The organism is Gramella sp. MT6, from assembly GCF_019357415.1.
Lineage (GTDB): Bacteria > Bacteroidota > Bacteroidia > Flavobacteriales > Flavobacteriaceae > Christiangramia.
This window is the reverse complement of sequence record NZ_CP048410.1, coordinates 922743-1038085: the sequence shown is the minus strand read 5'-3', so window position 1 is coordinate 1038085 and position 115343 is coordinate 922743. Positions and strand designations below refer to the sequence as shown.

The following is a 115343-nucleotide window of genomic DNA, read 5'->3' as shown; positions in this document are numbered from 1 at the left end:
CGCGCAATTGTTCATGATCCCGGCTTTTTCTAATAAGGGACCAGACCATAAAAAAGAGGTTTTAAAGCATATTAAAGAGTTTAAGATTGGCGGACTCATATTTATGCAGGGTGATCCTAAGACTCAACTGGAACTAATGAATGACTATCAACAGGCAGCTGAAGTTCCGCTAATTGGAGCTATAGATGCTGAATGGGGGCTTGGAATGAGACTTGAAAATACGATCAGTTTTCCATATCAGATGGCTTTAGGAGCGATCCAGGGCGAAGAGCTTATTTATGAAATGGGAGTGGAGATAGCGAGACAGTTAAAACGAACCGGCCTACATATCAATTTTGGGCCGGTGGTAGATGTTAATAATAATCCTTTGAACCCGGTCATTAATTATCGGTCATTTGGGGAAGACAAACAAAATGTCACCAAAAAGGGTATTGCCTATATGAAGGGAATGCAAAGCCAGAACCTGTTAGCAACCGCAAAGCATTTTCCCGGTCATGGTGATACAGATACCGATTCCCATTATGCTTTACCGCAGATAAACCATCCTTTCGAAAGACTTGATGATCTTGAAATGTACCCGTTCAAAGAATTGATCAATGCAGGAATTGGGGGTGTTATGGTCGCACACCTGGATATCCCTGCACTGGATTCTACCGGGGCTCCTTCCACACTTTCTAAACCTATAATTTCGGGTATTCTCAAAGAACGACTCGGCTTCAAAGGTCTTATCGTAACCGATGCGATGAACATGAAAGGGGTGGCAGAAGGCAACGAACCTGGTGAAGTTGATATGAAAGCTATTCTCGCCGGGAATGATCTTCTGGAGTTTTCAGAAGATGTTCCAAAAGCGATCGCTGAGGTGAGAAATGCTATAAACGAAGGTTTGATAACTCAAGCCGAGATCGATGATCGCTGCCGGAAGATCCTGGCGGTAAAACAATGGGTTGGGCTGGATAATTATGAGCCAATACCGGTTAAGGATGTGGTGAAGGATGTAAATAGTCCCGATGCGATCTGGCTAAACCGAAAGCTAGCCGAAGCCTCTCTTACCCTTTTAAATAATGATAATTCCCTACTACCATTACAAAAACTGGATACCTTGAGAATAGCTTCGGTTTCCATAGGTGCATCAAAATCAACAAAATTTCAGAAGTCACTCAAACTTTATGCTGACGTAGAGAATTTTCAGTTGGAACGTGAAGCTAAAGCTTCAGATCTCGTGGATCTAAAAAGAAAATTAAAGGACTATAATCTGGTGATCATCGGTTTGCATGATTTCAGCATTAGACCAAGGAATGAGATCAAACTTTCACAGGAGGTTGAAGATTTCATTTCTGAATATTCTCAGATGAATAATACGATAATCAGCCTGTTCAAGAATCCTTATGTAATAAATAAGCTTGAAAATATAGAGAAATCAGATGCTCTTATTGTAGCGTATCAGGATTCGGAAATTACCCAGGAAGTAACTGCCCAGTTAATATTTGGCGGAATTGGAGCTTCCGGAAAGTTACCCGTAACTGTGGGCGATAAATTCAAAGCTGGCGATGGGTTAGACCTGAAAACCAATCTTAGATTTAAATATACGGTGCCGGAAGATGCGGGGATGAATTCGAAGAAACTGGGCACCGCGATAGATTCGCTTATGCATCAGGCGATAGAAGCTAAAGCGACTCCCGGCGGTGTTGTGCTGGTAGCCAAAGATCAAAAGGTGGTCTTTCATAAAGCTTACGGACTTCATAAATACAGTGATACCATCATAGTTGAAAAGACAGATCTTTACGACCTGGCTTCAGTAAGCAAGATCACCACCGCTTTACCAGCTTTAATGAAATTATACGATGAGGGTAAATTCGATCTTGAAGCAGGGATAGAGGATTACCTTCCATATTTCAGGAATTCGAATAAATTAGATATTCCCTTCAGGCAGATCCTGGCTCACCAGGCCCGGTTCAAACCCTGGATCCCTTATTGGAAAACCACTCTTAGAGATAATGGAAGTTTTAAGTGGAGAACTTTCAAAAAGGACTCATCTGCCAGGTTTCCAGTGAAGGTTAGCGACGAATTATGGCTGCATAGAAAATATAAGCAAAAGATCTATAAAGCCATCAAAAAGTCGCCACTGGAAGAGGAGGCGAAGTACAAGTATTCCGGCTTACTGTTCTATTTGTTACCCGAAATTGTAGAGCGTATTACCGGTGAGGATTTTGTAGAGTATATCAATGAGAACTTTTATGATAAGCTTGGAGCAACCACGGTTACTTATAATCCCTCTGAAAAATTCGAATTAGACAGGATCGTACCAACCGAAAGCGATTTTAATTTCAGAAATGAAGAGATTCATGGGAATGTTCATGATGAAGGAGCGATCATGATGGGAGGCGTTTCCGCCAATGCCGGCTTATTTGCCAACGCTAACGATTTGGCTAAATTGATGCAGATGTATCTTAATATGGGCGAATATGGCGGAGTCCGCTATATAGATGAGTCGACTTTAAAGGAATTCACTAAAACACAATTTCCTGAAAATGATAATCACCGTGGGCTGGCTTTCGATAAGCCTTACCTCGAATACAAAGGAGAGGACAGTAATACCGCAAAGGATGCCAGTGCAGATAGTTTCGGGCATACCGGTTTTACCGGTACGATGGTATGGATGGATCCCCAGGAAGACCTTCTATATATTTTTCTATCCAACAGGGTACAGCCCACACGAGAAAATACACGACTTTATAAATTAAATACCAGGACCCAGATTCAGCAGGCGCTGTATGATGCCATTCAATAGTTGGTGCTATTTTCTTTCATTAATATTTAAAACGCATGATGAATTGATGAGAGAATTATTAAAAAGCTGCTTAAGTATTCAATAAATTTTATATTTGTCCATATTTTATTGAATATTACGCTAACCTACTTTATGCTGAAAAATAAGTTCACCCCCCTGATCTTGCTGATATTTTCATGTTCGGTCTATTCTCAAAGCGACCTGAAAGGGAAAATCCAGACTCAAGATAACGGTCCCGTTGCATTTGCCAATGTGATCCTACTGAACGCATCAGACTCCACCAGCGTCTACAAAGGAACTATTTCTGAAGATGATGGAACATTTTTGATCGAAAATGTCAAAGACAGTTCTTATTTGTTAAAAGTTTCTTTCGTAGGTTACGTAGAGTCACTTCAGAAAGTAAAGGTAAAAGGGAACACCAGGGTGGATGCAATCACCTTGAAAGAAGCATCAGATGCTTTGGATGAGGTAGTTGTAAATGCCAGGAAGCCGAAAATTAGCCGGCAGGTAGACCGCCTCGTCTTTGAAGTGGAGAATACTACCTTATCTACAGGAAATTCTTACGAGATCTTAAAAAGGACCCCGGGAGTTATCGTAAGTCAGGGTCAGTTACTGGTTAAGAACAGGCCTGCAACGGTCTATATCAATGACCGGAAGGTTTACCTAAACTCAAGGGAATTACAGCAATTACTGGAAGGTTTTTCCGCAGAGAATATTAAATCTGTAGAGGTGATCACGAATCCACCAGCGAGGTATGATGCTGAAGGTGGTGCAATTCTGAATATCAAGACTTCTAAGAATATATCTATAGGTTATAAGGGAAGTTTGAACGCGTCTAATACTATTGCCATAGAGCCAAAATATAATATAGGGACCAGCCATTATTATAAGACAGACTGGCTGAATTTATATGTCAACTATAATTATAGCGATCGAGACCTTGTAAAAACCGACGAAGGTTTTATAGAATATTACAGCCCTAACGGTGATGTTGATTCCAGGTGGTTAACAGATTTTGAAAGGAATACTCTGGTGAATACTCACTCCCTGAATACGATCCTCGATTTTACACTTAGTGAAGCAAGCACTCTTAGTCTTAGTGCCAACGTACAGATCACCCCAGATTCTGACAGTCATATTAATGGCCTTACCAATATCTATGACAGTTCGAATTCCCTGGATTCATTATTTACTACAGATAGTCAACTGCACAGCACCACAGATAATATTCTTTTAGCTGCTACTTACAATACCAGTCTTGGAGAAAGTGGAACATTATCTGCCGTAGCTAATTATATCGATTATGATAATAGCCAGTTTCAGCACATCCTGACGAATTATTACGAAGAGGACGATACTTTTATCAGAAATAATTCTTTTACTACCGAAGCTAAACAAAAAAGTGAGATCTATACCGGGCAGGTGGATATTGCCACTCCGCTGGGTTCTACAAGCTTTGAAACCGGTTTAAAATATTCAGGATTAAAAACTGAAAGTGGTCAGGATTATTATGATACTAATACAGGAACCAGGCAGTTTTCAGCAGAATTATCTGATAATCTTGATTATGAGGAGGATATTTATGCTGCTTATGCCAGTATGTCTAAAGACTGGGAAAAATGGTCCATGAAATTAGGACTTCGTGGAGAGTATACAGATGTACAGGGAATTTCTGAAAGCCAGGGATTGGTTAATTCACAGGATTATTTTGAATTGTTCCCTACTTTCTACCTGAATTATAATGCCTCAGAGAATCATTCATTTGGCGTGGAATATAGCCGAAGAATTACCAGGCCACGATTCGAGAATTTAAATACCTACAGGTATTTCCTGAACGAAAATAATTTTCAGGACGGGAATCCAGATCTTATGCCTGCAATCTCAAATATGATCAAATTCAGCTATAGCTATAAGAACAAGTTATTTTTCGACCTGTACTGGGATAAAGCCAATAATGCAATTGCCACGATGCCTTTTCAGGATAATGTGAACAGGAACCTTCGTTCTTCCAGTTTGAATATGGATTTCTCTCAGCAATATAGTTTTGATATTGGTTATTACGACTACCTGAACGACTGGTGGTCTATTAATGTCTATACTTCTTTCTTCTATATGCAGAATGATTTCCCAGCCCTGGAAAGCGGAGGACAAATAGTTACAAACGATACGTTTGGAGCCTACATTTATGCCGGTAATTTCTTTACCCTATCTAAAGACGGAACCTTTTCCGGTGAAGTTACTACCACCTACATTCCAGATTATATTGTAGGATCTTATGAATTTGAAAAGCCTCAGTATGGTTTGAACTTTGGTCTTAGAAAAACTTTCTTCGATTCCAGATTGGTAACTACGGTGAATGTTGATGATATCTTTAATACCATGAACATGCCAATGAAATCGCAATATTTAAACCAGAATAATTCCTTTTTCGCCATGCCGGAATCGCGTATGGTAAGGTTTGGAGTAACTTATAAATTTGGGAATTTCAAACTGGGCGATAACAAACGTGCGATCACTGCTGAAGAAAGCGCTCGTTTGGAATCTAAAAACCAATAAAAAAGCAGCCTAATTAACTTATTTTCAGTCAAAGGAATTATTTAGTAATTTTGCGACCTGAAAAAGAGAAGCTTTGGCAAAAATTGGAAATATAGATGTAGGAGACTTCCCGTTGCTTTTAGCACCGATGGAAGATGTGAGTGACCCACCGTTCCGTGCTTTATGCAAGGAACAGGGAGCAGATGTGGTATTTACTGAATTTATCTCTTCTGAAGGGCTTATTCGCGACGCAGCGAAAAGCACCATGAAACTTGATATTTACGAAAAGGAACGCCCGGTTGGTATCCAGATCTTTGGAGCTAACCTGGAATCCATGCTGCAGTCTGTAGAGATCGTAGAGAAATCTGGCCCGGATATTATTGATATCAACTTTGGCTGCCCGGTAAAAAAGGTAGTTTCTAAAGGTGCCGGTGCCGGTATCCTTAAGGATATAGACCTTATGGTTTCTCTTACTGAAGCTATGGTGAAGCATACCAAACTACCTGTCACTGTAAAAACAAGGTTAGGCTGGGACCACGATTCTATCAAGATCGTTGAGGTTGCCGAAAGATTACAGGATGTGGGTTGCCAGGCTATTTCCATACATGGTCGTACCCGTGCGCAAATGTATAAAGGTGAAGCAGACTGGGAGCCAATAGCCCAGGTGAAAAATAATCCAAGGATGCATATTCCTGTTTTCGGGAATGGTGATGTGGATTCGCCTGAAAAAGCCGTTAAAATGCGCGATGAGTTTGGTCTTGATGGAGCGATGATTGGGCGAGCCAGTATTGGTTATCCATGGTTCTTCAGGGAAGTGAAGCACTTTTTTGAAACCGGCGAGCATATGGCACCTCCAACATTAGAAGAACGTGTAGATGCGGCCAGAAGGCACTTGCAAATGGCGATCGACTGGAAAGGTGAGAAATTAGGAGTTTTTGAAACCCGCCGTCATTATACCAATTACTTTAAGGGAATTCCACACTTCAAGGAATACCGCATGAAAATGGTAACCAGTGATGATTCTGTAGATGTATTCAAGGCTTTTGATGAGGTAGAGAAAGAGTTCGCAGGTTACGAATTTGCCTGAGAAAGCGCTTTTTTACTTCTTCCTGCCGCAATATAAGAAGCTATAAGTCCCAGGGTAAATATCGTGATGAGCACGATCAAAATGTTCTGCACTTTCATCTGCACGGGATAAGGCAAATTAGGAGTGATCATTACCAGGTCATAATTCATTTGAAGTATAATCAGAACTATTGCTACCAGCAAACCTATAATTCCACCTAAACCGGTCATAAGCATTCCTTGTAAAAAGAAAATATTCTTGATCTGGTTTGGAGTTGCTCCAAGATTGTAAAGCGTTTTGATGTTCTCCCTTTTATCCAGGATCATAACAATGATAGATCCTACTACGTTGAATAATGCTATTGTAAGCACTAGGGTGAAAATAAGGTAAACGAACAGGTTCTCTGAATTCAGCATTTTATTGAGCGCGTCATTCAGTTCTGCCCGGGTTTTAACGATCGCTTTTCCGGCAAAGATCTTATTTATCTTTTCGGTCACATCTTCAACGGAAGCTTCCGGATCTATCTTGAATTCCACCGCCGAATATTCGTTTTCTCCCATGTTCAGAAGTTCTTTCGCGAAATTGATGTGCGTGAACACATATTTATCGTCCAGTTCTTCATTTACACTGTAAATTCCGCTAACGATAGATTGTTTGGAGCTGAACGCATCCTGTAGGTTGGTCATGGTGATCGCGCCTTTTCCAGGCTTGGGAACCATGATCTTCAGAAGATTCTGGTAATTGAAAGTCCCTATATCCAGTAGTCTCGAGAGTCCGTTACCAATAACTACTTGCGGTTCACTTTCGGTAAGCCAGGTACCAAAAACCACGGCGCTGTCTATCTGGTTGACTCTTCGGTAATTTTCATCTACACCTTTGATAAAGGCGGGATTGGTCTTGGATTTATAACTAAGGATGACCCTTTCTTCAATGATCTTACTGAATTCAGTGATCTCTGGAATCTGCTGAAGTTTTTCCAATTGCTCTTCAGAGATGTTTAAAACCTTTCCCTGTTCAGGAACGGCTTTAAGATCGGGGTCAAATTCATTCGAAAAAGAGAGGCTGAAATCCCTGAGACCGGAGAATCCGCTAAGAACTATAAATAGCGAAAAAGCTCCGGCAAATACTCCAATCGCGGCAATGATCGTAATGATATTAATCGCATTACTCTTGCTTTTGGTAAATAAATACCTCTTGGCGATGTAGAGCGGGAACTTCAAATTAAGATTTTTTCCTCTTGTCTAAAAGATCTGGGTTAGCCACAGGGTCTTCCTTGCCTTTAATAGATTTTTCGATGCCATCTATATATTCAAGAGAGTCATCAATGAAAAAGCTCAGGTCGGGCATTTTTCTAAGCTGATGCCTGGTTCTCTGTGCGATCTCATGTTTGATCTGCGATTTATTCTCGTTGATCTCTTTGATAACCTCTTCCTGGTGTTTAGAAGGGAATATACTTACGTAAGCCTTCGCTATAGAAAGGTCTGTAGTTACTCTTACTTTAGAAACAGAAACAAGAATTCCTGTCCTGTCGCTGTCTCTTAATGAATTCTGTAAGACATCAGCCAGATCCTTCTGCAATAATCCACCTATCTTTTTTTGTCTGTTTGTTTCTTCCATGCTACAAAAGTAAAATTTTTAACTGTGATTTATCTTCATATAAATGAATTTGAATGATATAACATTATTTAATGATATTTGTTTTACTAAATTGAAGATACATGAGGAGAATAGAACATATAGGAATTGCGGTAAAAGACCTGGAAGCAGCCAACAAAACATATAAAGCTGTGCTGGGGGCTGAGAATTATAAAACCGAAGAGGTAGAAAGCGAAGGAGTGGCTACTTCTTTCTTTAAAGTTGGAGAAAGCAAGATAGAATTGCTCGCGGCAACGAATCCGGATAGCCCCATTTCAAAATTTATTGAAAAAAGAGGCGAAGGTATTCATCATATGGCCTTTTATGTAGATGATATCAAAGCCGAAATAGAAAGACTTAAAGGAGAGGGATTTAGATTGCTTAATGAACAACCAAAACCCGGTGCAGACAACAAGATCGTGGCTTTTATGCATCCCAAAGATGCCAATGGCGTACTGGTGGAGCTGTGTCAGGAAAAATAGAAATATTTTTGTTTGGTGTATAAGCTGCAATTATCTAAATTTGCGCTCGCGATACAAATACGTATCAGGTCCCATAGCTCAGTTGGTTAGAGCACCTGACTCATAATCAGGTGGTCCTTGGTTCGAGCCCAAGTGGGACCACTTTTACAACTTAAGATACCCTATAGACACTACCGTTTATAGGGTTTTTTTATTTCAGGGGACGAATGAGGGGACGAATAATTATTACTTGAAAAGAGTTCAAAGACTATATCCTTTTTAAAATGTATATGTGAACCTCTTTATGTATTATATTTTTAGGTTTTAATTTTCATAGGAGATGGATGATGGGGCGAATTGTTTAAAATTAAAAATATAATTTACATTTGATTAGTAAAATGATACTATGAAGCTCAAAAAAATTGAAGACCTAAAAAAAGAACTTGATTCACTTCGTCCGATCAGTAAGGAAGATGAGTTGAGAATAATGCAAAAGTTTCGTCTAGACTGGAACTTCCATTCTAATAATTTAGAAGGAAATAGTTTGACATACGGTGAAACAAAAGCTTTAATTATGTTCGGGGTGACTGCTCAAGGGAAACCTCTAAAGGATCATTTTGAAGTTAGAGGTCATAATGAGGCTATCAAATGGGTTGAAGAAATAGTTAAGCAGGACAGACCAATTACGGAAAATTTTATTAGAGAGCTCCATGAATTGCTATTAAAAGAATCTTATGAGGTAGATGCAATTACTCCAGAGGGGCAACCCACCAAGAAAAGGATTGCGGTTGGTTCTTATAAAACTACTCCTAATCATGTAAAAACAAAAACAGGTGAAATTTTTCGTTTTGCATCACCAGAAGAAACGCCTAGTAAAATGCACGATTTAATCGATTGGTATAGGGGTAAAATTGAGGATCAAACCTATAATAAAGTTTTACTAGCTGCTGAGTTTCATTACAAATATATTCGTATTCATCCTTTTGATGATGGTAATGGTAGAACAGCTAGAATACTAATGAATTTAATCCTAATGCAAGCCGGGTATCCTCCTGTTATTATTAAAACTGATGATAAGCACAATTACTTTGCTGCGTTGAGACAGGCTGATGCAGGAATGCTTAAGCCATTCATAGATTATATTAGTGAGAATTTGATTAATTCTTTGAATATAATGATTGCAGGAGCGAAAGGTCAAAGTATTGAAGATGAAGATGACTTAGATAAGGAGATTCAATTATTATATAGTGAGTTTGAATCACTAGGAAAGGATATTAAGATTCAAAAAAGTAGGGAGGCTTTAGTGGATCTTTTTAATAGATCTATTGCTCCATTGGCAGAGAAGTTTTATGAAAAAGGTGACTTATTTAAAAGTTTTTATATATCAAATCAAGTTTATTTTTGGATTAATGGTGGATCTAGTCAGGTTTCTAGAGAGAAATTAATACCCAATCAACAGGATAAAATAAATGAAAAGACTAATGAAATTAAATTAGAATATCAGTACAGGACTTTAAATCAAATAGGCTCCGAGCATGTAAATTTTAGTTCAAGAATACATATAGTTTTTGAATTTACTGGATATAAAGTTAGAAACTCTAAAGTTCAATTGTTTCATAAAACGTATGGCGAATATTTGAATGAGGATGAGATAAATGAAATTATAAAATCAGAATTTGCTTTTCATAAGCAACACATTCGGAAATTTATTAGCCAACAAAAAAAGGAAAAATGATGTTACTTAAGTAAGGTTTTTATTTTTTTCATCTAATCTTTTGTAAAGTGGTAATGTTTGTCTTTTTAGATCAATCATTTTAATATTCAGAAAAGGTCTTTCAATATGATCTTTAACCTCAAATTCTTTCATTACTGCATTTAATCGATTAAAGTTATTTACGATTTAGTTGTAGTATAAAAGTCCGTGTATTGCTCTGAAATTCGTTTTGAGCAATTCCAAACCTGACATTTTACTTTGCGTTATTCAAAGTATCATATTTCCTTTCATCCAGGCTTGACTCCCTTTTGTGATCTGGCCACTACAGGTAGTATAGAAATGAACTAATAATTTGTTCCAATCATAAATTGAAATTATTAATTTAGAGAAGCGATCCCTGGTCGCTTCCTATACATTCATAAGAAGTAAATATTAGCGTGCGCGAACTATCCCTTATTAAAATTGGAGGAATCATGTTGTGCTTCTCGATCCTTTGTGCCTTTAATTCAAAACTGCCAGGGAGTCCTGATCCAACAAGAAAGATTTCTTTTAACGAAGACTGGCAATTCTTTTTAGGAGATTCAGTAACGGCTGATAAGACAGGGAGTTGGCGAACCTTAAATATTCCTCACGACTGGAGTATAGAGGGTGAATTCAAAAAAGACAATCCAGCCGGTTTGAGTGGAGGTTATTTACCCGGAGGGACAGGATGGTACAAGAAGAAATTTAAGGTTGAAGATTCTACCAAACTTACCTCTATAAAGTTTGATGGAGTCTATATGGACAGTGAGGTCTGGATTAACGGTCATTATCTCGGGAAAAGACCAAATGGATATATCTCTTTTGAATATGACCTGACTCCTTATCTAAATTACAATGACACCGAAAATGAGATTTTAGTTAAGGTCGATAATTCTAAACAGCCGAATTCAAGGTGGTATTCCGGGTCGGGAATTTACAGGCATGTCTGGTTGAATATTACAGATAAGCTACATGTTTCTAATTGGGGAACCTTTGTGACCACCCCGGTTGTAAATAAGGATAGTGCGAAAGTTCATTTAGAAATAGAACTGGAAAATAAGTATACTAGTGCTAAGGATGCAACCGTAAAAACAACTATCCTCAAAGATGAAAATAGTATTATTTCAGAAATATCAGATTTATTGATTAATCCTTCTGGAAATAGAACTATTTCCCAGAGCCTGTGGATCCAAAGTCCCGAATTGTGGTCTGCTCAGAAACCTGAAATGTATATCGCCCAAACTGATATTCTTATTAATGATGAGGTAGTGGATTCTTATAGAACTCCTTTTGGTATAAGAACTTTCGAATTTGATCTTGATCAAGGTTTTCTATTGAATGGAGAACAGGTGAAGATAAAAGGAGTTTGCCTGCACCATGATCTGGGGCCGTTAGGAGCAGCGGTTAATACCAGGGCCATAGAACGGCAATTGGAGATTTTGAAAGAAATGGGCGTTAATGGTATCAGGACCGCTCATAATCCGCCCACTCCTGAACTTCTGGATCTCTGTGATCAAATGGGTTTCATCGTAATGGATGAATCTTATGATATGTGGAACCACACCAAGACTGACTATGATTATGCAAATTCATGGGATGAATGGCATAAAAAGGACCTGGAAGATTTCATTATAAGAGACCGGAATCATCCAAGTATTTTTATCTGGAGTATTGGGAATGAAATTCAGGAACAATGGAATGAACAGGGGGTTAAAACCACGAAAGAATTAAAGGCGATAGTCAGGAAGCTGGATACTACAAGGCCTATAACCGTAGCTATGAATCCGCCTGTAAATATGCCTGATGCCGATGTTACTACGCAATTCGATGCTTCACAGGTAAGTAAAAATCCTATTGCGGCATCTGGTGAGTTAGATTTGATCGGGTACAATTATGCCCATCAAACCTATGAATACCATCAAAAGAATTTTCCAGAAACCCCATTTATAGCTACCGAAACCACCTCTGGTTTGCAAACAAGGGGCTTTTATGAATTTCCTTCAGATACCTTGAAGATCTGGCCTGTGAGATGGGACATCCCATTTGATGGGGGCAATCCAGATCATGGCATTTCCGCATTCGACCAGGTAAGGGTGCCCTGGGGATCTCTACATGAAACTACCTGGAAGATCATTAAAAAACACGATTTCCTGTCTGGAATGTTCATCTGGACGGGTTTTGATTATATAGGGGAACCAACTCCATACAGCTGGCCTTCCAGGAGTTCCTATTTCGGAGTTGTAGATTTGGCTGGTTTTCCTAAGGATGTCTATTATATGTACCAAAGCGAATGGACAAATAAGGATGTGTTACATTTATTACCACACTGGAACTGGAAAGAAGGACAAATGGTAGATGTCTGGGCCTATTACAACAATGCAGATGAGGTTGAATTGTTTGTAAATGGCGAATCACAAGGTGTAAGAACAAAGCAAGGTGACGACCTGCATGTAATGTGGAGAATCCCATTTAGTGCCGGTACCCTTAGTGCGGTATCTAGAAAAGATGGGGCGCAGGTACTTGAAAAAGAAATCAAAACCGCTGGAAAACCATTTACTTTAAAATTAACTGCAGACAGGGAAAACATTCAGGCTGATGGTAAGGATCTTTCCTTTATCTCGGTGGAGGTGATAGATGAAAACGGCAATTTGGTTCCCAACGCAAATATCCAGTTGAACTTTTCAGTAAAAGGGCAGGGGAAAATAGTAGGGGTCGCTAGTGGAGATCCAACAAACCATGAATCATTCAAAGGCTCATCACATAAAACCTTGAATGGGAAAGCTCTTGCGATCATTCAATCTAATAATGAACCAGGAACTGTTGAATTAATAGTTTCAGGTGAAGGATTAAAAAGTAAGAAAATCAATATAAATACTGAATAGAAGCTGGTATTACAGGTGATGGAGATATAGTCACATAAGCCGAATAATTAGGTTTTAAATTATCTCTTGTAATTCCAGGTTTTGATAAATAAACCTCGATAAAATGAAAATGAAAAAGGAAATATCTTACCTGATCATGCTAATGGTTGGTTTAGGAAGTGTGTTTACAACTTTTGCCCAACTTCAGAACACGAATGTTCTAAATGAACCACCAGATATTAGTAAGGATTTTACAGATTATCGTAATACCTATTATCTGGCAGATGAGCTGGTTAGCTTTGACCCCAAAACAGGAAAGGGAACCGTAAAGTATATCAGGCATAACTTTTCAACCAGCCAGGCCTTCAATAATATGCTAAGTAGGCTGAATTCTGTGGGAGCAAATGAATTTCCCTCAACCGAGTATGCTGCCCAACCTGAATTACCGTTTTCTCTTCAGTTTGTGTCAGATAGAACCATCAGGCTTCAAATGACTTCAGGACCACAGTTCAGGAAAGAGGAAAATTCACTTATGCTGGTGGAAGGGCAGGCACCGGTAGATCGATCTTCATGGACATATAGTAAAATTGATGGAGGTCATAAGTATGCTAATTCTAACGGCGCGGTAACCATTCAGGAAAAACCATGGAAAATCTCATTTTTTGATGCTGAAGGAAAATTGCTCACAAATACCATGCACATGAGTGATTTTTCAAATACATATACCCCGGTTACACCATTCTCATTTGTGCGAAGGGCCGATGATTATTCCAGAAGCATGGACGCGGTATTTGCTTTATCTCCAGATGAAAAGATATTCGGTTTGGGAGAGTCGTTTACTCAGTTCAATAAGCGCGGTCAAAAGGTGGTGTTATGGGTAGATGATGCCAACGGAGTTCAGAACGAGACCATGTATAAACCTATTCCATTTTATATGAGTAGTAGAGGTTATGGTGTGTTCATGCATACGTCTTCACCTATTTCTGTAGATTTCGGTAAATATTTTAACGCGGCCAACTCGATGTATATAGGAGATGATGAGGCCGATCTTTTTATTTTCCTGGGAGAGCCCAAAGACATCCTGGATGAATATACCGATCTAACGGGGAAGGCCGAAATGCCACCACTTTGGTCCTTTGGTTTCTGGATGAGTAGGATCACCTATTTTTCTGAAGAAGAAGGACGCGAAATAGCCAGAAATTTAAGAAAATATGAAATTCCAAGTGATGTCATTCATTTTGATACCGGCTGGTTCGATGTTGATTGGCGGAATAATTATGAGTTTGCGCCAGACAGGTTCAACGATCCTGTAGATATGATGGCCGATCTTAAGAAAGACGGTTTCCATGTTTCACTTTGGCAATTACCTTATTTCACTCCGAAGAATACATTATTTGATGAAATTGTAGAGAACGATTACGCGGTAAAGGATAAAAAAGGAAATATCCCTTACGAAGATGCCATTTTAGATTTCTCAAATCCCGAAACCGTTCAGTGGTATCAATCAAAACTTAAAAAGTTATTCGATCAGGGAGTAAGTGTCTTCAAGGTAGATTTTGGAGAAGCGGCGCCAGCTTCCGGAATTTACCATTCGGGCAGAACAGGCTTCTATGAGCATAATCTCTATCCTTTAAGATATAATAAGGCAGTTGCTGAAATAACTAAACAGGTTAAAGGTTACAGTCTTATCTGGGCCAGGAGTACCTGGGCCGGTAGCCAGCGGTATCCCTTGCATTGGGGTGGAGATGCCGCCACCACGAATACAGCGATGTCTGCAACTTTGCGTGGCGGACTTTCTTTAGGGCTTAGTGGATTTAGCTTCTGGAGTCACGATGTTGGAGGATTTGTCACAAAATCTCCGGAAGATTTGTATAGAAGGTGGACACCATTTGGAATGCTGACCTCTCATGTTCGCAGCCACGGAGAACCACCTACAGAGCCCTGGGAATACAGCGAGGAGTTTCTGAAAGATTTCCGTAAGGCAGATAATATGCGGTACAAATTGATGCCTTACATCTATGCACAGGCCAAATTGTCTTCTGAAAAAGGCTTACCCATGTTACGGGCCATGTTCGTAGAATATCCAGATGATCCGGGGTCCTGGCTGATTGATGATCAATACCTCTTTGGGTCAGATATGTTGGTAGCTCCTTTATTTGAAGAAGTAACCGGGCGTAATGTGTATTTACCACCAGGTTCTTGGATAGACTATCAAACCAATAAAGTATACGACGGTGGATGGCATAAGATAGAGGCAGGAGAGATACCAATTGTGGTTTTGGTAAAGGATGGTTCGGTTATCCCTCATATAGAATTAGCACAGTCTACTAAAGATATGGACTGGAGCAACCTGGATCTGGTAGTATTTGCTTCAGAAGATACAAATTCAGTAAAGGGAGACATTTTCCTGCCTGAAGCAAATTCAGTACAGGAAGTAAACCTAACCAGAAAAGAGGGTGATTTTCAGCTTAAGCAGAATCCTTTTGGCTCAAACGTCAATTTTAATATTCAAAATAATTAAGAAGCTTAGTGGAAACAGGTTTGTGAAGAAAAGTAAACCATCAGGAATCATTATCATGGATAGTCCAGGTACGAAGTTAAATTCTAATGCTTTTGTTTCTACGTTTTGCTTTTTCCCGAAAATCACCACAAAAAAGGCCCCGCATTTCTGCAGGGCCTGGTTAATTTATTTAGTGATACCATCGCTATGGACAGCGAGGTGTTTTAATTCTTCAGTATATTATTGTAGGTACATTACGAAATACACAAAAACCAATATCGCCAGAACACTAAGGCCTATGGAAAGAACTAATAATCTCTTTTCGCTTTTATTCTTAATCATTCCGGTTATTTTTGGTAAAATTATCGTCTCTTGAGAGATATGGTTAACGGTATAAGTAATTGTTTTAACGATTTATGTGATATAATGAAAGCTTTTTACTGAAATTCAGTCATTTAACACTCAGAAAATGGGTTTAATTAGCTTGTCTGCAAGCAATGAAACAATTAGGATAACCGGTTTCTGAATAATTAGGCTTTTACCAGAAGCCTATAACAGATGTTAAAACGAAAAGTTCTGTCGGCTGGAAATCCAATAGATGATACATTTACCGCCAAAGAAGTGAAATTTGCCGAATTAATTTTGAATTGAACTCACTAATTATATAAATTTGAGAACAGTGAAGTAGTTGGTTCATAGACAGATAGTTCTTTTTTGTTTGATTTTGCTGTCTCAGGAACCAAAACCCTATATAATACGTATATTTTCCTGAAGTAAGATTTCTATCCTATACCTTTATCCGAGATAAAGGTGATTTGATTGCGGAAAATTCTTACTTTAGTAGGTGATTTTAGAATTATAACATTAATTATCAGGGCTTTCGCCGAAAATACTAACCGAACATCAATGGGGCAACTTAGGTGTATATTACTATGCATTACTCTTTTCTTGGGGGTCTCGGTTACTTCTTATGCTCAGAAAGATGGTCCGCCGGCTCCTACCGAAAAACGTCACAAGGGACCACCATGTGATCCCGGTAACGGTAATGGGAACGGGGTGCCTCCTCCTCCCGGACTTTGTTTGCCCATAGACGATTATGTCTATATACTTATGGCGGTTGGATTAATGTACGGTTGCTATAAGTTTCGGGATTTCGGGACTGCTAAGACAGCTCAGTGATCCTTTTTACATACTTTCCTATAACATCGAATTCCAGGTTTACCGTATCTCCAACTTTAAGGTATTTAAAAGTGGTATGTTCGTAGGTATACGGGATAATGGCCACACTAAATTCATTTGTTTTTGAATTTACAACGGTTAGGCTTACCCCGTTAACGGTAATAGATCCTTTTTCAATAGTGATATTTCCAATATTGGGATCATATTCAAAGGTGAATTCCCAACTGCCGTCGACCTCTTTTATGCTTTTACATTTTGCAGTTTGATCTACGTGTCCCTGTACAATATGCCCGTCTAAGCGATCTCCCAGTTTCATGCCTCTTTCAAGGTTAACCGCATTGCCTGTTTTAAGGAGACCAATATTGGTCTTGTCCAGGGTTTCTTTAACTGCTGTAACCATATACTGGCAGTTCGAGGTAGAAACAACGGTAAGGCAAACCCCGTTGTGAGAAACGCTCTGGTCTATTTTTAATTCGGGCGTCATTTCTGCTTCAACTGTAATGTCTAGGTTATTACCAGATTTTTCCAGTTTAACGATCTTTCCTAATTCTTCTACTATTCCTGTGAACATTCCTTTCTATAATAATGGTTACATTTGTGTGTAAAATTAAAATATTATATCGGGAAACTTTATGAAACAAGCCGAAATGATCAAATTGGGAATTAGTATTGGTGATCTTAATGGAATTGGTAGTGAAATTGTACTTAAGACCTTTGATGATTCCAGGATGCTCGATTTTTGTACCCCAATTATCTTTGCGAATATTAAGATTCTCAATTTTTTAAAGAAACAATATAAACTGTCCATTCATTTACATGCGATAGATCAACCTTCTAATGCGGTTGATGGAAAAGTGAACGTGGTGAATGTCTGGAAGGAGAACGTCAATATTAACTTTGGCGAGGAAGATGTAAAGATCGGAGAATATGCTTTTAGATCTTTAGAAGCTGCAACTACGGCATTGAAAAAGGATGAAATTGATGTTCTGGTAACTGCACCTATAAATAAAGCGACCATACAATCTGATAAATTCAATTTCCCTGGCCATACAGATTACCTGGCGAAAGAACTGGGCGGGCAAAGCCTTATGTTCATGATCACAGATAACCTTAAGGTTGGATTATTAACAGACCATGTGGCGTTGAAGGATATCGCTTCGGTAATTACTCCGGAATTGATCGAGAAAAAGATCAGGATAATTCAGGAAACATTGAAAAGTGATTTCAGAGTAAGAAAACCGAAAATCGCCGTTCTAGGTATTAATCCGCATAGTGGGGATAATGGTTTAATTGGTAAGGAAGATGAAGAAGTTCTAAAACCCACTATCAAAAAGTTACGAGATAAAGGAGACCTGGTTTTTGGTCCATATGCGGCAGACAGTTTCTTCGGAACCAAGAACTATAAGAATTTTGACGCCGTAATAGCTTCTTATCATGACCAGGGGCTCGTTCCTTTTAAGACTTTATCCTTTGGTAGAGGTGTAAATTTCACGGCCGGATTAAATAAAGTGAGAACTTCGCCAGATCATGGAACCGCTTTTGAAATCGCGGGTAAGAACGAGGCGAATATAAACTCCTTTAAAGAAGCGGTGTTTAAGGGAATTGAGATCTACAAAGCTAGAGAAGAATATAAGGGTCTCACTGAAAATCAATTGCAAAAACAGGGCAGGAAGATATAAACAGAAATTTGTTTATAAAAAGAGCATAATTAATTAATTTTTATATCTTTGCACCCGCCTTAACGGAAACGTGGGCACTCAAAACTGTGGAGAAATGAGGAATTTAGCAGAGTTTACAATTCCTTTTAAGGGATTAAAGCTTGGAAAGCACCAGTTTGAGTATGAGTTAGATAACAGGTTCTTTGAACATTTTGAGTACGAGGAATTCAATAAATCCGATGTGAAGATCGATTTGTTGTTCGAAAAGAAGAGCACCATGATGGAGCTTACCTTTAGAGCAACTGGAACAGTAAATGTTAATTGCGATCTAACCAACGAGCCTTACGATCAGCCAATAGACAGTGAACTGTTTCTGGTGATCAAGTTTGGAGATGAATTCAATAATGAAGATGAAGATTTGCTTATCCTGCCACATGGTGAGTATGAAGTAAATGTTCAGCAGTACATATATGAGTTGGTCGTACTTTCGGTACCTCAAAAGAGGATTCACCCGGGAGTTGAAGACGGCACATTGAAATCTGAAGTACTTGACAAGCTAGAAGAACTTAGTTTGAAAAATCAGAAAAAGAAAAATGAGGATGATATAGATCCTCGCTGGGACAAATTAAAAAATTTATTAAACGAATAATTAATAGGAAGCCATGGCACATCCAAAGAGAAAAATCTCGAAAACCAGAAGAGATAAAAGAAGAACACATTATAAAGCTTCAGCTCCAAAAGTGGCTGTAGATTCTGTAACAGGTGAAGCACACCTTTATCACAGAGCTCACTGGCACGAGGGTAAACTTTATTACCGTGGTCAGGTATTAATTGATAATACTGAAGAAGTAGAGGCTTAGTCGACACTTAGAGCTTCAAAAAATAACAGGAACTCTCACATAGTGGGAGTTTTTTGTTTTTAGTTGATTAAGTCCTAAAAAGACCTTAATTTGCACGCCGGTTATAATTAATTTTAGTACTTTTCTTTTTATGGAGAGTTCAAAGAGTAGGCCGGTGAAGGGTGAATTAAATCCAAATTTATGAGTAAAATCACGGCAGCGATTACGGCTGTAGGTGCTTACGTGCCTGAGGATGTTTTAACCAACAAGATGTTGGAAGAAATGGTGGATACGAACGATGAATGGATCACCACCAGAACAGGAATTAAAGAAAGACGAATTCTTAAAGATCCTAATAAAGGAACTTCATACTTAGCAATCCAGGCAGCAAAAGAAATTCTTCGAAAAACCAACCTGGATCCCAAAGAAATAGACCTTGTTATAATGGCCACGGCCACTCCAGACCTACCAGTAGCTTCTACCGGGGTGCATGTAGCAACAGAAATTGGTGCTACTAATGCATTTTCCTATGATCTGCAGGCAGCATGTTCCAGTTTTTTATATGGAATGTCTACCGCAGCAGCTTATATTGAAGCTGGAAGATATAAAAAGGTTATTGTGATTGGTGCAGATAAGATGTCATCTATTATAGATTACACAGATCGTACAACCTGTATCATCTTTGGAGATGGTGCTGGTGCGGTTTTGATGGAGCCAAATTCTGAAGGCCTTGGTCTTCAGGACGAGATTTTAAGAAGTGATTCAATAGGACGTGAATCTTTGAAGATCCAGGCTGGAGGATCCCTGATGCCGCCAACGGAAGAAACTGTTGCCAAAAAGCTTCATTTTGTACAGCAGGATGGAAAGACCGTTTTCAAATTTGCGGTTTCTAATATGGCCGGGGTTAGTGAACAGATCATGAAAAGAAATAACCTGACTAACGAAGATGTTGATTGGCTGGTAGCACACCAGGCGAATAAACGAATCATAGATGCTACGGCAAATAGAATGGGACTTAATGATGAAAGTAAGGTCTTAATGAACATTCAGAGATATGGGAATACTACGTCTGCAACTTTACCATTATTGCTGAGCGATTACGAGAAGAAATTTAAAAAAGGAGATAATTTAATATTTGCCTCTTTCGGAGGTGGCTTCACATGGGGAGCTGCTTACCTTAAATGGGCTTATAACTCATAAAAAACCAACACCAAATATTATGGATTTAAAGGAAATTCAGAACCTGATTAAATTTGTAGCCAAGTCTGGCGCAAGCGAGGTAAAACTGGAAACGGGTGATGTAAAGATCACTATTAGAACAGGTTCAGACGAAAAAGAAACTACCATAGTACAGCAGGTACCACAGCATATGCCACAACAGCAAATACCGGCTCAGCAACCGCAGCAGCAACAAGCACCTGCACCACAGGAAAGTGCTGCTCCGCAAAAAGAATCAAAAGATTCTGGCGATGATGAGTCTAAGTATATCACTGTGAAATCTCCAATTATTGGTACTTTCTATAGAAAGCCTTCTCCAGACAAGCCAACTTTTGCTGAGGTTGGAGATACTATTAAAGAAGGAGATGTACTTTGTATCATCGAGGCGATGAAACTTTTCAACGAGATCGAAAGTGAAGTTTCAGGAAAGATCGTAAAAGTATTGGTAGAGGATTCTTCTCCGGTAGAATTCGATCAGCCTTTATTTTTAGTTGATCCGTCATAATTTACTGCCCGTTTTAACAACTGTAAGCCCGTTTATGGGCTTCAGAACTTTAAAAGCAACTAGGTATGTTTAAAAAAATATTGATTGCCAACAGAGGGGAGATCGCATTGCGTGTTATCCGTACCTGTAAAGAAATGGGTATAAAGACGGTTGCGGTATACTCTACAGCAGACGCTGAAAGTCTTCACGTAAGATTTGCTGATGAAGCCGTTTGTATAGGACCTGCGCCGAGTAACCTTTCTTATCTTAAAATATCAAATATCATTGCCGCAGCAGAAATAACCAATGCTGATGCAATACACCCGGGATATGGATTTTTGTCTGAAAATGCCAAATTCTCGAAGATCTGTGAAGAGCACGATATCAAATTTATTGGTGCTTCTCCAGAAATGATCAGTAAAATGGGAGATAAGGCAACTGCCAAGGCTACTATGAGAGCGGCAGGTGTTCCTTGTGTTCCAGGTTCTGAAGGAATAATTAAAGACTATAAAGAATGCCTTAAACTGGCTAAAGATATCGGATTTCCGGTAATGCTTAAAGCTACTGCCGGTGGTGGTGGTAAAGGTATGCGTGCTGTTTGGAAAGAGGAAGATCTTGAACCAGCCTGGGAATCTGCCAGAAAAGAAGCAGATGCCTCTTTTGGTAATGACGGGATGTATATGGAGAAGCTAATTGAAGAGCCTCGCCATATCGAGATCCAGATCGTGGGAGACAGCAGTGGTAAAGCCTGTCACCTTTCAGAGAGAGATTGTTCTGTACAACGTCGTCACCAGAAACTCACCGAGGAAACTCCATCTCCGTTTATGACCGATACGCTTCGTAAGAAAATGGGGGATGCAGCGGTTAAGGCAGCAGAATATATTAAATATGAAGGAGCCGGTACGGTGGAATTCCTTGTGGATAAACATAGGAATTTCTACTTCATGGAAATGAACACGCGTATACAGGTAGAGCATCCAATTACCGAGCAGGTAATAGATTATGACCTTATACGTGAGCAGATCCTTGTAGCGGCAGGAGTGCCAATTTCCGGAAAGAACTATTTTCCGCAATTACACTCTATAGAATGTAGAATTAATGCGGAAGATCCTTATCATAACTTCCGTCCTTCTCCAGGGAAGATCACAAATCTTCACGCACCGGGAGGACATGGTGTACGTATAGATACTCATGTATATAGTGGATATATTATTCCGCCGAACTATGATTCTATGATCGCGAAATTGATCACAACGGCTCAAACCAGGGAAGAAGCCATCAATAAGATGAAGCGTGCCCTTGATGAGTTTGTAATTGAAGGTATCAAGACCACGATCCCATTCCATAGGCAGTTGATGGATCATCCAGATTATGTGGAAGGAAATTACACTACCAAATTCATGGAGGATTTCAAGATGAAACCTAAGGAAGAGGAAGCATAAATTGAAACCCCGGTTTTATCGGGGTTTTTTTATGTCCAATATTTTGTAATTTCAGCGGTAGAAATACTAACCTATGAATTTTTCTTTCTGGGAAACTGATTCCTGGTTCTCCAATATCGATTATTGTATAGTTGGCAGTGGCATCACTGGCCTTAATTGTGCTTTAAAACTCAAAGAAGCCAGCCCCAATTCTAAGGTACTTCTTCTCGAAAAAGGGATGTTGCCAGAAGGCGCCAGCACCAAGAATGCAGGATTTGCCTGTTTTGGCAGTATTTCAGAGATCCTGGAGGACCTTAAGACGCATTCGAGGCAAGAGGTTGTGCAGTTGTGTGAAAATCGTAAAAAAGGGCTGGAATTGCTTCGGAATAATCTGGGTGATGATATTATCGATTATCAGGAAAAAGGAGGATATGAACTCTTTACTGAATCCGATGCGGAGCTTTACCAGGAATGTCTTAATAGAATCCCTGAGATAAACGATCTTTTAAAAGAGGTATTCCAGGGTGATGTATTTGAAATTGCCGAAAATAAATTCGGGTTTAGAAAAATTCAACCAAAGCTGATCTTCAATAGATTTGAGGGGCAGATAGATACAGGGAAAATGATGAGTGCCCTGGTTAAGAAAGCTATTGAGAAAGGTATTCGAATTCTTAATGGCGTTGAGGTAAGATCTTTTAATCAGTCAAAACAGGGAGTAAATATCGATACCTCCAAATTCAGTCTTGAATCTAAAAAACTGATCATCGCCACAAATGGCTTCGCTTCCAGGCTGGGGATTGAAGAAGTAAAACCGGCCCGGGCCCAGGTGCTTATCACAGAACCTATCAAAAATATTCCTTTTAAAGGTACCTTTCATCTGGATAAGGGTTATTATTATTTCCGTAATATTGGGGAAAGAGTTTTGTTTGGTGGCGGAAGAAACCTGGATTTTAAGACCGAAGAAACAGATGTAACCGGATTGACTAACCTGGTCCAGGATAAATTAAAAGAACTACTCCAAACCTGTATCCTGCCAGAAACCGATTTTGAAATTCAGCAATCCTGGAGCGGAATTATGGGAGTAGGAGCACAGAAGAAACCAATTGTAAAAGAACTTTCTAAAAACATTTATTGCGGTGTGCGCCTTGGCGGAATGGGAATTGCCATTGGCAGCCTCGTAGGAAAGGAAATCGCAGAACTAGCCTTAAGATCATGATAAAAAGATTTTTCAAATTTATATTCAAGATCCTATTGGGTCTCTTCCTTTTCAGTATTCTTATCGTGGTAGTCTATAAATTTGTTCCGGTTCCTTTTACCCCTTTAATGGCGATACGGTATTTCGAAAACCCTGAAGAGCCTGTTGAGCACGACTGGGTGCCTATAGATGAAATTTCCAGGCATTTACAACTCGCTGTCATTGCCAGTGAAGACCAGAATTTTGAAAAACATAGCGGTTTCGATTTTGAAGCGATTCAGGAAGCTATGGAGGATAACCGCTCTGGTAGAAAGATTCGTGGAGCATCAACGATTTCGCAACAAACAGCTAAAAATGTGTTTTTGTGGCCTGGGAGGAATTGGTTTAGGAAAGGAATGGAGGCTTATTTTACCTTTCTTATTGAGATGATCTGGAGTAAGGAAAGGATCCTGGAAGTTTACCTTAATAGTATAGAAATGGGTAAAGGCATATATGGAGCACAGGCCGCTTCTCAACACTGGTTCAAAAAAGATGCATCTAAACTTGGGCCATACGAAGCCGCAGCGATTGCAGCCGTTTTACCTAACCCCCGGGAATACCGGGCAAATCCTGCTTCAAATTTCATTCAACGAAGAAAGAACTGGATCGTAAGACAGATGCGGAATTACGGAGAATTCATGCTTGAATAATGGAGGCAGAGACACGCAAAGATCTACTAAAAGCCTGCCGGGATTATCTTCAAACCAGAGTTTCGGTGGTCAAAAAAGCTATGGACGGACTCAAGGAAGACCTGGAGAACGAATCAAAGAGCAGTGCCGGCGATAAATTTGAGACCGGTAGGGAAATGATCAATATTGAATGGAATAAATTAAGTGTTCAGCTAAATGAATATGACCGTCTTGGGAATATCCTGAACAGGATCGAAGATTATAAACCCAACGGGAATGTAGTTCTGGGAAGTATTGTGGTGACCAATGTAGCTAAATACTTTGTTGCAATTCCGGCTGGAGAGATCACGAGCGGAAAGGATAAATTCTATGCTGTAGGTATCAAATCCCCGATCGCCCAGGTATTACTTGGTAAGAAAGCAGGTGAAAAGGCTGTATTCAACGGCCGTGAATTTGAAGTTTTAGAGATCACTTAAGTCGCTCCTCGATAAGTTTTTCAGGAACTTTTAATGATATGGTTTTTCCGGGTTGAATATCATTTTTATGTTCTACTAATACTTCCTCTCCATTCAGTTTTGCATGGATAAGAAAAGTTTCACCCTTGAAATAAGTTTTCTTTACTTCAGCCTTTATTGAGGAACTTTTTACAATGCTAATATCGTGAGGATATAGAACCACTCGTTTCCGGCTGTTTTCATTTTCCTTTAAATTCTTCACCATAATATGATTTACATCTCCAAAAAGTGATGCAACATATTTATTTGGTGGCGATTTATACAATTCCTCAGGAGTACCGTCGGCATAAATATTTCCATTTTTTAATACGAAAGTTCTATCAGCAAAAGAAAGCGCATCAGTACTGTCATGGGTTGCCACTATACAGGTAATGTTCTTTTCTTTCAGGTAAGAAAACAGGCGTCTTCTCAGGTTATTTTTTCTGAAATGATCTATATGGCTGAAAGGTTCATCAAGAAGGATCAATTCAGGTTCCTTAGCCAAGGCGCGGGCTAAAGCGATACGTTGCTGCTGCCCACCACTAAGTAGTTTCGCTTTCTTATCTGCCAGATCTTCCATTTCCACAACCTCCAGTAGCTCTTTGATACGTCTTTTCTTTTTGACGGGATAAAAATTACTAAGATGTTTCCCCACATTTTCAGCAGCCGTTAAAGGCAGCATAAGGTCAAAATCCTGGGCGAGATATTTTATAAATGGTTCTCCGGGCACCAGGTTGAAATTTGGTCCCAGCATTTCTTCTCCGTTCCAGCTTACTTTCCCATCTGTATGTAAAAGGCCGTAAATAAGTTTTAATAGAGTGCTTTTTCCGCAGCCACTTTCTCCGATCACCGAAACATTCTGACCTTTTCCGATCTCAAAACTAATATTTTTAAGAACCGGTTCTTTTTGGTAAGCGAAAGATACATTCTGAAGTTTCAGCATATTGAAGAGTATATAAGGTCGAAGTTAAAATAAAAAAAGCGCGGAACATAATCCGCGCTTTATCAATTTATATGGTCTTTCTCGTTTTATTGTCCAACACCTTTCTCGATGTCTTTCGGAAGATCTTCATAACCCATATTGTATAGGGTAAATCCAAAAATATCTGCATATTCCTCAATGATCTTGCTGGTTGGTTTACCTGCTCCGTGACCCGCTTTGGTCTCGATCCTTATAAGCACGGGCTCCTCACCGGCATGTTTTTCCTGTAACTCGGCAGCAAACTTGAAAGAATGCGCAGGAACCACACGGTCATCATGGTCTCCCGTAGTTACCAAAGTAGCAGGATATTCAACACCTTCCTTTACATTATGGACTGGGGAATACCCGTAAAGGTATTCGAACATTTCCTTGCTGTCTTCAGCTGTACCATAGTCGTAAGCCCAGCCAGCCCCAGCAGTGAAAGTGTGATATCTAAGCATATCCATTACTCCAACCGCAGGCAATGCTACTTGCATAAGGTCTGGACGCTGGGTCATGGTTGCTCCAACCAATAGTCCACCGTTGGAACCTCCTCTTACCGCCAGTTTATCGCTGGAAGTGTAATCGTTGTCTATAAGATATTCTGCTGCAGCTATAAAATCATCAAATACATTTTGCTTTTTTAGCTTGATTCCCGCATCGTGCCATTCTTTACCATATTCTCCACCACCGCGTAGATTAGGTACAGCATAAATACCTCCCTGTTCCAGCCAAACGCTCATCGCCGTGCTGAATCCAGGAGTAAGACTAACATTGAATCCGCCATATCCATAAAGGATCGTTGGATTCTCCCCATTCAATTCCGTTCCCTTTTTATAAGTTATGATCATAGGCACTTTTGTACCGTCCTTGGAATCATAGAAAACCTGTTTGCTTTCGTAATTCTCTGGGTCAAAATCGATATTAGGTTTATTGTATACTTCAGAAGTACCGTTTTCGATATTGTACTTGTAAATAGTACCCGGAGTCACATAATTCGTAAAAGAGTAATAAAGCACTTTTTCGTCTTCTTTGGCTCCAAATCCTCCGGCAGAACCTATACCTGGAAGTTCTACTTCACGAATTAATTTCCCTTCAGAATCATATTGTTTTACTTGTGAAATGGCATCTACCATATATTCCGCGAAGAAATCTCCACCTGCGGTAGAAGGACTTAACACGTTTTCGGTTTCTGGAATAAAATCCTCCCAGTTCTCTGGTGTAGGATTAGAAGCATCCACGCTTACGATCCTTTTATTTGGAGCGTCAAGGTTGGTTACGATAAACAGCTTACTGCCTTCGTTTTTGATCACATAAGAATCGGTTTTTTCATGGTCCAGGATAGTTACCAGTTCAGGATCTTCTATGGTAAGGTCCATTAGGAACAACTTTCCACCAGAAGTTGAATTCCTGGCAGAGATGGTAAGGTAATGATCATCTTCTGTAACTCCACCACCAATATATCTATGTTTTTGGTCTGCGCTGTCACCAAAGATCACTTTATCTTCAGATTGGGCAGTTCCCAGTTTGTGATAATATAATTTGTGCTGATCTGTTTTTGCCGAAAGCTCACTTCCATCTGGTTTGTCATAGCTGGAATAAAAGAAACCATCATTTCCTTTCCAGGACATACCGCTGAATTTTACATCCCTGATGGTATCTCCCAGGATCTTTTTATTTTCAGCATCCATAACGATGATCTTTCTCCAGTCACTTCCGCCTTCAGAAATGGCATAAGCAAGAATTTTTCCATCTTTAGAAAAGCTCATCCCTCCAAGGGAAGTAGTACCGTCTTCACTAAACTTATTAGGGTCAAGGAAAATCTCTGCTTTACCTTCCTCCCCTTTTTTGCGGTACATCACGCTCTGATTCTGTAAACCGTCATTCTTGAAGAAATAAATGTAATCTCCCTCGGTAAAGGGTGCACTTAGTTTTTCATAATCCCAAAGCTTGGTAAGTCTTTCTTTGAGCTGGTCGCGATAAGGGATCTGTTCAAGATAATTGAAGGTAACCTTATTCTGGGCTTTTACCCAGTTTTCGGTCTCTTCGCTGCGATCGTCTTCCAGCCAGCGGTATGGATCCTCAACCTTGGTCCCGAAATAATCGGTCACCGTATCTACTTTTTTAGTTTCGGGGTATTTCAATTCATTTGGATTTTGACTATTTGCGGTGTTAGAATAGGTGATTAAACCCAGAACACAAATAGCGGTAGATATTTTTTTCATATTTTAAATTTGATAGGACATAAATTAAGACAAAAAAAACCTGAAAGTTAAATTCTTTCAGGTCTTTAAATTTATTGAAATATTTGGAATTTCTATACTAGTTTGTTTTCAATGAGATATTCAGCGATCTGAATGGCGTTGGTAGCAGCACCTTTGCGGAGGTTGTCTGCCACGATCCACATATTTAAAGTATTAGGCTGGGAATGATCCCTTCTAATTCTCCCAACAAAAACATCATCTTTACCTTCGGCATAAATCGGCATAGGATAAGTGTTTACTGCGGGGTTGTCCTGCACGGTAATACCAGGAAAATCACTTAAAAGTTTACGAACATCACCTTCTTCAAACTCTTTACTGAATTCGATATTAACAGATTCTGAATGTCCTCCAACTACCGGAATTCTTATCGCGGTAGCGGTGACGTTAACAGAATCGTCTCCAAGGATCTTTTTGGTTTCATTAGTAAGCTTCATTTCCTCTTTTGTATAGCCATTATCCTGAAAAACATCACAATGCGGTAAGGCATTTCTGTGAATAGGGTAAGGGTAAGCCATATCTCCGCTTTCACCAGCATACTCATTTTCCAGTTGTCTTACTGCCTTCACTCCGGTCCCAGTAATGGACTGGTAAGTTGAAACTACCACACGTTTAATATTATATGCATCATGTAGAGGTTTCAGGGCCATTAGCAACTGTATGGTCGAGCAGTTTGGGTTAGCGATGATCTTATCTTCATTTGAAAGCAGGTTTGCGTTGATCTCAGGGATCACCAGTTTATGTTTTGGATTCATTCTCCAGGCTGAAGAGTTATCGATCACAGTAGTGCCAACCTCGGCAAATTTTGGTGCCCAGGCTAAAGAAGTATCTCCTCCGGCTGAAAATAATGCGATCTCGGGTTTCATGGAAACAGCTGTTTCCAAACCAACTACTTCAAATTCCTTATTTCCGAATTTGATCTTTTTTCCTACAGATTTTTCTGAAGCTACAGGAATAAGCTCAGTTAACGGAAAATTTCTTTCTTCAAGGACTTTAAGCATTACGCTTCCTACCATTCCGGTGGCTCCAACAACAGCTATTTTCATAGGATACTGTATTTTATTAAAATTTTGATTGCAAAGGTATTGGTTGGTGAATAACCTAAAATATTTTAAAGCTAAAAAATAATTGCGCTATAAAAATTTAAACAGATTTGTACAATTTGTTAAAAAAAGACCCCGATTCTCATCGGGGTTTAGTGTTCAAAATGAATAGTGTAGCGGTAAGCGTACTTCTTTATGGTGTTTGTTTTCTTAGTTCGTCTCTAATTTCCAGAAGAATTTCCTCCTGAGTAGGCCCTTTTGGTGCCGGAGCCTCTTCTACATTTTCTTTTTTCTTGGTCTTTTCATAAGATCTCAAAACCAAAAATATAAAAAAGCCAATGATAATAAAATAGATAATGGCTTGAATTAGATTACCATATGTGATGACCGCAGCTTCAGCCTCCTTGGCTGCATCAAGACTGGCATATGCTTTCCCGTCCAGGGAGATAAATTTTTGAGTAAAATCTATTCCGCCGGTAAGCACTCCAATAATCGGCATTATAACATCATTAACCACAGAGGTAACGATCTTGTTAAAGGCCGCGCCAATTACAACGGCAGTTGCCAGCATTACAATATCCTTCTGAAAAAGAAAGGTCCTAAAGTCTTTTAAAAAGCCCATGTTAAAGTATTAGTAGTTAGTTGAGCCCTAATTTATATAAAAAAAATTAATGAGGCTTATTCTGGGATGATCTTTTTGGAAACCCTGCGTTGTATTCCGGTGATGAGTTCATAAGAAATAGTGCCTCCGGCTTCAGCAAAAGCAACCGGATGTTGAGGTCCACCAAAAACGATGACTTCATCGCCTTCTTCACAATCGATGCCGGTAACATTGATCATGATAATGTCCATACAGACGTTGCCAACAATTGGAGCATATTTACCATTTATATAAACGCCGGCTTTTTGCTTTCCGTATATGCGGTTAATACCGTCTGCATGCCCTATGGGCAGCGTCGCGATTCTGGTAGGTTTCTCTGCTTTAAAGACCCGGTTGTATCCTACGGTATCACCCTTTCCAATTTCACGGATCTGGGAAATTATGGTTTTTAAAGTTCCAACCGGTTTTAATTCGGGATCTACATTCTTATCATTTCCGTAGCCATAAAGACCAATACCCGTTCTCACCATGCTAAAAGAGGCTTTTGGGTAATTAATGACTCCTGAAGTGTTACAAATATGAAGAATTGGCTCGTAGTCCAGGTTTTCTATTAATTCCCAGGCCATTTTCCTGAAAAGATCTATCTGCCCAATAGTGAAATCTCTTTCCTGCCAGTCTTCGCTTGCGGCAAGATGAGAGAAAACAGAAGCTATTTTTATTGATTTTGTGCCGGTCACCAGGTCAAATACTTTTTTTATTTCAGGCTGGTCGAAGCCTAAACGGTTAAGACCTGTGTTCAGTTTTATATGAACCGGATAGTCCTTAAGATTTAATTTTTCAGCGGTACTGAAAAAGGCTTTCAAAGTTCTTTCGCTGTAAAGATTCGGTTCCAGGCAATGCTCAATGATCTCTTCAAAATGGAGTACCTGTGGATGCAAGACCAGGATAGGTAAGGTTATGCCGTTTTCACGTAGTCTTATTCCTTCTTCTACATAGGCAACAGCGAAATAATCGGTTCCTAATTCCTGAAGTTTTTGAGCGATGGCCACAGAATCGCTTCCGTAGGCATGAGCTTTCACAACCGATAGAAATTTTACATCTTTATCTATTTTAGATCGTAAAAAGCGATAGTTATGAGCCAGGTTCCCAAGATCAATTTCCAGAACGGTTTCTTTGGCTTCAGGCATTTTCTTCTTTTGCTTTAGATTTTAACTCTTCGGGCTCCTTTACATCAAGTTTTTTAACCCTCTCTTTCAGCATGGCTTTATAATAAGCAGCCCTGCTGAGAGGTTCATATTCTTCATTCTCCCCAAGAAATACAAGATCATCATTGATCGCTTTTCTATAACTAAACTGCGCCAGGTTTCCGGTACGGGTACAAACAGCATGTACCTTGGTAACATATTCTGCTGTAGCCATAAGATTAGGCATGGGTCCAAAAGGATTTCCTTTAAAATCCATGTCCAGACCGGCTACTATCACACGCACTCCCTGGTTGGCCAGGTCATTACAAACGGTCACGATCTCATCATCGAAGAACTGGGCTTCATCTATTCCTACCACATCACATCCGTCTGCAAGAATCCTAATATTGGATGCCGAAGGTACCGGCGTAGAACGTATCTCATTCGAGTCATGAGACACCACCATCTCCTCATCATACCTTGTATCGATAGCAGGTTTAAAGATCTCTACGTTCTGTTTTGCAAATTTTGCACGCTTGAGTCTACGGATCAGTTCTTCGGTTTTACCGGAAAACATTGAGCCGCAAATAACTTCAATCCAGCCAAATTGCTCTTCGTGATTTACTGTATTTTCGAGAAACATTTTGTATTTTTCAAATCGAATTGGGGAAATACCTCATTCGCATAAAGGTGGAACAAATTTATTAAAAATACAACCCTGGGACAGGGGTGAATCCTTAAAGTTATGAAATGTATCTGGCATAATTTTTATATTGATATAAATGAATGCGGCTACGTTGAATAACTTATAAACGATCAAAAAAATTTTCAGATGAAAAATAAAATTGAAGCAGACCTGGTTGTTATTGCCGAAAAGATCCTTAAAGAAAAGGGGAAGATGGATGCGGGACAACTTAAGAATATGACGAAAGATCTCTATGAGAAACTAACAATTCTTGCTTTTACCGAAAAACATCTGGCAGAAGAACCTGTAAAGGAAGAAGTAAAGACCAAAAATGAACCTAAACCGGTAAAGCAGAAAAATCTGTACGACGAATTTTATCCTGACGGAACAGAATATAATAAAGATTCAGACGCGATCACCGAGCCAAATACCGAAAAGATCAAGGATATAGTCGCACAAATGCCTCCAGAAACCGAGTCGGTTGATTATATGATGGAGAGTATCAATGCTGCTCCCGAACCACCAAAAAAATCTGAATCTGGAGAACCTAAAAAGGATTTCAGAAACATAGGTGTCGATTATGATAATCTGCCGGATTTTGAGCCAGTAAATCACGTAGAAAAGAATAATAAACCAAGATCTTTAAACGACAGGCTTAAGAAAGGTATCAATATTGGTTTAAATGAGCGCCTGGCTTACATCAAGCATCTTTTTGATGGCAACACCGCCGATTATAACAGGGTGCTTTCGCAGTTAAATACCTTTACCAGTCTTGAAGAGGCCAGGAAATTTATAGAATTAGTTGTAAAACCAGATTATAAACACTGGGAAGGAAAAGAAGAATACGAAGAGCGTTTTATGGCGCATATCGAGAACAAGTTCGGTAACCAGCAGTAAAATAATCTATGGGAAAATTGTTTCTGGTTCCAACACCCATTGGAAACCTGGAGGATATCACTTTTAGAGCAATTAGAGTTTTAAAAGAGGCAGATCTTATACTGGCCGAAGACACCCGTAATAGTGGAAAGCTATTAAAACATTTCGAGATTCAAACGCAGATGCAGAGCCATCATATGCATAATGAGCATAAGACGGTAGATAATATTGTGTCCAGAATTAAAGCAGGAGAAACTGTTGCCTTGATAAGCGACGCGGGAACACCGGCAATTTCAGATCCCGGATTTTTACTTACCCGTGCCTGTGTGGAAGCTGGTATTGAAGTAGATTGTCTGCCCGGTGCCACCGCATTTGTGCCGGCTTTGGTAAACAGTGGCCTGCCAAATGATAAATTTGTTTTTGAAGGATTTCTTCCGGTAAAAAAAGGAAGACAGACAAGGCTTAAAATTCTTGCAGAAGAGACCCGAACCATGGTGTTTTATGAATCCCCGCATAAATTACTGAAAACATTAGGGAATTTCGTGGAGTATTTTGGAGAAGAGAGAAAGGTTTCTGTATCCAGGGAGATCACCAAAATGCATGAAGAAACCATTCGGGGTACTGCTACAGAAGTTTTACAATATTATACAGACCATCCTCCTAAAGGAGAGATCGTGATCGTCGTAGAAGGAAAATCTTAATTTTTGGAAGATCTTTTATGCAAAATAAGAGACTGCAAGGTTTGTAAGGATCATCTTCCTCTTGGTCCCAGACCAATCATCGAAGCAACTGGAAATTCGAAGATCGTATTGATAAGCCAGGCGCCCGGAAGAGTAGTGCACGAATCTGGTGTTGCCTGGAAAGATCAAAGTGGGAAAAAGCTCAGGGAATGGCTGGGTGTAAAAGAAGATGCATTTTACGATCCAGAAAATTTCGCGATTCTGCCTATGGGATTTTGTTATCCGGGTAAAGCGAAGACCGGCGATCTTCCTCCACGAAAAGAGTGTGCTCCCTTATGGCATGATGAGGTTTGGAGCGAACTTCAGAATGTCGAGCTTAAGATCATCATAGGCTCTTATGCTGCAAATTATTACCTCGGCAAAAGATCAAAACTTACCGAAAAGGTTGAAAATTATAGAGATCACCTACCAGAATTCTGGCCGTTACCACATCCATCCCCCGTCAACAGATTCTGGCGAATGAAAAACCCATGGTTCGAAGAAAAGGTCGTCCCAGAACTGCAGGATAAAATTGCTGAAATTTTAAGCTGAAGAATTAAAATCCTGTAACTTGTTTTTGCTAATTTCGGCATTCATCTAATCTTATAAATTTATGCGCTGGACCTTAAAACCCAAACCAGACCCTATTACTGTTAACAGCCTGGCAGACAAATTAGGAGTTGGAGTTCCTGTCGCAAAATTACTGGTGCAGAGAGGTATCACTTCTTTTGACGAAGCCAAAAAATTCTTCCGTCCAGATCTTAAATTGCTGCATGATCCTTTCCTGATGAAGGATATGGGAAAGGCAGTTGAGCGAATTGAGCTGGCCATGGAAAATGAAGAGAATATTATGGTCTATGGCGATTATGATGTAGATGGCACTACCAGCGTGGCCTTGATGTCTTCCTTTTTAAAATTCAGATATCCAAACGTTACTACTTATATACCAGATCGCTACGAAGAAGGTTATGGAGTTTCTTACCAGGGAATAGATTATGCCGAAGATAATGATATAAGCCTGATTATTGCCCTGGATTGCGGCATCAAGGCTATAGATAAAGTGTTATACGCGAAGAAAAAGGGTATAGACTTTATTATTTGTGATCACCACCGGCCTGGAAGTGAGATCCCTGATGCTGTTGCTGTTCTGGATCCAAAAAGAGAAGATTGCAGTTACCCATATGATGAACTTTGCGGTTGCGGAGTTGGATTTAAACTTATACAGGCAATTACTCAAAATAATAATGAGCCCGAGGAAACTTTACTTCCATACCTTGACCTGGTTGCCACTGCTATCGGCGCAGATATTGTGCCCATTACTGGTGAAAATAGAATACTGGCCTATCACGGTTTACATGTTATAAATGTTGCACCCAGAAGAGGGATTAGTAGCCTGCTGGGAGATCGCAAGAATGTAAGTATTACCGATGTGGTCTTTATCGTTGCACCTAGGATCAACGCGGCGGGTAGAATGAAACACGGTCTGCATGCGGTAAACCTGCTTACCGAAGAAGATGAGGAGATCTCTAAAAAATATGCGGAAGAGATCGAGGCATATAATTCAGACAGGAGAAGTGCCGATAAAACTATAACTGAAGAGGCGAAGCTGCAGATCATAGAACAGAAGGAAGAAGAACGATTAACCACGGTTGTTTATGATGAGAACTGGCATAAAGGCGTGATAGGGATCGTTGCTTCCAGGCTTACCGAAACATGGTATCGTCCAACTCTCGTTTTTACAAAAAGCGGGGAAAGACTGGCGGCCTCGGCAAGGTCTGTAAAAGGTTTTGATGTTTATGAAGCCTTGGAAGGATGTAAAGAACATATTGAGCAGTTTGGTGGACATAAATATGCTGCGGGATTAACTCTTCTGGAATCTGAATATTTAAAGTTCAAGCAGAAATTTGAGGAGGTGGTTTCCGAAACTATAGATCGGAATCTGCTCACTCCTGAAATAAGTATAGATGCTGAACTGGAGCTAAAGGATATTTCTCCAAAGTTTTATAGAATTCTCAAGCAATTCGCGCCTTTTGGTCCCGGGAATATGTCGCCTGTATTCATAAGTCGTGGATTAACCGATACCGGATTTGGGAAATGCGTGGGAGAAGATAAAACCCACTTGAAATGCCAGGTAAAGCAAGCAGATTCAAAAGCTGTTTTTGATGTTATTGGCTTTAACCTCGGTGATAAACTCGACCTTATTAGAGAGGGTAAAAAGTTTGATGCAGTTTATAGTCTCGATGAGAATACCTGGAACGGTAATACTAAAATCCAACTTAAACTGAAGGATATCAGGGAAAGCCTTTAGGAGTTCAGTTTTTTAAGGCTCAACTTTTCACCATCAAATTCTGCATACGTATAATGACTAATCCAGTCACCGGTATTTACGTAAGTTGATTTGCCATTAAGATCTATTTCCAGAGGAAGATGGCGGTGGCCGAAAAGAAAATAATCGTAGTGTTTTGATTCCAGTTTTCTGCGGCAATATTGTATCAACCACTCATTGTCTTCTCCCAAGAACTGCTGGTCTTCTTCACCAGAGATCATTTTATTTTTTACAGAAAAATATTGGGCAAGAGGAACTCCCAGGTCTGGATGCAACCAACGGTATAGCCATTTTGAAAGCGGATTGGTAAAAACCTTTTTCATGCGTTTATAACCTTCATCGCCAGGGCCCAGACCGTCACCATGGCCAATCAAAAAAGTCTTGTTGTTGAATTGAAATTCTTTTGGCTGATGAAAGACCGGTATATTGAGCTCTTTCTCGAAATAATCGTCCATCCAGAGATCGTGATTTCCCACAAAGAAATAAACAGGGATACCGCTATCCTTTATTTCGGCAAGTTTACCAAGGGTCCTTATAAAGCCTTTGGGTACTACGTGTTTGTACTCGAACCAGAAATCAAAAAGATCACCCAATAAGAAAATTGCAGCTGCATCTTCTTTGATGCTGTCCAGCCACTTTACAAATATGACTTCCCTTTTTCTGCTTTCTTCCATGGTTGGAGCACCAAGGTGATTATCGCTGGAGAAATAAATTTTTTTGCCTTTCGGAATATCCATAAATGATTTGTTCGGGGTAAAGATATGAGATTTCTCCCGTTGGCCGAAATGACAATTTTTGTTTCCAGAATTTAGTCATAATGAACTTGTTTCAGGATCTCTATAAAGTAATTAAATAGATAATCAGCACTTCGACAGGCTCATTACGACAAATGAACAATTTGAAGTTGTTTTCTACAATTTGGGAATTGCGCAAGGGATAGCAGCGGTTAGCTCCCGTTCGCTAAAAAGCGACCGGGACTAAAAGCGTATAGCCCGACCCGTAAGGGTTGCGCCCTAATTATTATCGCTCGAGTACCACTCGGCGAATGACGTTTCAGTCTCCTGAAGCTTCAGGGAGTGCAGCTGGATATGAGAAGGCAAATGCTTCATGATCTTTTGAGCAAAATCGATAACCATATTCTCGCTGGTTGGCTGGTACTCGACAAGTATTACATGATGGCCCCGACTCTTGAGTTCTTCGGCAAGTTCTATATGAGGGGTATTCTTATTGAAAACCGTGGCGTGGTCGAATTGATCTACAATTTCAGACTTCACGATCTTCTTGAGATCACCAAAATCTATCACCATCCCAAATTTCACATTATCAGTGTCTGTGATAGGTTTTCCGATAACGGTAACGCTCAATTTATAGCTGTGACCATGCACATTGCGGCATTTCCCGTCGTAGCCATAAAGCGCGTGACCGGTTTCAAAAGAGAATTGTTTGGTGATTCTAATGTTGCTCATTTCAACTGATTTTGCTGCAAAGATAATTGAAATTTTCAGCTTGAATTTTTAACATTCTTGAATTGAATTATAATTTACATTTGCCAAATTTTTGTAGCTAATGATCGCAAACGCATCCGAGCTCTTCGAGCAGTTGGAATTTACCGAAAATCCTCTTTACGAGAGAATTATAACTGACCTTCTTGAAAAGAAGTACAGTGTGGTAGATGACTTTTTTAACGCAGATGAGGTTGACCTTTTACGTTCTACCTTGCTTGAAAAATATGAAGAAGATAATTTTAAAAAGGCTGCGATTGGGAATCGTACCAACGAGGTTATCGCAAAGTCTGTACGTGGAGATTTTATTCTCTGGATCAACGAAGCTGAAGCGGGGCCTGCCGAGAATGTCTATTTTAATAAGATCAATTCCCTGGTTGCATATCTTAACCGAACCTGTTTTATGGGTATTCTGCATAAAGAGTTTCATTACGCGGTTTATCCAGAGGAAACTTTTTATAAGAGGCATTTAGATACCTTTCAGAATGACGGAAGAAGGAAATTATCCATGGTTTGCTATCTGAACAATGAAGACTGGACGCCTGAAAACGGCGGAGAACTAGCTATTTATACCCACGAAAAAGGTGAAGAAAAAACGATCAATCTGTATCCTTTCCCTGGTCGTGTGGTGATCTTCGAAAGCCAGGAACTCGAGCACGAGGTAAAACCGGTAAAGGTTCCACGCTTAAGTATCACGGGCTGGCTAAAGACGCGCTAAATTATTTGCGGAATTTCTTGTAAACGAAAACTCCGATGAGGATAATGGCCAGGATTAACCAGAATCCCATGCCGCTTAAAAAGCTGAAAATTTCCCAGGTGTCCTGATCCATTAGTTCTTATATTTTCGTGAATTTCTTACATTCCAGCGATGACGGGCATAAAAGAATAATGCCAGCAAAACCAGGATAGCCAGTAAATACCAGAAATTCTCGGTGATGAACTCTTTTAAAGTCCAACCCCATTCCTGTACTTCGCTTGGGTCTTTATCTTTTGGTAAATGTTCCTGCATCATGGTTTTGGTTTTAAACGTGAAAAAGGAAAAGCAGCGCTATTTTTTAAATTTAGCAAGTGCTTCCTTGGTGAATTCAGAAAGTACCAGTTCCCCTGATATTCCCGCATTTTCATATAGAGTATGTGCCCAATGATCTGTATTTTTCCATAAGGTTTTCTTCATCTGCATTAATGCTACTGGATTATAAGAAGCCAGTTTTTCCGTGAAAATCTCTACTTCTTTATCCATCGCTTTTATAGTTTCAAAAACCCGGGCATATAAACCTTTTTCCTTAGCCCAGTATGCGTTTTTCCATTCGTGTGGCGCAAGGCTGAGTTCGGCGAGAGCACCAACGCCTATTTTTCTTTCTACAGCCGGAGCGATCACAAAAGGCCCTATCCCTATACTTAATTCAGATAATTTTATCGCCGCAGCATCTGTTGCAAATGCATAATCACAAGCAGCTGCTAAACCTACTCCGCCACCAACGGTCTTCCCCTGAACCCTTCCCACGATGAGCTTTTTGCATTCACGCATCGCGTTGATCACATTCGCAAATCCCGAGAAGAACTTTCTTCCAGATTCAAGGTCATTGATCTCGATAAGTTCATTGAAAGAGGCACCGGCACAAAAGGCTTTTTCGCCTTCAGACCTTAACAGAATAATATTTACATCGTCGTTATCTGAAAGTTGAATGATTTCCTTTTCCAATCGGTCTAAAAGAACTGAGGGAAATGAATTGCTGGCCGGGTGACCAAATTCTACAGTAGCGATCTTATCTTTGATATTGGTATATAAACTTCCGTTTTCGCGGCTGGTTGTCATAAAAAATAGGGTTTTCACCAAAGTTAAGGATATTGTGGGAAAGCAGAGGCTTGGTTAACACAATCTAAACGTCCTTCTGCAAGTATTTCCTTCTGAAATATATAACCAGCGTACTACTTCTAATAAGCATCCAGACAAAAAAGGCGATCCAGATACCATATAATTTCAAACCGAAGTGATCTGAAATTAAAAGGGCAGGAGTAAAGCCTAAAAAGGTAGCTACAAGTAAAACATTTCTAAGATATTTTGCTTCTCCAAGGCCTTTAAAGATGCCATCGAACATAAAAGCAATGGCATTCACTGGTTGCATTAAAAGAACGATCCAAAATACCGACGAGAATATTGCCAGTACACTTGCTTCTTTATTGAAAAGCAATCCTATCTGGTCATATAAAATAGCACACAGACTCATTAAAATAAGTGCGATCATCACGGCGTATTTACTTATTTTCTTGCTGAGTTCCCATAAGTTCTTGTAATCATGAGCTCCCAGTAATTTGCCTCCAATCGCATTCCCGGCGTTGGCGTAGCCATCAATGAAGAAGCTGAAAAACAACCAGATGTTCATTAGTATACTCTGCGCAGCGATATAATTCTTACCATAATCTGTGGCATAGGCATTAGCCAGGTAAATGGCGAAATTAAGGGCTGCCGTTCTTACAAAAAGATTGGCTGCCATGATAAGCAGGCCTCGCATTCTTGGATTTATATTGAAGCTCAGTTTTAAATGAAAGGGAGTTTTTTTGAAAAAGAACCATAGCGCCATCACTAACATGGTTCCCTGGGCCGCTAAACTGGCATAAGCTGCACCTTTAAGGTGCAGTGGAGGTATGAGTCCGTCTACCCCGTAAACCAGGAGATAATCCAGTACAACGTTTACTGCTGCCCCGGTCAAACTACACTTCATGGCCCACAAAGTGTTCTGTAATCCTCTAAAAATCCCAAATATGGCGAATGTGACCAGGGTTATAGGATATCCAAGGGCACGTATCTGGTAATAATCTTCGGAATATTGTAAAATAAGACCTTCGGCATTATAGGCGCTAAAAATTGCTTTGGCAAAGAACGCCGTAGTAGCATAAATGACCAGGCTGAAAATAAAATTAAATGCGATAGCTTGTGGGATCAGGGTTTTTACAGCATGCAGCCTGTTCGCGCCAAGGTGTTGGGAAACGATGGCAGAAATAGCGGTTTTGGTTTGAGCCACGATCCAGATGATGGCAGAAAGAAAGGAGCCAACGATACCTGCCGCCGCAAGGGCTTCAATGGAATTTTCATCTACATTCCCTATTACCGCGATATCTGTAAGTGAGATAAGTGGTTCAGCTATTCCCGCGATAATTGCAGGAATTGCGATCTTATTTATATTCTTAAAACTTACTGAATTTTCCAAAGGCTCGTCAAATGCTGGGCAAATATAGAATGCAAAGGCTTAAATAAGCAATTCATAACAATAAAATGGATGTTCACTTTGTTTCGGGAAATAGATATTACCCAGTCTCTGGTATCCCCTGGCTTCATAAAAACGCTGATTTCTGGGATTCTGACTGAAGGTATCCAGTCTTACAGATTCGTATTTCTGCTGTTTTGCATAATCTTCAGCAAAATCCATTAGTTTTTGAGCGTAACCTTTACCCCAATGATCAGGATGCGTAGCCAGGCGGTGTATATAGAGGTTATTTTCGGTTTTACTAAGCCAGTTGATTGGAGTGTATTCCTCGTCCTTTTCAGGTGTATTGACGATGATACCAATGATTTTCGCTCCTTCTTCGAGAACGAAAAGCTCCTTTTTAAGTATATCTGATTCCAGTTTTTCCAGAGAAGGATAGTGCTCGTTCCATTGATAGATATTCTTTTGGATCATGGCCTGTGCACAATCTTCGGTAAGGGATTTTATTTCCTGAAGGTCTTTAATATCGGCTGTTCTTATCATATAATTTCAGAAAAATAAACATTTCCATATTTCGGAAAAATTGTTACATTTGCCTCCAGTCGGGGGATTAGCTCAGCTGGCTAGAGCGTTTGGCTGGCAGCCAAAAGGTCATCGGTTCGACTCCGATATTCTCCACGAAAACCACCGTTTATTAGCGGTGGTTTTTTATTTTCACTCTCACAAAATGTACTAGTATTTTCCGCTAGATTTAATAAAAAAAACCACTGTGAAAACAGTGGTTTGTTATGCTAATCGTCATTTGAATCACCGTACTCATCCCAGAGAACCTTAGAATCGGTTTTCAGGAAATCTATACTTTTATTTATCACATGTTTGAATTCTTTAGGAAGTTCCTCACCATTCCATGGATGGGAGGTTCCAAAAACATGGTCTGCATTTTCTACCAGCAATAACTTGGGCGCCGGACTCCATTCAAATAGATTACCGGCTTCTCCTATAGATACGCTGGTATCGCTGCTACCATGGGCGATTAAATGAGGGATCTGTAATTTTTTGGCTGCCTTTTTTATATTAAGGCGCTCTTTGTTTTCCTTGAAATTTTTATAAAACTGGTAGTGATGAGGTAATTGCTGGCCTGTACGGGTGTTTATAATGTATTGCACTCCCTTCTTTTCCCATTTTTCAAGCTTTTTTCCTTCAGGAAAGCGAGATCCAAAATCTGATACGGAAGCTAGGGTTATCAATTTCGTTATCCTTTTATCTTCAGCAGCTTTAATTACAACGATGCCTCCACCACGGGAATGACCAATGAGGTTGATATCATCTGGCTTTATTTGTTTGGCATATTTAAAGGCTGGTAAAAGCATCCAGTCTAAAACAGATTGCAGGTCATCCAGTTCTTTGATATAGTTGTTATCTCCGAAAGCTTCGATATCCATAAATTCGGTAAGATTATCTGGATCTGTACCATTATGACTGAAATTGAATTTAATGAAAAAGAAACCTTCTTCTGCAATTCTTTCTCCCATTTTATCCCAGGCGCCCCAGTCTTTAAAACCCTTATAGCCATGACAAAATATAACTATTGGTTTTGGTTTACCATCATCTTTAAAGATAAGATCTGCCACGATCGGCTTATCATGCTTCCCCTCAATTACCAGGTTTAAATCTTTAGAAACTTCCATAACTCTTCTTAATTTCTTTTTCAACAAATGGGATCTCCGGATCGCAGATCTCCGTAATTAACTTTTTTAATTCAATTTGGAACTCTTCTAAAGTTTCTTCAGTTATCATTGAATCTTTCTTTCTTGTTCCAATTTCTTTCTTCTCAAACTTTAAAAATCCCGATTTCAGATTCTTAAAAGAGACAATACCAGCTTCGGCGGGGAATTTAAGATCTTTCTCCAGTGCAATCAAGCTCGCATAAGTTAAAACCTGAAAACTTTTAGAGTAATTGTCATAATCTTTTGTTATTTCACTCCAATCGCCAACGATTAGATTTCTGGATTCTACTTTTCCAGTTTTATAATCTATAATTCTGGGGATTCCGTTCGATTTTTCAAACCGGTCTACCTTGCCGCGAAGATAAACTGAAAAAGGCAAATTTTCTATGGGAAGTTCTACTTTCAGATCTTTTTCTATCTGGATGATCTGGATCTCCTCCCCAGTCTTTAATCTGTTTAGTTCGAATTTTAAAAAATTGTGTAAATAGCGCTTGGCTACTTCAAATATGAGGAGGTTCTTACCTTTTTCAAGAGGTAGTTTGCTATAGGTTTCTGAAAATTCCTTTGCAATCTGTAGATCTGCCTGTTTGATGAAATTTTGAATGAGCTCCTCTGTAATAAATTTTCCTTCATACGGCTTGTAAAGGTTTTCCAGGGCATTGTGAACTACCGTCCCCAAAGTGTTGAAGGCTACCGTTTCTTCTACCTCTTCCTGGTCTCTTACTCCCAAAACATACTGATGATAAAAATCTAAAGGATTTCTAATATATGTGGTTAGGGCAGAGGGGGAAAATCCCGATCTGGCTAGTGATTTTATCTGGTCCAGCATTTCAGGCGTTTTTTTGACCTCTTTCAGTTCATTCTTTATCTGTGGAACTTTTGGGCTCACCAGGATCTTTTTTAAATGATGCTGTGCTTGTTTCTCGATCTCCAGTTGGGTTATGAACCTGCTCTTTTCTCCGGAATTTAATCCCTCAGACTCGGTATTATAAAGCAAATAAACATTTTTTGCTCTCTGCAGAAGTCTGTAAAAGTGATAAGTATATACGGCATCTTTTTCCCGATACGTTGGCAGTTTATATTCCTGTTTTAGATCATAAGGAATAAAGGAATTATCAGATTTACCAGCTGGAAGCACTCCTTCGTTTAGCGAAGTAATGATGACCGTTTCAAAATCAAGTGCTCTTGATTCCAGCATTCCCATAAGCTGTAGTCCCTTAAATGGTTTTCCCTGAAAGTCCAGTGTTTCAGTGCCAAGAAGTTCTTTGTAGAAATTATACAGGGATCTAACCGTTTTTAAGTGCGGGTATTTTCCATTCAGACTTTCCAGTTTATTGAAAAGCACGTGAAAATGATATAGAAGTTCAAGAGGTATTTTATCTTCTCCCTGCTTCAAATGAATTTTCAGGATCTGGATAATGGAATGAAAAGCTTCTATAAGTTTTGAAACCGAATCTTTTTTAGGCTCAAAACAGGCCTTAATAATTTCTTTGAGGTTTTCAGGAAAAGCAGATTCTATCTTTTCATATTTGAGATATACCAAATTTTCTGAGTTTATCCTAGAGACTAGTTTTTCGGCATCAGGTCCCAAAAGAGGATTCATGGAAGGATGGTTAATCACAGAAATGATCTCTTTATAATAATACTCACTATTATTATTGATATGGATTTGAAAAAGGCTTTCAAACAAAGAATTTATGGGGGCGTTTTTTATAGGGAACCCCATGGTAATATTCAGCTCATGGATATCTGCGGGCATTGAATTAAGTACCGGCAACAGCAATTCTTCTTCCCCCAGAACGATTGCGGTATTTTCCAGTTGTTTTGAATCAAGTTCGGTTAGGATCTCTCCAATGTATTTTGCCTGCCCTATATTTTTGGGAACACCTATAAGTTCTATATTCTTTTCCTGAGAATAGTTTTCAGTAAAATGTTCGTAAGTATTACCCTTATAAAAATCCCAGTTTTTAAGGTAGTCACGTATAAAAATGGATGCAGCATGCGAAGTGTCTTCATAGAATATTTTATCCATATCCCAGAATACCTCAGCTCGTTGTTTTTCCAGTAATTCCTGTATTATCTTTTGTTCTGCTGCATTTAAAGCATTGAAGCCTATGAAAACGTGTTTCTGGTCATTCTCAGATATATAATGTTGAATATTTTCTGTGGCTTTACGATAGATAAGACCTTGATAACCCTGATCTTTTGCTGCCAGCCTTTTAGATAATTCCTCATAATACTCCGGAAGCTTTTTCCAGAACTTAAGATATTTCTTTACCAGGTCTGTTTTTTCTTCCTGAACATACCAGTGTTTCAAATCCTGAATGCCAGATAAATAATCAAAGAAAGGTTTATGGTCAATAAGGTATCTGTCTATCTCATTAAAATCCTGAATAAGGCTCTGGGCCCAGGTGATGAATGTTTCAAAATCCTCGATATCCTCTTTAGGGGTGAGGTCTTTATAGACATTGTAAAACTCAAAAAGGCTAATGGTGTTATCTATGGATTGAAGACCTGAAATTACCTCAGTGAATTCTTCCACGCTATAGATCTTAGGTGCAAAAATTGTGTTTTTTGAAATAGTAGCCAGTTCTTTTATTAGGTAAGATCCAGCTCTTTTACTTGGGAGAATGAATATAATTTCAGAAAGGGGAGTATCAGAATTCTGAAGCTTCTGTAATACTTCGCGTATAAATGATTCCATACGCCTAAAATAAAAAAACGCCCCGCAATGCGGAGCGTTTTCTTGTATGAATTATTAGTAAATACTAATCGTATTACTATTCTTCGTTAGAAGTGTCTTTCATCTCTCTGTCTTTATCTAGAGAAATTTCAACACGTCTGTTTTCTTGTCTTCCAGCAGCTGTACTGTTAGTAGCAATTGGCTGAGTTTCACCGTAACCTTCAGAAGTTAATCTCTTCGCAGGTACACCATGCTCTTCTAACCAAGTAGCTACAGATGCAGCACGCTCTTTTGAAAGCTTCATGTTGTAAGCATCACTACCAGAGCTATCTGTATGACCTTCTACGTGGAAAATAGTAGTAGAATACTCATTCATGATATCAACGATAGATTGTAAAGCCTCTTCAGATTCTGGTCTGATAGTCGCCTTGTTAAGATCGAAAAGAACAGTTTTAGAATATTCGTTCAATTCAGAAATTACTTCAGCAGTTGGCTCTGGACATCCGTTAGATGCAGCAGGACCAGCTTCTTCTGGACAGTCATCATCTTTATCTAGGATTCCGTCACCATCAGTATCAGGCCAAGGACATCCGTCGTTTTCAGCAGGACCAGCTTCGTCTGGACAGTTATCTTCACCATCTCTTACACCATCACCATCAGCATCAGGACAACCGTTTAGTTCAGCAAGACCAGCTTCTTCTGGACAGTCGTCATCTGGATCTGCGATTCCGTCACCGTCAGTATCAGGACAACCATCAAATTCAGCTAAACCAGCTTTTTCTGGACAAGCATCCTGACGATCTTCGATTCCGTCACCGTCAGTATCAGGACAACCGTTGAACTCTTCAAGTCCTGGCTCCTCTGGACACTCATCATATTTATCATAGATTCCATCTCCGTCAGTATCTTTACCACCGAACATGAATTTAATTCCAGCAGAATGTTGGAAATGTTTAGCGCTCTCAGGTTCGAAAGCATGCTTATACTTAGACTCTAAAGAAAGTGCAACGTTATCTGAGAACCAGAAGTTTAATCCAACTTTTCCGTTAAGAGTAGCAGCATCAGCATTATCGATATCCTGTCCACCTTGGTCACCTATCCAGGTGTAACCACCACCAATACCAACAACCGGATCAAACCATCCGCCATTTAGCATTGCTCTAAGGCTATAGTCTGCACTAAGGTCAACTGCATAGTATGCAAGATCTCCCACAGATCTATCACCATAATTTTCGATTTGATTAATTGTACCGCTTAATTCCCCAACAAATCCTGCTCCGATATATCTGGAAACGGAAAGTTTAGATACAGCTGGTAACACATTCCAGTGATCTCCTGAATTGAAGTATTCATCGAACATACCACCAAGAGGAGCATCTTCCCCTACAGGATAGAAATCGACAGCATTGGTACCAATACCAATTGCCCATGGGTTGTCAGCATCCTGTGCCTTAACCGAAGTAAAGCCCAATATCAGTAATGAGGCAAGTACAATTTTGCTAAGATGTTTCATATTTAATAGTTTAGTTTTAAGTGTTAATTGTGAACAAAAGTATACGCTTAATGTATATTAACAAAGGTAAAAATAATAAAGTTTTCTTAATTGCAGAGCGTTTCCGAGCGATTTATAATCATTTTAATATCTGAATATCAATTATTTTGATAATAAATTAAGGACTTTTAAGTGCTCTTTTTTAGAATTAAATAACACCTAACTCTTTTCCAACCTTTTTAAATGCATTAATTGCTTGGTCTAAATGCTCTTTATTGTGAGCTGCAGATAGTTGCACTCGTATTCTTGCTTTTCCTTTTGGAACTACCGGATAAAAGAACCCAATTACATAAATTCCTTCTTCCAGTAATTTATCTGCCATGTCCTGTGAAAGTTTTGCGTCATGAAGCATCACCGGAACAATTGCAGATTCACCATCAATGATCTCAAAACCGGCATCCTTGATTCCTTTTTTGAAATAAGTGGTGTTTTCCTGTAATTTCTTCCTTAGGCTGTCATCTGTTTTCAACATATCAAATACCTTGATAGATGCTCCCACGATCGCTGGTGCCAGTGAATTTGAAAACAAATATGGTCTTGATCTTTGTCTCAAAATCTCGATGATCTCTTTTTTAGCTGTTGTGTAGCCACCCATAGCCCCACCAAGAGCTTTACCAAGGGTTCCGGTAATAATATCGATCCTCCCCAAAACTCCTTTTTCTTCAAGGGTCCCGATTCCTTGCTCACCAATGAAACCGGTAGCGTGACATTCGTCTATCATTACCATGGCATCATATTTATCTGCCAGGTCACAAATTTTATCCAATGGGGCAACCAGGCCATCCATTGAGAATACACCATCGGTTACTATAAGTTTGTATCGGGCGCCCTTTTCGTTTGCATCTTTTAATTGCTTTTCAAGGTCTTCCATATCGCCATTCTGATAGCGATAACGTGCAGCCTTACAAAGTCTTACCCCATCTATAATTGATGCGTGGTTAAGAGAATCTGAGATAATAGCATCCTCTTTAGTTAATAATGGTTCAAAAATACCCCCGTTTGCATCGAAACAAGCAGCATAAAGGATAGTGTCCTCAGTCCCGTAGAAATCTGAAATCTTTTGTTCCAGTTCCTTATGAATATCCTGGGTACCGCAAATAAAACGAACACTGGACATACCAAACCCATGAGAATCAAGGGTATCTTTCGCCGCCTTGATAACCTCAGGATGTGAAGATAGTCCAAGGTAGTTATTGGCACAGAAGTTAATTACTTCCTGCCCGGAAGCAATCTTGATTACCGCATCCTGTGGGCTCGTAATGATCCTTTCTTTCTTATAAAGTCCGGCTTCTTTTATTTCTTCAATCTCTTTTTCTAAATGCTCTTTTATGTCTCCGTACATATTTGAATAATTTTCATCTGTTTTACTTTATGGCTTTTGGTAAACTAAAAGATTACATGGCATCCATATTCTGCCTTCTCGCGACTCACAAATTTAAACTTCTTTTATACATTCTTAATGATAATTGGGTTATTAGTGTAGATCAATAAACATTTCTCAATTAAATAGCCCATATCACGCAGTGCGTTAGCATATTCTAAAATCTGCTGGGTATGTGTATCTACAAATCCTCCAGTCTTATAATCTATTATACTAACTTTATTACCGTCAAAATTTAACCTGTCTGGTCTTAATCTTTTACCCGAAGTGGTGATCAATTCCTTTTCATTCAGGTTTTTTGCTTCCATAGAAAAGAATTTTTGAAGTTCCGGATGTTCGATGATACTATTGATGAGTCTGGTAATTTCATCCCGGGATTCTTTAGTAATAATCCCATTATTTACAGCCCACTCCACAGAGGCGTAAAGATCTTCCTTTTTATTGATCCTGGCCAGGATCTCATGGGCGATCTCCCCTTTTTCAATTGCTTCCTGTTGTTTAGAATCCCATAATGAACCAGAACGGGTCACGATATTCACTGCCTGGTTCTGTGTAGGCGAAGAATAGTATTTTGAAGCCTCTATACTTGAATTTTCAGAATGCTTAGACGCTATGGTTTTCTCTGGATTTCCAAATTCATATATAAGGCCGTCATCCCATTTACCTGCAGATCTTATAAAATCTGCCAGCATATCTGAAACGTTGGGAGACTTTTTTGGTTTCTCATTATGGTTGGATAATATATACAATTGTTGTGCGGCTCTGGTGCACGCTACATATAAAACATTTAAGGTGTCAAGTTCATTTTTGTAGATAAGATCCTGGAATTTAGAGGAAGCGTTTTCATTCCAGTTCAGCATTTTCTGGGAAGCGCTAACGTATGCGATGGGAATATTTTCATCATTGATGTCCAGCCATAAATTATCATTTCGCGTATCCTGAAGATCTGAATTTGCGAAAGGATAGATGACTACGGGAAACTCCAGTCCTTTAGATTTATGGATGGTCATTATCTGCACGGCATTATCAGCCTCAGGCACCACAATACTTAGTTTATCTTTTTTCTGCTCCCATTTTTCTAAAAAATCTCCGAGTCCGTTAGAAGTTTTCTGTGCCGTTTCAAAAACGAAATCCAGGAAGAATTGGATGTAGGCGTCAGAATCCTGAACAAGGTTAAAAGATCGAATAATGTATTCAACAGATTCGTAAAGAGATAGTTTTTTTAACTGGGTGAGGTCAAATTCTAGATCATAGTCTTTAAGCCATTCGAAAAAGGATGCTCCATTTTTAGATAAATTTTGAATCAGTATTTTATGAATATCTTCCTCCGGAACTAATTTTTCAGCCAGGTAGTCATAGATACTCAATTTTGCCTTATCATCATCCGGGTTCATGGAATAGAACAAAAGGTCTACAATAAACCTGACTTCTGGGGATTGTGATAGGAGAAGCGTTTCCGAGGAAATCACCGGTACGGAATTCTCACTCAAATATTCAGCTACCGCAATTCCTTCGCTCCTTCTTCGCGTAAGAATACAAACCTCTTTTCGATTAAAGCCTTTTAGGTCCAGGTCTTTGATGATCTCAAGGATCTTTTGAGGGTAAATCTCAAACTCTTCTTCACGGTTCTCTGCCTGAATAAATTCTATATTCACATAACCATAATCCCCTTTCTTAGGGGTTTGAGCTGAATTATCGAATAATTCTGAATATTCCGGATAATTGAGCATAGATGCGGCATACCTGAAAAAACTGTTGTTGAAATTAACCACTTCAGAACCACTTCTAAAGTTATCTGGTAGATTCACAACCTTCTGTTGAGTTTGAAAAGGTAAAGTTTTAAGGTTGCTAAGGTCAATAAGTTGCTCGGCTCTTCCGCCACGCCATCTATATATACTTTGCTTGGCATCACCAACGATAGTTAAACCAGCAGCATCGGCAGAGTCAAGTTTGTTACCAACCAACGGAATAAGGTTTTCCCACTGCATGGTGGAAGTATCCTGGAATTCGTCGATGAAATAATGCTCATACCTCTCTCCCAGGCGCTCATATATAAAAGGAACCGGCTGATCTTTTACCTGTTCACTTATTTTTGGATTGAATTCTGAAATAAGAACGAGGTTTCGGTCCTTTTTAATAGCCTCAACTTCTCTGTTGATCTCGTTAAGCAGTGATAATTGCACGAGATTTTTTTTAATCTCACCTAAAAATTCCTTCTGGAAATATGCTCTTTTACCAGTATTGAATATTTCTACGATTTTATCCTGGTTGCCATCCAGGGCTCTTTTTGCATCTTCACTTGCTTTTTTAGGATATAAGGGCTGATCTTCTATATTTTCAGCCCATTTGGCACTGAAATTTACAGACCCATCGCCAGATTGTAACTTTCTGAAATGTTTTGGTACATACTGTCCGCTAAAATCTGATTCCTGAATCCCGCTACTTTCGATAAGATCAAAAAAGGTTTCTGAGGATAGTTTTAAAGTTTCTTCAGCAGTTTTAATATCTGAATGCAATTTTCTTCCGAATTTCTCGAAATCTTCCAGTGTTTTGCCTTTCAGCGTTTGAATTGATTTCTGATGATTTTCATTGATGAGCAATTTTGATATCTGGAAAAGGTCGCGGCTAATGTCCCAGCTTTTATCATCATCGGTTTTAGACAGTGTATAATCGATTAAAACCTTAGTTAATTTTTTATCGCTTCCTGCCCTGTTTATTAAACTTTCTACGGCTTCCAAAAGAACTTCATCAGCGCTTAGTTCTACTTCAAAATTCATGGGGATGCCCAGGTCTCTGGCGAAGGTTCTTAGAACCCTGTGAGTAAATCCATCGATCGTGGAGATCTCAAAAGCGGCATAATTATGAATAATGCTTTTTAGTATTTCGGCAGATTTGATTCTAAGTTCCTGAGGAGAAAGGCCGGTCTCTTCAGAAATAATATTTAATAAGGCATTTTCTTCATGATCGTTTCCCGGTTTTGAAAATTCAGCCAGGCTATCTATGATCCTTTTTTTCATTTCCCCCACCGCCTTGTTGGTAAAAGTAATAGCAAGGATATTTTTATAGCGATCCTTTTTAGAAGATGTAAACAAAAGGGAGAGGTATTCTTTTACCAGGGTAAAGGTTTTACCAGAACCTGCAGAAGCATTATAAATATTAAAGGAGTTTTTCAAAAAGAAGAATATTTGCGGGATTAGCCAGAATTACGAAAGTTTAAATTTAAAATAAAAATGAGAGTCACATGGACAATCCTTTTAAGTATTTTATAACACTAAATAATTTCCATTAAATAGGCTAATGGCTAAATTTGAATCAGTTTAAGTACTAATCACTAAAAAAATCAGATAATTATGGCTTTTGAGTTACCAAAATTAAAATATGCTTTTGATGCATTGGAACCAAATATTGATGCTAAGACTATGGAAATACACCATGGTAAGCATCACGCAGGTTACACTAAGAAATTAAATGACGCTATTGAGGGAACAGACCTGGAAGGAAAAAATATCGAGAATATCTTAAAGAATCTTGATATGTCTAACAAGGCTGTTCGTAATAATGGTGGAGGTTTTTATAACCACAGCCTTTTTTGGGAGATCATGTCTCCGAACGGGGGAGGTAAACCTGAAGGTGAACTTGCTGATGCTATAGATAGCGCATATGGTTCCTTTGAGGCTTTTAAAGAAGAATTTTCTAAAGCAGCTGCAGGTCAGTTTGGATCTGGATGGGCCTGGCTATGTGTACATAGCGGAGGTAAAGTAGAAGTTTGTTCTACTCCAAACCAGGATAACCCAATCATGCCGGAAGTTGGATGTGGAGGAACACCAATTTTAGGGATCGATGTTTGGGAACATGCTTATTACCTGAATTATCAAAATAAGCGTCCGGAATATATTGATGCGTTCTTTAATGTGATAGACTGGAAAGAAGTTGCCAGTCGTTATGCTAAAGCGAAATAGTTAAAAGCATATTTATATTGATATAGAAAAGACCGCTATTAAGCGGTCTTTTTTTTACGTTGATCTGAATTTACTCCATAAAAAAAGGCGGAATGAATTCCACCTTTCTTTGCCCCAAATCTACCATGAACTTAACCTACTTATGCTATGGTATAGTGAATATAAAACGAATATTTCAGGTGGAAATAGTTTTTAGATGAAATACCTAAATACTAGTTAAAATACTGAAAAGCAGCTTATTAAGGATTTATGGGTGTGTTGATCTGAATTTACTCCATAAAAAAAGGCGGAATAGAATTCCACCTTTCTTTGCCCCAAATCTACCATGAACTTAACCTACTTATGCTATGGTATAGTGAATATAAAACGAATATTTCAGGTGGAAATAGTTTTTAGATGAAATACTTAAATATTAGTTAAAATACTGAAAAGCAGCTTATTAAGGATTTATGGGTGCGTTGATCTGAATTTACTCCATAAAAAAAGGCGGAATAGAATTCCACCTTTCTTTGCCCCAAATCTACCATGAACTTAACCTACTTATGCTATGGTATAGTGAATATAAAACGAATATTTCAGGTAGAATTAGGTTTTAGATGAAATACCTAAATACTAGTTAAAATACTGGAAATTAGTTTTTTGTGGTATTTATTAAAGACGAGTTGCTGAATTTACTGCATAAAAAAAGGCGGAATGAATTCCACCTTTTTTTGCCCCAAATCTACCATGAACTTAACCTACTTATGCTATGGTATATTAAAGATAAAAAGAATATTACTCTGAATTAAATGTTTTAGATGAAATGCTATTTAAATAGTTAAATAGATGATATACAGCGCAGTGTGGTAAAATTAGTAATAATTTTCAACTAAATTCTCTGCTTAGATTAAATAAAAAAAGGCGGATTAGATCCACCTTTTTTTGCCCCAAATCTACCATGAACTTAACCTACTTATGTTATGGTGATACTAAAGTAGATAGAATTGTTTCATGCACAAAGAATAATAGATGAAATGCATGATTATTAGCTAAATGGCAGCTTTTTAATAAGCTCTATCTTTTTTGCCTTCGAAAAAGTTCATAAATGCACGATTCACAACCCTGTTCCCCCCTGCGGTTGGATAATCTCCGGTAAAGTACCAGTCTCCAAGATTTTTCGGACAGGCCTTATGCAGGTTTTCCACGGTCTGGTAGATCACTTTTACTTCTGCATTTACATCTTTATCACAAAGAAGCTCAGAGATCTTATCAGATATTTCCTGGTCTGTAAACGGATCGTATATTTCCTTAACAAAGTTTTGAACTTCACGATCATCCAGGTCTACCTGTTGTTTACATTTATTATATACCTTTTCTACGATTTCATATTTCCCTTCATCCTTCAATAGTTCCAGGGCCGCTCTAAAAGCCACTAGATCTTCCAGTCTAGCCATATCTATACCATAACAATCTGGATATCTAATTTGAGGAGCAGATGAAACTACCACGATCTTTTTCGGTTTTAACCGGTCCATCATTTTTATGATACTCTTCTTAAGAGTTGTACCTCTCACAATACTATCATCTATAATGACTAGGTTATCATCTGTCTTTACAACGCCATAAGTAACATCATATACGTGGGCGACCAGATCATCACGGCTGCTGTCCTCGGTAATAAAGGTTCTGAGCTTCACATCTTTTATAGCGATCTTTTCAGTTCTTAATCGATGTGAAAGTATTTCCTGAAGCCTTGCATCGGTTAAAGTCTCCTTTTCCTCGAGTATAGCTTCGTTCTTTTGTTTGTTTAGTTCATCCTGGGCTGCCTCCACCATGCCGTAGAAAGATGTTTCAGCAGTATTCGGAATAAATGAGAAGACGGTTTTTAATGTATCATGTTCTATAGACTTTAAAACGTCTGGCATTAAAAGTCTACCTAGCATTTTTCTTTCCTGGTAGATCTCTGCATCGCTTCCTCTGGAAAAATAGATTCTTTCGAAAGAACAAGCCTTTCTTTCCAATGGTTCGATTATTTCTTTGATCGAAACCTCACCATTCTTTTTTGTGATGATTGCATTCCCAGGAGGTAATTCATGCACATCATTGAAGTCTACGTTAAAAACTGTTTGGATCACTGGTCTTTCCGAAGCCACTACAACGATCTCATCATCCTTATAATAATAGGCTGGTCTTATTCCTGCAGGATCACGTAAAACGAATGAATCACCATGACCAATCAATCCGGCCATTGCGTAACCACCATCCCAGTTTTTGGAAGATTTCCTCAAGATCTTGGCAACATTTAATTTTTCTGCGATAATGGGAGATGCTTGTACCTTAGAATAGCCTTCCTTTTTTAATTTTTTATAAAGTTTTCTTACCTCATCATCTAGAAAATGACCAATCTTTTCCATGACGGTAACCGTATCAGCTCGTTCTTTTGGATGCTGTCCCAGTTCAACAAGATTATTGAAGAGCTTGTTTACGTTGGTCATGTTGAAGTTACCGGCAACGATTAGATTCCTGTGCATCCAGTTATTCTGTCTAAGAAAAGGATGTACACTTTCGATGCTGTTCTTGCCAAAGGTGCCGTACCTAACATGTCCAAGGAATACCTCGCCCAGATATGGAATATATCTTTTCTGAAGGTCGGTGTCGTCGGCATATTCCGGATTTTCTTTTATTTCATCATTGATCCTTTGATTGATCTGCTCAAAAATATCCTGAATAGGTTGTGCCTTATTTGATCGTACCCGGCTAATATAACGTTCGCCAGGGATGGTATTGAGTTTGATGCTTGCAAAACCGGCGCCATCCTGCCCCCGGTTATGCTGTTTTTCCATCATCAGGTACATTTTATTCACCCCGTAAAATGCAGTCCCATATTTCTCTTTATAATAATCCAGAGGTTTTAGAAGCCTTATATGGGCAATTCCGCATTCGTGTTTTAAAGCATCACTCATAACTTAGTTTCCTTTTGGAATTTTGTTGTGTTTGTCATAAAAAAAGCCCTGAAATTACAGGGCATAAAATTAATCCAGTTGTGTTTCGAATTGAGTTAATTTCTTAAACTCGTTAAGCCTTTCGTTCATTTGGCTGCCGGTAAGGCTTTGCATCCTCTCTGTCCCGAATTTTTCAACACAGAAGGAAGCAAGATTAGAACCATATATAATGGCACTTTTCATATTTTCAAAGGAGACGTCGTTTGTTCTGGCAAGATAACCAATAAAGCCTCCTGCAAAAGTGTCTCCAGCTCCGGTAGGATCAAATACTTCTTCCAGCGGTAAGGCCGGCGCAAAGAAGATCTGCTCTTTATGGAATAAAAGGGCTCCATGTTCTCCTTTTTTGATCACTACATATTTGGGTCCCATTTGTTCAATCTTTCTGGCAGCTTTTACCAGAGAATATTCTCCTGAAAGTTGTCTTGCCTCTTCATCATTTATCGTGATCACATTCACTTTCTCAATCACCTTCATCAGGTCTTCCAAAGCATTGTCCATCCAGAAATTCATAGTATCCAATACTACTAGTTTTGGGTTTTTCACCTGTTCCAGAACACTTAGCTGTACTAGTGGATGTAGGTTTCCAAGCATTACGAACTCAGCATCTTTGTGAGTTTCTGGTACTACAGGATTAAAATCTGCAAGCACATTAAGTTGAGTATCAAGAGTGTCTCTTGTATTAAGATCGTTGTGGTATTTACCGCTCCAGAAGAAAGTTTTTCCTCCTTTTACAACTTCCACACCTTCAATATTGATGTTATTTTTCTTTAGTAGATCAAGATATTCCTGCGGAAAATCTTCTCCAACAACAGAAACCACGGCACTTTCAACTTCAAAATTTGAAGCTGAAAGCCCTATGTAGGTAGCAGCACCACCCAGGATCTTGTCAGTTTTTCCAAAAGGAGTTTCAATAGCATCGAACGCGACGGTTCCAACAATAAGTAATTTGCTCATAATAGGTTTTAAAATGACGCTGCAAATATACAGTTTGTTTTTCAAGGTGTAAACCTCAATTTAGCTTCGATTTGTTAAGCTTTGTAACCGGTATCTTCAAGAAGGTTCTTTCCTTTGGAAGCTATTACTGCTAAAGCGTCGCAGCGTTCATTTTGCGGATGGTCGTTATGACCCTTTATCCATTGAAATTTCACCTTATGTCTGCGGTAAACTTTTAAAAATGCTTTCCAGAGGTCGCTGTTCTTTCGATTTACAAAGTTCTTTTTCTCCCAACCAAATACCCAACCTTTGTTCACAGCATCTGCAACATACTTTGAATCTGTGAATACCGTAGCTTGTGTACCGGGATTTTTAAGTTTGCTTATGGCCACAATTACAGCCATTAATTCCATTCGGTTATTGGTGGTAAGTTTAAATCCCTGAGCAAATTCTTTTTTATAAGGTTTTCCAACCCACTCCATCACAATCCCAAAACCTCCTGGTCCCGGGTTGCCTCTTGCTGCGCCATCGGTGTAAATATGAACTTCGGGGGTATGCACTAATTTTTCTTTTCTAGGAGTTGCTGAATCACCTCGGGGAAATGCCTGTATTCCAGTTCATGGATTTTACTGGCGAGGGTTTCCGGAGTATCATTATCATCTATTGGTGTTGTCGCCTGGAATATGGTCTGGCCTTCATCATATTTCTCATTTACATAATGAATGGTAATGCCACTTTCCTTTTCCTTTTCAGAAATTACACTTTCGTGCACTTTTGAGCCGTACATCCCCTTTCCTCCATATTTAGGCAAAAGGGCAGGGTGAATATTAATGATCTTATTAGGGAAAGCCTGGATAATATTAGAAGGAAATAACCAGAGAAAACCGGCAAGAACAATTAGATCCGGATCCATATCCTTTAAAATATTCAATACATCATTAGTATGATAAAGAGCTTCCCTGTCGAATAAAAGTGCCTTTACATTTAGATCATGTGCTTTTTTTAATGCACCTGCAGATCTGCGGTTAGAAAGAACGGCTGCAACTTCAGCATTCTTGGATTTTTGGAAAAATTTGATGATATTTTCGGCATTGGTGCCAGAGCCTGAAGCAAAAATAATAATCTTAGCAGGCTTAGCATTCTCTTTGTGGCTCAAAATAAGGTCGTTAACATTTAATTGGATGTAAAATTAAAGGCTTTCAATGAATTTTATGTAAATTACCATCACATTTTTAGAGTAAAAATCGGTTTTAAAATAAAGTTTTTTATTTTTGCCACCTAATCAAAATTAAAATAAAAAATTATGTCAGACATTGCATCAAGAGTAAAAGCTATTATCGTTGACAAATTGGGTGTTGACGAGAATGAAGTTGTAAACGAAGCCAGCTTCACCAACGACTTGGGTGCTGATTCACTAGACACAGTAGAATTGATCATGGAATTTGAGAAGGAATTTGATATCCAGATCCCAGACGATCAGGCAGAGAATATTGCTACTGTAGGTCAGGCAGTTTCATATATCGAAGACGCTAAGAAATAAAATCGATACACCATATGGAGTTAAAGCGAGTAGTAGTTACGGGCCTTGGTGCCTTAACCCCAATTGGTAACAATTTAGAGGAATATTGGGATGGGCTTGTTAATGGTAGAAGTGGTAGCGCGCCTATCACTTATTTTGATACCGAAAAGTTCAAGACTAAATTCGCTTGCGAACTCAAAAACTTTGATCCGCTAGATCATTTTGATCGAAAGGAAGCCCGAAAACTTGATAGATTTGCTCAGTATGCGATGGTATCTGCAGATGAAGCGATCCTGGATTCAGGTATAGATCTTGATACGGTAGACAAATATCGCGTTGGCGTTATTTGGGGTGCCGGAATTGGAGGTCTGGAGACTTTTCAGAACGAAGTGATCAATTTTGCGGAAGGAGACGGCTCTCCAAGATTCAATCCTTTCTTTATTCCTAAAATGATCGCAGATATTGCCCCTGGTAATATTTCGATCAAACATGGGTTTATGGGAGCTAATTATACCACGGTATCGGCTTGTGCCTCTTCGGCCAATGCCATGATAGATGCCCTGAACAATATTCGTTTAGGACTTAGTGATGTAATTGTTTCCGGAGGATCTGAAGCAGCAGTTACTATAGCGGGAATGGGTGGATTTAACGCAATGCATGCCCTTTCTACTAGAAATGACAGCCCTGAAACCGCATCAAGACCATTTGATGCGACCAGAGACGGATTCGTACTTGGTGAAGGTGGAGGTGCGCTTATATTAGAAGAATATGAGCACGCTAAGGCCAGAGGAGCAAAGATCTATGCAGAAGTACTTGGTGGTGGATTATCATCTGATGCTTATCATATGACGGCTCCACATCCAGAAGGAGATGGAGTTGTTGCGGTTATGAAAAACTGCCTTAAAAATGCCGGTTTGAAACCGGAAGATGTTGATGCCATTAATACTCATGGAACTTCCACTCCTCTTGGAGATGTTGCCGAATTAAAAGCAATAACCAAGGTTTTTGGTGACCATGCGAAGAATATCAATATCAACTCTACCAAGTCCATGACCGGGCATTTGTTGGGAGCAGCTGGAGCAATAGAGGCTATTGCAGCCATTCTTTCCATGAAGTATGGAATTGTTCCTCCTACCATTAATCATGAAAACATAGACGAGAACATTGATCCTGAGCTGAATCTTACCTTGAATAAAGCCCAGAAACGTGACGTTAATGTTGTAATGAGCAATACCTTTGGTTTTGGAGGTCATAATGCCTGCGTGGTGTTTAAGAAATTAGACGAATAAACGATGAGCGTTATTCGTAACATATTAAATTCCCGTTCTTCACAAGGCGGGAATTTTTTTAATATACTTACCCAAATACTTGGTTTCAAACCCAAATCTCTCACTCATTATAAGAAAGCTTTTACTCATCGTTCATTGAACCGAAAGGATGAGGAAGGGAATGCTATTAATTTTGAGCGAATGGAGTTTCTGGGTGATGCCATGTTGAGTGCAGTAGTTGCCTCACATTTGTTCAAAGCCGTTCCAAGCGGCAATGAAGGCTATCTTACCAAAATGAGATCAAAAGTAGTTAGCCGGAAGCATTTAAATGAACTGGGAAAGGACCTTGGCCTTATCAAACATGTTCAAACCAATATTCCTAAAGAACAGTTTGGAGTTAATATTCACGGAAATCTTTTTGAAGCATTAGTAGGTGCAATTTATCTTGACCGTGGTTATAAATATTGTAAACGCTTTATTTATGAGCGGGTGATAGATCCTTATGTGGATATCGAACAACTTGAAGGAAAGGTTATCAGTTATAAAAGCCTAGTAATTGAATGGTGCCAGAAGGAAAAGAAGGAATTCGATTATGAAGTCTACGAAGATACCGGTAATGATGAACTCAAGCATTTTGCGGTAAAATTGCGAATTAATCAACGGGTTGTGGCGAAAGCCAGGGCTACTTCAAAAAAGAAGGCAGAAGAAAAAGCTTCTAAAAGAGCTTATTACGCACTTCAAAATAAAATAGAGTAATTTTTAACGAATTGATCTAAACTATAACGTTTTCGTAAAAAATTATGAATTTTAGGGCCTTAATATCTTCATTTCGTTAATCAAATAGTATCTTTAGCCTTAAAGTTTAAGTTTATGCAATCGCATAAAATGCTACTGGAAGTTGAAGATGAGTATTTCTTTTTGATCGGGATATATTCCTCTCTTGAGGGATATAAGATGGCTTATTATTTAAATAAACATCTTAAGATCAAACTCGAAAGAGACCGAAGAGATATAGACTTCAATCATTCAGAATATGCTGCTTTGTATGCATTATATTCTCACAAAGACCCAAATTCTTATTATCGACTAGACCTTGTTTCAAATAAATTCAAGGGTGAACCAAAAAGAATTCTGAGCTCGGGATCACTATTTGAGGAGGAAGAATTAAGTCCACAGGAAGTGAATCTGGTTCCGGAATATGATAAAGTTGATTACTTCCTTAAAATAAGCGAAGAAATTCAACCAAAAGAGTTTACAAAGGTGCTTAATAAGATTGGGCAGATTCCAGGGGTACAGGCTGCTTATGCAATTGATGTAGATAAACTAAAATCCAAACAAAATCTAATATTCGAATAATGCCTACCAACAAGAAAACAAAAATAGTCGCTACTCTGGGCCCTGCAACCAGTAGTAAGGATGTCTTAAGAAAAATGTTGCAGGAAGGTGTAAATGTATTTCGTATTAATTTCTCGCATGCCGATTATGAGGATGTGAAGGAAAGAATACAAATGATACGTGAACTAAATGAGGAAAACGGTTTTAACGCGGCGATTCTTGGCGATCTTCAGGGTCCCAAACTTAGAGTTGGGGTGATGAAAGAAGAGGTCGTGGTAAACGAAGGCGATCAAATAGTTTTTGCAACAGGAGAGGAATTCAAAGGCACTGCTGAAAGAGTTTACATGAATTATGACTCTTTTCCAAAAGATGTGAAAGCCGGAGAAAGAATCCTGCTAGATGATGGTAAACTAATCTTTGAAGTAGTAAGCACCAATAAAAAGAACGAAGTTAAAACCAAAGTTATTCAGGGGGGACCACTTAAGTCTAAAAAGGGAGTAAACCTGCCTAATACCAATATCTCTTTACCGGCATTGACCGAAAAAGATGTGAAGGATGCAATTTTCGCATGTGAGATGGGGGTAGACTGGATGGCACTTTCTTTTGTAAGACATGCTGAAGATCTTATGGAACTTCAGGAATTGATAAAGAAACATTCAAAATATAAGATCCCGATCGTAGCCAAGATCGAAAAACCGGAAGGTGTAGCCAATATCGATAAGATTGTGGCTTATTGCGACGGACTCATGGTGGCACGTGGAGATCTTGGAGTGGAAATTCCTGCCCAGGAAGTACCGCTTATTCAGAAAAAACTGGTTCTAACCGCTAAAAAAGCCAGGATTCCGGTAATTATCGCTACCCAAATGATGGAAACCATGATCACCAGCCTTACTCCGACCAGAGCAGAGGTAAATGACGTGGCAAACTCGGTAATGGATGGTGCAGATGCCGTGATGTTATCTGGAGAGACTTCAGTTGGACAGTATCCGGTTCAGGTGATCCAGAAAATGTCTCAGATTTTAGAAAGTGTTGAAAATTCACCACTTATTAAGGTACCGCATGAGCCACCACACGTTAGAACAAAAAGATATATCACGAAAGCCGTTTGTTATCACGCGGCACATATGGCCAACGAGATCAAGGCTAAAGCGATCTGTACTTTGACCAATAGTGGTTACACGGCATTTCAGATCTCTGCCTGGAGACCTGAAGCTCATATTCTTGTATTCACTTCGAACAGAAGAATTCTCAATCAGTTAAGCCTGTTGTGGGGTGTAAAAGCCTTCTATTACGATAAATTCGTAAGTACAGATGAGACTATTGAAGATATTAGCGGAATGGCTAAGCAATTTAAGTTCGTTGAAACAGGAGATTTCACGATCAACCTGGCCGCAATGCCAATCACGGCAAAAGGTATGGTGAACACCCTAAGGGTTTCTGAAATAGAATAGACTTAATTCATAGAATTTTAAAAGCCACGTATGAATGATTTATCATTGCAATCGTGGCTTTTTCTTTTTAGTTCAGCTGTGATATTAATGCTGAATAACTTCCTAAAACTTAAATTTTAACTGAACTGAGATCTCTTTTTTCTCTTCCTGAGAGTCTCCTTTTTCTGTATTCAGATTTGATAAACTTATCCCGAGTAACCTTACCGAATTCTTCATTTTCTCCTGGTAAAGCAATTCTTTTGCGATCTCCAAAATAAGTTCTTTACTGGAAATAAAATAGCTGATCGTTTTACTGCGGGTTTGCTGAGTAAAATCACTGTATTTTATCTTTAAGGTGACTGTTTTCCCGGCAACTTTGCTTTTGTTTAACCTACGTTCTATTTCTTCAGCAATATTTTCGAGCCTCTCCAGCATGAATATCTCAGAAGAAATATTCTCATTGAAAGTCCTTTCTGCACCTAGCGATTTTCTTATTCTATGGGGCTTTACTTCACTGTGGTGTATGCCTCGAACCACATTATAGAAATGTGCCCCGCTCTTTCCAAAATGTTCGGTAAGATATTCTTCGGTTTTCAGCTTCAGGTCTTTTCCACTGAAAATTCCCAGACGATACATTTTTTCCGCGGTAACCTTTCCCACACCATAAAATTTCCTGATATCCAGTTCTTCAAGGAATTCAAGAACTTCTTCCGGCGGAACGGTTTTCTGCCCGTTGGGTTTATTCACATCGCTGGCTACCTTGGCAATGAATTTATTTATAGATATTCCGGCAGAGGCATTCAAACCGGTCTTTTCCTTAATTCGATTTCTAATTTGTTTAGCGATAAGGGTAGCGCTGGGCAATCCTTTTTTGTTTTCAGTGACATCTAAATATGCCTCATCCAGGGAAAGGGGTTCCACCAGATCTGTATATTCAAAAAACACTTCCCTTATCTGGCCAGAGATCTCTTTATATCTTTCAAATCTCGGTTTTACGAATATCAGGTCGGGACAGTTCCTTTTTGCAATTACACTGCTCATGGCACTTCGCACTCCAAATTTTCTTGCCTCGTAACTGGCGGCACTTACCACTCCTCTCTGAGAGCTTCCTCCTACTGCAACCGGCTTTCCCTGAAGTTCCGGATTATCCAATTGCTCTACCGAAGCATAAAAAGCATCCATGTCTATATGGATTATTTTACGAAGTTTTTCCACAGGGTAAATTTAGTGAAACTACATTTCCGCAAGCTAAAGGCAAAAGAGAAATGATTCTGATTTTAGTATTGATAGAGTAATTCTGAATTTTGCCATTATAGATCTATCCAGGATTTATTTTCTTCGGCATATAACTTATCTTTATATAGTACTTTGTAACGATGGAACAAAAAACAGCAATAATACTAGGGGCTACCGGTTTAACTGGCGGGTTGCTTCTTGATAAATTAATACAGGACGACAGGTATCAAAAAATACTGGTCTTCACCCGCAATCATGTTCGACAGAAACATGAAAAAATAGAAGAATATCTTATAGATCTTTTTGAGCTGGATCAATTTCAGAATCTTTTTAAGGCAGATGAAGTGTATTGTTGCGTGGGTACTACGAAACAAAAAACTCCGGATAAGGAAAAATACCGAAAAGTGGATTTTTGTATTCCGGCTACCGCGGCGAAACTTTCGAAAAAGAACAAGATAAATACCTTCCAGGTGATTTCGGCAATGGGCGCAGATCAAAATAGCCGTATTTTTTATAATAGGGTAAAGGGAGAAATGGAAGGTGCGGTTATGGAGCAAAAGATCTCTAAAACTTATATTCTTCAGCCTTCCCTTATTGGGGGAGAGCGTGAAGAAAGCAGGCCGCTGGAATATATCTGGAAAAAGATAATGAATGTAGGCGATCATCTTCTGGTTGGAAAATTACAGAAATATCGAACTATTCATCCCGCCACTATTGCTGATGCAATGATCTACCTGGCCAATAATGAATATCGCAGCGGTATCATTCAGAATGATGAGATCAAAAAAATAGCAGAAAAAGAAAGAAAATAAATGACAGAAATAGAAAGAAAGTTTTTAGTCAAATCCAATGATTTCAAAAAAGAAGCCTCGAAAAAAACACTATTTATTCAAGCCTATCTAAACACACATCCTGAAAGAACTATCAGGATAAGAATCACAGATGATAAAGCGTTTATGACCATTAAAGGGAAATCATCTGAAAATGGTTTGACCAGGTTTGAATGGGAAAAGGAAATTCCTATGGATGAAGCTAAAGAACTATTGAAAATATGCGAACCCGGTAAGATCGAAAAATACAGGTACCACGTAGATCACGGTGATCATGTATATGAAGTAGATGAATTTCTTGAAGATAACCAGGGCCTGGTTCTGGCAGAAGTTGAACTCGAGGACGAAGAAGAGAAGTTCAAAAAGCCTGACTGGCTGGGTGAAGAAGTAACCGGGGACTTAGCTTATTATAATTCTAACCTGATTAATAAACCTTATAAGAACTGGTAATGAGAAAGACAATTTTATCTATTTTCTTAGGCTTGAGCTTGGTGGGATGTAATGATACTCCGCAAGATGAGCATTCAGAAAATAAAAATGCAGAGCTTCAAAAAGATAGTGTTAAAACCAATGATATCGCATCTTTAGAAGAGCAATTAAAAAAGGATGGATATCAGACTTTTAGTTATAAAGAAGGGGATACCACCTATTTAATGCAGCAATATTATATGGTATTTTTAAAATCGGGACCTACGCGTAGTCAGGATTCCACCGAGGCAGCAGAACTTCAAAAGAAACATATGGCGCATTTAAGCCGTCTTTATGAAGAGGGTTATACCAGTTTAACCGGGCCCATGGGTGATGATGGGGAGCTACGTGGAATTGTGGTTTTTAATACGGCTACCCAAAAAGAAGCAGATAGTCTGGCAAATATGGATCCTATGGTAAAAGCAGGGAGACTCGTTGTTGAGGTTCATCCATGGTGGGTTGCCAAAGGAGGTAAATTGAAATAAATTATGGAAAATATCAATGTTTTACCGGGGTTGAGATATGTAGGAAATGAGAAGAAAAAGCTCACGTTGCATCTGTATTTTCAGATCCTTGGAAAGGTCAGGATGTGTTTCATGCCCCGGAAAAATCATTGGTGGTACATAACTCTATATGTTAATGAAAAAGGATTTACTACCGGCCCAATACCCATAGAGAATGGATTTGAATCCTTTTCTCTTACTCTTAATATTCTTGAAAACAAGCTCGATATTTTTAAAAGTACAGGGGAGATAAGATCCTTCAGACTGGAAAAAGGTCTTAGTGTTTCCGATTTCTATAATTATTTGCTCAGTATTCTTAAGGAACTTGATATAAATGTAAAGATCAATGGGAAACCATTCGACCTGAACATCGATAAAAGGTTTTCTGAGATTACAGAATATCATCACTACAATAAAGAATATGTAACTAGTTACTGGAAAACCTTTTTATGGGTTAGCTCGGTATTTAAGGAATTCAGCGGCAGATTTTATGGAAAGACCTGTCCTGTGCATTTGTATTGGCATTCCATGGATCTTGCGGTCACTCGTTTTTCGGGAAAAAAAGCTCCTGCAATGCCTGCTGAAGCAAGAACTTCAGATAAAGATGCTTATAGCCATGAATGTATAAGTTTTGGCTTTTGGGCAGGGGATGAGAATGTACAGGAACCGGCTTTTTATTCCTATACTTTTCCTTCTCCCGAAAATCTGGACAATCAGCCACTCGAACCTGGAAATGCTAACTGGATCATGAATAATGGCAGCCCTATGGCTGTTTTAACCTATGCAGACCTTCAGGAAGTAGATAATCCAAGAAAGATATTGCTTGAGTTTCTAGAAAGTGCTTACCAGGCAGGGGCTTCTGTTGCTGGCTGGGATATTGAAAATTTTAAAGTACCTCCATTAAAGGATCTTTAAATGGAAGTGATCTTATCTACGATCACATGTTTGGGTAATACTCCAGATTCACGCCATAATTGTTTTCCGTCTTTGAAGATCATCATGGTGGGAACTCCTCTTACCTGGTATTTTGCTGCCAGCGACTGATTCTTATCCACATCAATTTTAACGATCTTCACTTTTTCTCCTAATTCAGACTTGACCTCCTTTAAAATTGGAGCTAGAGATTTACAGGGACCACACCAGTCGGCATAGAAATCTATCAAAACGGGAGTGTCACCTTTGATTATTTCGTTGAAACTACTTTTCATGATCTTTAATTTACTGAAATTTAAAAAATCCCGATAATTAAAACAGCCAATACAAGGTTAAAAAGTTCCCACGAGACCTACCCGGCCAAGGCCAATATGCATTTTCCAGCTTATCGCTTTTTCTTTTTCTACTCCGTAGTCTCTTTCTGTATCAAGGTATTTGTCTATTGTGTCTACAACCGCCACACTAAGAGCAAGACTAAGTCCAACATCGGTAAGCCAGTGCGCGCCATCCCAGAGTCTGGATAACGGTGCAATAAGCCCTACTCCCATAAGTCCTGCTTTTACAAACGGACTTTCAAATTGCTTGGATAATGCATACATAGTGGTGAAAGATAGTATAGTATGTCCTGATGGAAATGAATGGAAAGTTCCTTCCTTACTGAAAGGCTCGAAACTGGCTTTTCCTTCTTCAGCTGTTGGTCTGGCCCTTCCAACCGCCGTTTTTGAGATCGACTGGATAATACCGGATGCAGTTGCGGCAGAGATCATTAAAACTCCTGTTTTTCTGATCTTCTCATTTTTTGTAAATAGCCCTACTAGGTATACCGCGCCGGTAATACCATAGTTGTTTTGAGGGCTTCCAAAATACCATCCAAAATCACGAACCACAGAAGGTGCCTTTTCACCTTGTTCTATAAAATATTCACTAGTCTCTTCATCAAATATATAAAGTGCAGCAGTACCTGCTACAACTGCACTCGCCACTACGAAATCATCTTTTTGCCAGTGCAAGGGAGAGGTATAGGCTTTTTTAAGACCACCAAATGCGCTTGCCCCGTCATATTTCATGAGTTCCCAGGTGGAGGGAAGACTATCCTTAGAGGTTAACTGTTGAGCATTAATTCCATTTAGGAATAATACTGAAAGTAGAAATAAGATAAAAACCGGGTTATAATCCTTCATAAATTTTTTAAAAAATGACCTCAGGCTGCGAAAGCCTGAGGTCAGATTCAACCAACAACTAACAAAATAAATTTTTATTGCCATCCGCCACCAAGGGCTTGATATAGGTCTACCACTGCCTTTAGCTGGTTATATTTAGCATTAGTAAGATCTAAGCTTGAATTTAGTGCATTTTCCCGGGCTGTTAAAACTTCCAGGTAATTGGCAAGCCCGTTATTTAATAATTCTTCAGAATATTCTGTAGCGAGCCCATATGCCTCGTATTCCTTTTGTTTTACCTCGATCTTATTTGTGGCTGCCTGATAGGTATAAAGCGCATCTGAAACTTCCTTGCTGGCCGTTAAAATAGCCCTTCTGAATTCCAGCCGGGCCTGTTCCTGTTGAGCCTGGGAAACCTCATATTCTGTCCTTATCCTTCTCCCGTTCAAAATAGGCTGTGCAATACCCCCAATGATCGTTGCAAAAAGAGAATTAGTGTCAAAAAGATCAGCCGCACGAAGTGCCTGTAGTCCTCCTGATGCTGTTAGCGTAAGAGAGGGATAAAAGTTGCTCTTTGCTACATTGGTAAGCTCGAAAGCGTTTACCAGATCATATTCAGCTGCGATCACATCTGGCCTGTTTCTTAATAATTGTACGGGTACACCAATATTAAGTTCTGTAGTGATCTCCTGTTCACCAAGTTCTGTCCGTTCTATCTGCATAGGAGCTTCTCCCAGAAGTATAGATAAAGTATTCTCCAGTAATCTTTCCTGGTTTTCAAGATCTATTAAAATCCCTTGCGCTGTGTATAATTGTGCTTCGGTTTGTTTCACGCCTACTTCGGTAAGGTTACCGGCTTCTTTTAAAGCCTGGGTGGTTTCGAGGCTGTTTTCGCGTGTTTCAATGGTCTCCTTAGTGATCTTTATTTGCTCGTCCAGAGATAACAACTGGTAGTAAGTAGAAGCAATACCAGCGATGAGCCTGGTCTTTACCGCTTGGTGAGCGGCAATACTTTGCAGGTAACGGGCATCAAATGCTCGTTTCTGGCTTCTGATCTTTCCCCAGATATCTGCTTCCCAGGATAGGTCGGCACTTAATTGATACTGATCTACCGAACTAAAAAGACTACCAAACTGGCCATTTTCAGATAACTCTTGGTGAGTATATGTTCCGCTTCCGTTCAGGGTGGGTAAATAACCCGCTTTTCCCTGTTTCACATAAGCTTCCGCAGCGATTATCTGCTGCATAGCTACTCTTATATCTATATTATTTTCGAGCCCCTTTTCGATGTAATCCTGCAGGATCGGGTCTGTGAACATTTCTGTCCACGAGATATTGGCCATATTCAGGCTATCCTTCTGGATATTATCTGTGCGGTAATATTCTTCCTCCACTACTTCTGGCTGATCGTATTCTTTTGCAACAAAACACGATTGAAGGCTTAAGATACCTACGCCTGCAATTAGGAATTTGATATTATATATTCGTTTCATCTTAAATGATACTTTTCTAAATTATTGGTTCTCTACTGCTCCCGGTTTCTTTCCAACTTTTTCCTGAAGCCACTGGAAGAGCATAAATAAAATTGGGATCACAAATACTCCGGTAACCGTTCCTATCAACAGTCCCCCAGCGGCACCGGTTCCAATCGAGCGGTTACCTTCCGCACCAACTCCAGTGGCAAGTACTAGCGGTAGAAGACCCAGGATAAAGGCAAACGAGGTCATTAGGATTGGCCTTAACCTCGCCTTGGCACCATGAATTGCAGCATCAGCGATAGATTCTCCACGCCTTCTTCGCTGAATTGCAAATTCCACGATCAGGATCGCATTCTTGGCCAGAAGTCCTATCAGCATGATAAGCGCGATCTGGAAATATATGTTATTCTGCAGCCCTGCGAATTTTGTGGTGATATAAGCTCCAAAAACTCCCAATGGTAGAGAAAGCAATACCGAAAATGGTAATAAATAGCTTTCATATTGCGCGGCAAGCAGGAAATAAACGAACAGTATGGAAAGTAGAAATATCGTGGTGGTTTGGTTCCCGGCATTTACTTCCTCTCTGGTCAATCCTGAATAAGCTGTGCTATAATTTTCAGGGAGGGTAGAAGATACTTCTTCTATGGCTGCAATAGCATCTCCCGAACTATACCCGGGATTAGTCGCACCCGATAGCTTGGTAGAATTAAAAAGGTTGAACCTGGTCACAGATTGTGGCCCGTAAACTCTTTTAAGACTAACAAACTGGGTAATAGGAGCCATTTCACCGGAATCTGTCCTTACATACAGTTTATTCAAGTCGCTTTTTTCAGCACGATCCTGTGGAAGCGCCTGGACATACACTCGGTATTGCTTTCCGAATTTTGTAAAATCGGCGGCGTAAATCCCTCCAATATAACCCTGCAAAGTAGTGAAGATCTCCCTTGTGGTCACTCCTTTTTCTTTTGCAAGCGGAACATTCAGCATTAATTCATACTGAGGATAATTAGTATTGAAGGAGGATTGGGCATATTGTATTTCAGGCCTCTGGCTTAACTTCTGAATAAATTCCTGGTTCGCTGCATCCAACTCATCAAAACTGGAACCCGACCTGTCCAGAAGATTTACTTCAAATCCAGAGGAGTTTCCAAATCCAGGAATACTCGGTGGAGCGAAAAAGATAATGTTCGCCTCGGGCATTGTCGCAGCCACACCGAACAATTTCCCGGTGATCGCTTCTACTGAAAGTTCATCTGTATCTCTTTCATCCCAATCGTCAAGTTTTATAAACCCAAGGCCGTAGTTACTACCGGCACCGTTGAGCAAACTCCTACCTGAAATCACAGAAACACCTTCTACACCTTCTAAGCCTTGAATTTTATTATATAATTTGTCATTTACTTCCTGGGTACGGTCTATAGAAGCCCCTGCCGGAAGTTCAACATTCACGAAAATTAATCCTCGATCCTCATCTGGCACAAAGCCGGATGGAGTAGTTCTGGAGGACCACCATATTCCCCCTAGGGCAAGTAAAAGAATTACTGCGGTGATCCATTTATTCTTATATAAAAACTCCAAGGAACGGCCATATCGGTGAATCGTTGCATTAAAGCCTCGGTTGAAAGCATCATAGAACCTTTGCAAATAGGTTTTCTTAGATTTGTCTTTTTCATCATGAGTTTTCAGGAACAGGGCACATAAAGCCGGACTCAATGTTAGTGCGTTTACTGCAGAAATGGCAATTGCTACAATAAGGGTGATCCCGAATTGCTCATAGAAAACTCCCGTTGGTCCCTGGATGAAAGTTACCGGAATAAAAACCGCCGCCATGACCAGGGTAATGGAAACAATAGCTCCTGAAATTTCATGCATTGCATCTACAGTCGCCTTTTTTGCACTTTTTGCACCATCATCCAGTTTGGAGTGAACTGCCTCCACGACTACGATCGCATCATCCACCACAATACCAATGGCCAGTACCAATGCGAAAAGGGTAAGCAGGTTGATAGAATATCCAAATAAGTTAAGGAAGAAAAAAGTACCTACAATGGATACAGGAACGGCAATTGCCGGGATCAAAGTTGACCTGAAGTCCTGAAGGAATATGAAAACCACCAGGAAAACCAGGATAAAAGCTTCAATTAAAGTGTGAACCACTTTGTTAATTGAGGCATTCAGGAATTCATTCGTATTATAGGGAACATAGAGTTCTAAGCCTTCCGGCAGTTCTTTTTCGATCTCCACCAGCCGGTCTTCGATCTCCAGGATGATATCACGGGCATTAGAGCCTTTAGTTTGAAATATCCCCATGTTAACAGCAGGCAGACCTTTTGTTTTTGAATTTCCGTTATAGGATTGGGCATCCAGTTCTATTTTTGCCACATCTTTAAGTCTCAGAAATTCACCATTCCCCAGTGCTTTAATTATAATATCGCTGTATTGCTCTTCAGAGTTATATCTTCCGCTGTATTTAATGGTATATGAAAAGGTCTCCCCATTATTTTCTCCTAAAGAACCTGCGGCTGCTTCAAGACTTTGCTCATTAAGCGCTGCAAGAACATCTGAAGGTACAAGGTTATAGGCGGCTAGTTTATCTGGTTGAAGCCAGATTCGCATTGCGTAATCCTTTCCTCCAAAAACCAATACATTACCAACCCCGTTAACCCTTTGAATTTCGGGAATCACATTAATTTTTAGATAATTCTGAATATAGGTATCATCATATTCCTCATTATCGCTGTATACCGAGAAGTACATCAGTGCACTGGTCTGCTGCTTCTGAGTGGTTACCCCAGTTTGTTTCACCTCAGAGGGTAGCAACGGGTTTGCCCGCGCAACACGGTTTTGCACATTTACCGCGGCAATATCGGGATCTACTTCCTGGTCAAAGAAGACAGTGATCTCTGCAGTACCATTATTGGTGGCGGTTGAGGTAATATAAGTCATTCCTTCTACCCCGTTTATCTGCTCTTCAATAGGAATAATAACACTTTCCAGCACGGTTTCTGCATTGGCACCGGGATAAGAAGTACTTACAGTTACTGTAGGCGGTGCGATATCAGGATACTGGGTGATTGATAAATTCAGGAGACCGAGGATTCCCAGAATTACTATAATTATCGAGATCACCGTAGATAGTACGGGTCTTTCTATAAAAGTCTTTAGCATAATTCTTCTTTTTCAGTATGGCTTATCTGAATACTTGTTCAATGGGTTTGGCAATGCTGTCGAATGGAACCGGTTGAGGTTTGATCTCGGTGTCTGGTCTTAATTTAGACAGGCCTTTCGCCACGATACTATCGCCTTCCTTTATTCCCGATTTTACCACGTAGAGATTATCTATAGTAGTAAGCACTTCTATTACCGAAGTATTTACTTTATTGCCTTCCCCTAATTTATAGACAAGGATCTTACCTTGTTTTTCATAAGTTGATTCCTGAGGCACTACTACGGCATTTTCATAAGTTTTAGGGATAAGGATCTTACCGCTATTCCCATTGGTGAGAAGTCTTGAAGGATTATCAAAAACCGCCCTGAAAGAGATAGAACCGGTATTTTCATTTACCTGGGAGTTGATGGTTTCTATAGTTCCCATCTCACTGTATTTGCTGCCATTGGCAAGTTCCAATTGCACTTTCGGCATATTTTCGATTTTATCTTCAACGGTTTCTCCTGCATTATTCTGAAGAAAATCCAGGTAATCTACCTCGCTTAAAGAAAAGTAGGCGTAAACCTTACTTATATCACTCACTGTAGTTAAAGGTTCCTGGTTGGTAGGACTAACTAAAGCTCCTTCTCTTAACCGGATCGCACCTACGTAACCATCCACCGGACTTTTAATATTGGCGTAGCCGATATTTGCCGTGATGCTATTATAATTGCTTTTGGCTTGCTGCAGTTTAGCTTTAGCTGTTTCCAGTTGGACCTCACTAATAATATCTTTCTCCACCAAAGGCTTAAGTTTATCAACTTCAACCTGTGCAGCATTTACATTTGCTTTTGCCGCGGCAGCATCCTGGTTTAAGGATTGGGTTTCCAGTTTGAACAATACCTGGCCCTTCTTTACTTTCTGACCTTCGTCCACAAGAACATTGGTGATATATCCACTTACTTTCGCTCTAACTTCACTATTCACAATACCTTCAATACTTACCGGATAGGTAGTATATCCAGTGACTGTTTTGGTAGGTACCTCTGTTACAGGGTAAGGCATGGCTTGTGTAGCAGGTGCTGCTTTCGCTTCTGAGTTTTGGTCGCTACCACAGGAAACAAGGCTTAGTGCTCCCGCAAGTACAGCTATATATTTAATCGCTTTTTTCATGATTTCTCTATTCAGATTTTTCGGGGGATTATTCAATGGTAATTTTATTCATTTGCTCTATGGTATTCTCCAGGTTCTGCTTTTGAGCAATTAGATATTCCTTGTAAAGCATGGCCACACCACCAGTTTTCTTGAATTTCTCAGTGTTGAATTCAGCGTTGAAACTCTGTATCTTTTCTACCAGACGAATATCTTCTCTTACCTGATCTAACTGGTCTAAAAGATTATTTTTAAGATAGGTTCTGCTAGCGCGAAAATATCTTTTGCGGTCGCCAGGCTTTGTGAAATACTCTACTTTATTGGTTTGCATTAATAAATTGAGCTGGGTAGAAACTGAGCTTTTACTGGCTCCGGTGATCTCAATAATCTCATCGAATGTATGGCCGTCATTAGGAGAAAGGATCATAATAACATAGATCCTGGCCGCCAGGGGAGCAAGTTTGTGCACTTTCTCAAAGTGTACCCCAATCTCCTCAATCAATTTCTGTTTTTCCGGTGAGCAACAATTCATAGTATGTTTTTTACATAAATAAGCGTGCAAATATACAATTGGTTCGGAATTTACCGAACTAATCAAACCCTAAAAATTAGTTAAACCTGATAATTTAGAAATGGAAGTAAAAAAGATGGTTTACGGGAAATCCTGTTGTAGAATTCTGGATTACTACCGGGTCTTAAGAATATCGAGGTCTGAGGATTTAATAACATAGCCTAGCCGGATCATACTAGTGTACTTATTATAGTCAATTAAACTTTCTGCATAGCCGGCAAACCACTCTAACATGAGATATTGGTTACCTGAATTATTAAAAAGCTTGTAATAGATCTTGGAACCCACAGAGCCTTTCCATCCTTCAAGGCCTTTCCGAATAGTTACTTCCCCAATAAACCGGTTTGAAAAAAAGGTTTGTTCAACTTTTACCTCACCAAGACCAACATAGTCCAGAAGATCTGGATGCGGATCTTTATAGGCAAATGGAATCCAGGCTTTCAAGCTTAGAGTTGTTCTTCTGCCTAAAGGAGTATGGAAAGCCCCAATTACCCTATTCCAGCTTCTGCTTTCCAACCCATCTCTTCCATTGGATTCATGTTCGAATTTTAACTCGGCAAGGCCGAATATATATCCTTCTTTATTAAAAAGTGGTTTACCTAAACCAATAGCTGGATTAAAATTGATCTCCTCGAATGGACTGGATTTGCTATATACATTCCAGAAAGCCTTCTGTGAATAACTGAGAAACAAGTAGCTATTCAATGGCAAGGTAGTCCTGGTCACCAGTTGTTTAAAGCTTATCTGGTATTTGATATCGGCATTGTCTTTTGTAGTTGGCTTGTTGGTTGGAATACCGCTAATAAAGTAATTGTCATGATAGCTGGAAAAGAACGGCATGGTTTGAATTGTATCGTAAACCTGTTCTCTGCTAAGTCGCTGTCCCAGGCTATCTATAGGCGACGAAATAGCTAAAATTAAAAACCAGAAAAAAAACAATCGCTTCATTATCTCAGTTTTAAGCCTTTGCAGCAGGAAGTTTTTAAGTACACAAAGATACTTTTAACTTTTTAGGCAAGCTATTAACTACGGACAGGTTATGCTCAAACAAAGCATAAAAAAAGCTCCATGGATTTGGAGCTTAGAGTATTGGTGGTATTAAGATGCTTATTCTTCAGCTTCATTTTCTTTATAAAGCCCTATACTAAGTTTACCTTTTCTGTTCATGGCAGCGCGATACATTCCTGCAGTATTGAACTCCATGGCCACGTTTCCCTCATGATCTATCGCAATGATTCCGCCATTCCCACCCATATCTGGTACTTTCTTCTGGATCACTTCACTGGCTGCCTCTTTAAGTGAGACTCCTTTATATTCCATCATGGCTGAAATATCATAAGCCACCACACCTCTTATAAAGAACTCTCCCCAGCCCGTGCTTGATACCGCGCAGGTTTTATTATTGGCAAAGGTTCCTGCACCAATTATTGGAGCATCTCCAATACGGTTATATTTTTTATTGGTCATTCCACCAGTGGATGTGCCGGCAGCAAGATTACCATTTTTATCCAGGGCAGCGCAACCAACGGTTCCAAATTTTTCATCTTTAATGAACGGATCGTAAAATGCAGTTTTATTGTTCTTCTCTTTTTCACGCTCTCGTGCTCTTTCCATGGATCTGAAGCGTTTTTCAGTATAGAAATACTCGGGATCCACTATTTCCAGTCTCTGTTCTTTCGCGAATTGTTCAGCGCCTTTCCCGGAAAGCATCACGTGTTCTGAATTCACCATGACCTCATAGGCAAGGTTGATAGGGTTTTTTACATTGGTCACTCCGGCCACAGCTCCGGCATTCAGGGTTTCTCCGTCCATAATAGAAGCGTCCAGTTCATTTTTACCCTCATTAGTAAAGACAGCTCCTTTGGCAGAATTGAAAAGAGGACTATCTTCCATCACGTTGATAGTTCTTTGCACGGCTTCAAGGGCAGTCCCGCCATTGGCGAGGATCTCATGTCCTGTTCTAATCGCTTCTTCAAGTTTCAATTTATATGCTTTTTCCAATGAATCGCTCATGTTCTCTTTCAAAATGGTACCGGCGCCCCCGTGAATTACAATTCCGAAATTTGGTATGGAATCTTTCTGCTCTGAAACGGGTTGTTCATTTTCTGCGGAATCCTGCGTGGTTTTTTCATTACAACTAATGAAAAGTATCAGGCTGAATAGAAAAAGGACTTTTTTCATGGTTTGGGATTAATTTTGGTTGAAATTAATAAAAATCAAGCTATAAGTCTTAATTCTGGCAATTTTGAATCTTTTGTGCCAGCGATAGCAGCGTAAAGCCCGCAGGAGACTTTTAGGTGACGAGGACTTGCAGCGGATAGCGCGGTGCCCGAATTCCAGGGCAGGCGCTCAGAGAGATATTAAGACTATCCTATGACTTTTCTAAAAAGTAATGTTTAATTTTAGTAAAAAATAGAAAATATGGCAGTTAATGAGCCTTTCAATTTAAATAAATGGATCGAACAGAACCGGGATACTTTGAAACCGCCTGTTGGAAACCGAAATCTCTACAAGGAATCTGGAGATTATATCGTAATGGTGGTTGCAGGGCCTAACGCTCGTAAGGACTACCATTATAATGAAACCGAAGAGCTTTTTTATCAGCTCGAAGGTAACATTCAGGTTCATATACAGGAAGACGGGAAGAAGCGAACGATGGAGCTCGGGCCTGGAGATATGTACCTGCATCCTGCAAAAGTGCCTCACTCTCCCGAAAGAGGTGAAAACTCGATTGGGTTGGTCGTAGAACGAAAGAGGATCGGTGAGGAAGGCAAGGATGGCTTAATGTGGTTCTGCGATAACTGCAACCATAAATTATACGAAGTGTATTTCCCGCTTCAGGATATAGAGACAGACTTTCTCAAGCATTTCAGGCATTTTTATAACAGCGAAGAATTAAGGACCTGCAACAATTGCGGGGAAGTGATGCCTGTGGATTCCAGATTCACATCTGAGGTGGAATAGAGCTTTATTTTTACTATTTTCGCAACAACTACACAAATTAATCGATAAAAACGCAAATTAATGAGCAAAATTGCTGAAGAATTCGGGATTAAAAAAGCCCTGAAAGATTTAGGATTGAACGACATCAATAATGGTACTTCTACCGGAACCAACTGGTTTAGTAACGGAGATATCATTGAATCATATTCGCCTGTAGACGGTGCTTTAATTGGTAAAGTTAAAGCGACAACTAAGGAAGATTACGAAAAGGTAATTACTACTGCTGAAAAAGGTTTTAAGGAATGGAGAACCTGGACGGCACCACAGAGAGGTGAAGTAGTGCGCCAGTTCAATGACGAATTAAGAAGACTGAAAGAGCCCCTGGGGAAACTCGTATCTTATGAAATGGGTAAATCTTACCAGGAAGGTCTTGGAGAGGTTCAGGAAATGATCGATATCTGCGATTTCGCAGTAGGTCTTTCCAGACAACTGTACGGACTTACCATGCATAGTGAGCGCCCAGGACATAGAATGTATGAGCAATACCATCCTCTAGGAGTGGTGGGAATTATATCTGCCTTTAACTTTCCGGTGGCGGTATGGTCTTGGAATACTGCTTTAGCATGGGTTTGTGGAGATGCCTGTATCTGGAAAGGTTCAGAAAAGACTCCAATGACCTCTGTAGCCTGCCAGAATATTGCGGCGAGAATATTTGCTGAAAATAATGTGCCTGCAGGGATCTCAAGTTTGATTACCGGGGATTATAAAGTAGGAGAGATGATGACCACAGATGAGCGTGTGCCTTTAATATCGGCTACCGGTTCTATTAGAATGGGTAAGATCGTGGCGCAGGCAGTTGCGGCCAGACTTGGAAAATCACTACTTGAACTAGGAGGAAATAATGCCATTATCGTTACTCCAGACGCGAATATTAAGAATACCGTGATTGGTGCTGTATTTGGAGCGGTTGGAACTTGCGGACAGCGTTGTACTTCTACGAGAAGACTTATCGTGCACGAAGATGTTTATGACAAAGTGAAGGATGCTATCGTGAACGCATACAAACAAATTAGAATTGGTAACCCACTGGATGAAAATAACCATGTTGGGCCGCTTATCGATAAGGATGCAGTGAAGAACTACCAGGTTGCTTTAGACAAAGTGGTAGAAGAAGGCGGAAAAATACTGGTTGAAGGCGGAGTGCTTGAAGGCGAAGGTTACGAAAGCGGATGCTATGTAAAACCAGCCATCGCTGAAGCTGAAAATCATTTTGAGATCGTACAGCACGAGACTTTCGCGCCGGTACTTTATATCATGAAATATAAAGGAGATGTTAGCAACGCGCTAGAATTTCAGAACGGGGTGAAGCAGGGGCTTTCTTCAGCAATTATGACCAACAACCTTAGAGAGGCTGAAAGATTTCTTTCTGCCGAAGGATCTGATTGTGGAATTGCCAATGTGAATATTGGTACTTCCGGAGCTGAGATCGGTGGAGCCTTTGGTGGTGAAAAAGAAACTGGTGGAGGTCGTGAAAGCGGATCAGATGCCTGGAAGATCTATATGAGAAGACAAACAAACACGATCAATTATACCACTGAATTGCCGTTGGCACAGGGAATTAAATTCGATTTATAGTTTAGTTTTTTAAGTGTGAAAGATAGCCTCGCAAATTGCGGGGCTTTTTTATTTCCCTGGTTTTCAGAAGCCAACTTTTTGTAGTCTAAGTTAAATCGAACTTAAATGAAGCCAACTTTCTTGTCTTCAGCCTTAATAATTTTTATTTTCGGCTCAGATAAAATATTTTAAACAACATGAGCGAAATTTCCAGAGAACAGGCGAAAGAAGAACTTTCTAAAAGAACGAAAGATTTTGATAAAGATGATGTAGAGAAGGTAATAGATAAGGAAGAACAGATCCTGGATAAATTTGAAAGCAAAGGTAAGCTGAAAAGATATATGGACGATGCCGTCCTTCTATTCTCGCTGGTTAGAGATTATGCCAGCGGTTCTTATCGTGAGATTCCATTTAATATAGTGGCCGCAGCTGGTGCAGCTTTATTATATGTTCTTTCTCCAATAGACCTTATTCCAGATTTTATTCCGGTCTTAGGTTATCTTGATGATGCTGCCGTAGTTGCTTTCTGTCTAAATTTGATGGAAAAGGATCTTGCTTCTTATAAGTTATGGAGGGATGGAAATACCGAAACTTCATAATTCCAGTTTATATTATAAATAAAAAAGCCTGCTATTTCTATAGCAGGCTTTTTTAATATTTTCAGTGTGGTTTTTAAACCACTCCGTTAGCTTCAACCCATTTAAATTGATGCTGATCTTTTGGAATTGCTATCCTATCTGCGATCCTGGTCATCCTGTCTGGAAGTGCCATCAGGTAGTCACGGGCTTTTTCAGCATCGTCTGTAAGTGATCTCATTTTATCGATCTCCCAGTATGCATTTAATTTCTTAAGGATATCGATATAGTCGTAAGTTGTATACACACCCAATCTTTGAGCGGCATTGGAGAAGTTTTCAAAAGCTTCAGCAATTCCCTGGCCAGATTCTCTAATGAACTGTGCAGGCATAACGATCTTTTTCTTCATCATGTCCTGGAAAGCAAGCATCATTTCACTAGGATCATGCTCAAAAATTGTCTTTACAAATTCTCTGTAAGCCATATAGTGTCTCATCTCATCTCCTGCGATGATATTACACATCTTACCAAGCATTTTGTTTCCTTTCTTTTTGGCCAGCTGTCCCACACGTTTGTGAGAGATATTGGTTGCAAGTTCCTGGAAACTGGTATAAACGAAATTTTTATAAGGATCCCTTCCGGTTCCTATATCAAAACCGTCATTGATAAGGTGCTGAGTCGTTTTTTCGATCTCCTTCATATCTACTCTACCAGAAAGGTAAAGGTATTTGTTAAGTGTATCTCCGTGTCGGTTTTCTTCACCGGTCCACTGGCGAACCCATTTTGCCCAACCGTTTTGTTCGCCGCTATTAGCGCCATGCTGTTCCACACCTTCCATATCCATTAACCAGGATTCGTAGGTAGGTAATGCCTCTTCAGTAACCATATCAGCTACAAGTACCACCCAAAAATCGTATCCAAGTTCCTTGGCTTCTTCTCTTATTTGGTGAACTTCTTCAAACCCGGATTCATCCTGAAGGTTTGGAAGCAAATCTGTAGGTTGCCAGATCTCATCTACCGGAATCAAGTACTGATCGATGAAACCCTGTACAGATTTCTCCACCGTTTGCATTACTTCTAAACGTATATTCTTTAAACTCATTTCTTATTTCTTAGGGTCTAATATTCTTTTATAATTCATTGTACTGCAAAAAACGTGCAGCATTCAAAAATAATCCAAAATCATAAATACAGGTCTTGGAATAGATTGAACTTCAAATATATGAATAGTCTTTTAGAGGGCGCAATAAATAAAAGCCTAATTTCTGCCCTGCTCATCAGGGTAGAAAGTGTGCACGGGATCACTTTGATAAACTTCCTTCGAGTCTACGTCTAATGCTGAAATAGGCCCCATAAATGCTGCACCTGTATCTACATTCCAGATGTTAGCCTTATTAACCGGAGTCGTTTCGCCAATACGGGTAACCGGTGTGTGTCCTATATAAATTTCTTTAAAGTGGCTTAGTCTTTTAGGGTAACGATGGTCATTTAGGTCTAAAGCATCATCCATAGAAAGAGCCATTTCCCATAATGTACGGTCCCAGTAAAATGCTGTTTCGTGATATTCGAATTCTGGGCCATGTAAATTAGTAAACCCCGCATGAACAAAAAGCCGGTCTTCTTTATCATGATAATAATTCACCATTTCCCGGAAGAATTTTTTATGCCTGTTCTTATCTTGCTCATTAAATTTCCGGTAGGCATTAAGGCTTGATTGGCCTCCATGCTCCAGCCATTTCTGATTCATCTCACCTGTTTCCAGCCATTTATGTGCCAGGTCATCATGATTACCTCTCATAAATATGCATGAATTCTGTTTAGCAAGATCTATAAGATAAGTGACGGTGTTGGCTGAATCACTCCAGCCATCAACATAATCTCCAAGGAATATTAGTTCGTCCTTTGGATTCAGGTCTATCTTTTTTAGTAATTGGATAAGTGCTTTAAGTCCTCCGTGCAGATCTCCAAATACGAGTGTTCTCGACATATTAATTGTATTTCACCTTTCTTAAAATTCGCATACTTTCTTTATAGGAATGGTATACCTCCTGACTATAAGCCTTAAGATAAGGTTTGGCTTCCTCAAGCTTGGTTAAAGCTTCGGTAAAATTATTTAAATAGCATAATAAATAAGTAGAAGGCAGGTTTCTAATATCTTTTTTTTCGGTGGCGTTCAGCTCAACGCCTTTTTTTAATTTTTCGATCAGGGATCTGTTGGTATTGTAGATATGATAAAGTGTTCTTTTATTGAACCGCGGTGGAACGAACAAAAGTTTGCTATCTATGTCATAGCTGCCATTATCTCTAAACCTGATCACTACCTCTTCAAGGGGATAGTATTGAAACTGGTCATGTAAACCAAGATGGACATATTCGGTGATCTTGAACTGATCTTTGTCTTCAACAATGCTAACTTCATCCAGATCTGAATAGAATAATTTTACCTGTTCATTGATGAGTTCAATATCTACCCTCGAAAAATAGGTTTCATTCTTGATCTTCTTTTCCTTCCCCGCCCAGCAAACCACGAAATACTCCTTAAAAACCCTGTAAGATGGGTTGTAATCTTTTCTTTTCTTCATGAAATCGAAAACACCATCTAAAGTATATTCAAGATTATTATGAGAATGGTTTTCGATAGAAGCAACGATGGCGGAATTGACATCTTTTATCTCGATATCAAACACCTTGGGCATGCTAATACTTCCATCCCGGAGAAAGACCGATCCGCCGTAATACTTCCAGATATTTTTTCTGAAAGAACAGATCTTACCATGATTAGGCCTAATGGTCACCAGACCTACTACCAAGTGGTCTGGAAGATGCGGAAAAGGTATGTTTTCGTAAGATATTATAGGTGGATTGCTGAGGTACGCATTCACAAGGTTCTGTATCTTACTGTCATCAAAAAAGTCGATTCCAACAATTCTACTGTCCTCATCTTCGACCCCTATAACGATATAAGAGTTGTTCTCGGGATTGGAATTAGATAAGGCGCAAATATGTTTCAGGAATTTTGCCTTGCCTTCTTTTTCACCAATATTCAACTGTCGCTTTTTGTCATAAAAGCTGTTCTCATCATTGTGAGCAAGCAGGTTTTTTATGAGGAGGCGTTTGTTGATCACGAGATATCAATTTTTATTTTTTATCCAGAATGGTGCTAGTAGCCTGCGCTGTTGGCATAACCGTAAGATCTGCGATATTTACATGATAAGGTCTGGTGACTACAAAATGAATGATATCTGCAATGTCATCGGGTTGTAATGCCTTAAATCCCTGGTAAACTTTTTCAGCTTTATCTGAATCTCCCTTGAATCTTACATCACTAAATTCTGTCTGAGTAAGACCTGGGTTTACCGCACCTACACGAATTCCATTTCCGTTAAGGTCAATTCTCATTCCCTGGTTAATAGCATCCACGGCATGTTTGCTCGCGCAGTAAACATTTCCATTCGGGTATACTTCTTTTCCTGCTGTGGATCCAATATTAATAATATGACCAGACTGTCGTTCGATCATTCCTGGAATTACTGCCTTACTTACATATAGAAGTCCTTTTACATTAATATCCAGCATCGCATCCCAGTCATCCATGCTTCCAGATTGAATTGGATCCAGGCCATGTGCATTACCGGCATTATTCACCAGAATATCTATATTTCGAAATTCTTCAGGTAAGGAACCGATTTTCTGTAGAACTTCTTCGCGGTTCCTCACATCAAAACTGAGGATATGTACCGAAGTTTCCACAGATAGCTCTTTTTTCAGGTTTTCAAGCCTGTCTGTCCTTCTTCCGCAAATAATGAGTCTAAATCCATCTGAGGCGAACTTAATCGCTGTAGATCTCCCAATGCCGCTAGTGGCGCCGGTTATTAAGGCAGTTTTCATATTTTGAATTTTAGTTTCTAATGTAAGAAACAATTAAGTCATACTGCATCAAAGTCTATTAATGCATGGTTAAGTTCCGTTAAATTTTGTTAAATAAAAAGGCCTGTGGGAAATCTTGCACAAAGCTTGCCGTTACTCTTGGCAAAACCTATAAAATCTACTTATGAGATATTTGAAGAATGTAACTTTAAAAAGTTTGATGATCGCAACTTTCATTTCCCTTGGATTAACAAGTTGTAGCGAAGACGATGATTCCAACCCTTCAGGTGAAGGTCAGGCAAATCTAACAGTTAGAATGACCGATGCTCCTGGTGATTACGACGCGGTTTTCGTTGATGTACAGGATATTGAAATACATGTGGAGGCCGATAGTGAAATGGACGCCGAGGCTGACGTTGACGGTGACGGATGGGTTAGCGTTGGTGATGTGAATACTGGGGTTTATGACCTACTGGAGCTTACCGGAGGTGTGTCCCAGCTATTAGCCGATACAGAAGTACCTGCAGGATATGTGAGCCAGATGCGTTTGATCCTTGGATCTGAAAACTCGGTGGTGGTAGATGGTGTTGAACAACCATTAAACACTCCAAGTGCACAGCAATCTGGACTTAAACTTCAGTTGAACCAAACTTTTGAAGCTGGAGAGAACTATGCTTTCCTTCTGGATTTCGATGTGGATAAGTCTATTGTAGCTACTGGTAATGGAAGTTATAACCTTAAACCGGTTATCAGACTTTCTGCTGAAGCTGATGCAGGAGTTGTAGTTGGAGCCGTGGTTTTACCAATGGACATTGAAACTTCTGTTCAGAGTCTTGTAGTATTAACCGGGGAATCTGTTACTATCTCTGCTTATACCGATGCTGAAGGTAACTTCTCTTTAAACGGAGTGCCTGCGGGGGTTTATAGTTTAGAAGTAATTCCAGAGGCAGATGCTAATCTGGACACTTATGCAATTGGAACTGTAGAAGTAAAACCAAATGAAACTACAGACCTTGGAGAGTTGACTCTATAATATTTTTAGAAAATAAATTTTTGTAAAAGGCAACACTGCAAAGTGTTGCCTTTTTAATTTTAACCTTTTTTTAACCATTCACAGTCCAATAAATTTTCAATTTGCGACGCTTACAACAAGTACGTATATTCACGACATCAAAATCTGAAAATCATGATGGAAGACAATTCATCTGTTGATATTGCCAGTATTAACGAGAAAATTGAAAAGGAAAGTGCTTTTGTAGACTTGCTCACCCGAGAAATGAATAAGGTGATCGTAGGCCAGAAGCACATGGTAGAGCGCCTGCTGATAGGCCTTTTAGGTCAGGGACACATACTTTTAGAAGGGGTTCCGGGACTGGCGAAAACTCTAGCTATCAATACTCTCGCCCAGGCTGTGCATGGTAGCTTCAGCCGAATTCAGTTCACCCCAGATCTTTTGCCGGCAGATGTTGTTGGTACTATGATCTATAATATGAAGGTGAATGATTTCAGTATTAAGAAAGGGCCAATTTTCGCAAATTTTGTACTTGCAGATGAGATCAACCGTGCACCCGCTAAAGTGCAATCGGCTTTACTGGAAGCAATGCAGGAAAAGCAGGTGACCATAGGGGATGAAACCTTTATCCTTGATAAGCCATTTTTAGTAATGGCTACGCAAAACCCAGTAGAACAGGAAGGAACCTATCCTTTACCAGAAGCGCAAGTGGACAGGTTTATGCTGAAAACAGTCATAAACTATCCTCAAATGGCCGAAGAGCAACTAATTATTCGGGCAAATCTTAAAGGCGGATTCGAAAAAGTGAATCCTGTGGTAGATCTTGAACAGATCCTGAGAGCACAAAGTGCAGTTAGGGATGTGTATATGGATGAAAAGATCGAGAAATATATCCTGGATATCGTTTTTGCTACACGTACTCCGGAAAAATATAATCTTGAAGATATAAAACCTTTGATCAGCTTTGGAGCCTCTCCTCGTGGTAGTATCAACCTGGCCGTAGCTTCTAAATGTTATGCCTTTATTAAACGTAGAGGTTATGTGGTGCCAGAAGATGTTCGTGCAGTTGTACATGATGTATTGCGTCACAGAATAGGCATTACCTATGAAGCCGAAGCCGAAAACATTACTTCAGAAGATCTTATCAATAAGATCGTGAACGAGATTGAAGTACCGTAACAATTAGCAATTATCAATTACCAATGATCAAATAAACTAGTGTTTATTGATCTTTGTTTATTGTTTATTGAAAAAGATGGATACAAAGGAACTCCTTAAAAAAGTAAGAAAGATAGAGATCAAGACCCGCAGACTGAGCGATCATGTCTTTGGGGGTGAATATCATTCTACTTTTAAAGGAAGGGGAATGACCTTTAGCGAGGTTAGACAGTACCAGTTTGGTGACGACGTTAGAAGTATAGATTGGAACGTGACGGCCCGTTATAATGAACCTTTTGTAAAAGTATTCGAAGAAGAGCGGGAGCTAACCATGATGTTGATGGTAGATGTTTCAGGTTCAGAAATGTTTGGTACCCAGGAACAGTTCAAAAAAGAGGTCATTACAGAAATAGCGGCTACTCTTGCTTTTTCAGCGACCAAGAACAATGATAAGATAGGTTTGATGATGTTCTCAGACCGTATAGAATTATATATTCCGCCTAAAAAAGGAAGGTCACACGTTCTTCGAATAATCAGAGAATTACTGGAATTTAAACCAGAAGGTAAGAATACTGATATTGCCGGAGCTCTGAAATATCTATCTAATGTCATGAAAAAGAAAGCGATCGTTTTTCTGCTTTCAGATTTTATGGCAGATGATTACCAGCATACCTTAAAGATCGTTGCGGGAAAACATGATCTTACCGGAATCAGGGTTTTTGATAAAATGGAACAGACCATTCCAAACCTTGGGATAGTGCAGATGCAGGATGAGGAAACCGGGGAATATGTTACCGTAGATACAGGTTCCAAGGCGGTGCGCAGGTCGTATTCAAACTATTTTCATGACCGCGTGAATTACTTTCATCAAAGTTTTTCGGTAAGTGGAGCAGGAACTATTAATAACAGGACCGATGAAAGCTATGTAAAAAAATTACTGGGCTATTTTAAAAGAAGGGCATAAAAGAAAAATGTTTAGAAACCTTACACACACATATTCAACTTTAAATATCTCAGGTGGCCTGGGATTTCTATTTTTTATATGCGCGTTATTGGTGGGCAATTCTGCTGAAGCTCAATCCCAGGTTTCAGCAAGTATAGATTCCACCACGATCAAGATCGGGGAACAGATCAAATACCAGATCGAGGTTAAGACAGATCCTGAAGACCTGGTGGTTTTTCCAGAAGGCGAAACCTTTTCTCCTCTAGAATTAGTCGAATCCCTGGATGCAGATACGCTACGTGAAAATGGTAATTACAGGCTGTTAAAGGAATATTTCCTTACCAAGTTCGATTCTGGAAAATATGTGATCCCCAGGCAGGAAGTTATCATTGCAAGCAGTTCCTATTTTACAGATTCCATTGCCGTTGAGGTGAACGATGTGGTGGTAGATACTACCAAACAAAAACTATATCCCATAAAACCATCTGTTGAGGTTCCACCGGGATTCAGAATTCCAGATTGGGTATGGTGGTTACTGGGAATTTTCCTTATAGCCGGCCTGGTGGCATTTTTGATCATCAGGAAAAGGAAAAAGGATGCTCAGGAAGCGGAGTTACCGCCTTATGAAGAGGCGATGGCCGAATTACAGAAACTGGATCAGGCGCAGTACCTGGAAAAACGAGAGATAAAGGAATATTACTCTCAACTTAGTTTTGCCGTCCGTAAATACCTGGACAGGAAGATCTATGATCACGGTCTGGAAAGAACTACAAATGAATTGATCCTTTACCTTGAAGATCAAAAACGCCAGGGAAAACTGAATCTTAGCGATGAGACAATAAGGGATTTTGAAAGAATATTGAAGCGTGCAGATCTTGCTAAATTTGCACAGTCTAAACCAGATGTGATAACGGCTAAGGAAGATCGGTCAAAAACACAACATGTAATAGATGATCTAAGAGCTTCGGTACCTGAACCAACCGAGGAAGAACTACTACAGGATGAAGCTTTCCGGGAAGAACAGGCCAGGAAAAGAAAAAAACGCCGTGTTATTCTTGGTGTTTTGGCCGGGATTGTAGTGATAATAATAGGTGTGACAGCACTTATCGCCACAAAAGGTTATACTTACGTTAAGGATACTTATTTAGGTCATCCAACGAAAGAATTGCTGGAAGGTGAATGGATTAGAAGTGAATACGGTAACCCATCTGTAGCCGTAACGACACCTGAAGTTCTTGTGCGTGGCGAGATAGATATGCCACAGGATGTGCAGCAAATGATGGTAGGTTCAGAGACCTTTATCTATGGTAGCCTGCTTAGTAATTTCTATGTGACCCTAAGCACTATCAAATTCAAAGGAGAGGTGAACTTCGATGCTAAAAAGGCCATCGATGGAATTTACACCAATCTTGAAGCTCAGGGTGCACGGAATATAATAATGAAACAGGAGGATTTCACCACGGTTAACGGCACCGAGGGAACCAAGATATTTGGTACCCTGGAGGCTGAAAACCCTGTAACCGGTGAATCGATCCCAAATGAATATCAGATCCTGAATTTTGCTGAAAAAGGAGGGTTTGAGCAGATAATGGTCATTTATAACGAAAATGACCAGTATGCCAAAGAGATCACTCAGCGTATAATTAACTCGGTAGAAATTAATAACCTGAACGAATAATGTTTGCTAATTTCACATTTGAAAATCCAGAATTTTTCTGGTTGTTCCTGCTGCTTCCGCTGGCAATAGCCTGGTATGTGTGGAAACGAAATAAGCAAACTGCCGAATTAAAAATATCCACTACCAAAGGATTCGAAGTCAAGTCGGGGTTTTTACCAAAATTAAGACCTGTACTTTTCCTGCTGCGCTTATTGGCTCTGTCCTTCATCATTGTAGCCATGGCCAGGCCGAGGACAGTTGATGTTTCTACAGAAACCAGCAGTTCACAGGGGATAGATATCGTAATGGCGATAGATGTATCAGCCAGTATGCTGGCGAGAGACCTGCAGCCAAACAGATTGGACGCTCTAAAAGCGGTGGCAGAAGAATTCGTAAAAGACAGGCCTGGAGATCGTATCGGGCTGGTGGCTTACGCTGGAGAGAGTTTCACTAAAACTCCTATAACCAGTGATAAAACGATTGTACTTAATGCTCTGGAAGATATTGAATATAACAATGTACTTGAAAATGGTACGGCAATTGGATCTGGATTAGCTACCGCGGTAAACAGGCTAAAAGACAGTGAAGCAGAAAGTAAGGTCATCATTCTGCTTACAGATGGAGTTAATAATTCAGGTTTTATAGATCCCAATACCGCCAGTGAACTTGCGGTTGAATTCGGGATTAAGGTTTATACCATTGGAGTTGGTAGTAACGGGATGGCTCTTTCCCCAATAGCTATGTCTCCTGGTGGAAGAATTCAGTTTGGCCGCGTGCAGGTAGAGATAGATGAAGAACTTTTAAAAGATATCGCCACCTCTACCGGAGGAAAATATTTCAGGGCTACAGATAATGAAAAGCTTGAGGAGATCTATAATGAGATCGATTCACTTGAAAAAACCGAAATTGAAGAATTCAGATATTACAATTATGATGAGAAATACAGGCCACTGATTCTGTTTGCTGGGATTCTGTTATTATTCGAAATATTATTAAGACTCACCCTATTCAGAAGTTTTATATAGAATGTTTGTACTGGAAGAAAAAATATGGTTTTGGTTATTGCTGGTGATCCCGGTGATCATCGTGTTGTTCCTTATTTTTATTTTCTGGCAGAACAGGACCCGGAAGAAATTTGCCAGCAGCAATCTTTTAAAACACCTTGCACCTAACCGTTCGCGCTCCAAGCCGGTCATTAAACTGATCCTGGTATTGCTGGCGATGGCCAGTCTGGTGGTGGCCCTGGTAAATCCCAAGATGGGAACTAAGCTGAAGACCGTAAAAAGGGAAGGGGTTGATATAGTTTTTGCGATAGATGTCTCTAAAAGTATGGATGCTGAAGATATCGCGCCAAGCAGAATTGAAAAGTCCAAACAGCTGGTTAGCCAGATCCTTAGTAATCTGGGAAGTGACCGGGTTGGGATAATCGCCTATGCCGGTGGCGCCTATCCGCAATTGCCAATAACTACCGATTATTCGGCCGCGAGGATGTTCCTGCAGGCGTTAAATACAGATATGATCTCTTCTCAGGGGACTGCCATTGGAGATGCTATAGAACTGGCTACAACCTATTATGATGATGAGCAGCAAACCAATCGTGTATTGTTCATTATTAGCGATGGTGAAGATCATGAGGGTAATGTGGAGGAGATTACGGAACAGGCTTCAGAAATGGGCATCCGTATTTTTACTATTGGAGTGGGGTCCGAAAAAGGAGGTCCTATTCCTATTAAACGAAATGGAGTTGTACAGAACTATAAAAAAGATAACCAGGGAGAAACGGTTATTACTAAACTGAATCCGCAAACCCTCAAAGAAATAGCAGATGCTGCCAAGGGGAGTTATATTCAAGGGAATGTAACTACTGAAGTGGTAGATAAAGTCACTGAAGAATTACAGAATATTGAGAAAACTGAATTCGAGGCGAAACAATTTGCCGATTTTAAATCTCATTTTCAGTTGTTCCTGGGAATAGCTTTGGCATTATTATTTCTTGATATCTTTGTACTTGAGCGTAGTACGGCCTGGCTGCGTAAACTGAATCTTTTTAATGAACGAAAGAAGAAAGGAGCGAAAGATGCATCAAAATAAATGTCAAAATGTCATTTTAACCGGTCTGTTGCTGCTTTTTGGTTTTCTTGGGGTGAATGCCCAGGAAAAGCCCGAAAAGCTCACTAAAGAATCTAATAGATTTATTGCTGAAGCACAGGAGGCCTTATCTGAAAATGATTTTGCCAGTGCAGAGGCTTCCTATAGAAAAGCTATCGCGAAAGATCCTAATAACACTACGGCTAAATATAATATGGGCAACCTGTATTATGCCAAGGAGAAATCTTTGAATGCAGAAGAAAGATTAAAGGCTGCCGCGGAAATTGCCGCAACAAAAACAGAAAAACATCGTATTTATCATAATCTTGGTAATTCTTATATGCAACAAAAGAACTACCAGGGAGCGGTAGATGCCTTTAAAAATGCCTTGCGTAACGATCCAACGGATGAAGAGACCAGGTATAACCTTGCGTTAGCTAAGAAAATGCTGGAGAAAGAGCAGCAAAATCAGGAAGGTAATCAGGATCAGAATAAGCAGGACGAAAATAATAAGGACAAGAATCAGGATCAGCAGAATAAAGACCAGAACCAGGATGGTGAAGGTGGTGAAGAGGAAAAAGAGGATCAGAAACCTAAGGACGAAGGCGAGAACGAAAAAGATAAAAAAGAAGGCGATCAAAACGAAGATAAGCAGAAAGATCAGGGAGAAGGAGAGAATAAAGATCCTAAAGAAGGAGACAAGGAAAAGCAGCAACAGCAGCGACCAACCCAGGGACAGTTATCTCCACAACAGATCCAGAGCTTGCTTGAGGCCATGAATAACGAAGAGAAAAAAGTTCAGGATAAAATAAACGCTGAAAAAGCGAAAGGTGTCAAAACGAAAACAGATAAAGACTGGTAACATTTTTGATGTTTAATAGACAAAGAAATGAGCTTATAGGAGGAAAAAGATGAAATTGAAGTATTTAATTTTAAGTTTTTTATTGTGTGCTTCCGGGATCATTCAAGCCCAGGTGAGGTTTGAGGCGAAGGTGAGCAGAGAAAAGCTGGGAATTAATGAACGGCTAAGAGTAGATTTCGAAATGAACGAGGATGGCGATAACTTCAACCCGCCATCCTTCGATGGTTTCACCGTTGTTGGTGGACCCAATCAAAAAATAAGTACGAGTATCCTGAACGGAAGAATGGAATACTCCAAAACCTATAGTTTTTACCTTCAGCCTAAGAAAATTGGTAATCTAACCATTGGTCAGGCTGAAATTATCATAGACGATAAGACCTATAAAACTTCTCCACTTAAAGTAGAGATCACTTCTGCAGTAGATAAGCCTACAGACGGTGATAATACTGAAATGATCGCAGAAGATAACCTGCACCTTGTGGCCGAGGTTTCAAAAGGCAATCCATACCTGAATGAAGCAATTACCGTGGTATATAAGCTTTATGTGAGTCCGCGGGTGAGCGTTAGCAACTGGCGGGAACTGGATAGTCCTAAGTATAACGATTTCTGGAGTCAGAGTATAGACATCCAGCAATTAAGGGTTGAAAACGGCGAATATGATGGGGAGCCATATAGATATGTGGTTTTAAGAAAGACCATTCTTTACCCACAGAAAACGGGTGAACTGAATATTGAACCATTAACTCTTTCTATTGCGGTAGATGTCCCAAGCGAGAGAAGAGATATTTTTGGAAGCAGGATCTATAAAACCGTAAATAAAACGGTCGCCGCTAATAATAAGAAGATCAATGTTAAGCCATTACCTGCCGGGAAACCAGCAGATTTCACCGGTGCCGTAGGGAAATTCGATTTCAATGTTACTGCGAGTAAAAATGAGCTGAATGCAGGAGAGAGCCTTCAGGCAAAAGTAGAAGTTAGAGGAAACGGGAACCTGAAATTATTTGATCTTCCAGAACTTACCGCTCCGCCTTCTTTAGAGATGTATGACCCTGAGCGAAGGGAGAATGTTAATACCAATCTCAATGGAATGCAGGGAAGTATTTCTCAAACCTATACCGTAGTACCAACGCAAAAAGGGAAATATCCCCTGCCTGCATTATCATTTTCATATTTTGATCCTTCTTCAGAAACCTATAAGACAAAGACCTCTGAAGAGATACTTATTAATGTTAACCGTGGGCCATTGGCAGGAAATGAACCTTCAGGCATGTCTGGAGTTAATAAACAGGCCGTTGCGATCGAGGGAGGACAATTCAGATTCATTAAACTTAATACAAATCTTAAGCCTATAAACAGTAGTGATTTTCTGGGATCGGTAGCATTCTGGGGAGCATTGGTGCTTCCTCTTGCAGCAATTCCGTTGTTCATCTTATTCGGAAAGAAGAGAGAGCAGAGAGCGAATGATGTTAGGGGGAACAGGATCAGGAAAGCTGATAAACTTGCCAGGAAATACCTCTCTGAAGCTAAAAGAAACCTGGGAGGTCAAAAGGAATTCTATTTGTCTCTGGAACGTTCTATGCATAATTACCTTAAAGCAAAACTAAGTATCCAAACCAGCGAAATGAGCAAGGAAAGGATACAGGCCCTGCTTGATGAGAAAGGGGTTGATGATCAAACAAGATCAGAATTTATTTCCCTGTTAGAAAGCTGTGAATATGCCAGGTATACACCGGCGTCTTCAGATACGATGCAGCATGACTATGATAAAGCCGTAAGTGTAATTTCAACTCTTGATAAACAACTATAGTGATGAGAAAGTTGATCCTATTATTTACGTTACTATCCAGTTTTTGCGGTTTCTCTCAGAGTGAGGAACTTTTTGAAGAAGCTAATTCAGCTTATCAAACCGGTGATTATCAAAATGCCATCCGTGTTTACGAAGAGATTATAGATAATGGCGAGGCTTCTGCTGAGCTATATTATAACCTGGGGAATGCTCATTATAAGTTAAACCAGGTGGCGCCCAGTATCTATTATTTTGAAAAAGCTCTCCAGCTGGATCCAACAGATGAGGATATTCAAAACAATATAGAATTTGCCCGAAATATGGCCATAGATGATATTGAAGCCGTAGAACAGACTGGGTTTGAACAATGGTTCAACGGGTTGATCTCTGCCTTCAGCTATTCTACCTGGGCAGTTGTGGCTATCCTTTTCTCTGTACTTTTTGTAATATTCTTCCTTCTATATTACTTTTCTTATAAACCACTTTATAAAAGGCTTCTTTTTGGAGGGGCTATGCTAAGCGTATTGCTTTGCATACTTTCAGTAGTGTTTGCTTTTCAGCAACAATCTTATGTTCAGGATAATCAGTACGCCATTATTTTTGGCGAAGAGGTAGAAGTTAGAGAGGAACCCAATCTTAGGGGTGATGCTAGCTTTGAGCTTCATGAAGGCACGAAAGCAAAAGTTCTGGAAGATTATCAGGAATGGTCTAGAATAGAACTTGCTAACGGCGCACAGGGCTGGGTGAAAAATTCTGCTATAAAGAAATTATAGGTATTCTTTACATTCATTTTCCATAGGGATGGTCTAAGTTTTTTAGATGTTCTAGAAAAACCCTATTTTTGATACCGTGAAGAAATTTGTTTATATACTTTCTTTTTTGTTTATCAGCTTTCTGTTTACACCAAGCGTAGTTGCTTTGTTAGACAGGAATGTTGATATTTCTATTGCATATAATGTAAATGAAGAAGAGAGTTCTTCTAAGAACCAGATCTCATTCGAATACAATATCGAAGAGATGGATTCTAATTATGAAAGCATACATTTTCTCCAGATAAGAAAAACAGACGGGCATTATTACAAAGAAAATGTCTATGATGTATGTCTTACAGTTTCCTCCCCCCCTCCAAAATTAGCATAATACAATTCGTTTCTACAGATCAATGTAGCTGATCTCTAATAGTATCCCTTTTTCTGTGGATAACTCAGCATATTTTTTTAAAATAATTACAGTCGCAAAATTTCGTTCGACTGGATAAATATTAGTGTATTATGTTCAAACATCTTAATAAAGATTTTCCGGCAAGTATTGTCGTGTTTTTTGTTGCTATTCCTTTATGTTTAGGAATTGCATTAGCCAGTGGAGCTCCCTTATTTTCAGGATTAATAGCCGGTATAATTGGGGGTATCGTAGTAGGTGCTATTAGTGGTTCCAGTCTTGGAGTTAGTGGTCCTGCGGCAGGACTTGCAGCTATCGTACTTGCCGCAATTTCAAAATTAGGATACGAGAACCTGTTACTTGCGGTAGTGATTGGTGGTGCTATCCAGATTGTTTTTGGATTGCTCAAAGCAGGTATTATTGGATATTACTTTCCAAATAGTGTTATTAAGGGGATGCTTACAGGTATCGGGATCATTATTATCCTGAAACAGATCCCACACTTTTTTGGTTACGACGGAGATCCCCAGGGCGACTGGGCCTTTTTTCAGGTAGATGGAGAAAATACCTTTTCTGAGTTATTTAATGCGCTGAATAATATTAGCCCGGGAGCTACACTTATTGCTGTTATTGGTATGACCATCCTTGTACTCTGGGAGGCGGTGCTTTCTAATAAAGGTAAATTCTTTAAACTAGTTCAGGGGCCTTTGGTAGCAGTAGCTGTTGGTATAATATATTATCTTTTAACCAGAGATTCTGAAACCTTTGGAATTTCTGCAGATCATCTTGTAAATGTTCCTGTACCAGATAGTTTCGATTCGTTTGTAGGTCAGTTTACTCTGCCTTCGTTTGAAATGATAGGTACTATGGAGATCTGGATCACTGGTTTTACCATTGCGTTGGTAGCCAGTCTTGAAACTCTATTATGTGTAGAGGCAACAGATAAACTGGATCCTCATAAGAGAACCACACCAACTAACCGTGAGCTTTTCGCTCAGGGAACAGGTAACTTAATGTCTGGTATGGTTGGGGGATTACCAATTACACAGGTGATCGTTAGAAGTTCAGCGAATATCCAATCTGGAGGACAAACAAAAATGTCGGCGATCCTACACGGATTCTTACTGTTGATTTCTGTGGTTATCATCCCAAATATCCTTAATTATATTCCACTTTCAGTATTGGCAGCGATCCTTTTCCTTGTTGGATATAAACTTGCCAAGCCGGCATTATTTGTACAGATGTATAAGGCTGGATGGAAGCAATTCGTTCCGTTCATGGTTACGATTGTAGGTATCATATTTGGAGATCTATTAATAGGAATAAGCCTTGGACTTATAGTTGGAATCGTTGTAATCCTGATAAAAAGTTACCAGAATTCTTACTTCCTTCATATCGAAAATGTGGAAAACGGTGGTAAGACCGTAAAGATGAGATTGGCAGAAGAGGTGACTTTTATTAACAAAGGTGCCATTCTAAAAGAGTTGAATAATCTTGAAGAGAATTCTTATCTTATTATGGATGTCACTAAGACGAGATATCTCGATCGAGACATTATCGAAATTCTAGATGATTTCAAAATTAAGGCCGCAGAGAAGAATATTGATATAAAAATAATTTCTGAAAGAGGGACCGTAGAAAATCCGGAGAGTTATCTGCAATTTTTTGAATTAGATAAAAAACCAGCTTAAATTGAAAACGGAAAAATTAGAGAGTTTTCTTTCTAATTGATAAATAAAATAAAATAGTATGATCAAAGAGATAATAAATAAAGAAAAACAGGATAAACTAACTCCAGATTCAGTATTGATGGATCTTATGGCTGGGAACAAAAGGTTCACAGAACATAAGATGCATGAAAGGGATTATAGTTCGCAAATTGAAAAAACAAGTGGCGGGCAATGGCCGCAAGCTGTAATTCTTGGGTGTATAGATTCAAGAGTTGCCGTAGAGACCGTTTTTGATCAGGGAATCGGAGATATATTCGTAGCTCGGGTGGCAGGAAATTTTGAGAATACCGATATTCTAGGAAGTATGGAATATTCCTGTAAGGTTGCCGGTAGCAAATTAGTAATGGTGCTGGGTCATGAAGGATGTGGTGCTGTAAAAGCTGCCTGTGACAATGTAGAACTTGGTAATATAACACACCTGTTAAGCAATATTAAGCCGGCTGTAGAGGCAACTGAAACCGATGGTGAAAGAAGTTCAAAGAACAATTCTTTTGTTGCCGGTGTTGTGGAAAACAATGTTAAGTTAACCATGAACAGGATCAGGGAAAAAAGCCCTATCCTAAAGGAAATGGAGGAAAATGGAGAAATTAAGATCGTAGGAGGAGTATATTCTATCTCTACGGGAAAAGTTACTCTGCTTTAAGAAATAACAATTAAGATCAAGAATTATCCGGGTGATGGCTAAAGCTATTTCCCGGATTTCTTATTTTATAGAAAGATGATCTTCCTCATCATCATTCAAAAGATCTCGTTCTTTTACCTGTTTAATGATGGAGGGAAGTATCACTGGTGCAATTTCTTCTACCGGTTCATAAAGGACAGATTCTTCCAGGGTCTGGTCTTCTACAATTTCGATCTGCTCATTAGTTGCTTTAAAGAACATAATGATCACACTGGCAATAAAGGCAGATTTAATCAATCCGAATACTCCGCCCAGAAGTTTGTTTACTATCCCAAGGGCTGCAAAACCAGCCACTTTGGTCAGCATTTTTCCGGCAAGAGAAACGAGAAATACTATGACGATAAAAGTGATGGCGAAACCAGCCAGATTTATATACCTGGCTTCCCAGTTTACATGGTTAGATAGAAAATCACCAACAAACTGGGAAAAGTGAATGGCGCCATAAATTCCAGCGACAATTCCGACCAAAGAGGCGAGTTCTGCCAGTAATCCTCTAAAAAAGCCTCGTACTAATCCATATAAAAGTACCAGACTTAAGATAATATCCACGGTATTCATAAATCAAATATAATAATTATTAAATCTAGATGGTATCTTTGCAATATGGCAAGAGACGAACAATTAAAAGATAGATGGGAAAAGGTTCAGAAGAAACTTTCAGACCAGTTTGCAGATGGTGAAATAATGGAGCTGGATGCTATAATTTACCTTATTGGAGTACAGGAACTTGGGCAACCCCATCGCCGTTTTAAAAAGGATCACAAACTGGATCTAATGCATATAGCTATTTGCACTTTACTGGAGCCCTATGGTTATTATGAATTCGATTTTTATGATGATGAGGGCTGGCCGCATTTTAAGATAAAGGAGCAATTACCTACACTGAAGGCAGGAGAACAATCTGTGTTAATGAAAGAAGCTATAGTGCAATATTTTATGGAAAAGGAATATATTTCATAAATGAATCTGTGCCCTTTTATACTTACTATTCCCCGGGACAGCGGGCCCATATATCAGGAGACATTAGCCGGAAGGCTGCCGGTGGAACCGTTTAATACTTACAGCAATATTTTATTTTTATTGATCATTATCTACTTTTCTTTAAAAGTCTATAAAGATTATAAAAACCATAGATTTCTAGCCTGGAGCCTCCCGGTTCTATTCCTGGGATTTATAGGAGGCACGGTTTACCATGCCACGCGAAGTCATGATATATGGATGTACATGGACTGGTTGCCAATTGTGATACTTTGCCTGGCAGTGTCGGTCTATTATGCGGTAAAGTTGCGGGTTAGTAAGAAAAAAAGGCTTTTGTTGATATTGGTAATATTATTCCTGGTTTTTGGAGTACGGTTAATTCCATTATCGCCACATGTAAAAACTTCAGTAGGTTATATTGCAACCGTGGTAGGTTTACTGCTACCAATAATTACCTATTTCTATACGACCAAACTCCATCACTGGGGTTACGTACTATTAGCATTTTTGAGTTTTGGTTTAGCCATAAGCTTCAGGATACTGGACAATTTCGTGTATATCATTCCTATGGGCACGCACTGGCTTTGGCATATCTTCGGGGCAGTATCAGTATTTTTCCTGATGAATTATATCTATAATGATAAACTTACCCCGTTGGAGGTTTCTTCAGATAAATAGAAAATACAATAAGGCCTTAAAAGGGGAGGTTTAGCTCTAAATTTTATTAAATTTGCGCTTCCGAAACGAAATCACCTATGATCGATAAAATTAAAGGACATATCGCTGATGTTGAAAGCTTTAATGCTAAAACAAAAGACAAGATCGAAGCATTCCGAATAAAATATCTTGGTAAAAAAGGTATTTTGAATGAGTATTTTGCTGAATTCAAAAATGTTCCTAATGAGGAAAAGAAGGCTTTTGGACAGGCTATAAATGAATTGAAGACGGCGGCTCAGGAAAAAGTGAATACTTTAAAAGAGGAGCTTGAAAATAGCCAGGAAGAAAAAGGGGTTTACGGGGATCTTTCCAGGCCGGGAGAACCAGTTGAAATAGGTTCACGTCACCCGATATCAATCGTGAAGAATCAGATCACAGAGATCTTTTCGAACATAGGTTTTAATGTTTCTGAGGGACCTGAGATGGAAGATGACTGGCATAACTTTACTGCTTTGAACCTTCCGGAATATCATCCTGCGAGGGATATGCAGGATACTTTCTTTATTCAGACAGATCCTGATATTTTACTAAGAACCCATACCTCATCGGTTCAGGTAAGATACATGGAAGAAAATAAGCCGCCTATCAGGACGATCTCTCCGGGAAGAGTTTTCAGAAATGAGGCAATTTCAGCAAGATCACATTGTATTTTCCACCAGGTGGAAGGTTTGTATATAGACAAGGATGTTTCTTTCGCAGATATGAAGCAAACCATCCTTTATTTCACCAAGCAGTTGTTCGGAAAATCCAAGATAAGGTTAAGACCTTCTTATTTTCCATTTACTGAGCCGAGTGCTGAGGTTGATGTTTACTGGGGTCTTGAGACTGAAACAGATTACAGGATCACTAAAGGAACCGGGTGGCTGGAGATCATGGGCTGCGGAATGGTAGATCCAAACGTATTGAGAAATTGTAATATAGATCCTAAAGAATATTCTGGTTTCGCTTTTGGAATGGGAATAGAAAGGATCGCGATGCTATTATACCAGATAGAGGATATCCGTATGTTCTATGAAAATGATATTCGTTTTCTTGAGCAATTTAAATCGGCGCTGTAATGACTAATTATGGCGTCTTAATTTTAGCTATCATTATACTTGGCGTCATTATCTATGTCACTTTCGTTATCGCACTTATTAAAATCACTTTAGGCCTTATTTTACTTGCTGTATCTGCAGTTGGCCTATGGTTTCTATGGCAGAAAATAAAAAAGAAAGCTGAAGATAAATTTTGAAAAAGGATATTGAGATACCAGAAGTTAAGGATGTGCACGTTGCCGCGGTAAAGGTCTTCAATGAAGAATTCGAAGCCTATGAATGGAATGTGTATTTAATTAATGATACCGGTGCGCCTCTGGAAATGGTTCTTATAGTTTCTAAGGGATTTGATAAGAAAAGAGAAACTTCGCTAATGCGTCACAAGATCGAAGTATTGCCGTCAAAAAGCTTTGCGAAGGTCGAGTATTTGCAGGATGATGTTCTCCAATTGAACAATGAATTTAAGGTTACTTATTTTCAAGGTTCAAAAATGATGGAAAAGACCTTTCTTTTTAAGCCGAATACAATTAAAGAAAGTACTTCCGCCGAAATTCCAATTATCCCGGAAAAAGGAATATTAGCTAAATAGATAAAAGGTTAGAAATAAAAAAAGCCCCGGGATACTTTCCGGGGCTTTTTCATTGAAATAGATTAACCGAATCTAATCAAATTTATTATTAAGGTCTTCAAATTCTCCTATCACTTCGCCACCACTATTAATCTTCACATCACCGGCAACGTAGATCTTTGAATTTTCACCAACGAATTCCAATACTCCTTCACTAGCAATAATAAGGTCTCCGTGAATTTCTATTACTCCTTCTATTCTGAAAGAACTCTTTGCATTGATCACAAGATTCTCAGATGATTTCTTATTCCCAAGTTTAAAGTTTCCAGACATATTAAGCGCGGAATCACTGCTTAAATTGGCGCTCTTCTCGATCAGCAGATCACCACATACGTTGAGGGTACCATTAACGTTAAGATGTTTCAGGTTAATTAGTCCGCTGTAAGAAGCTTCAACACCAGAGGGGATATTTAAGTTCTTATCACCGGTATAGAGGTCATATTCTGAACAATTAAGGAAGCTAGCTGTCTCATTATCTAATATTGGAGCTATAACCTTCAGGATCTTTAAGCCGGTTCCTGAGGCTACATAAATATATTCTCCTTTTGCCTGTACAAAATTCGCGCTTCCCTGTATCTCGGCGATACCTTCGGCCACAGGATTTAAGCTTTCACCTAGTTTAATGATATCCAGACCGGCTCCGCCGTTTGCCATATAAATAAAGTTACCATCTGTAGATACTGCGTTGGTCACTTTATCTTCAGGATTAATTTCTGAAGCATCAGGATGTAGTCTTAATGGAAGGCTGGCAATTTTTGCTCCAGCTTCGAAATTGTAAATTCCTGCACCCTGCGATCCTTCAGAAACCAAAATATTATCACCATACCAGGCGATGGTTCTTTTAGATTCTGCCGTTAATGGAGCAGTGGCAATTTTGGAATTAAGAACGAATTCTTCGTTTACTGTAAAATTCAGAAGTCCGTCAACTCCGCTGAGCACAGCCAGAGTATTATTATTTAGAGCAGCATATCTAAGATCTCCAAGCTCGTCAGTATAAAGACCATCAAAAGCGGTTAAGGCTCCAGGATATTCTAATTTAGTGATCGCCCCAGCATCTCCACTTACTGAAATTGCATAACCATTGTAAGGCAGAATATGCACCCCTGCATTACCGGTATTACCAAAATCAAGGTTGTAATTAACATCTACTCTAATATCTGTTGCTTCTCTTACTAAAGTAGAAGGGAGGTTACCATTTTCAAGGTTAAAATAGGCCAACATAGTATGTTGTCCAGTGCCCCGATTGTTTTTTGCAGAAGCCCCAGTTATTACTAGTTGATCATTAGCGTCTACAAACAGAGAGTTTATATCAGCAATTGAAGTAGTCATTCTGTTTACTAACACCGGGCTGTACTTGTCCTGGATGTTTATTACATCTACAGCACCAAGGTAAGTAGCACCTTCTTTATTGTAGGACACATAGGCAAAATTTCCTTTTACGTCTACATGAGTTGCACGTAAGGTAGTTCCATCAACAATTGGTGGCTCCACGAAGGCGATCTGTTCTATCCCGAAAACCGAGGCTGCTTCTGCACCTCTGGTGATATTTATATTTGCTACACCAATAACTCCGGTCTCATTGAAATTGATAGCTCCTTGCAATTCAGAAGCGTCTCTGGAGATTTTGAAATCCTGTGCAGGATTATCTGGGGCAGGACTGTCTTTCTCACAAGATGTGAAAATTAATGCCGAAAACAGGCTTAATGCAAGTAATCTTTTAAACATAAATATTTTAGATTTGGTATTTGGACGGCTAAAAATAGTAATTAGGCCGGGATAATAACTATAAACTCTTTAAACGGCAGGACTATTCGATAAAGTGTAAGAAAAGACGTATAGGAAAATTCTTTCCAATAAAAAAGGCCGGTCATTGACCAGCCTTTTTTCTCTATTTATGTAAGTAGAATTATTTTATTTTATTGGAAACATCAGTGAAGTCACCGTTAATTATCGCTTTCTTAGCGATCTTAACTTTTCCAAGAACTTCGATAGAGTCATCCTCTCCAAGGAATTCCAAAGTTGCACCTTTCTTTAATACCAGGTCACCTTCTATGGTTATTTTTCCCTGTACAGTTAAATGACCACCGTAGATCACGGTTACATCTCCACCAATCCAGGCGTCTCCACCAAGGTTAAGAACTCCGGCATAGTTAATACCGATATTTTCTTCTACCTTAAATGTACCACAAATGTTAAGCTGGTCATTTAAAGCAAGACTGGTAAGTTCGATCTCTCCGTGATAGGATTGCGGTTCGTCCTCAAAAACTGTTAGTTCTTCAGGCCCATGATAGTGAACATAAGTGTCACAATCTGCCAGTGAACCGGCAAAAGTTCCGGCATCGTGCAGTCGGTAACCATCGATCTCAGAATCTCCCCCAACAATAAGTGGAATATGCAATTTGTTTGCATCATGAGGTTTTTCTTTTTCAGAATTCTGAATTTCCAGCACTTCTTCAGGATTTTCTGAAGAAACATCAGATTGACAGGAAGTGAAACCCAAAGCGGCAATTAAGGCCAGGCCTAAATAGTTAGTTTTCATAAGATTGGTTCATTAGATTTGATAAAGTAAATGTAATATTAAAATCCATAACTTTAACAAAAAAATCGCCGAAAAGTTTATTATCAGGTTGTTATAGGCTAAAAAAGTAGGAAAAAACTTATAGCTAATCTAATTTGTCAACCAGTTTATTGAATACTTTCTTAGGATTCTTTCCTTCATAAAGTATAGCATAGACGGCATTGATTATAGGAGTTTTTGCGCCTTTTTCTTTATTTATTTTGTAAGCGCTTTCCGTAGCATAGTAGCCCTCAGCGATCATACTCATTTCCATTTGAGCACTTTTCACCGTATATCCCTTACCAATCATATTCCCAAACATACGGTTACGACTAAATACAGAATATCCCGTAACCAGAAGGTCTCCGAGGTATGCGGAGTCATTGATATTCCTTTTCATCTTATGTACTTTCTTAATGAATTTCTTCATTTCCCGAATGGCATTGCTCATAAGTACGCTTTGGAAATTATCTCCATAACCAAGCCCGTGGGCGATTCCCGCAGCAATAGCATAAATATTCTTTAAAACCGCAGCGTATTCCGTTCCAATTACATCATCGCTTATTTTACAGGTGATATAATCACTGCCCAAATAACCAGCAACGATCTCAGCCTTTTTTTCATCCTGGCAGGCGACGGTTAAATATGATAGTCTTTCCAGAGCAACCTCTTCTGCGTGACAGGGTCCGGTTAGGATCCCTATATTTTCCATAGGTACGTCAAAGTATTCATTGAAATGTTCTCCAACGATCAAACTTGTTTCGGGAACTATTCCTTTTATAGCAGAAAAAACTACTTTGTCTTTTAGCGGAATCGTCAAATTATCTAGCTCGCGCTTTAAAAATGCAGAGGGAATGGCAAAAATTATATATTCTGAAGCTTCTACAACTTCATTAATGTCATTGCTAAGATTAAGCTGATTATTGTCGAATTCTACCGAACTCAGATAATTAGGGTTGTGATCCTGTTTTTTGATATGCTCCAGTGCATAAACACTACGCATATACCAGTTCACCTCATCAAGGTTTTCACACAACATTTTTACTATAGCCGTGGCCCAACTACCACCACCAATAACACCAAAACTAGGAGCTTTATCCATATAATTCCATTCTCTTTTTCAAAAATAATCAAATTTACAGGGATATAAAGGTTTTCGCTTTATTTAGGTCGATTTGTTGAGAATTTGTCAATGAATTAATATTGGAACTTTAACATTATGAGCGGTAGATCCATGCAATCTAATAGAAACTGTCCCGTTATAGAATTGGTCTCCTTCAGATCTTTTCAGGGGAGACCTACTTAGTTTTTTTGGTTGGTTATTTAGTTGAAAAAACCGTTTCGCGAGAGGCGGTTTTTTTGATTTTGATTTGGGTTTTTTTGGAAAACTTTAGGACTGCTCACCACTAGAAAATAGTTTCACTTTTGTACATTTAGTAACTAACTACAAATCAACAATATGGGAATATTTTCATTTATTAAGGAAGCCGGAAAGAAAGTTTTTGGGATCGATAATTCTGATTCTAAGGAGGTTGGAGTTAAGGATGATCTTAAGCAAAATGAGAAGGCAGCAAGTAAACTCGAGCAAACTATTAAAGATCTGAACCTTAAAGCTGAAAATTTAAAAATACATATTGAAAATGATATGGCAGTGATATCAGGGAAGGCCCTGGACCAGGCTACTAGAGAAAAGATAATCCTGGTAGTAGGAAACTCTGAAGGTATTGCTCAGGTTGATGATAAGATGGATGTTCAAAATACCGAACCTGAAGCTGTTTTTCATACGGTTGAAAGAGGTGATACTCTCAGTAAAATATCAAAAGAACATTACGGAGATGCGAATCAGTATCCGTTGATCTTCGAAGCGAATAAACCAATGTTGCAGGATCCAGATAAGATCTATCCTGGGCAGGTACTTAGAATTCCGCCACTAGGCGATAAAAGATAAAATAACAAAAGACTGTTTGAGAATTTTGAGAATGTTACACTGAGAGCAGTCGACGTTCTAAAGCTTGTAGTTCCACAATGAAAAAAGTAGGTTCAATCAGCTAAAAAGAAGATTCAAAATAGATTTTTAAACAGTCTTTTACTTATTTATAAAAGTTCATTTGATCCATATACTCCCACACCTTTTCTGCTAGTAAAGGCCTTACATTCTTCAGATCCTTTATAGATTTTCTAATAAAAGTAGACGATATCTCCACGATGGGTGCATCTATCCTGTTTATTTTTGGATGTTCCTTATACCTGTCTGCAATTTCACCCTTAGCGATCCTTGGATAGACATAGATTTCATGATTCTCCAGGATTACATCAGAATTCTTCCATTTGTGGAAGTTCCGCAGGTTATCTTCTCCCATTATTAAACAAAAATCGTTCGTAGGGAATTTTTCCTGAAGATGAGCCAGGGTGTGTACAGTATAGTTTGGTTGCGGTAAACCAAATTCAATATTGCTCGGTTTTAATTTATCATAGCTTTCACAAGCCCTGTACACCATTTCCAGTCTATGGTGATTATCAAGGAGAGTGTTTTTCTTCTTGTGAGGATTGTGCGGAGTGACCACTAACCAAACCTCTTCCAGGTCTGAGTATTCAGCCATGTGATTGGCAATGATCAGGTGGCCGGTATGTATTGGGTTAAAAGTTCCAAAGAACAAACCTACCTTTCTATTCATTCCTTTGGTTTTTCAGCTCCAACATAATTAGATACAAGGCTATATGCTTCCTTCAAGGCCGTACCCAAATGATTGTTCTCTATAATGAAGTCGAACTGAGGCGCGGTAGCCAACTCAATGGATGCCTTTGCTACACGCATATTAATTTTATCGTCACTTTCGGTTTTCCTTTTCTTAAGGCGGATCTTTAATTCCTCGATACTAGGTGGCTTTACAAAGACGGCTAGCGTTCTATCTGGATAAATATGTTTAATATCCAGGCCTCCAACAACATCAATATCAAAAATAACGTGTTTGCCTTTGTTCCAGATACGCTCTACTTCGCTTTTCAATGTTCCGTAGAAATTATCACGGTAAACTTCTTCCCATTCCAGGAATTCATCATTTTTGATCTTTTGCTTGAAATCGCTTAAAGACAGAAAGTAATAATCTTTCCCATCTACCTCATTTCCTCTTGGTTCGCGTGAAGTCGCCGAAATGGAAAAATCCAGTTTCAATTCTTCATGCTTTAATAAGTGACGTACTATCGTGGTTTTCCCGGACCCGGAAGGAGCAGAAAAAACGATAAGTTTCCCTTCGCTCATTTAGAGTACATTTAGAATTTGTTCCTTAATTTTCTCCAGCTCATCCTTCATTTGCACCACCATCTGCTGCATGGGAGCATAATTAGATTTACTTCCTATCGTGTTGATCTCACGTCCAATTTCCTGGGAGATAAAAGCTAGTTTCCTTCCGTTGGAATCTTTGGAATCTAGAGTCTTCTGAAAGTAATCCAGGTGGTTGTCAAGTCTTACCTTTTCTTCGGTGATATCAAATTTCTCAATATAATAAACAAGCTCTTGCTCAAATCTGTTCTCGTCTACCTGTTCTTTGATCTCATCGATGCCTTTTCTAAGTCTTTCTCTCACGGCATCAACCCTGTCTGGATCTATTTTGATCACGTCATCTAGAAGGTTCTTGATGTTCGCAATTCTCATGCTAAGATCTTTTTCCAGCGCATTACCCTCATCGGTTCTAAAACCATTGATTTCGGTTAACGCATCCATAACAGCACCTTCAATAGCTTTGAATTCTTCATCGTCTATCTCATCCCTTTCGGTTTTTAGTGCATCTGGCATTTTCACAGCCATCTTCAGCAATTCTACCTCACTGGCATCTACTATATTTTTCAGTTGATCCATATAGTTCTTTACTACCTCGGTATTCACATTGGTAGATGTTTGCTCCCCGGTATATTCAACATAGATGGAAAGATCTACCTTGCCGCGACCTAAAGAATTTGAGATGATATTCCGAAGATCTAATTCCTTTTCCCTGTACTGAGACGGAATGCGAGCATTCAGGTCAAAATTCTTACTGTTCAGAGACTTTAGCTCTACAGTGATTTTCTTGTTGGGAATTTGAGTAACGCTTTTCCCGAAGCCTGTCATAGATTGAATCATGCCTGAATTTTAAAAGCTTGCGCAAAGATAATCAATTCTATAGCATCTCCAATTGAATGAGTAATTGATCGACGCTTAGAAAACAGAATTAATTATAGTGATTCAATGAATTCTACAGCTCTTTTTTCATGATAGTAGAGTGGAGCTCTGGTAACAAAACCAACATGCCCACCATATTTTGGAATTTCCAGATGAAGAAATTCAGAATTTTCTGCGATCTCTATAGGGTAACATTTCTGAGAAAGGAAACTGTCGTTTTCGGCATTGATCATTAAGGTAGGCTTTCTAATACCCTTTAAATAAACAAGGGCGCTGGTCTTTTTGTAATAATCAGCAGCATTCTTGTAACCATGAGCCCTGGAAGTATACAGGTCGTCTATATCTCTTAAAGAGCTACATGCCGAAATATCCTTTTTATTCAGATGGTCAGGGAATTTTTCGGCTCTTTCATACAAGTGCTGTTTTAGGTTTAACTCGAATCTTTTTGAATACACAAAGTTTCTCATTCGGTTAATGGCACCCAGAGAACCTGATAGATCACATGGAACAGATACTCCTACCGCTCCAATGACTTCATCTGGAAGGCTGCGGTTCTCGCCCAGGTATTTCATGAGCATATTGCCACCCAGACTAAAACCTATAAGAGCTATTTTATTATATTCTTTCAGCGATAATATATGGGTCATTAATTCTGCAAGGTCGTCACTCGCGCCCGCGTGATAACTTTTGTAGAGACGGTTCAATTCATCACTACAACCTCGAAAGTTCATGCCCACGGCGGTCCAGTTCTTTAAATTGAAAGCCCTGGCCATACCTTTCATGTAAGGCCTGTCTGCTTTTCCGGCAAGACCATGTAGTAGAATGACCAGATTTTTAGAATTCCGGTTCGCCGGATAGCTCCAATCTATATCTAAAAAATCACCGTCACTTAGTTCGATCCTTTCCCTTTCAAAGATTGGAATCTCTACTTTTCTTAAAGTGGCAGCGTAGATCGTGGAAGCATCACCGCTTTTAAAAATTCCTGGCGGAATATAATTCTCTGAGATCACCGGCATCCTTTTCCAATTTTAATATAAACTTAGGTAAAATAAGGTATGCACGCATAATATTTATTGGTAGTTTTGAATAAATTGAAGATTATGTATAGCAAAAAGTTCGAAATAAGATGGAGTGATCTGGACGCCAACAGGCATTTGGCGAATTCGGCATTTGTAAATTTTATGAGTCATACTCGTATGAGTTTTCTGATGGAAAATGGATTTGGACATAAACAACTGTCTCATTTTAACCTCGGCCCCATTGTTTTTTACGAACACATCTATTATTTCAAGGAAATATTTGCAGGAGAACCTGTTACGGTAACACTTGAATTGAGCGGACTATCTGAAGATGGTATGTTCTTCGAATTTACGCACAGAATATATGACCATAACGGAAAGAATTGTGCTACCTGTGAAATGATGGGTTCCTGGATAAACCTGGAAACAAGAAAATTAACTCAATTGCCAGAGGAGCTTTTCGATAGATTAGATCATACTCCAAAATCTGAAGATTTTAGAACTCTCACAAAAGAGGATACACGTAGGTTTGGGAAAAAACCTCAAAACCTAACTACAGAGGAATTAAAAGACCTATAGTTTTTATGGAAGATGGCATTGATCAAATATGGTATGCCTGTTATGGTTCTAATATTAGAGAAGAACGGTTCATGTGCTATATAAATGGCGGGACACCGCCAGGAGCCGTTAAGAATTTTCAGGGGTGTTCAGATAAGACCAAACCCAAGGGGAGTAAGCCATTAATCATAAATTACGAAATGTATTTTGCCAAGGAAGCAGAAACCTGGAATGGCGGTGGAATTTGTTTCTTGAGGCCAGAACGGGATGAAAAGGTGGAAACATTGGGACGAACCTACCTTATAAATTCCAGCCAGTTCAAAGATCTGGTGAGGCAGGAGCTCAAGTTCGAAGGTGAGATTGTTATCGATTTCCGGGAACTCATCGATAATGGTCATTACGATTGCATGACTCAGGGAAGGTATGGGCATTTACTTTATCTGGGAGAGATTGAAGGGAAACCAGTGGTGACCTTTACCAGTGAGATCTATCTGGAAGACGGAATAAACCCACCGAGTGAGGCATATTTGTCTACGATCATAAAAGGACTTAAGGAAATTTATGATCTAAAGGATGCTGAAATCATAGAGTATTTCATGGCAAAAACTGGAATTAAGAATCATATAGACAGGTCTCAAATTTTAAATATTTTGTGCGAAACAGACTGATAATTAAACAGCAGTTTCAGGCTAACAAATAATTACCAAACACCAATATTAAATAAAAATATATAAAACACTGAAATTCAGTATTTTATAATTAAATTTATTAGATTTTGCCCCTGATCTTTTTATTTAAAATGATCAGGAATGAAAAGTAATCTCGAAATTATCATAGCCTTTCTGGTTGCCGTAATGACCTTTCAAAGTTGTACGGTTTATTATCATCAGAATTATACTCCTGAAGAAGTGGTTCAGTCACAGAAAAAATTCAGGATGGTGGACAAAAATGGAAAGAAATATCCATTTTATAAGTTGATCGAAAAAGATTCTAGTCTATATGTTCTAGCTAAAAATTCTATTTTTTATAGCAATAAATTTAAGAACCAGGAGGAGGCTGAACTTGGATTGATTGGCTTTTCAGCTTATTCAATAAACCCTGAGAATTACGAATATTTTCAAATTAAAAATTCCTCAGCGTCTGGCTGGGCGACCGCTGGAGTTGTAGCCATTTCTATTGGCATTTTATATTGGATCTTATTTGATATCTGGAGTGACGACTGGGATGATTTTTTTAGTTTCGAATAGTGACAATCTCAATCTTTGATCTTCGTTTTTTTAACGCTTACCATATAAACCCCTATAAAAACCAGAGCGGCGGCGATACCTTTTACCCAGGTAAGTTTATCTGCACCTACCGATATCGCAAAGCTAATTGCGATAAGGGGTTGTAAATAAATAAAGGCGCTTATGGTAGAAGGGGATAGCTGTTTAAGTGCATAAATATTCAGTAAATAGGTCATGAAGGTGGTTCCCAGCACCACGAATCCCATTTTCCAGGTGGCTTCAAAGGGTAAGTTAGTCCAGTCCACGGCTACAAATTCAGAATAGGTCACCGGCAGGTTAATAAAAATGGCAATAAAGAAGAGCCACTTCATCAGGGTGATCGCGTGATATTTTTTGGTGAGCGGTTTTACCAGGATGAGGTATAATCCATACGAAAAGGCGTTCACAATAAAAAGGACGTTGCCTAAAGGAATATTTGGAGCATTGAAGTTTTCACCCTTGCTAAAGATAACCAGAACGAGAGCTCCGCCCATTCCCACGATAATACCAAGAGTTTTAAGTAAGGTGATACGCTCCTTAATGAGAATTGAAGCAAGAATCAAAACCATTACCGGGGAAAGGGTGATAATCACCGAACTATTTATTGGTGTGGAAAGGCTTAGACCTTTGAAAAAGAAAAGCATGTTAAGTACCATCCCAAATACCGCACATCCAAGGATTCGTGGCCAGTCTGAAGTCGCGATCTTCTCTTTTGGTGCAAAAATGCTGATGATCCAGAAAAGGATAGCCGCACCGGTAACCCTCAACAAAATAAACCCGAAAGGTTCAATGTATAAAGGCATGAGTCCTTTGGCTATCGTATGGTTAACCCCGTAGATAGCACTGGCAAGGAAGGCGGCAAGAATAGCCAGAAGACGGCTTTTATCCATGTATAGCTTCTTTCGCAGCGGCAACAGATTTCTTTGAATTCCCAACAAAGATCTGGTCGTCGTTAATGATCACCGGTCTTTTCAAAAAAGTATAATGTTCAAGGATCAGGTTCTTGAAATCTTCTTCTTCTAGATCTTTATTCTTAAGATCTCTCTCCTTATACAGCCTTGCTCTTTTACTGAAAAGAGATTCATAACTACCAGACATTTCTTTCATCTCCTTAAGTTGCGCCTCTGTGATATTTTCGGTTTTAATATCCTGAAGTACAAATGAATCTGGTAACTCCAGTTCTTTAATGATCCTTTTGCAGGTGTCGCAGGTGGAAAGGTGATATATTTTTTTCATGTCTATAAGGCTATATTTTAATGGATCTGCTCTTTATTTTTTCAGTTTTAAAAACTGCTGAATTTCGGTTCGTGGATATTTCAGAATAAAATCCCCTGCTGAATATGGCGCGATATCATAGGCATTATAATGCAGGATAATACTGTTTTCTGTAATCCCAATGTTTTTGGGTAAATGGAATTCATCGTTCTCAAAAAACATCCCGGTACTGTTGATATTTTCTTCTAGTGGGATATCCTGTTTTTTTCTGAAATCTTCTTCTGCAAACCCTTTGAATTCTGAATTGAAGATATCTTCCGCGTTCAATATTTTCCCGGTTTCCGGATCAAAATTCAAATAGTTGGTGCTTCTGTAACCGTGAGCGCCCCCGGTAAACATATCGGTATTGAATTTTATGGATATTACGGACGGAGAGCTGTAATTCACTTTTCCGTTAACAGTCGCTTCCCAGGGTAATTCATATTCGGGGAAATCACTTGCAGTTTCTTTATAGTCTTTGATAAAGCTCTCTACCAGTTCCTCAGGTTTTTCTACACTATCTTCATCCTGAAAATCGACTGTTTTTACGATAAAATTCTCGATCTGTTTATTAATCTTTTCGGCCTCCCCCTTGCCATTTTCTGCTACCGGGAAACTCAGGCTGATAAAGGTGCAATCTCCATTTTCCGGCAGGCAATCATTTAGTTTCTTTTCGATGGTTTTTGACGAAAATGAGAGAGCTTTTATCTCATCTTTTTCCTCTTCTTTTTTATCATCGGCACAAGAAACAAATAGAAAAACCAGTAAACAGGCGGTAAAAAATCTTTTCACGGTGAATAGGTGTTAAATAAAGCGATAAAGGTAAAGGCAATTTTGTGATTGCCCAACAGGCTCACTACATTTGTTTTTCGATTTTCCTGAAGCTGAAATCAGTTATGACTGCTGATTTAAGAGTCTTTATACTTCAAAATCGAAACACTGTTATTATAAAAGAACAATGAAATTCAATACTAAAACTATACATGGCGGACAGGAGAATATAGATCCTGCTTACAATTCGGTGATGCCTCCTATTTATCAAACAAGTACCTACTCTCAGAGCACCCCCGGTGGTCATAAAGGTTTTGAATATTCTCGAAGTGCAAATCCAACCAGGTCTATGTTAGAAAGATCACTGGCCAGCCTGGAAAATGGAAATTTCGGACTTGCTTTTGGTTCGGGACTTGCCGCGATAGATGCGGTTTTAAAACTATTTAAACCCGGAGACGAGATCATTTCCACGAACGATCTTTATGGTGGTTCTTACAGGCTGTTTACGAAAATCTTTGAAGGCCTTGGAATAAAATTTCATTTTGTTGGGATGGAAGACGCAGATCTTATCGAGAAGTATGTAAACGAGAACACTAAACTAATCTGGGTGGAGACGCCAACCAACCCAATGATGAATATCATTGATATTGCCGAGGTTTCTAAAATTGCCAAAAAGCATAACCTTCTGTTAGCGGTTGATAATACTTTTGCGACACCATACCTGCAACAACCTCTGGAGCTTGGTGCAGATATCATCATGCATAGTGCTACCAAGTACCTGGGGGGGCATAGCGATGTAGTTATGGGAGGTCTCGTGGTTAAAGAAAAAGAACTTGCAGATAAACTGTATTTCATACAAAATGCAAGTGGCGCTATTTGTGGGCCACAGGACAGTTTCCTGGTTTTACGAGGTATAAAGACATTACATCTTAGAATGCAGCGTCATTGTGAGAATGGGGAAGCCGTGGCCAGGTTTCTTAGATCGAACCCAAAGATCGATAAAGTTTACTGGCCGGGATTTGAAGATCATCCAAACCATGAAATCGCGAAAAAACAAATGACGGGGTTTGGAGGGATGATCTCATTTACCACTAAAGAAAATACCCTGGAGAGTGCAACCAGGATAGTTGAAAAACTTAAAGTTTTCACCCTGGCCGAGTCCCTTGGGGGAGTAGAATCCCTTGCCGGGCATCCAGCAAGTATGACGCATGCTTCTATCCCAAAAGCTGAAAGGGAAAAGATAGGAGTCGTAGATTCCTTAATCAGGCTTAGTGTTGGAGTGGAAGATGAGGAAGACCTGATTGCAGATCTTAAACAAGCGATAGGCTAAAAAAATTAATTTTATTAGAATAACCCGGCTGGGAATTTACCGGCCATTCTTTTTTAAAGAAAACGAACATGAAAAAAACTCTACTATTTTCTCTCTTTTGTCTTATCACCATTCAGGTTGCTATTGCTCAAAGTCTTGAATCTCCAAATGGAGAGCTGGAAATGCAATTTTCAATAAAGGAGGACGGTACACCTGTATATAGTTTAACTTATAAAGGCAAGGAAGTGATAAAACCTAGTAAACTAGGTTTGGAATTAAAGGATGAAGAAGATCTTTTATCAGGTTTTAGTATTTCTGAAACCGAAGAATCTACCTTCGATCAAACATGGGAACCGGTTTGGGGAGAGCAAAAAGAAATAAGGAATCATTATAACCAATTGAAGGTCCATTTAGTACAGGACAATACAGATAGAGAACTAACTATGAATTTCAGGCTTTTTAATGAAGGGCTTGGTTTTAGGTATGAATTCCCAGAGCAGGAAAACCTGACTTATTTTATAATTGAGGAGGAGCGAACCCAATTTGCCATGACCGGTGACCATACTGCATTCTGGATCCCTGGAGATTATGATTCTCAGGAATATGATTATACCGAATCCAGGCTATCAGAGATCAATGAAAAATTTGATGCTGCGGTAACCCCGAACGCTTCCCAGGAACAATTTTCGAAAACGGGTGTACAAACATCCTTGATGATGAAGACTGAGGATGATATTTATATCAACCTTCATGAAGCTGCATTAGTAGAGTATTCGTTGATGAATTTGAATCTGGATGAAGATAATATGATCTTTGAATCATGGCTTACACCAGATGCCATCGGTAATAAAGGCTATTTGCAAACGCCTGCAGTTTCTCCATGGAGAACGATTATGGTAAGTGATGATGCGACAGATATACTTGCTTCCAGTATGAACCTAAATTTAAATGAACCAAATAAACTGGAGGATACTTCTTGGATAAAACCAGTTAAATATATCGGAGTTTGGTGGGAGATGATCACCGGTAAAAGTTCATGGGCCTATACAGATGAACTTGCTTCTGTAAAATTGGGAGAAACCGATTATTCCAAAACTGAACCTAACGGCAAGCATGCTGCAAATACCGAACATGTAAAGGAATATATAGATTTCGCTGCAGAGCATGGTTTTGATGCAGTTCTGGTTGAAGGTTGGAATGAAGGCTGGGAAGACTGGTTTGGACAATCTAAGGATTACGTATTTGATTTTGTAACTCCATATCCAGATTTTGATGTGGAAGAAATTCATAATTATGCTAAAAGTAAAGGGGTTAAAATGATCATGCATCATGAAACTTCCGGAGCGATTAGAAATTATGAACGTCACCTGGATACGGCTTATCAATTCATGAATAAATATGATTATCCTGCTGTGAAAAGTGGTTATGTTGGCGATATTATTCCTAGAGGAGAACATCACTACGGCCAATGGGCCATCAATCATTATTTATACGCCGTGAAAAAAGCTGCAGATTATAAAATAATGGTAAATGCACACGAGGCGGTAAGGCCTACTGGTTTGAGAAGGACTTATCCCAACCTTATAGGGAATGAATCTGCACGAGGAACAGAGTTTCAGGCATTTGGCGGATCAAAACCTAATCATGTGACCATTCTTCCTTTTACCAGATTAATTGGAGGTCCAATGGATTATACTCCAGGAATTTTCGAAATGGATATAAGTAAATTGAATCCTGAAAATGATTCTAAAGTAAATAGTACCATAGCCAATCAATTGGCATTGTATGTAACGATGTACAGTCCGTTGCAAATGGCGGCCGACCTTCCGGAAAATTATATGAAATTTCCAGATGCATTTCAGTTCATTAAAGATGTGGCTTTAGATTGGGATAAGAGTATTTACCTGGAAGCAGAGCCCGGAGACTATATCACTGTAGCCAGAAAAGAAAAAGGAAGCAGCAACTGGTTTGTGGGTAATGTAAATGGTAATGATGCCAGAACCTCAAGGATAGATTTCGATTTTCTAGACAAGGGTAAAAAGTATATTGCCACCATCTACTCAGATGCGCCTGCTGCGCACTACAGAATGAATCCGCAAGCCTACGAGATCAAAAAATACAGGGTAGATAATAGATCGAAACTTTCTCAATTGTCTGCTCCAGGTGGTGGATTTGCCATTAGCATTAAAGAAGTAGAAGATTCTGAAGGAAAGGACCTAAAAAAGCTGTAAATAATTAAAAGCCTGAACCTGTTAATTTAAACTTGACAGATTCAGGCTTATTATTTAATTTCGAGGCAAATAAGCTTTAGCATTTTAACCGAAAGGAAAATGATCTATGATTAAAAAATCAGTTTTCATCCTGGTCATTCTTTTTTCGATCCACAGTTACAGTCAGCGTTACAGAGATTATGAGATAGGCCCTATGCTCAATTATGAGCATACCTCCTTGTATGTGGCAGATGATGTATTTGGTAATGGGGATGGTGAAAGATTCTCAATGTCAGGTTTCGAACCAAATTTTGGCGCAGGCGTCTATTTTATTTATTATTTCAGGCCGAAAATGGGGCTGGGAGCAGAGCTATTTTACCAAAAGACTACTTCTACTGAATTGGATAATGATAATTACTATAACTCGTTAACCTTTATGCCATATGTGAACTTTGATCCTTTCAGGCAGATCGAGAACTGGTATTTTGGAGGCGGAATTGGAGCCTCCTTTATCCAGGAATCGCCAGATTATGGTTCCAGCGTAAAGGAAGCTGATGTTCGGGTGATCACCATGCCCGTTAAATTAACGACCTCCTACAGGATACGAAATAAGATCACTTTTGAACTTGGAGCCCAGGCTGAATTATTTGAAGTGGTAAAAGACCAGGTTCGCAGAACTGCTATTTATATGGGTATCAAAGTTCCATTTAATCGCGTTTTTTGGCGATACCGTTAGTCTAAAAAATCTCTTTAAAAATATTGACTAATTTTTTAACCTCTTGGGTAGAGTTATAATGCACCAGGCTCACTCTAACCACGCCATTCTTTTCTTCAAGATCCAGAGTCTGTATTAATTTCTTTGCATAGAAATCTCCAAATCGAATCCCGATCCTGTGATTGTCCACTTTTTCCACGATCTCATTGCTTTTATAGTTTTGATGCACAAAAGAAATGGTGGGCACCCTTTTTGACGAATCGGCATCAGGAATCCCAAAGATCCTAATCTCAGGAACGCTTTTCAGGTAATCTAATAAAATAGAAGCGAGCTTTTCTTCGTGAGAAGCAATAAGCTCAAAAGTTTTGGTAAGTCTTTCCTGAAAACCGGCCTTTTCAGATCCAAAATGATGTCTGAACATTTCATCATAATATTCCATGATCCCAAGCGTGCTATAGGTTAGCTCGAAATTGAAATTTCCCGGTTGTAGTTTATAGGGGACATTGTCTTTACCAATGAAATAATGGTTAATGCTTTCCAGTTTTTCCAACTCTTCATACTTCCCGTACATTACTGCCAGGTGAGGACCATATGTTTTGTACCAGCTAAATGTATAAAAATCTGCATCCAGCTCTTTTACATCTACTTTTCTATGTGGTGCGTAGGCCACGCCGTCTACAGAAATGAGGGCGCCGGCTTCATGAACCACTTTAGCGATTTCTTTGATAGGATTTATAGTTCCCAGCACATTAGAAGTGTGAGTAACCGCTACCAGTTTTGTTCTTTCGTTAAGTAATTTATTAAGATCTGAGATCTCAAGTTCCAGGGTTTCCCTGTTTACTTTCCAGATCTTTACTTCAATTCCCTTTTCTTTAAGGTCCATCCAGGGCGAGACATTTGCTTCATGATCTGTATCGGTCACGATCACTTCGTCTCCCTTTTTCCATTGTTTGCTTATGGTAATACTTAAGATCCTTTGAAGCATGGTGGTGGAAGAGCCTATAACTATTTCTTCGTCCCTGGAAGCGTTTACCAGCTCTGCAATTCTTGAGGTTGCGAACTTTAATTTCTCACCTGCTTCTGCCGATACTTTATAAGAAGCCCCTAATTGTACATTATGATGAACTAGGTAACCACTAATACGTTCAATTACCTTTTTTAGAACCTGGGATCCTCCGGCATTATCCATAAATATAAAATCCCTATCCAGGGCCGGGAATTGTTCCCTTACATAATTAATATCCATCATTCTTCCAGTAAATTTTCGTTAAACAATTCTAGGATCCTGCGGTATTCGTCGGTCCAACTGCTTGGTTCTACAAAGCCATGTCCTTCTACTGGAAATACGGCCATTTCCCAATCTTCTTTACCTAGTTCTATAAGTCTTTGTGCCAGTCTTACCACATCCTGGAAATGTACATTGGTATCTACCATTCCGTGGGCGATCAAAAGATCTCCTTCCAGGCCTTCAGCAAAATAGATAGGGGAAGATCTGCGATAGGCGATTGGATCTTTCGATGGTTCATTTAGAATATTTGAAGTATATCCATGGTTATAATGTGCCCAATCTGTTACAGATCTCAGGGCAGCGCCAGCCTCGAAGGTTTCGGCTTCTGTGAACATCGCCATAAGGGTAATGAATCCGCCGTAACTGCCTCCATAGATACCCACTTTCTCCGGATCGATATTATGGTTCTCAATTAGATATTTCACACCGTCAACCTGGTCTGTAAGATCCTTACCTCC

The 115343-nt window shown here is 39.3% G+C and carries 108 protein-coding genes, 2 tRNA genes and 1 pseudogene (2 of these 111 cut by a window edge); 60 read left to right on the top strand and 51 right to left on the bottom strand.

Translation table 11 applies throughout. The features are described 5' to 3' along the window. The 3 genes from G3I01_RS04750 to dusB all read left to right on the top strand — a co-directional run. Positions 1-2788, top strand: the 3' portion of a protein-coding gene (locus tag G3I01_RS04750) for a glycoside hydrolase family 3 N-terminal domain-containing protein (RefSeq protein ID WP_219551565.1). Its footprint begins 161 nt before the window's first position; the window shows 2788 of its 2949 coding nt (coding positions 162-2949); the start codon falls outside the window, past its left edge; it ends in the stop codon at positions 2786-2788. 132 nt (positions 2789-2920) lie between these two features. Continuing rightward, positions 2921-5344: an outer membrane beta-barrel family protein gene (locus tag G3I01_RS04745; RefSeq protein WP_219551563.1), complete on the top strand. Its 2424-nt coding sequence runs from the start codon at positions 2921-2923 to the stop codon at positions 5342-5344. A gap of 73 nt (positions 5345-5417) precedes the next feature. Then, positions 5418-6410 carry a tRNA dihydrouridine synthase DusB gene (dusB, locus tag G3I01_RS04740; RefSeq protein WP_219551561.1) on the top strand — a complete coding sequence of 331 codons (993 nt, stop codon included), beginning with the start codon at positions 5418-5420 and terminating at the stop codon, positions 6408-6410. Here the strand turns inward: dusB and G3I01_RS04735 are convergent. Together G3I01_RS04735 and rbfA are read right to left on the bottom strand one after the other, a co-directional pair. Further along, the gene (locus G3I01_RS04735) at positions 6395-7609 is read right to left on the bottom strand and encodes an FtsX-like permease family protein (protein ID WP_219551559.1); all 1215 of its coding nucleotides are present in this window, start codon (positions 7607-7609) and stop codon (positions 6395-6397) included. The two genes, dusB and G3I01_RS04735, sit on opposite strands and share 16 nt — an antisense overlap. Before the next feature lies 1 nt (position 7610). Then, complete coding sequence (gene rbfA, locus G3I01_RS04730) at positions 7611-8006, bottom strand: 30S ribosome-binding factor RbfA (RefSeq protein ID WP_219551557.1); 396 nt, start codon at positions 8004-8006, stop codon at positions 7611-7613. A gap of 101 nt (positions 8007-8107) precedes the next feature. Here rbfA and mce point away from each other — a divergent pair, with 101 nt between their 5' ends. The 3 genes from mce to G3I01_RS04715 all read left to right on the top strand — a co-directional run bounded on the left by mce (position 8108) and on the right by G3I01_RS04715 (position 10220). After that, positions 8108-8506, top strand: a complete 399-nt coding sequence (gene mce / locus G3I01_RS04725; RefSeq protein ID WP_219551555.1) for a methylmalonyl-CoA epimerase — start codon at positions 8108-8110, stop codon at positions 8504-8506. Positions 8507-8573: 67 nt separating this feature from the next. Further along, positions 8574-8647 (top strand) — tRNA-Ile (locus G3I01_RS04720). A 244-nt stretch (positions 8648-8891) separates the two neighbouring features. Continuing rightward, entirely contained in the window at positions 8892-10220 is a 1329-nt protein-coding gene (locus G3I01_RS04715; protein WP_219551553.1) for a Fic family protein, read from the top strand. Positions 10221-10226: 6 nt separating this feature from the next. On the opposite strand, the gene G3I01_RS17100 is transcribed toward G3I01_RS04715, so the two are convergent. Then, a complete protein-coding gene (locus tag G3I01_RS17100) occupies positions 10227-10352 on the bottom strand; it encodes a hypothetical protein (RefSeq protein ID WP_257710763.1) in 126 nt (41 codons plus the stop codon). 320 nt (positions 10353-10672) lie between these two features. Here G3I01_RS17100 and G3I01_RS04710 point away from each other — a divergent pair, with 320 nt between their 5' ends. The 3 genes from G3I01_RS04710 (at position 10673) to G3I01_RS04700 (ending at position 16760) form a co-directional block, all read left to right on the top strand. Next, positions 10673-13102 (top strand): glycoside hydrolase family 2 TIM barrel-domain containing protein, encoded by a 2430-nt coding sequence (locus G3I01_RS04710; RefSeq protein WP_219552770.1) that lies wholly within the window; start codon positions 10673-10675, stop codon positions 13100-13102. A 136-nt stretch (positions 13103-13238) separates the two neighbouring features. Then, the gene (locus G3I01_RS04705) at positions 13239-15602 is read left to right on the top strand and encodes an alpha-xylosidase (protein ID WP_257710851.1); all 2364 of its coding nucleotides are present in this window, start codon (positions 13239-13241) and stop codon (positions 15600-15602) included. An 885-nt stretch (positions 15603-16487) separates the two neighbouring features. After that, a complete protein-coding gene (locus G3I01_RS04700) occupies positions 16488-16760 on the top strand; it encodes a hypothetical protein (protein WP_219551549.1) in 273 nt (90 codons plus the stop codon). On the opposite strand, the gene G3I01_RS04695 is transcribed toward G3I01_RS04700, so the two are convergent. Further along, complete coding sequence (locus G3I01_RS04695) at positions 16744-17331, bottom strand: riboflavin synthase (RefSeq protein WP_219551547.1); 588 nt, start codon at positions 17329-17331, stop codon at positions 16744-16746. The genes G3I01_RS04700 and G3I01_RS04695 overlap by 17 nt on opposite strands. Before the next feature lie 61 nt (positions 17332-17392). Between G3I01_RS04695 and pdxA the strand changes: the two genes are divergently transcribed. From pdxA to G3I01_RS04650, 9 genes are all read left to right on the top strand, one after another. Continuing rightward, positions 17393-18439 (top strand): 4-hydroxythreonine-4-phosphate dehydrogenase PdxA, encoded by a 1047-nt coding sequence (gene pdxA, locus G3I01_RS04690; RefSeq protein ID WP_219551545.1) that lies wholly within the window; start codon positions 17393-17395, stop codon positions 18437-18439. 94 nt (positions 18440-18533) lie between these two features. Next, positions 18534-19067, top strand: a complete 534-nt coding sequence (locus G3I01_RS04685) for a DUF177 domain-containing protein (protein ID WP_219551543.1) — start codon at positions 18534-18536, stop codon at positions 19065-19067. A gap of 13 nt (positions 19068-19080) precedes the next feature. Continuing rightward, a complete protein-coding gene (gene rpmF / locus G3I01_RS04680; RefSeq protein ID WP_026932948.1) occupies positions 19081-19278 on the top strand; it encodes a 50S ribosomal protein L32 in 198 nt (65 codons plus the stop codon). A gap of 180 nt (positions 19279-19458) precedes the next feature. After that, positions 19459-20457 (top strand): beta-ketoacyl-ACP synthase III, encoded by a 999-nt coding sequence (locus G3I01_RS04675; RefSeq protein ID WP_219551541.1) that lies wholly within the window; start codon positions 19459-19461, stop codon positions 20455-20457. A gap of 19 nt (positions 20458-20476) precedes the next feature. Then, positions 20477-20980, top strand: coding sequence for an acetyl-CoA carboxylase biotin carboxyl carrier protein (gene accB, locus G3I01_RS04670; protein ID WP_219551539.1), 504 nt, complete (start codon positions 20477-20479; stop codon positions 20978-20980). A 65-nt stretch (positions 20981-21045) separates the two neighbouring features. Next, positions 21046-22401: an acetyl-CoA carboxylase biotin carboxylase subunit gene (gene accC, locus G3I01_RS04665; protein WP_219551537.1), complete on the top strand. Its 1356-nt coding sequence runs from the start codon at positions 21046-21048 to the stop codon at positions 22399-22401. A gap of 73 nt (positions 22402-22474) precedes the next feature. Further along, positions 22475-23596 (top strand): FAD-dependent oxidoreductase, encoded by a 1122-nt coding sequence (locus tag G3I01_RS04660; RefSeq protein ID WP_219551535.1) that lies wholly within the window; start codon positions 22475-22477, stop codon positions 23594-23596. Then, the gene (gene mtgA / locus G3I01_RS04655) at positions 23593-24264 is read left to right on the top strand and encodes a monofunctional biosynthetic peptidoglycan transglycosylase (protein ID WP_219551533.1); all 672 of its coding nucleotides are present in this window, start codon (positions 23593-23595) and stop codon (positions 24262-24264) included. The genes G3I01_RS04660 and mtgA overlap by 4 nt, the downstream gene beginning before the upstream one ends. Beyond that, positions 24264-24719, top strand: a complete 456-nt coding sequence (locus G3I01_RS04650; RefSeq protein ID WP_219551531.1) for a GreA/GreB family elongation factor — start codon at positions 24264-24266, stop codon at positions 24717-24719. Before mtgA ends, G3I01_RS04650 begins: the two co-directional genes overlap by 1 nt. Here the strand turns inward: G3I01_RS04650 and G3I01_RS04645 are convergent. The 6 genes from G3I01_RS04645 to G3I01_RS04620 form a co-directional block, all read right to left on the bottom strand. Next, the gene (locus G3I01_RS04645) at positions 24712-25680 is read right to left on the bottom strand and encodes an ABC transporter ATP-binding protein (RefSeq protein ID WP_219551529.1); all 969 of its coding nucleotides are present in this window, start codon (positions 25678-25680) and stop codon (positions 24712-24714) included. The genes G3I01_RS04650 and G3I01_RS04645 overlap by 8 nt on opposite strands. An 86-nt stretch (positions 25681-25766) precedes the next feature. Continuing rightward, positions 25767-27923: a prolyl oligopeptidase family serine peptidase gene (locus G3I01_RS04640; RefSeq protein ID WP_219551527.1), complete on the bottom strand. Its 2157-nt coding sequence runs from the start codon at positions 27921-27923 to the stop codon at positions 25767-25769. Between the two features lie 92 nt (positions 27924-28015). Continuing rightward, positions 28016-29005: an aspartate-semialdehyde dehydrogenase gene (locus G3I01_RS04635; protein WP_219551525.1), complete on the bottom strand. Its 990-nt coding sequence runs from the start codon at positions 29003-29005 to the stop codon at positions 28016-28018. 190 nt (positions 29006-29195) lie between these two features. Next, entirely contained in the window at positions 29196-29624 is a 429-nt protein-coding gene (gene mscL, locus G3I01_RS04630) for a large conductance mechanosensitive channel protein MscL (protein WP_219551523.1), read from the bottom strand. Positions 29625-29680: 56 nt separating this feature from the next. Next, positions 29681-30790: an alanine racemase gene (alr, locus tag G3I01_RS04625; RefSeq protein WP_219551521.1), complete on the bottom strand. Its 1110-nt coding sequence runs from the start codon at positions 30788-30790 to the stop codon at positions 29681-29683. Beyond that, entirely contained in the window at positions 30783-31430 is a 648-nt protein-coding gene (locus tag G3I01_RS04620) for a thymidine kinase (RefSeq protein ID WP_219551519.1), read from the bottom strand. The genes alr and G3I01_RS04620 overlap by 8 nt, the downstream gene beginning before the upstream one ends. Before the next feature lie 189 nt (positions 31431-31619). On the opposite strand from G3I01_RS04620, the gene G3I01_RS04615 reads away from it, so the two are divergent. The 4 genes from G3I01_RS04615 to recJ all read left to right on the top strand — a co-directional run bounded on the left by G3I01_RS04615 (position 31620) and on the right by recJ (position 35375). After that, entirely contained in the window at positions 31620-32369 is a 750-nt protein-coding gene (locus G3I01_RS04615) for a hypothetical protein (RefSeq protein ID WP_219551517.1), read from the top strand. An 8-nt stretch (positions 32370-32377) separates the two neighbouring features. Continuing rightward, positions 32378-33049 (top strand): 16S rRNA (cytidine(1402)-2'-O)-methyltransferase, encoded by a 672-nt coding sequence (gene rsmI / locus G3I01_RS04610; RefSeq protein WP_219551515.1) that lies wholly within the window; start codon positions 32378-32380, stop codon positions 33047-33049. 3 nt (positions 33050-33052) lie between these two features. Further along, positions 33053-33619, top strand: a complete 567-nt coding sequence (locus tag G3I01_RS04605; protein WP_219551513.1) for a uracil-DNA glycosylase family protein — start codon at positions 33053-33055, stop codon at positions 33617-33619. A 61-nt stretch (positions 33620-33680) separates the two neighbouring features. After that, on the top strand, positions 33681-35375 hold the full coding sequence (gene recJ / locus G3I01_RS04600) for a single-stranded-DNA-specific exonuclease RecJ (RefSeq protein WP_219551511.1): 1695 nt from the start codon (positions 33681-33683) through the stop codon (positions 35373-35375). Here the strand turns inward: recJ and G3I01_RS04595 are convergent. Further along, positions 35372-36130 (bottom strand): UDP-2,3-diacylglucosamine diphosphatase, encoded by a 759-nt coding sequence (locus G3I01_RS04595; protein WP_219551509.1) that lies wholly within the window; start codon positions 36128-36130, stop codon positions 35372-35374. The two genes, recJ and G3I01_RS04595, sit on opposite strands and share 4 nt — an antisense overlap. Before the next feature lie 276 nt (positions 36131-36406). After that, positions 36407-36859, bottom strand: coding sequence for a 6-carboxytetrahydropterin synthase (locus G3I01_RS04590; RefSeq protein ID WP_219551507.1), 453 nt, complete (start codon positions 36857-36859; stop codon positions 36407-36409). 100 nt (positions 36860-36959) lie between these two features. On the opposite strand from G3I01_RS04590, the gene G3I01_RS04585 reads away from it, so the two are divergent. Continuing rightward, on the top strand, positions 36960-37613 hold the full coding sequence (locus G3I01_RS04585) for a 2OG-Fe(II) oxygenase (protein WP_219551505.1): 654 nt from the start codon (positions 36960-36962) through the stop codon (positions 37611-37613). 111 nt (positions 37614-37724) lie between these two features. On the opposite strand, the gene G3I01_RS04580 is transcribed toward G3I01_RS04585, so the two are convergent. From G3I01_RS04580 to G3I01_RS04565, 4 genes are all read right to left on the bottom strand, one after another. Then, positions 37725-37907, bottom strand: a complete 183-nt coding sequence (locus tag G3I01_RS04580) for a hypothetical protein (RefSeq protein WP_219551503.1) — start codon at positions 37905-37907, stop codon at positions 37725-37727. Between the two features lie 36 nt (positions 37908-37943). After that, entirely contained in the window at positions 37944-38711 is a 768-nt protein-coding gene (locus G3I01_RS04575) for an enoyl-CoA hydratase/isomerase family protein (RefSeq protein ID WP_219551501.1), read from the bottom strand. Positions 38712-38775: 64 nt separating this feature from the next. Beyond that, positions 38776-40104: an MATE family efflux transporter gene (locus G3I01_RS04570; protein ID WP_219551499.1), complete on the bottom strand. Its 1329-nt coding sequence runs from the start codon at positions 40102-40104 to the stop codon at positions 38776-38778. A 39-nt stretch (positions 40105-40143) separates the two neighbouring features. Then, positions 40144-40644, bottom strand: coding sequence for a GNAT family N-acetyltransferase (locus G3I01_RS04565; protein WP_219551497.1), 501 nt, complete (start codon positions 40642-40644; stop codon positions 40144-40146). A 61-nt stretch (positions 40645-40705) separates the two neighbouring features. Between G3I01_RS04565 and G3I01_RS04560 the strand changes: the two genes are divergently transcribed. Then, a tRNA-Ala gene (locus G3I01_RS04560) sits at positions 40706-40779 on the top strand. Between the two features lie 113 nt (positions 40780-40892). Here G3I01_RS04560 and G3I01_RS04555 read toward each other — a convergent pair. From G3I01_RS04555 to G3I01_RS04535, 5 genes are all read right to left on the bottom strand, one after another. Then, a complete protein-coding gene (locus G3I01_RS04555; RefSeq protein ID WP_219551495.1) occupies positions 40893-41789 on the bottom strand; it encodes an alpha/beta fold hydrolase in 897 nt (298 codons plus the stop codon). Continuing rightward, positions 41776-44532: a PD-(D/E)XK nuclease family protein gene (locus G3I01_RS04550; RefSeq protein ID WP_219551493.1), complete on the bottom strand. Its 2757-nt coding sequence runs from the start codon at positions 44530-44532 to the stop codon at positions 41776-41778. The genes G3I01_RS04555 and G3I01_RS04550 overlap by 14 nt, the downstream gene beginning before the upstream one ends. A 76-nt stretch (positions 44533-44608) precedes the next feature. Then, positions 44609-46024 (bottom strand): OmpA family protein, encoded by a 1416-nt coding sequence (locus G3I01_RS04545; protein WP_219551491.1) that lies wholly within the window; start codon positions 46022-46024, stop codon positions 44609-44611. A 187-nt stretch (positions 46025-46211) separates the two neighbouring features. Next, positions 46212-47405, bottom strand: coding sequence for a glycine C-acetyltransferase (kbl, locus tag G3I01_RS04540; protein WP_219551489.1), 1194 nt, complete (start codon positions 47403-47405; stop codon positions 46212-46214). Between the two features lie 104 nt (positions 47406-47509). Beyond that, positions 47510-50617 (bottom strand): UvrD-helicase domain-containing protein, encoded by a 3108-nt coding sequence (locus tag G3I01_RS04535; protein ID WP_219551487.1) that lies wholly within the window; start codon positions 50615-50617, stop codon positions 47510-47512. A gap of 177 nt (positions 50618-50794) precedes the next feature. On the opposite strand from G3I01_RS04535, the gene G3I01_RS04530 reads away from it, so the two are divergent. Further along, the gene (locus G3I01_RS04530; RefSeq protein ID WP_219551485.1) at positions 50795-51403 is read left to right on the top strand and encodes a superoxide dismutase; all 609 of its coding nucleotides are present in this window, start codon (positions 50795-50797) and stop codon (positions 51401-51403) included. Between the two features lie 1043 nt (positions 51404-52446). Here G3I01_RS04530 and G3I01_RS04525 read toward each other — a convergent pair. From G3I01_RS04525 to purN, 4 genes are all read right to left on the bottom strand, one after another. After that, entirely contained in the window at positions 52447-54345 is a 1899-nt protein-coding gene (locus tag G3I01_RS04525; RefSeq protein WP_219551483.1) for an amidophosphoribosyltransferase, read from the bottom strand. A 69-nt stretch (positions 54346-54414) separates the two neighbouring features. Next, on the bottom strand, positions 54415-55338 hold the full coding sequence (locus G3I01_RS04520) for a PfkB family carbohydrate kinase (RefSeq protein ID WP_219551481.1): 924 nt from the start codon (positions 55336-55338) through the stop codon (positions 54415-54417). A gap of 74 nt (positions 55339-55412) precedes the next feature. Further along, positions 55413-55877, bottom strand: a complete 465-nt coding sequence (gene rnhA, locus G3I01_RS04515; protein WP_219551479.1) for a ribonuclease HI — start codon at positions 55875-55877, stop codon at positions 55413-55415. Further along, complete coding sequence (purN, locus tag G3I01_RS04510; RefSeq protein ID WP_219551477.1) at positions 55877-56473, bottom strand: phosphoribosylglycinamide formyltransferase; 597 nt, start codon at positions 56471-56473, stop codon at positions 55877-55879. The genes rnhA and purN overlap by 1 nt, the downstream gene beginning before the upstream one ends. A gap of 147 nt (positions 56474-56620) precedes the next feature. On the opposite strand from purN, the gene G3I01_RS04505 reads away from it, so the two are divergent. The 5 genes from G3I01_RS04505 to pyk all read left to right on the top strand — a co-directional run bounded on the left by G3I01_RS04505 (position 56621) and on the right by pyk (position 60890). Beyond that, a complete protein-coding gene (locus tag G3I01_RS04505; RefSeq protein WP_011711223.1) occupies positions 56621-56857 on the top strand; it encodes an acyl carrier protein in 237 nt (78 codons plus the stop codon). A gap of 14 nt (positions 56858-56871) precedes the next feature. Then, a complete protein-coding gene (gene fabF / locus G3I01_RS04500; RefSeq protein ID WP_219551475.1) occupies positions 56872-58125 on the top strand; it encodes a beta-ketoacyl-ACP synthase II in 1254 nt (417 codons plus the stop codon). A 3-nt stretch (positions 58126-58128) separates the two neighbouring features. Then, positions 58129-58860 (top strand): ribonuclease III, encoded by a 732-nt coding sequence (gene rnc, locus G3I01_RS04495; RefSeq protein ID WP_219551473.1) that lies wholly within the window; start codon positions 58129-58131, stop codon positions 58858-58860. Positions 58861-58974: 114 nt separating this feature from the next. Next, a complete protein-coding gene (locus tag G3I01_RS04490; RefSeq protein WP_219551471.1) occupies positions 58975-59460 on the top strand; it encodes an IPExxxVDY family protein in 486 nt (161 codons plus the stop codon). Then, positions 59460-60890 (top strand): pyruvate kinase, encoded by a 1431-nt coding sequence (gene pyk, locus G3I01_RS04485; RefSeq protein ID WP_219551469.1) that lies wholly within the window; start codon positions 59460-59462, stop codon positions 60888-60890. Before G3I01_RS04490 ends, pyk begins: the two co-directional genes overlap by 1 nt. A gap of 102 nt (positions 60891-60992) precedes the next feature. Here pyk and dinB read toward each other — a convergent pair whose 3' ends face one another. Beyond that, positions 60993-62084 (bottom strand): DNA polymerase IV, encoded by a 1092-nt coding sequence (gene dinB / locus G3I01_RS04480; RefSeq protein ID WP_219551467.1) that lies wholly within the window; start codon positions 62082-62084, stop codon positions 60993-60995. Positions 62085-62245: 161 nt separating this feature from the next. Between dinB and G3I01_RS04475 the strand changes: the two genes are divergently transcribed. The 4 genes from G3I01_RS04475 to G3I01_RS04460 are packed head-to-tail and all read left to right on the top strand — an operon-like array spanning position 62246 to position 64821. Further along, positions 62246-62917 carry an NAD(P)H-binding protein gene (locus G3I01_RS04475; RefSeq protein WP_219551465.1) on the top strand — a complete coding sequence of 224 codons (672 nt, stop codon included), beginning with the start codon at positions 62246-62248 and terminating at the stop codon, positions 62915-62917. Next, positions 62918-63385 carry a CYTH domain-containing protein gene (locus tag G3I01_RS04470; RefSeq protein ID WP_219551463.1) on the top strand — a complete coding sequence of 156 codons (468 nt, stop codon included), beginning with the start codon at positions 62918-62920 and terminating at the stop codon, positions 63383-63385. It begins immediately after the preceding gene. Further along, positions 63385-63888 carry a YciI family protein gene (locus G3I01_RS04465; RefSeq protein WP_219551461.1) on the top strand — a complete coding sequence of 168 codons (504 nt, stop codon included), beginning with the start codon at positions 63385-63387 and terminating at the stop codon, positions 63886-63888. The genes G3I01_RS04470 and G3I01_RS04465 overlap by 1 nt, the downstream gene beginning before the upstream one ends. A 3-nt stretch (positions 63889-63891) precedes the next feature. After that, on the top strand, positions 63892-64821 hold the full coding sequence (locus G3I01_RS04460) for a DUF5996 family protein (protein ID WP_219551459.1): 930 nt from the start codon (positions 63892-63894) through the stop codon (positions 64819-64821). On the opposite strand, the gene trxA is transcribed toward G3I01_RS04460, so the two are convergent. The 8 genes from trxA to G3I01_RS04420 all read right to left on the bottom strand — a co-directional run bounded on the left by trxA (position 64818) and on the right by G3I01_RS04420 (position 74529). Beyond that, positions 64818-65114: a thioredoxin gene (gene trxA / locus G3I01_RS04455; protein ID WP_219551457.1), complete on the bottom strand. Its 297-nt coding sequence runs from the start codon at positions 65112-65114 to the stop codon at positions 64818-64820. The genes G3I01_RS04460 and trxA overlap by 4 nt on opposite strands. 57 nt (positions 65115-65171) lie before the next feature. Further along, a complete protein-coding gene (locus G3I01_RS04450; protein ID WP_219551455.1) occupies positions 65172-66020 on the bottom strand; it encodes a phosphatase PAP2 family protein in 849 nt (282 codons plus the stop codon). 74 nt (positions 66021-66094) lie between these two features. Further along, a complete protein-coding gene (locus G3I01_RS04445) occupies positions 66095-67492 on the bottom strand; it encodes an efflux transporter outer membrane subunit (protein ID WP_219551453.1) in 1398 nt (465 codons plus the stop codon). A 21-nt stretch (positions 67493-67513) separates the two neighbouring features. Then, positions 67514-70645 (bottom strand): efflux RND transporter permease subunit, encoded by a 3132-nt coding sequence (locus tag G3I01_RS04440; RefSeq protein WP_219551451.1) that lies wholly within the window; start codon positions 70643-70645, stop codon positions 67514-67516. Positions 70646-70667: 22 nt separating this feature from the next. Further along, positions 70668-71798 carry an efflux RND transporter periplasmic adaptor subunit gene (locus tag G3I01_RS04435; RefSeq protein WP_219551449.1) on the bottom strand — a complete coding sequence of 377 codons (1131 nt, stop codon included), beginning with the start codon at positions 71796-71798 and terminating at the stop codon, positions 70668-70670. Between the two features lie 28 nt (positions 71799-71826). Further along, positions 71827-72309, bottom strand: a complete 483-nt coding sequence (locus tag G3I01_RS04430; RefSeq protein WP_219551447.1) for an ArsR family transcriptional regulator — start codon at positions 72307-72309, stop codon at positions 71827-71829. A 153-nt stretch (positions 72310-72462) separates the two neighbouring features. Then, the gene (locus tag G3I01_RS04425) at positions 72463-73296 is read right to left on the bottom strand and encodes a phospholipase A (RefSeq protein WP_219551445.1); all 834 of its coding nucleotides are present in this window, start codon (positions 73294-73296) and stop codon (positions 72463-72465) included. Positions 73297-73455: 159 nt separating this feature from the next. After that, positions 73456-74529, bottom strand: coding sequence for an isoaspartyl peptidase/L-asparaginase (locus G3I01_RS04420; protein ID WP_219551443.1), 1074 nt, complete (start codon positions 74527-74529; stop codon positions 73456-73458). 240 nt (positions 74530-74769) lie between these two features. Here G3I01_RS04420 and G3I01_RS04415 point away from each other — a divergent pair, with 240 nt between their 5' ends. From G3I01_RS04415 to G3I01_RS17210, 3 genes and pseudogenes are all read left to right on the top strand, one after another. Then, positions 74770-75312: a 3-hydroxyanthranilate 3,4-dioxygenase gene (locus G3I01_RS04415; protein ID WP_219551441.1), complete on the top strand. Its 543-nt coding sequence runs from the start codon at positions 74770-74772 to the stop codon at positions 75310-75312. 60 nt (positions 75313-75372) lie between these two features. After that, complete coding sequence (locus G3I01_RS04410) at positions 75373-76926, top strand: aldehyde dehydrogenase family protein (RefSeq protein WP_219551439.1); 1554 nt, start codon at positions 75373-75375, stop codon at positions 76924-76926. Between the two features lie 176 nt (positions 76927-77102). Further along, a pseudogene (locus tag G3I01_RS17210) lies at positions 77103-77426 on the top strand (YkvA family protein); the annotation flags it as partial. 151 nt (positions 77427-77577) lie between these two features. Here G3I01_RS17210 and G3I01_RS04400 read toward each other — a convergent pair. The 4 genes from G3I01_RS04400 to G3I01_RS04385 all read right to left on the bottom strand — a co-directional run bounded on the left by G3I01_RS04400 (position 77578) and on the right by G3I01_RS04385 (position 81368). Further along, positions 77578-78582: an acyl-ACP desaturase gene (locus G3I01_RS04400; protein ID WP_219551435.1), complete on the bottom strand. Its 1005-nt coding sequence runs from the start codon at positions 78580-78582 to the stop codon at positions 77578-77580. A 156-nt stretch (positions 78583-78738) separates the two neighbouring features. Next, a complete protein-coding gene (locus tag G3I01_RS04395; RefSeq protein ID WP_219551433.1) occupies positions 78739-79467 on the bottom strand; it encodes a metallophosphoesterase family protein in 729 nt (242 codons plus the stop codon). Position 79468: 1 nt separating this feature from the next. Then, positions 79469-80605, bottom strand: a complete 1137-nt coding sequence (locus G3I01_RS04390) for an ATP-binding protein (RefSeq protein ID WP_219551431.1) — start codon at positions 80603-80605, stop codon at positions 79469-79471. 13 nt (positions 80606-80618) lie between these two features. Then, complete coding sequence (locus G3I01_RS04385; RefSeq protein ID WP_219551429.1) at positions 80619-81368, bottom strand: SDR family NAD(P)-dependent oxidoreductase; 750 nt, start codon at positions 81366-81368, stop codon at positions 80619-80621. Between the two features lie 163 nt (positions 81369-81531). Between G3I01_RS04385 and G3I01_RS04380 the strand changes: the two genes are divergently transcribed. The 12 genes from G3I01_RS04380 to G3I01_RS04325 all read left to right on the top strand — a co-directional run bounded on the left by G3I01_RS04380 (position 81532) and on the right by G3I01_RS04325 (position 94384). Next, positions 81532-82380, top strand: a complete 849-nt coding sequence (locus tag G3I01_RS04380) for a DUF4382 domain-containing protein (protein ID WP_219551427.1) — start codon at positions 81532-81534, stop codon at positions 82378-82380. Between the two features lie 153 nt (positions 82381-82533). Then, positions 82534-83538, top strand: coding sequence for a MoxR family ATPase (locus G3I01_RS04375; protein ID WP_219551425.1), 1005 nt, complete (start codon positions 82534-82536; stop codon positions 83536-83538). Positions 83539-83614: 76 nt separating this feature from the next. After that, the gene (locus G3I01_RS04370) at positions 83615-84481 is read left to right on the top strand and encodes a DUF58 domain-containing protein (RefSeq protein WP_219551423.1); all 867 of its coding nucleotides are present in this window, start codon (positions 83615-83617) and stop codon (positions 84479-84481) included. 7 nt (positions 84482-84488) lie between these two features. Beyond that, positions 84489-86138 carry a DUF4381 domain-containing protein gene (locus G3I01_RS04365; protein WP_219551421.1) on the top strand — a complete coding sequence of 550 codons (1650 nt, stop codon included), beginning with the start codon at positions 84489-84491 and terminating at the stop codon, positions 86136-86138. Then, positions 86138-87142 carry a VWA domain-containing protein gene (locus G3I01_RS04360; protein ID WP_219551419.1) on the top strand — a complete coding sequence of 335 codons (1005 nt, stop codon included), beginning with the start codon at positions 86138-86140 and terminating at the stop codon, positions 87140-87142. The genes G3I01_RS04365 and G3I01_RS04360 overlap by 1 nt, the downstream gene beginning before the upstream one ends. A gap of 1 nt (position 87143) precedes the next feature. Then, entirely contained in the window at positions 87144-88208 is a 1065-nt protein-coding gene (locus G3I01_RS04355) for a VWA domain-containing protein (protein WP_219551417.1), read from the top strand. Beyond that, entirely contained in the window at positions 88168-89067 is a 900-nt protein-coding gene (locus G3I01_RS04350) for a tetratricopeptide repeat protein (RefSeq protein WP_219551415.1), read from the top strand. The genes G3I01_RS04355 and G3I01_RS04350 overlap by 41 nt, the downstream gene beginning before the upstream one ends. 49 nt (positions 89068-89116) lie before the next feature. Continuing rightward, on the top strand, positions 89117-90874 hold the full coding sequence (locus G3I01_RS04345; RefSeq protein ID WP_219551413.1) for a BatD family protein: 1758 nt from the start codon (positions 89117-89119) through the stop codon (positions 90872-90874). 2 nt (positions 90875-90876) lie between these two features. Then, positions 90877-91626, top strand: coding sequence for a tetratricopeptide repeat protein (locus G3I01_RS04340; protein WP_219551411.1), 750 nt, complete (start codon positions 90877-90879; stop codon positions 91624-91626). Positions 91627-91702: 76 nt separating this feature from the next. Next, a complete protein-coding gene (locus tag G3I01_RS04335; RefSeq protein WP_219551409.1) occupies positions 91703-91993 on the top strand; it encodes a hypothetical protein in 291 nt (96 codons plus the stop codon). 131 nt (positions 91994-92124) lie between these two features. Beyond that, entirely contained in the window at positions 92125-93702 is a 1578-nt protein-coding gene (locus G3I01_RS04330; RefSeq protein WP_219551407.1) for a SulP family inorganic anion transporter, read from the top strand. Positions 93703-93760: 58 nt separating this feature from the next. Further along, the gene (locus G3I01_RS04325) at positions 93761-94384 is read left to right on the top strand and encodes a carbonic anhydrase family protein (RefSeq protein WP_219551405.1); all 624 of its coding nucleotides are present in this window, start codon (positions 93761-93763) and stop codon (positions 94382-94384) included. A 60-nt stretch (positions 94385-94444) separates the two neighbouring features. Here the strand turns inward: G3I01_RS04325 and G3I01_RS04320 are convergent, their stop codons facing one another. Continuing rightward, a complete protein-coding gene (locus tag G3I01_RS04320) occupies positions 94445-94981 on the bottom strand; it encodes a CvpA family protein (protein ID WP_219551403.1) in 537 nt (178 codons plus the stop codon). A gap of 45 nt (positions 94982-95026) precedes the next feature. Between G3I01_RS04320 and G3I01_RS04315 the strand changes: the two genes are divergently transcribed. The 4 genes from G3I01_RS04315 to G3I01_RS04300 all read left to right on the top strand — a co-directional run bounded on the left by G3I01_RS04315 (position 95027) and on the right by G3I01_RS04300 (position 97744). After that, entirely contained in the window at positions 95027-95383 is a 357-nt protein-coding gene (locus tag G3I01_RS04315; protein ID WP_219551401.1) for a hypothetical protein, read from the top strand. After that, a complete protein-coding gene (locus tag G3I01_RS04310) occupies positions 95384-96079 on the top strand; it encodes a hypothetical protein (protein WP_219551399.1) in 696 nt (231 codons plus the stop codon). 77 nt (positions 96080-96156) lie between these two features. Further along, on the top strand, positions 96157-97176 hold the full coding sequence (gene pheS / locus G3I01_RS04305) for a phenylalanine--tRNA ligase subunit alpha (protein ID WP_219551397.1): 1020 nt from the start codon (positions 96157-96159) through the stop codon (positions 97174-97176). 172 nt (positions 97177-97348) lie between these two features. Further along, the gene (locus G3I01_RS04300) at positions 97349-97744 is read left to right on the top strand and encodes a hypothetical protein (protein ID WP_219551395.1); all 396 of its coding nucleotides are present in this window, start codon (positions 97349-97351) and stop codon (positions 97742-97744) included. 72 nt (positions 97745-97816) lie between these two features. Here the strand turns inward: G3I01_RS04300 and G3I01_RS04295 are convergent, their stop codons facing one another. The 3 genes from G3I01_RS04295 to G3I01_RS04285 form a co-directional block, all read right to left on the bottom strand. Continuing rightward, on the bottom strand, positions 97817-99508 hold the full coding sequence (locus tag G3I01_RS04295; RefSeq protein WP_219551393.1) for a hypothetical protein: 1692 nt from the start codon (positions 99506-99508) through the stop codon (positions 97817-97819). A gap of 181 nt (positions 99509-99689) precedes the next feature. After that, the gene (locus G3I01_RS04290) at positions 99690-100322 is read right to left on the bottom strand and encodes a hypothetical protein (RefSeq protein WP_219551391.1); all 633 of its coding nucleotides are present in this window, start codon (positions 100320-100322) and stop codon (positions 99690-99692) included. Positions 100323-100446: 124 nt separating this feature from the next. Further along, complete coding sequence (locus G3I01_RS04285) at positions 100447-101442, bottom strand: NAD(P)H-dependent glycerol-3-phosphate dehydrogenase (RefSeq protein WP_219551389.1); 996 nt, start codon at positions 101440-101442, stop codon at positions 100447-100449. A 357-nt stretch (positions 101443-101799) separates the two neighbouring features. Here G3I01_RS04285 and lysM point away from each other — a divergent pair, with 357 nt between their 5' ends. Then, positions 101800-102288, top strand: coding sequence for a peptidoglycan-binding protein LysM (lysM, locus tag G3I01_RS04280; RefSeq protein ID WP_219551387.1), 489 nt, complete (start codon positions 101800-101802; stop codon positions 102286-102288). A 142-nt stretch (positions 102289-102430) separates the two neighbouring features. On the opposite strand, the gene nadD is transcribed toward lysM, so the two are convergent. The 4 genes from nadD to G3I01_RS04260 all read right to left on the bottom strand — a co-directional run bounded on the left by nadD (position 102431) and on the right by G3I01_RS04260 (position 105512). Beyond that, positions 102431-103015 carry a nicotinate (nicotinamide) nucleotide adenylyltransferase gene (nadD, locus tag G3I01_RS04275; RefSeq protein ID WP_219551385.1) on the bottom strand — a complete coding sequence of 195 codons (585 nt, stop codon included), beginning with the start codon at positions 103013-103015 and terminating at the stop codon, positions 102431-102433. Next, on the bottom strand, positions 103012-103599 hold the full coding sequence (gene gmk / locus G3I01_RS04270; RefSeq protein WP_219551383.1) for a guanylate kinase: 588 nt from the start codon (positions 103597-103599) through the stop codon (positions 103012-103014). The genes nadD and gmk overlap by 4 nt, the downstream gene beginning before the upstream one ends. Further along, positions 103600-104457 (bottom strand): YicC/YloC family endoribonuclease, encoded by an 858-nt coding sequence (locus G3I01_RS04265; protein WP_219551381.1) that lies wholly within the window; start codon positions 104455-104457, stop codon positions 103600-103602. It abuts the gene before it with no gap. A gap of 92 nt (positions 104458-104549) precedes the next feature. Further along, positions 104550-105512 (bottom strand): alpha/beta fold hydrolase, encoded by a 963-nt coding sequence (locus G3I01_RS04260; protein WP_219551379.1) that lies wholly within the window; start codon positions 105510-105512, stop codon positions 104550-104552. An 84-nt stretch (positions 105513-105596) separates the two neighbouring features. Here G3I01_RS04260 and G3I01_RS04255 point away from each other — a divergent pair, with 84 nt between their 5' ends. The 3 genes from G3I01_RS04255 to G3I01_RS04245 all read left to right on the top strand — a co-directional run bounded on the left by G3I01_RS04255 (position 105597) and on the right by G3I01_RS04245 (position 107320). Then, a complete protein-coding gene (locus G3I01_RS04255) occupies positions 105597-106094 on the top strand; it encodes a thioesterase family protein (RefSeq protein WP_219551377.1) in 498 nt (165 codons plus the stop codon). Between the two features lie 5 nt (positions 106095-106099). After that, a complete protein-coding gene (locus G3I01_RS04250; protein WP_219551376.1) occupies positions 106100-106741 on the top strand; it encodes a hypothetical protein in 642 nt (213 codons plus the stop codon). A gap of 141 nt (positions 106742-106882) precedes the next feature. Then, complete coding sequence (locus G3I01_RS04245; protein ID WP_219551374.1) at positions 106883-107320, top strand: hypothetical protein; 438 nt, start codon at positions 106883-106885, stop codon at positions 107318-107320. Positions 107321-107328: 8 nt separating this feature from the next. On the opposite strand, the gene G3I01_RS04240 is transcribed toward G3I01_RS04245, so the two are convergent. The 3 genes from G3I01_RS04240 to G3I01_RS04230 are packed head-to-tail and all read right to left on the bottom strand — an operon-like array spanning position 107329 to position 109384. After that, on the bottom strand, positions 107329-108228 hold the full coding sequence (locus tag G3I01_RS04240) for a DMT family transporter (RefSeq protein ID WP_219551372.1): 900 nt from the start codon (positions 108226-108228) through the stop codon (positions 107329-107331). Further along, entirely contained in the window at positions 108221-108574 is a 354-nt protein-coding gene (locus G3I01_RS04235) for an ArsC/Spx/MgsR family protein (RefSeq protein ID WP_219551370.1), read from the bottom strand. The genes G3I01_RS04240 and G3I01_RS04235 overlap by 8 nt, the downstream gene beginning before the upstream one ends. 33 nt (positions 108575-108607) lie before the next feature. Continuing rightward, positions 108608-109384: a DUF3298 and DUF4163 domain-containing protein gene (locus G3I01_RS04230; protein WP_219551368.1), complete on the bottom strand. Its 777-nt coding sequence runs from the start codon at positions 109382-109384 to the stop codon at positions 108608-108610. A 166-nt stretch (positions 109385-109550) separates the two neighbouring features. Between G3I01_RS04230 and G3I01_RS04225 the strand changes: the two genes are divergently transcribed. The 3 genes from G3I01_RS04225 to G3I01_RS04215 all read left to right on the top strand — a co-directional run bounded on the left by G3I01_RS04225 (position 109551) and on the right by G3I01_RS04215 (position 113618). Beyond that, positions 109551-110693, top strand: coding sequence for a cystathionine gamma-synthase (locus G3I01_RS04225; RefSeq protein ID WP_219551366.1), 1143 nt, complete (start codon positions 109551-109553; stop codon positions 110691-110693). 68 nt (positions 110694-110761) lie between these two features. Next, the gene (locus tag G3I01_RS04220; protein WP_219551364.1) at positions 110762-112903 is read left to right on the top strand and encodes a glycoside hydrolase family 97 protein; all 2142 of its coding nucleotides are present in this window, start codon (positions 110762-110764) and stop codon (positions 112901-112903) included. Between the two features lie 106 nt (positions 112904-113009). Further along, positions 113010-113618, top strand: coding sequence for a hypothetical protein (locus G3I01_RS04215; protein WP_219551362.1), 609 nt, complete (start codon positions 113010-113012; stop codon positions 113616-113618). Position 113619: 1 nt separating this feature from the next. On the opposite strand, the gene G3I01_RS04210 is transcribed toward G3I01_RS04215, so the two are convergent. Together G3I01_RS04210 and G3I01_RS04205 are read right to left on the bottom strand one after the other, a co-directional pair. Then, positions 113620-114846, bottom strand: coding sequence for a cysteine desulfurase-like protein (locus tag G3I01_RS04210; RefSeq protein ID WP_219551361.1), 1227 nt, complete (start codon positions 114844-114846; stop codon positions 113620-113622). Beyond that, a protein-coding gene (locus tag G3I01_RS04205; RefSeq protein WP_219551359.1) for a prolyl oligopeptidase family serine peptidase crosses the window boundary here: on the bottom strand, positions 114843-115343 show its 3' portion. It continues 1866 nt past the right edge of the window; the window shows 501 of its 2367 coding nt (coding positions 1867-2367); its start codon lies beyond the right edge, outside the window; the stop codon is at positions 114843-114845. Before G3I01_RS04205 ends, G3I01_RS04210 begins: the two co-directional genes overlap by 4 nt.

Coding starts and splice junctions, on each gene's coding strand:
- G3I01_RS04225 (WP_219551366.1), top strand. CDS start 109,551: ATGAAATTCAATACTAAAACTATACATGGCGGACAGGAGAATATAGAT.
- G3I01_RS04215 (WP_219551362.1), top strand. CDS start 113,010: ATGATTAAAAAATCAGTTTTCATCCTGGTCATTCTTTTTTCGATCCAC.
- G3I01_RS04430 (WP_219551447.1), bottom strand. CDS start 72,309: ATGAATTGTTGCTCACCGGAAAAACAGAAATTGATTGAGGAGATTGGG.
- G3I01_RS04285 (WP_219551389.1), bottom strand. CDS start 101,442: ATGGATAAAGCTCCTAGTTTTGGTGTTATTGGTGGTGGTAGTTGGGCC.
- G3I01_RS04685 (WP_219551543.1), top strand. CDS start 18,534: ATGAGGAATTTAGCAGAGTTTACAATTCCTTTTAAGGGATTAAAGCTT.
- G3I01_RS04525 (WP_219551483.1), bottom strand. CDS start 54,345: ATGAGTGATGCTTTAAAACACGAATGCGGAATTGCCCATATAAGGCTT.
- G3I01_RS04645 (WP_219551529.1), bottom strand. CDS start 25,680: ATGCTGAAACTTCAGAATGTATCTTTCGCTTACCAAAAAGAACCGGTT.
- G3I01_RS04585 (WP_219551505.1), top strand. CDS start 36,960: ATGATCGCAAACGCATCCGAGCTCTTCGAGCAGTTGGAATTTACCGAA.
- G3I01_RS04310 (WP_219551399.1), top strand. CDS start 95,384: ATGAATCTGTGCCCTTTTATACTTACTATTCCCCGGGACAGCGGGCCC.
- mtgA (WP_219551533.1), top strand. CDS start 23,593: ATGATAAAAAGATTTTTCAAATTTATATTCAAGATCCTATTGGGTCTC.
- G3I01_RS04385 (WP_219551429.1), bottom strand. CDS start 81,368: ATGAAAACTGCCTTAATAACCGGCGCCACTAGCGGCATTGGGAGATCT.
- G3I01_RS04245 (WP_219551374.1), top strand. CDS start 106,883: ATGAAAAGTAATCTCGAAATTATCATAGCCTTTCTGGTTGCCGTAATG.
- G3I01_RS04700 (WP_219551549.1), top strand. CDS start 16,488: ATGGGGCAACTTAGGTGTATATTACTATGCATTACTCTTTTCTTGGGG.
- G3I01_RS04460 (WP_219551459.1), top strand. CDS start 63,892: ATGGAAAATATCAATGTTTTACCGGGGTTGAGATATGTAGGAAATGAG.
- mscL (WP_219551523.1), bottom strand. CDS start 29,624: ATGGGCTTTTTAAAAGACTTTAGGACCTTTCTTTTTCAGAAGGATATT.
- G3I01_RS04705 (WP_257710851.1), top strand. CDS start 13,239: ATGCTAATGGTTGGTTTAGGAAGTGTGTTTACAACTTTTGCCCAACTT.
- G3I01_RS04295 (WP_219551393.1), bottom strand. CDS start 99,508: ATGTTTAAAAGATTACTTGCATTAAGCCTGTTTTCGGCATTAATTTTC.
- G3I01_RS04475 (WP_219551465.1), top strand. CDS start 62,246: ATGGAACAAAAAACAGCAATAATACTAGGGGCTACCGGTTTAACTGGC.
- G3I01_RS04675 (WP_219551541.1), top strand. CDS start 19,459: ATGAGTAAAATCACGGCAGCGATTACGGCTGTAGGTGCTTACGTGCCT.
- G3I01_RS04240 (WP_219551372.1), bottom strand. CDS start 108,228: ATGGATAAAAGCCGTCTTCTGGCTATTCTTGCCGCCTTCCTTGCCAGT.
- G3I01_RS04550 (WP_219551493.1), bottom strand. CDS start 44,532: ATGGAATCATTTATACGCGAAGTATTACAGAAGCTTCAGAATTCTGAT.
- G3I01_RS04220 (WP_219551364.1), top strand. CDS start 110,762: ATGAAAAAAACTCTACTATTTTCTCTCTTTTGTCTTATCACCATTCAG.
- G3I01_RS04530 (WP_219551485.1), top strand. CDS start 50,795: ATGGCTTTTGAGTTACCAAAATTAAAATATGCTTTTGATGCATTGGAA.
- G3I01_RS04450 (WP_219551455.1), bottom strand. CDS start 66,020: ATGAAGGATTATAACCCGGTTTTTATCTTATTTCTACTTTCAGTATTA.
- G3I01_RS04695 (WP_219551547.1), bottom strand. CDS start 17,331: ATGTTCACAGGAATAGTAGAAGAATTAGGAAAGATCGTTAAACTGGAA.
- G3I01_RS04745 (WP_219551563.1), top strand. CDS start 2,921: ATGCTGAAAAATAAGTTCACCCCCCTGATCTTGCTGATATTTTCATGT.
- G3I01_RS04575 (WP_219551501.1), bottom strand. CDS start 38,711: ATGACAACCAGCCGCGAAAACGGAAGTTTATATACCAATATCAAAGAT.
- rpmF (WP_026932948.1), top strand. CDS start 19,081: ATGGCACATCCAAAGAGAAAAATCTCGAAAACCAGAAGAGATAAAAGA.
- G3I01_RS04490 (WP_219551471.1), top strand. CDS start 58,975: ATGCAATCGCATAAAATGCTACTGGAAGTTGAAGATGAGTATTTCTTT.
- G3I01_RS04415 (WP_219551441.1), top strand. CDS start 74,770: ATGGCAGTTAATGAGCCTTTCAATTTAAATAAATGGATCGAACAGAAC.
- G3I01_RS04520 (WP_219551481.1), bottom strand. CDS start 55,338: ATGAGCAAATTACTTATTGTTGGAACCGTCGCGTTCGATGCTATTGAA.
- G3I01_RS04360 (WP_219551419.1), top strand. CDS start 86,138: ATGTTTGCTAATTTCACATTTGAAAATCCAGAATTTTTCTGGTTGTTC.
- G3I01_RS04660 (WP_219551535.1), top strand. CDS start 22,475: ATGAATTTTTCTTTCTGGGAAACTGATTCCTGGTTCTCCAATATCGAT.
- G3I01_RS04615 (WP_219551517.1), top strand. CDS start 31,620: ATGAAAAATAAAATTGAAGCAGACCTGGTTGTTATTGCCGAAAAGATC.
- G3I01_RS04340 (WP_219551411.1), top strand. CDS start 90,877: ATGAGAAAGTTGATCCTATTATTTACGTTACTATCCAGTTTTTGCGGT.
- G3I01_RS04715 (WP_219551553.1), top strand. CDS start 8,892: ATGAAGCTCAAAAAAATTGAAGACCTAAAAAAAGAACTTGATTCACTT.
- G3I01_RS04440 (WP_219551451.1), bottom strand. CDS start 70,645: ATGCTAAAGACTTTTATAGAAAGACCCGTACTATCTACGGTGATCTCG.
- G3I01_RS04395 (WP_219551433.1), bottom strand. CDS start 79,467: ATGTCGAGAACACTCGTATTTGGAGATCTGCACGGAGGACTTAAAGCA.
- G3I01_RS04365 (WP_219551421.1), top strand. CDS start 84,489: ATGTTTAGAAACCTTACACACACATATTCAACTTTAAATATCTCAGGT.
- trxA (WP_219551457.1), bottom strand. CDS start 65,114: ATGAAAAGTAGTTTCAACGAAATAATCAAAGGTGACACTCCCGTTTTG.
- lysM (WP_219551387.1), top strand. CDS start 101,800: ATGGGAATATTTTCATTTATTAAGGAAGCCGGAAAGAAAGTTTTTGGG.
- G3I01_RS04650 (WP_219551531.1), top strand. CDS start 24,264: ATGGAGGCAGAGACACGCAAAGATCTACTAAAAGCCTGCCGGGATTAT.
- kbl (WP_219551489.1), bottom strand. CDS start 47,405: ATGTACGGAGACATAAAAGAGCATTTAGAAAAAGAGATTGAAGAAATA.
- G3I01_RS04555 (WP_219551495.1), bottom strand. CDS start 41,789: ATGGAAGTTTCTAAAGATTTAAACCTGGTAATTGAGGGGAAGCATGAT.
- G3I01_RS04210 (WP_219551361.1), bottom strand. CDS start 114,846: ATGATGGATATTAATTATGTAAGGGAACAATTCCCGGCCCTGGATAGG.
- G3I01_RS04355 (WP_219551417.1), top strand. CDS start 87,144: ATGTTTGTACTGGAAGAAAAAATATGGTTTTGGTTATTGCTGGTGATC.
- G3I01_RS04330 (WP_219551407.1), top strand. CDS start 92,125: ATGTTCAAACATCTTAATAAAGATTTTCCGGCAAGTATTGTCGTGTTT.
- rbfA (WP_219551557.1), bottom strand. CDS start 8,006: ATGGAAGAAACAAACAGACAAAAAAAGATAGGTGGATTATTGCAGAAG.
- accC (WP_219551537.1), top strand. CDS start 21,046: ATGTTTAAAAAAATATTGATTGCCAACAGAGGGGAGATCGCATTGCGT.
- G3I01_RS04545 (WP_219551491.1), bottom strand. CDS start 46,024: ATGAAACATCTTAGCAAAATTGTACTTGCCTCATTACTGATATTGGGC.
- rnc (WP_219551473.1), top strand. CDS start 58,129: ATGAGCGTTATTCGTAACATATTAAATTCCCGTTCTTCACAAGGCGGG.
- G3I01_RS04590 (WP_219551507.1), bottom strand. CDS start 36,859: ATGAGCAACATTAGAATCACCAAACAATTCTCTTTTGAAACCGGTCAC.
- G3I01_RS04320 (WP_219551403.1), bottom strand. CDS start 94,981: ATGAATACCGTGGATATTATCTTAAGTCTGGTACTTTTATATGGATTA.
- G3I01_RS04710 (WP_219552770.1), top strand. CDS start 10,673: ATGTTGTGCTTCTCGATCCTTTGTGCCTTTAATTCAAAACTGCCAGGG.
- G3I01_RS04400 (WP_219551435.1), bottom strand. CDS start 78,582: ATGAGTTTAAAGAATATACGTTTAGAAGTAATGCAAACGGTGGAGAAA.
- G3I01_RS04315 (WP_219551401.1), top strand. CDS start 95,027: ATGGCAAGAGACGAACAATTAAAAGATAGATGGGAAAAGGTTCAGAAG.
- G3I01_RS04425 (WP_219551445.1), bottom strand. CDS start 73,296: ATGAAGCGATTGTTTTTTTTCTGGTTTTTAATTTTAGCTATTTCGTCG.
- G3I01_RS04640 (WP_219551527.1), bottom strand. CDS start 27,923: ATGAAAAAAATATCTACCGCTATTTGTGTTCTGGGTTTAATCACCTAT.
- G3I01_RS04620 (WP_219551519.1), bottom strand. CDS start 31,430: ATGTTTCTCGAAAATACAGTAAATCACGAAGAGCAATTTGGCTGGATT.
- recJ (WP_219551511.1), top strand. CDS start 33,681: ATGCGCTGGACCTTAAAACCCAAACCAGACCCTATTACTGTTAACAGC.
- mce (WP_219551555.1), top strand. CDS start 8,108: ATGAGGAGAATAGAACATATAGGAATTGCGGTAAAAGACCTGGAAGCA.
- G3I01_RS04580 (WP_219551503.1), bottom strand. CDS start 37,907: ATGATGCAGGAACATTTACCAAAAGATAAAGACCCAAGCGAAGTACAG.
- G3I01_RS04250 (WP_219551376.1), top strand. CDS start 106,100: ATGGAAGATGGCATTGATCAAATATGGTATGCCTGTTATGGTTCTAAT.
- G3I01_RS04350 (WP_219551415.1), top strand. CDS start 88,168: ATGAACGAAAGAAGAAAGGAGCGAAAGATGCATCAAAATAAATGTCAA.
- rsmI (WP_219551515.1), top strand. CDS start 32,378: ATGGGAAAATTGTTTCTGGTTCCAACACCCATTGGAAACCTGGAGGAT.
- G3I01_RS04420 (WP_219551443.1), bottom strand. CDS start 74,529: ATGAAAAAAGTCCTTTTTCTATTCAGCCTGATACTTTTCATTAGTTGT.
- G3I01_RS04325 (WP_219551405.1), top strand. CDS start 93,761: ATGATCAAAGAGATAATAAATAAAGAAAAACAGGATAAACTAACTCCA.
- gmk (WP_219551383.1), bottom strand. CDS start 103,599: ATGAGCGAAGGGAAACTTATCGTTTTTTCTGCTCCTTCCGGGTCCGGG.
- G3I01_RS04370 (WP_219551423.1), top strand. CDS start 83,615: ATGGATACAAAGGAACTCCTTAAAAAAGTAAGAAAGATAGAGATCAAG.
- G3I01_RS04375 (WP_219551425.1), top strand. CDS start 82,534: ATGATGGAAGACAATTCATCTGTTGATATTGCCAGTATTAACGAGAAA.
- alr (WP_219551521.1), bottom strand. CDS start 30,790: ATGCCTGAAGCCAAAGAAACCGTTCTGGAAATTGATCTTGGGAACCTG.
- pdxA (WP_219551545.1), top strand. CDS start 17,393: ATGAAACAAGCCGAAATGATCAAATTGGGAATTAGTATTGGTGATCTT.
- G3I01_RS04260 (WP_219551379.1), bottom strand. CDS start 105,512: ATGCCGGTGATCTCAGAGAATTATATTCCGCCAGGAATTTTTAAAAGC.
- G3I01_RS17100 (WP_257710763.1), bottom strand. CDS start 10,352: ATGAAAGAATTTGAGGTTAAAGATCATATTGAAAGACCTTTTCTGAAT.
- G3I01_RS04255 (WP_219551377.1), top strand. CDS start 105,597: ATGTATAGCAAAAAGTTCGAAATAAGATGGAGTGATCTGGACGCCAAC.
- G3I01_RS04470 (WP_219551463.1), top strand. CDS start 62,918: ATGACAGAAATAGAAAGAAAGTTTTTAGTCAAATCCAATGATTTCAAA.
- G3I01_RS04595 (WP_219551509.1), bottom strand. CDS start 36,130: ATGGATATTCCGAAAGGCAAAAAAATTTATTTCTCCAGCGATAATCAC.
- fabF (WP_219551475.1), top strand. CDS start 56,872: ATGGAGTTAAAGCGAGTAGTAGTTACGGGCCTTGGTGCCTTAACCCCA.
- accB (WP_219551539.1), top strand. CDS start 20,477: ATGGATTTAAAGGAAATTCAGAACCTGATTAAATTTGTAGCCAAGTCT.
- G3I01_RS04445 (WP_219551453.1), bottom strand. CDS start 67,492: ATGAAACGAATATATAATATCAAATTCCTAATTGCAGGCGTAGGTATC.
- G3I01_RS04635 (WP_219551525.1), bottom strand. CDS start 29,005: ATGAAAATAGCTGTTGTTGGAGCCACCGGAATGGTAGGAAGCGTAATG.
- pyk (WP_219551469.1), top strand. CDS start 59,460: ATGCCTACCAACAAGAAAACAAAAATAGTCGCTACTCTGGGCCCTGCA.
- G3I01_RS04565 (WP_219551497.1), bottom strand. CDS start 40,644: ATGATAAGAACAGCCGATATTAAAGACCTTCAGGAAATAAAATCCCTT.
- G3I01_RS04265 (WP_219551381.1), bottom strand. CDS start 104,457: ATGATTCAATCTATGACAGGCTTCGGGAAAAGCGTTACTCAAATTCCC.
- nadD (WP_219551385.1), bottom strand. CDS start 103,015: ATGAATAGAAAGGTAGGTTTGTTCTTTGGAACTTTTAACCCAATACAT.
- G3I01_RS04345 (WP_219551413.1), top strand. CDS start 89,117: ATGAAATTGAAGTATTTAATTTTAAGTTTTTTATTGTGTGCTTCCGGG.
- G3I01_RS04505 (WP_011711223.1), top strand. CDS start 56,621: ATGTCAGACATTGCATCAAGAGTAAAAGCTATTATCGTTGACAAATTG.
- G3I01_RS04380 (WP_219551427.1), top strand. CDS start 81,532: ATGAGATATTTGAAGAATGTAACTTTAAAAAGTTTGATGATCGCAACT.
- G3I01_RS04410 (WP_219551439.1), top strand. CDS start 75,373: ATGAGCAAAATTGCTGAAGAATTCGGGATTAAAAAAGCCCTGAAAGAT.
- G3I01_RS04235 (WP_219551370.1), bottom strand. CDS start 108,574: ATGAAAAAAATATATCACCTTTCCACCTGCGACACCTGCAAAAGGATC.
- G3I01_RS04465 (WP_219551461.1), top strand. CDS start 63,385: ATGAGAAAGACAATTTTATCTATTTTCTTAGGCTTGAGCTTGGTGGGA.
- pheS (WP_219551397.1), top strand. CDS start 96,157: ATGATCGATAAAATTAAAGGACATATCGCTGATGTTGAAAGCTTTAAT.
- G3I01_RS04435 (WP_219551449.1), bottom strand. CDS start 71,798: ATGAAAAAAGCGATTAAATATATAGCTGTACTTGCGGGAGCACTAAGC.
- G3I01_RS04290 (WP_219551391.1), bottom strand. CDS start 100,322: ATGAAAACTAACTATTTAGGCCTGGCCTTAATTGCCGCTTTGGGTTTC.